Raw genomic sequence first — 112,679 nt, 5'->3', positions numbered from 1 at the left:
GTACCAACCCACCGAGACGTCCGCGGAAGAGGTCGGCACCGTCGTCGACGCCGGCGACGGTATCGCCCACGTCGAGGGCCTGCCCTCGGCGATGACCAACGAGCTGCTCGAGTTCGAGGACGGCACCCGGGGTATCGCGCTGAACCTGGACGTCCGCGACATCGGTGTCGTCGTTCTCGGTGAGTTCGACGGGATCGAGGAGGGCCAGCAGGTCCGGCGGACCGGTCAGGTGCTGTCGGTCCCGGTCGGCGAAGGCTACCTCGGCCGGGTCGTCGACCCGCTGGGCAAGCCGATCGACGGCCTGGGCGAGATCCAGGGCCTCGAGGGCGACCGCGCGCTGGAGCTGCAGGCGGCCGGCGTGATGGACCGCCAGGAGGTCCGCCAGCCGCTGCAGACCGGTATCAAGGCGATCGACGGGATGATCCCGATCGGACGCGGCCAGCGCGAGCTGATCATCGGCGACCGCAAGACCGGCAAGACCGCGATCGCGATCGACACGATCATCAACCAGAAGGCGAACTGGGAGTCCGGCGACCCGGACAAGCAGGTCCGCTGCATCTACGTCGCCATCGGCCAGAAGGGCTCGACGATCGCCGCTGTCCGCGGCGCGCTCGAAGAGGCCGGCGCGATGGAGTACACCACGATCGTCGCCTCCCCGGCGTCCGACCCGGCCGGCTTCAAGTACGTCGCGCCGTACACCGGCTCGGCCATCGGCCAGCACTGGATGTACCAGGGCAAGCACGTGCTGATCGTCTTCGACGACCTGACCAAGCAGGCCGAGGCGTACCGCGCGATGTCGCTGCTGCTGCGCCGCCCGCCGGGCCGCGAGGCGTACCCGGGTGACGTCTTCTACCTGCACAGCCGTCTGCTCGAGCGTTGCGCGAAGCTGTCCGACGAGCTCGGCGCGGGCTCGATGACCGGTCTGCCGATCATCGAGACCAAGGCCAACGACGTCTCGGCGTTCATCCCGACCAACGTCATCTCGATCACCGACGGCCAGATCTTCCTGCAGTCGGACCTGTTCAACGCCAACATCCGGCCGGCCATCGACGTCGGTATCTCGGTCTCCCGGGTCGGCGGCGCCGCGCAGGTCAAGGGCATGAAGAACGTGTCCGGCTCGCTGAAGATCGACCTGGCCCAGTTCCGGGCGATGGAGGCGTTCGCGATGTTCGCGTCCGACCTCGACGCCACCTCCCGCCGGCAGCTCGACCGCGGACAGCGGCTCGTGCAGCTGCTGCGTCAGCCGCAGTACTCGCCGTACCCGGTCGAGGACCAGATCGTCTCCATCTGGGCCGGTACCCGCGGCCACTTCGACGACGTGCCGGTCGACGACGTACTCCGCTTCGAGCGGGACTTCCTGGACTACCTGCGGCGCGACAGCAAGGTGCTCGACGCGATCCGTGAGTCCGGGCTGTTCGGCGACGACGAGGCGCAGGCCGTCACCGACGCCCTGAAGGCGTTCAAGCCGACGTTCCAGACCTCCGAGGGCACCCTGCTGGGTACCGAGGCCGAGGCCGAGGCGATGGACGAAGAGGACGTCGAGCAGGAGCAGATCGTCAAGCAGAAGCGGAGCTGACCGATGCCGGCCAACCTGCGGGAGCTTCGTGATCGGAAGGCCTCGGTCTCCACGATCAAGAAGCTCACCCGTGCGATGGAGCTCATCGCGGCGTCCCGGATCGTCAAGGCGCAGCAGCGCGCCCAGGCGGCCGGTCCGTACGCGCGTGAGCTCACCCGCGCCGTGTCGGCGGTGGCGACGTTCTCGAACGTCGACCACCCGCTGACCACCGAGAAGCCGAATCCCAAGCGGGCCGCCGTTCTGCTGATCACCTCCGACCGCGGTCAGGCCGGTGCGTACTCGGCGAACGTGATCCGTGAAGGCGAGCGGCTGCACCAGATGCTGCGGGAGGACGACAAGCAGATCGTCTCCTACCTCAGCGGCCGCAAGGGACTCGCGTACTACACGTTCCGGCAGCGCGAGATCGCGCAGTCGTGGACCGGCGACTCCGACGCGCCGTCGTTCGCCCGGGCACGGGAGATCGCGGACGCGCTGATCGAGGCGTTCCTGACCCCGACCGAGGAGGGCGGTGTGGACGAGATCCACATCGTCTTCACCCGGTTCGTGTCGATGCTGACCCAGCGCCCGGACGTGATCCGGCTGCTGCCGCTGGAGGTCATCGAGGGCGAGGAGGCGCCGGCCGCGGACGACGTTCTGCCGCTGTACGAGTTCGAGCCGTCCGCCGAAGAGGTGCTCGACGGGCTGCTGCCGAAGTACGTGGCCAGCCGGATCCACTACTGCATGCTGCAGGCGGCGGCGTCCGAGCTGGCCAACCGGCAGCGGGCGATGAAGTCTGCGACCGACAACGCGCAGGACCTGATCGAGAGCCTGACCCGGGACCTGAACCAGGCCCGGCAGGCACAAATTACCCAGGAAATCAGCGAGATCGTCGGTGGCGCCAGCGCGCTGGCCGACGCGAACGCCGGGAGCGAGTGAGAGAGATGACTGCCACGGTTACCGAGAAGAACAACGAGGCGGGTGCCACCGGCATCGGTCGCGTCGCCCGGGTGATCGGCCCGGTCGTCGACGTCGAGTTCCCAGTGGACGCGATGCCGGACATGTACAACGCGCTCGAGGTGGACATCACCCTGGGCGACCTGACCCAGACGATCACCCTCGAGGTTGCGCTGCACGTCGGCGACAACATCGTCCGCGCGATCTCGATGAAGCCGACCGACGGCCTGGTCCGCGGCGCCGAGGTGCGCGACACCGGCGCCGCGATCTCGGTGCCGGTCGGCGACGTCACCAAGGGCCGGGTCTGGTCGGTCACCGGCAAGTGCCTGAGCCAGGACGAGTCCGAGTTCGAGATCACCGAGCGCTGGCCGATCCACCGCAAGGCGCCGGCCTTCGATCAGCTCGAGTCCAAGACCGAGATGCTGGAGACCGGCATCAAGGTGCTCGACCTGCTCACGCCGTACGTGCAGGGTGGCAAGATCGGCCTGTTCGGCGGTGCGGGTGTCGGCAAGACCGTTCTGATCCAGGAGATGATCTACCGGATCGCCCACAACTTCGGTGGTACGTCGGTGTTCGCCGGCGTGGGCGAGCGGACCCGTGAGGGCAACGACCTCATCAACGAGATGGAAGAGGCCGGCGTCTTCAAGGACACCGCACTGGTGTTCGGCCAGATGGACGAGCCGCCGGGCACGCGCCTGCGGGTCGCGCTGTCGGCGCTGACGATGGCGGAGTACTTCCGCGACGTCGCGCAGCAGGACGTGCTGCTGTTCATCGACAACATCTTCCGGTTCACCCAGGCCGGTTCCGAGGTCTCCACGCTGCTCGGCCGGATGCCGAGCGCCGTCGGTTACCAGCCGAACCTGGCCGACGAGATGGGCGTGCTGCAGGAGCGGATCACGTCGACCCGCGGTCACTCGATCACCTCGATGCAGGCGATCTACGTGCCCGCCGACGACTACACCGACCCGGCGCCGGCCACCACGTTCGCGCACCTGGACGCGACCACCGAGCTCTCGCGTGACATCGCCGCCCGTGGTCTGTACCCGGCCGTCGACCCGCTGACCTCGACGTCGCGGATCCTCGACCCGCAGTACATCGGCCAGGAGCACTACGACGTGGCCGTCCGGGTCAAGCAGATCCTGCAGAAGAACAAGGAACTGCAGGACATCATCGCGATCCTCGGTGTCGACGAGCTCTCCGAAGAGGACAAGATCACCGTCGCCCGCGCGCGCCGGATCGAGCAGTTCCTCTCGCAGAACACCTACATGGCGGAGAAGTTCACCAACATCCCGGGTTCGACCGTGCCGCTGAAGGACACGATCGAGTCGTTCAAGAAGATCACCGAGGGCGAGTACGACCACGTCGCCGAGCAGGCCTTCTTCAACGTCGGTTCGCTCGAGGACGTCGACCGCAAGTGGGCCGAGCTGCAGAAGGAAAACTGAGATGGCTGACCACTTGGAGGTGGCGCTCGTCGCCGCCGAGCGGACGGTCTGGCAGGGCGAGGCGAAGATCGTGATCGCCCGCACCACGGACGGCGACGTCGGCATCCTGCCCGGCCACGCGCCGCTGCTGGGCCTGCTGCAGGGCGGCACCGTCCAGGTGCGGACCGTCGACGACGAGTACTTCGTCGCGGCCGCGCCGGACGGGTTCATCTCGGTGGCCAACGACCGGGTCTCGATCCTGGCCGAGAACGCCGAGATGGGTCACGACATCGATCTGGAGGAGGCTCGGCGCGAGCTCGAGCAGGCGCTGGCGGCCGGCCTGGCCGACGCCGACGCCGACGAGTTGCGTCTCGCCGAGGCCAGGGTCCGGGCCGCCGAACAGACGTCGTAACCCCACCTGCCATAATCAAATATCGTCACTGACAGTACGGTTCTCCTCCGGTGCCCGGGGTGTACCGGACAGTGGGCACCGGAAAGGGTCGGCAAGGTATGAGGACAGTCCTCGATGTCGTCGGGGTCTGTCTGCTTGCCGCCGTACTGTTCATCGTGCTTGTCGCGTTCCGCCGTCGCTGGTTGTCCAGGGACGGCGGAACTTTTGATTGCAGCCTGCAGCTCGCCGAGAAGGAGCACGGCCGCGGCTGGGCGCTCGGCCTGGCCCGCTACGTCGGCGACGAGCTGCAGTGGTTCCGCGTCTTCAGCCTGGCCTGGTGGCCGAAGCTCGTCGTCAACCGCCGCCAGCTCGACGGCATCAGCACCCGCCGCCCGATGGGCAACGAGCCCCTGGTGACGTACGCCGGCCATGTCATCGTCGACGCCGACCTCAAGGGACGCACCGTCCACTTCGCCATGACCGAAGAAGCCCTCACCGGCGTCCTCGCCTGGATGGAATCCGCACCTCCCAGCACCCAGACCTACCTGTAGTCCGCTCGTCGTAGGAGTGTCAGGGCCACGATAAGTACGTCGTGGACGAGCACACTGGACCGGTGGAAGCATGGGAGTTCGGCCGGGCGGTCCGTCGATGGCGCGATCGGGTGTCGCCCGGCGCGGTGGGTCTGCCACCGGGCAGCCGTCGCCGTGCGACCGGACTGCGGCGGGAGGAGCTCGCCGCCCTGGCGGGTATCTCGGCCGACTACCTGACCCGGCTGGAACAAGGCCGGGCGACATCGCCGTCGCCGCAGGTGGTCGAGGCGCTGGCTCGCGCGCTGCGAGTGTCCGATTCCGAGCGTGACCTGCTCTTCGAGCTGGCCGGGCTCTCGGCGCCGGGCCCGGACGTGGTGCCGTCGCGGATCAGTGCGAGCGTGCAACGGCTGCTTGATCGGGTGGCAGACACACCGGTGGCTGTGTACGACGCGACGTGGACGCTGCTCGACGCCAACACGCCGTACGACGCGCTGATGGGCGAGACGACCGCGTGGCAAGGGCTCGAGCGAAATGCGCTCTGGCGCAACTTCGTCGGGCCCGGTTCCCGCGTGATTCATTCGCCCGAGGAGAAAACGGAGCTGCTGGCCGGGCAGGTGGCCGACCTGCGCCGGACTGCGGCGCGCTATCCGGCGGACCGTCAGTTGCGCGCGCTGGTCCGCGAGCTCGCGGAGCACAGTCCGCACTTCGCTGACCTGTGGGCGCGGGACGACCCGAAGCTGTACTCCGAGCCGTCGAAGCGCAAGGTGGTCGATCATCCGACCGTCGGGCCGATCGCTCTCGACTGCGACGTTCTGTTCGTCGCCGCCGACGACGTACGGCTGATGATCTACACTGCCGAGCCGGGTACCGAGGACGCGGACCGGCTGGCCCTTGCGGTCGTCCTCGGGACGCAGCAGCTGGTGGAGTGAGCGCCGGTCCTGGCCCTCTCGGTCCTACGAAAACCAGACGGCTGTTCGGGCGCCGACGACCGACCGAGACTCGTCGTATGAACTCGCAGAATGCATGGATCATCACCGGGCCGACGTCCGGCATCGGCCGTCGTACCGCCCTCGAACTCGCCGCGTACGGCACGGTCGTACTGGTCGGGCGCGATCCGGCCAAGCTCGCCGTGGTCGAGCAGCAGATCGAGGCGCGAGGCGGACAGGCGGTTCCGGTCGTCGCCGACTTCTCCGATGTCGGGAGCGTACGGCGAGCCGCCGGCGAGATCGTCGCCCTCGGCCTGCAGATCGCCGGGGTGCTGAACAACGCCGGCATCTTCCCGCTGGAGAGCCGCACGACGCGGCAGGGTTGGGATCTCACGTACGCGACCAACCACCTCGGTCCGTTCGCCTTCACGGAGGCTCTTGTGCCGCACCTGCCGGACGGTGCCAATGTGGTGTTCGTCTGCTCCGCCGTCGAGGATCCCGAACGCAGGCCTGCCGTCATGGCCGGGTTTCGCGGCGCACGTTTCGTCTCGGTCGAGGCGAGTGTCCGTGGTGAGTGGAAGCCAGGCGGGTCCACGCGACCCGGCCTCGACGCCTACGCGACCTCGAAGCAGGGCAATCTCGCGACGGTACTGGCGTTCGCGCGCGAGACGCCCCGCCTGCGCTTCAACGCGGTCGAGCCGGGATTCAGCCCCGGTAGCGACCTCAGCCGTGACGCCGGACCGCTGCTGGTGTTCTTGTCGAAGTACGTCCTGTCGCCGTTGGCGCCGATGATCAAGTACTGGAGCACGCCGAAGCGTGCCGCTCGGGTGATCACCGAGGTCCTGACCGCCGACTCCGACGCGTCGGGCGTCTACTACGACGAGCGCGGCAAGCCGATGCTCGGCTCGGCGCAGGTGCGTGATCCCGGGTTCAGCGAGCGGGTTGTCGCGGAGACGCGGGCGTTCCTCGCGACCGTTCCGGCCGCGCCGTAATTCGATAGTTTGCGGCATGCGGTGCGTGCCATCATCTCCGGCATGGAGACTTACTTCTTCCGCGTGGGCTAGCTTCCGCTGGCCTGTTCGAGGTTTCCCGCGGTCAGCGATGCGGGAGTGACCGGTTGGTTGTTCCCGGGTGCTATCCGGGAGATTCTCCATGCACTGGGTGCTGGTGCGGACTGTTGCGGGGTTGGAAAAGCTGGCGGCTGAAGAAGTCGTCGCGGCGGGGCATCGGGTGGTTGAGATGTCCAAGCGGCAGGTGGTTGTCGAGTGGGCTCCTGGCGGGTCCGGTCCGCCGCGGCTCGCGGACGATGTCTTCGTCGTCCATCGCGCTGCAGTGGATCCCGGACGGACCAGGGATGCGCTGGCGGCGGCGGTTCGGTCGCTGGAGTTGCCGGCGGGGCAGGGCGCGTTCGCGGTCAGTGCGTCGTTCGTCGGAGTACGGAACTTCAACCGGTTCGACGTCGAGGACCTGGTGGGTGCGCGGGTCGGCGGGCGGTACTACTCCCGGCGCGATGGAGCGGTGCCGCCGGCCGAGCGGTCCGAGTGGCGCGTCGTGCTCGACGGGAAGACGTTGTGGGTCGGGCTGCGTCCATACGCCGTACCGCTGCATCGGCGGCCCTGGCGGACGCGAACCGTGCGGGGGAGTCTGCATCCGCCCGTTGCGGCTGCGATGGCGCGGCTCGCGGGGATCGCACGAGACCACCGGGTCGTCGACCCGTTCTGCGGCGCTGGAACACTGCTGCTCGAAGCGCACGCCGTCGAGCCGCGAGCAAGCTACACCGGCATCGACCGAGACCCGGCCGCGATCGCTGCAGCCCACGAAAATGCCGCGGGCGCGGGGATCAGGTGGCGGTGTGGTGATGCGGCCCGGCTGGAGGGGACCGTCGATCGGATCGTCACCAATCCGCCGTGGAACGTGCAGTTGAGCATCGGCGACCTCACGCCGTACCTCCGCCGATGGCACCGAGCGCTCGACGGTCGCCTGGTCGCGATCCTCAACCCGCAGCAGGCCGGCGGATTCGGCCGCGGTTGGCGCGTCGACGCCGTCTACGACCTGTCGGTCGCGGGGCAACATCCGCGGATTGTGGTTGCCGAGCCGTCTCGGTCTTGACATGCGCACCTACCGTTCATAGGTTCCTGCGCATACGTAAGAGCAATCCAAAAATCGCTCATACCAGAGTGCTCATACGTATGAACGTGCAGCCGCTCTAGTTGCAGGAGAAGGCATGAAAGCGCCGAGACAGTCCGACGTCGCCCGGCTCGCGGGCGTCTCGCAGTCCGCCGTGTCCCGGGTGGTCAGCGGGGACATCGACCGGATCCCGGCGGAGACCCAGGAGCGGATCCGGGCCGCGGTGAAGGAGCTCGGGTACGTTCCGAACGCGGCCGCCCGGAACCTCCGCAACAAGCGCAACCGGCTGCTCGGCGTACACACCTTCGAGGCCGTGTTCCCGCATGCACGCGACGACTTCTACTTCGAGTTCCTGCTCGGGATCGAGGAGCGCGCCGAGGAGATCGGGTACGACCTGGTCCTGTTCACCTCGACCGGAACCAGCGACGGCCGTCGCCGGATCTACCGCGACGGCACCAACAGGCTGAACCTCGCCGACGGCACCGTGCTGCTCGGTGCCGCGACCGACCGCGAGGAGCTGGCGCGACTGTGGCACGACGGCTACCTGTTCGTGCACATCGGTCGTCGCGAGGTCGCCGGCGCAGAGATCCCGTGCATCATCCCGGACTATGTCTCGGCGGCGGACCGGCTCGTCACCTCCCTGGCCGAGCGCGGTCACCGCCACTTCGCCTACCTGCACTCGGGGATCGAGCAGGAGGCGTACGCCGATCGCCGAGCCGGCTACCGCAACGCGATCGAGCGGCTCGGCCTGCACGACCGCTCGCCCGGATTCCGCGGCGAACCGGAGCTGACCGAGGAGTGGCTGGTCGGAATGGCGTCCGGGCCCGAGACCGCTGTGGTCGCCGAGACCATCGGCCTGGCCGAGCAACTGCGGATCGGACTGGCAGCGCGCGGATTGAGCATCCCGGCGGATCTGTCGGTCGCGGTACTGGAGGGGTCGGGCGACGAATCCGGTCAGCGCTGGGACTGCCTGGTCGTCCCGCGGAAGGAGATCGGCCGGCTCGCGATCGACGCCCTGGTGGCGCGGATGGAGAACCCGGACGAGGAACCGGTCAGCCGACTGGTGGCCTGTGAGCTGGTGGCCGGCGAAACCGTTGCCGTGCCGCCCCAATCGAAGGAGTGACGGGTGGAACTCGCGACGGATGTGCTGGTCGTCGGTGGCGGTCTCGGCGGGGTCGCCGCGGCGCTGACCGCAGTACGGCTCGGTCACCGGGTCGTACTGACCGAGCCGACCGACTGGCTGGGCGGGCAGCTGACCAGCCAGCTCGTGCCACCCGACGAACACCCGTGGATCGAGCAGTACGCCGCGAGCGGGTACGCCGAGCTGCGCCGCCGGATCCGCGACTACTACCGGCGCAATTACCCGCTGACGCCTGAGGCCGCTGCCGATCCACTGCTCGATCCGGGCCTGGGCGTCGTCAGCCGGTTCTGCCACGAGCCGCGCGTGGCCGCCGCCGTCCTGGATGAGATGCTCGCTCCTTGGCGAGCGTCCGGGCGGCTCCAGGTGTTCCTCGAGCATGAGTCGGTCGCGGCACATGCTGTCGGCGACGAGATCGAGGCGGTGACGCTGCGGGAGGTGCGCAGCGGCGATGAGCTGACCGTGTCCGCGACGTACGTCGTCGACGCGACCGAGCTCGGCGATCTGCTCGAGCTGGCGAGCGTCGAGCACGTGATCGGGGCGGAAGGTCGCGAGCAGACCGGCGAGCTGCATGCGCCGGAGGTTGCGAATCCCCTTGATCAGCAGGCGTTCTCGTGGTGCTTCGCGCTCGAGCACCGGGCGGGGGAGGACCACACCATCGACCGCCCGGCCACTTACGACCACTGGCGGGAGACGGTCGCGCCGTTCTGGCCGGGGCCGCAGTTGTCCTGGAAGGACGTCGTACCGGTCACGCTGGAGCAGCGCGAGTGGAAGTTGCTCGAGGCGAACCCGGATCACCGGGCGCCGTTCTCGCTCTGGCGGTATCGACAAATCCTTGCCGGAAGCAACTTTATCGACAAGGCGATCCCGGACGTCACGGTGGTGAACTGGCCGCAGCTCGACTACTGGGAACAGCCGCTGGTCGGTGGGCCTGACCCGGCGAAGGCACTTGCTGCGAGCCGCGATCTCTCGTTGTCCTTCCTCTACTGGATGCAGACCGAGGGCGGTTATCCCGGTCTGACGCTGCGTCCCGATGTCACCGGTACGGTGGACGGCCTGGCCAAGGCGCCGTACATCCGGGAGTCACGCCGTATCCAGGCCGAGTTCACAGTGCTCGAACAGCACGTCGGCGTCGAGGCGCGACCGGCCGGCGCGGGCAGTGAGGTGTTCGCGGACACCGTCGGCCTCGGTCGCTACCGGATCGATCTACACCCGAGCACAGCGGGGCGGACGTACGTCGACATCGAGGCGTATCCGTTCCAGATCCCGCTCGGCGCGCTGATCCCGGTCCGCGTCGACAACCTCCTGCCCGCGAACAAGAACATCGGCACGACGCACATCACCAACGGCTGCTACCGCCTGCACCCGGTCGAATGGAGCATCGGCGAGGCGGTCGGCGCACTGGTCGCCTTCTGCCTGACCGAAGGCCTGTCGCCACGCAAGGTCCGCAACGATCCGACCCACCTGGCCGACTATCAGCGCCTGCTCGCGGACACCCTGAAGATCCCGCTGGCCTGGCCGGACGAGATCCGCACCCATCGCGAGTGAAGGGACGGTAACCGTCCGTGCGGTTGATCACGTCCGGTGGTCAAGTCGTCACGAATCCTGGATGACGCTCCGAACGAAGCTGCGCGATTCCCCAAGGCACGACAGCATCGAACAAAGGGGAACGGAAAACGCTCTCCGTTGCGGGAGCGACGACAACCACCCAGGGAGTCTCGCGTGGCTCGAACAGACGCACTCAACAGCCTCCAGACGGACCGGACCAATCCGAGCGACAGGGCCGGAGCGACCGGTTCCGGACCACCGGGCACGGCTACCGACAGAAGATTCGGCAGAAGGTCCGGCAGAAGGTCGGGCAGTGGGTCCGGCAGTCGGTCGGGCGGCAAGCCGCTGTCCTGGTGGGCGCGGGCCCGCCGGGACAAGGTCCTGTTGCTGATGGCCCTTCCAGGGCTTGTCCTGCTGCTGGTGTTCCACTACCTGCCACTGCTCGGGAACCTGATCGCGTTCCAGGAGTACCTGCCGTTCGTCCCGTTCGGACGCAGCGCGTGGGTCGGACTGGACAACTTCGCCGTGATCTTCAACGGCGACCAGGAGTTCCTGAACGCCCTCAAGAACACGCTGCTGATCACCCTGGTGCAGGTCATCTTCGTGTTCCCGGCGCCGATCGCGCTGGCGCTGCTGCTGAACAGCCTGCTGTCCGAGCGGATCAAGCGCGTCGTGCAGTCGGTGCTGTACCTGCCGCACTTCCTGTCCTGGGTGATCGTGATCGCGATCTTCCAGCAGATCCTCGGCGGCAGCGGGCTGATCAACAACTTCCTGCGCTCGCACGGGATGGGCACGATCGACTTCCTCGGCAATCCGGACAGCTTCATCGCGCTGCTGACCAGCCAGGTGATCTGGAAGGACACCGGATGGGGAACGATCCTGTTCCTGGCCGCACTGACGCAGATCGATCCCGGGCTGTACGAGGCCGCCCGAGTCGACGGCGCCTCCAGATGGCGGCAACTGTGGCACGTGACCGTGCCCGGTATCCGCGGGCTGATCATCCTGCTGCTGATCCTGCGGCTCGGCGACTCGCTGACCGTGGGCTTCGAGCAGATCATCCTGCAGCAGAACCTGGTGGGCAGACCGGCCTCCGAAGTACTCGACACGTACGTCTACAACAACGGCGTACTCGCGGGCCAATGGGGTGTGTCCGCCGCGGTCGGCCTGGTGAAGGGTCTCGTTGCCGTCGTCCTGGTGCTCGGCGCCAACAAGATCGCGCACATCTTCGGCGAGGCGGGGGTGTATCAGAAATGAGCACGATGCAGAAGGGAATCGACGACGGACCCGCGATGTCATCGCGGGTGCTCAAGACCCTCGTCCTGGTGGTCTGTTGTGCGGTCGTCGTCATCCCGTTCCTCGGGGTCATCTCGACCAGCATCGCCAGCCAGCAACACGTCACGAACTCTGGTGGGTTCGTGCTGTGGCCGGACGCGTTGCACCTGGACGCGTACAAGGCGATCTTCAACGGCGGAGTGGTACAGCGGGCGCTGCTCGTCAGCGTCGTGATCGCGGTCGGCGGCACGCTGATCAGCCTCGCCGGGTCGACCATGCTGGCCTACTCGCTGAGCCGGCCGGGGTCGTTCGGGCAGCGCCCGATCCTGATGATCGTGCTGTTCAGCATCCTGTTCAGCCCGGGCCTGATCCCGAACTACCTGGTGGTGAAGCAGTTCGGCCTGCTCGACTCGCTGTTCGCGCTGATCCTGCCGACGGCGATCAGCGGCTTCAACGTGATCGTGCTCCGCTCGTTCTTCATGGGGATCCCGGACTCGGTGCTGGACTCGGCCCGGATCGACGGCGCCGGCGACTTCCGGATCTTCTGGTCGATCGTGCTGCCGCTGTCGCGGGCGGTGCTCGCGGTCGTCGGGCTGTTCTACGCGGTCGGGTACTGGAACGCGTTCTTCAACGCGATGCTCTACATCAGCGACACCGCGAAATGGCCGCTGCAGCTGGTACTGCGGACGTACGTCATCAACAACACCGAGCTCAGCAGCGGTGATCTCGGTGGCGCTGCGGCCGATCAGCTGCCGCCGCAGGAGTCGATCCAGATGGCGATCCTGGTGGTATCGCTCGTCCCGATCCTGATCGTGTACCCGTTCCTGCAGCGGCACTTCGCCAAGGGCATGCTGACCGGGGCGGTGAAGGGATGAACGTCAGCAGAAGAACCCTCCTCGGCGGGTCGCTGGCGGCGGCCGCCGTCAGCCTCACCGGGTGCTCCACGGTGACCCGCTCGGACGACATCGCGGCGCTGAACAAGCCGGTCGCGCTGCCGACGTACAAACGGTTCGACGGGCCGAAGCCGGACCTGCCGCGGAGTCATCCGTTGATGCCGGACTGCTTCTACCGGTTCCCGGCGAAACCGGCGAAGGTGACCGACGGCGCTCCCGGGGACGGAAGCAAGGTCACCGGTACGACGTTGACGTCGAACCCGATCCCGCCGACCGCGGACCGCAACCCGTACTGGCAGGAGCTGAACCGGCGGCTCGGCACGCCACTCGAGCTGAACATCACCGCGGCGACGGACTATCCGAACAAGTTCGCCACCTCGGTCGCCGGTGACACCTTGGGCGACCTGTTCAACATCGACGGCGGGTTCGCGTACCTGCCGCAGTTCCTGGAGGCACGGGCGCAGGACCTGACCGAGTATCTGTCCGGCGACGCGATCCTTGAGTATCCGTTCCTGGCGAACGCGCCGCAGGCGTCGTGGCGCGGGTGTGTGTTCTCCGGCGGCATCCGCGCCGTGCCGATCCAGCGCGGGGTGATGTCGACCAACACCTTGCTGGTCCGGCAGGACCTGCTGGACAAGCTCGGTGTCGAGCTCGGCTCACCGAACGTCGACGAGCTGCAGAAGGTCGCGAAGGCGGTCACCGACGGGAAGAAGAACCGGTGGGGCTTCGCGGTGCCGCCGACCGCGGCCGTGAGCGCGATGCTCGGCCTGCCCAACGGCTGGGAGGTGCGCGACGGCAAGCTGGTGCACAGCCGGGAACTGCCGGAACACAAGGAGATGCTGGCGATCACCCGGCAGATGGTGAAGGACGGCGTGATCCATCCGGACGGCGTCGCGAAGAACAACCAGAAGGTCTGGTTCACCCAGGGATCGGCGGTGATGACGCAGGACACGTACTCGTCGATCCAGAGCTTCTACCGCCGGGCCACGGACGACAGCTTCAGCATCTCGATCCCGGTTCCGCGGGCCGCGGACGGCAAGGTCGGACGGGTGCTGCTCGGCTCACCGAACAACTCGATCGCCGCGATCCGGCCGAGTTCGCCGGAGCGCACGAAGATGCTGCTGCGGGTGCTGAACTGGATGGCGGCGCCGTTCGGGACGGAGGAGTACCTGTTCCGCAAGTTCGGTCTGCCCGGGCGGCATTACACGCTGAACGGCACCGACCCGGTGCTGACCAAGGACGGCGGCAGCGAGGTCTGCCTCGGCGAGTTCCCGATCCAGTACCTCGCCGACGGGCCGTACCCGGCGTACTTCCCGGGCCATGCCGACGCGGTCGACAACCTGTACAACCATTTGAAGGCGGTGCTGCCGACGGCGATCCTGCCGCCGACGTACGGTCTGTACTCACCGACCCAGTCGACCAAGGGCAAGATCCTCGACACCCGGATGGACGCCATCACCAAGGACATCCAGCTCGGCCGCGCCGACGTCAACTCCTGGGACGAGGCCGTGGCCGACTACCGGAAGTCCGGTGCCGACGCCATCCGCAACGAGTACGAACAAGCCCTCGCCATCCAGGGCCGGAAGTAATCGCCGCTGCCGTCGCATCTCCCCGGAGGTGCGACGGCAGCTGTTTTCGGGCGTCGGGGACAATGGGTCGCGATGACGCTGACTGAGCAACTGCCGGGGACGACTGAGCCTGACGACCTGTACGACGTGTTCGCGCGTTGGGTGGGGGAGCAGGGGATCTCGTTGTACCCGGCTCAGGAAGAGGCGTTGATCGAGGTGATGACCGGGTCGAACGTGATCCTGTCGACCCCGACCGGCTCCGGGAAGAGCCTGGTGGCCACCGGCGCGCACTTCGCGGCGCTCGCGCACGGGCAGCGGACGTTCTACACGGCCCCGATCAAGGCGCTGGTGTCGGAGAAGTTCTTCGCGCTGTGTGACGTGTTCGGCGCGGACAAGGTCGGCATGCTGACCGGCGACGCGTCTGTCAACGCCGGCGCCCCAATCATCTGCTGTACGGCGGAAGTCCTGGCCAACATCGCCTTGCGCGAAGGCTCGGACGCGGACGTCGGCCAGGTGGTGATGGACGAGTTCCACTTCTACTCCGAGCCGGATCGCGGCTGGGCCTGGCAGGTCCCGCTGCTCGAGCTGCCGAAGGCGCAGTTCATCCTGATGTCCGCGACCCTCGGCGATGTCGAGCGGTTCAAGATCGACCTGTCGCGCCGTACCGGCCGCCCGACCGCGATCGTCGCGTCCGGCGAACGCCCGGTGCCGCTGATCTACAAGTACGTCACGACTGCGCTGCACGAGACGCTCGAAGAGCTGCTCACCACCCATCAGGCCCCGGTGTACGTCGTCCACTTCACCCAGGCCGCCGCGCTCGAACGCGCGCAGGCGCTGATGAGCATCAACGTCTCCTCGAAGGAGGAGAAGGACAAGATCAACGAGCTGATCGGCAACTTCCGGTTCAGCAAGGGGTTCGGCCGGACGCTGCAGCGGCTCGTGAAGCACGGCATCGGCGTCCACCACGCCGGCATGCTTCCGAAGTACCGCCGGCTGGTCGAGCAGTTGGCGCAGGCCGGGCTGCTCAAGGTCATCTGCGGTACGGACACCCTCGGCGTTGGTATCAACGTGCCGATCCGGACCGTCGTACTCACGGCTCTGAGCAAGTACGACGGGCGCCGGCAGCGGATCCTCAAGGCGCGCGAGTTCCACCAGATCGCGGGGCGGGCCGGCCGGGCCGGGTACGACACGTCCGGCACGGTCGTCGTCCAGGCGCCGGATCACGTCGTCGAGAACGTGAAGGCGCTGGCGAAGGCCGGCGACGACCCGAAGAAGCAGCGCAAGGTGCAGCGGAAGAAGCCGCCGGAGGGATTCGTCACCTGGGGCGAGGACACGTTCGACCGTCTCGTCGCCGCTGAGCCCGAGGCGCTGCAGTCGCGGATGCGGGTCAGTCACGCGATGCTGCTGAACGTCATCGCGCGCGACGGCAACGCGTTCGCGAGCATGCGGCACCTGCTCCGCGACAACCACGAGGACTCGCGCGCCCAGGTCCGGTTGATCCGGCGGGCGATCCAGATCTACCGCACGCTGCTCACCGCCGGCGTGGTCGAGCGGCTGGAAGAGCCGGACGAGAACGGACGGTCGTTGCGGCTGACCGTGGATCTGCAGAAGGACTTCAGCCTCAACCAGCCGCTGTCGACGTTCGCCCTGGCCGCGCTGGACCTGCTCGACCCGGAGGATCCGTCGTACGCGCTCGACGTGGTGTCGGTCGTCGAGGCGACGCTCGAGGATCCGCGCGCGGTGCTGTGGGCACAGGAGCACCACGCCCGCGGCGAGGCCGTGAACGCGATGAAGGCCGAGGGCATCGAGTACGACGAGCGGATGGAACTGCTCGAGGACGTGACCTGGCCGAAGCCGCTCAATGAGTTGCTTGAGGCAACGTTCGAGATGTACCGGCAGACGCACCCGTGGATCGCGGACACCGGGCTGTCGCCGAAGGCCGTCGTCCGCGACATGTTCGAGCGGGCGATGACGTTCGGGGAGTTCATCGGGTTCTACGGATTGGCACGGTCCGAGGGGGTCGTACTGCGGTATCTGAGCGACGCGTACAAGGCGCTCAAGCAGACCGTGCCGCCGGACAAGGTGAACGAGGATCTGACCGACCTGATCGAGTGGCTCGGCGAGGTCGTCCGGCAGACCGACTCCAGCCTGCTGGACGAGTGGGAGGAGCTGACCAACCCCGCCGACGAGCCGGAGGCGGAGGTCACGCCGACCGGCCCGCGCCGGATCACCTTGAATACCAGGGCTTTCCGCGTCCTCGTCCGCAACGCGATGTTCCGCCGCGTCGAGCTTCTGGCCCTGCACCGCTGGGCCGAGCTAGGCCAACTCGACGCCGACGCCGGCTGGGACGCCGCCCGCTGGGCCGAGGCCGGCACGGCGTACTACGCCGAACACGACGTGGTCAACACCGGCCCAGCCGCCCGCGGGCCGGCCCTGTTCCTGGTCGAGGAACACCCCGGCTACTGGGAGGTCCAGCAAATCATCGACGACCCCGAAGGCAACCACGACTGGCGCATCAGCGCGTCAGTAGACCTGACCGCCTCCGACGAAGCCGGAGACCTCGTGCTGGAACTCGCGTCGTTCAAGCCGTTGTAGGCCACTCCACGTCGACCTCGGTTTCGGCTTCGTAGTCGACGGCTGGTACGTCGAAGCCGTAGAGGCGGCGTACTTCGGAGAAGAACCAGGCGGTGTCGGCGACGTCGGCGATGGTGGTTGCGGTCGCGGACTCCCACTGCTTGCGTACCTCGGACTGGACCTCGTCGGTGAGTTCCCAGCGGTCGAGGCGGATGCGGCCTTCGTCGTCGAGGTCGAGCGGGGCCTCGCCGGTGAGCTGGTCCCAGAGGGCGATCGACTGCTGCACGGGAGTCTGCAGGCCGTGGACCTTGTGGAGGATGCTGACGTACAGGCCGATGCCGGGGATCGCGGACGAGGCCTGGGTGACGGCGGCGCCGTTGACCGAGGTCATCGCGCTCACACCGTCGGCGGCCAGCTTCAGCGCGGTCTGCTCGAGGTCGGCCTTCGCCGCGCCGATCGAGCCCTGGCGGTAGATCGGCCCGGTCAGCTCGGAGCCGATATAGGTGAGCGCGACGGTGTTGAAGCCGGGCTTGAGCAGCTCGCGCTCCTGGACGGCAGTGATCCAGCGGGACCAGTCCTCGCCGCCCATCACCTTCACGGTCTGGGCGATCTCGTCCTCGGTCGCGACGTCGATCCCGACCTCCTGCAGCACCGGCTCGCCGTCCTCGAACGCGAGGCTCTTGGTGGTGTACGGCTCGCCGATCGTCTTCAGCGCCGACTGGTACGTCTCACCGTTGCGCGGGTCCACCCGCCGCGGCGCGGCGACGCTGTAGATCAGGTGGTCGATCCCGCCGAGCTCCGCGACCTTGTCGAGTACGTCGTTCTTCGTGTCGTCCGCAAACGCGTCCGCGTTCACGAAGCTCCACGACCGCCCGAGCTCCTCGGCCAGCGCCGCGGTCTCCGCGGTGCGATACCAGCCCGCGGTCGCCGTACGTCGAGCGGTCGGCGCCTTCTCGAAGGACACGCCGATCCCGTCGACGCCGTACCGTGCCAGGCCGGCGATCGTCGTGGCCAGCCCGTACCCCGAGCTCGACCCGATGACGAGCGCCGTACGGCGACCCGGAGTCCGCGGCTCGACCTCCGCCGCCATCTCCCGGACCACCCGCGCGCATCCCGCGGGATGCGAATCGAGAAACAGAAAACCCCGTCCAACCGGCCGCACCACGCGCTCACTCATGCGTCAGACCCTAACCCGCCCGTCCGCCGCCGGGTTATGTGACGGCTGACGCGCTACAGGGCGCCAGCGGCAAACAACCCGCCGGCGGTCGGGTCAGTTCCAGTACATTTCCGCGTCGTCGGGCTCGACCACGACGTCGGCGCCGAGGCGGCGGAGGTTGCCCGCGAAGTCGGTGTAGCCGCGGTGCACGTGGTGTGCGGCGGACACCAAGGTCTCGCCCTCGGCCGCAAGGCCGGCGAGCACCAGCGCGGCGCCCGCTCGGATGTCAGAGGCGACCACAGGCGCACCGGACAGCCGCGGTACGCCGCGGACCACCGCGTGATGCCCGTCGGTCTGGATCTGAGCGCCCAGCCGCGTCAGCTCCTGCGCGAACGTGAACCGGCCCTCGAACAGGTTCTCGGTGACCATCGCCGCGCCGTCGCTCAACGCGTTCAGCGCGATCACGAACGCCTGCAGGTCTGTGGCAAACCCGGGGTACGGCAGCGTGACCACATCCACCGGCTTCGGCCGGTCGTGCATCCGGACCCGGAAGCCCGGGTTCAGCGCGGTGATCTCGGCGCCGGCCCGGTGCAGCTTGTCGAGCGGCAGCTCCAGGTGCTCCGCGTGGCCGTTCGCGATCGTGATGTCACCCTTGGTGATGGCGGCCGCGAACGCCCAGCTCCCGGACACGATCCGGTCCGGTACGACGGTGTGGTCGACCGGGTTCAGCAGCCCGTCGACGCCGGTGATCTCGATCCGCGGTGAGCCGGCGCCGTCGATCTGGGCGCCCATCTCGACGAGCATCTGGGCGATGTCCTGGATCTCCGGCTCGCGGGCGGCGTTCTCGATGATCGTCGTGCCCTTCGCGAGCACCGCCGCCATCATGATCGTCTCGGTCGCGCCGACGCTCGGGAAGTCCAGCCACACCTCGGCGCCGTGCAGCCCCTGCGGCGCCTCGGCGATGACGAAACCGTGCTCGATATGGACCTTCGCGCCCATCGACTCCAGGCCGGCGACGTGCATGTTCAGCCCGCGGGAGCCGATGTTGTCGCCGCCCGGCAGCGCGACCTCCGCCTGACCGCAGCGGCCCAGCAGCGGGCCGAGCACCGAGATCGACGCGCGCAGCTTGCGCACCAGGTCGTAGTCGCACTGGTGCTTGACCGTCGCCGGCACCGCGATCGTCGCGAGCCGGCCGTCCGGGTCGACCTTCACCGAGCACCCGAGGGTGTCCAGCAGTTGGGCCATGAATGTGACGTCCAGGATCCCCGGCACCTGCCGCAGCGTCGTCGTACCCTCCGCCAGCAGCGCAGCCGCCATCAGCTTGAGCACACTGTTCTTCGCCCCGGCCACCTCGACAGTGCCGTCGAGCCGTGCCTCACCTGCGATCCGAAACCGTTCCACCGGTCGACTGTAGCGTTTGACCGAGTCGGGCTTTGCGTAGAGTCCTGGCATGGCTGTGAACTTGACGCGGATCTACACGCGCACCGGTGACGCCGGCGAGACCCGCCTGGGCGACAATTCCACGACCTCGAAGACGGATCCGCGCCTGGCGGCGTACGGCGAGGTGGACGAGGCGAACTCCGCGATCGGTGTGGCCATCGCGGCCGGCCACCTGAACAGCGCGATCGTGGTGCTGCTCACCCGGATCCAGAACGACCTGTTCGACGTCGGGGCCGATCTGTGCAACCCGATCTCGCCCGACCCGGAGTACCCGCCGCTGCGGATCACCCAGGACTACATCGACCGGCTCGAAGGCTGGTGCGACGACTACAACGGTCGTTTGACCAAGCTCCGCTCGTTCATCCTGCCCGGCGGGACCGAGGGCGCCGCCTACCTGAACGTCGCCCGTGCGGTCGTACGCCGTGCCGAGCGGGCCGGCTGGGCCGCCGTCGAGGCGCACGGCCCATCCGTCAACCTGCTGGCGATCACGTACCTGAACCGCCTGTCCGACCTGCTCTTCATCCTCGGCCGCGTCGCCAACCTGTCCTCCGGCGGCGACGTCCTCTGGGTCCCGGGCGGCGAGCGCTAGCTGATCTCCCAGTTGAAGGGCATCCGCAGTACTCCGGCCGGCGGGAGCCCCAGTGCGCTGTAGAGACCGGTGGCCAGGCCGTCGAGGGTCAGCGGCGCCGCGCTGACGGCCAGATCATCGGTCGTGGTCGCCGCGCGCAGCTGGCTGAGCAGATTCCGATGCGGTACGGCGGTCACGCCGATCTCGTCGCGGTCCAGACCGGCGCGGTTGCAGGCGAGCATCAGCGCGTGCTGGAACCCGCCCAGCTCGTCCACGAGCTTGTGGCCGTGCGCGTCGGCGCCGGTCCAGACACGTCCGCGGGCAAGCGCCTCCAGCCGCTCTTCGGGCAGTCCGCGGTCCTGGGCGGCCTTGGCGACGAAGTCCTTGTAGATGCGGTCGAGTGTCTCCTCGAGCCGCGCCCACTGCTCGTCGGTGAACTCTTCCTGCGCGGAGTACATCTGCGCGTTCGCACCCTCGGACACAGCGTCCCGTGAGATCCCGATCCGGCCCAGTGCATCGCGTACGACGCCTTTGCCGGTCAGCACGCCGATCGACCCGGTGATCGTGCCGGGCTCCGCAACGATCACGTCGGCCGGCATCGCCACGAAGTACCCGCCTGACGCGGCCACGCTGCCCATGGACGCGATTACAGGTCGTCCGGTCGAGCGGAGCCGCAGTACCTCGTTGCGGATCGCGTCGGAGGCGACGTACGAGCCGCCGGGGCTGTCCACTCGCAGTACGACGGCCTTGACGTGCTCGTTCTCGGCCACGGCACGCAGTGCGGCGCCGACGGTGTCGGAGCCGGACCCTGGGCCGCCCATGGGGCTGTTGGAGTTGCGGCCGACCGAGATGCCGCCGGTCACGCGGACTACCGCTACCAGTGGCTTCTGCGGCCAGGGAAGTGTCTTGCGCAGGTCCTCGAGACTGCGCGGACCACGCCGGATGTACCGCTCGGCCAGCAGCCGGTCGTCGTACTGGAGCTGTTTCTCGAGCTCGTCGTACACATCGGACCGGTAGCCGAGTCGATCGACCAGTCCGGCGTCCAGACCGTCCTGTGCGGGCAGCGGTGCCGTGTCGACGAGCTCTCGCACCCGAGCGGTGTCCAGACGCCGCCGTACGGCGATGCCCTCGACGATCTGCTCGTACGCCGACTCCGCGAGCCGCGACGCCATCTCGCGACCTGGCTCGGTCATCTCCTTCTCGGTGAACGTGTCCGCCGCCGTCTTGTACTCACGCCGCTTGCCGAACTGCGGGATCACACCCGCCTTGTCCAGCGCATCGCGGATGAACACGGCCTGCACCGTCACACCGGTGATCGCCAGGTCACCGGACGGCTGCAGCCAGATCTCGTCGAACGCGGTCGCCAGGTAGTACGGCACCGTGCCCTGACCGGACTCCCCGAACGATTCGGTCCAGGCGACCGCGGGCTTCCCCGACGTACGGAAGTCGGCCACCGCCTCGCGCAGCTCCTGCACCTGCGCCAACGAGAGCCGATGGCCGCCCAGGTGGGCGACCACGCCGACGACCGAGTCGTCCCGCGCGCCCTTCCGCAAGGCAGACACCAGCTCGCGCAGCGTCGGCAGATGACGGGCCCGGAAGGCCGCCACCGGAGAGGCAGGCGGCGTCTCGAGAACACCACGGGTCAGATCCAGCTCAAGCAGAGTCCCCATACACCGACCCTAGACGCTGGACCCAACCGGTCAGCGGATGGCCGCGGACGGCGGAGTCGGCCTTTCGTCGGTCCAGCCGGACTCCAGGACGACGGTCGAGCCGGGCTTCGGCCCGCCGATCGTGGAGCTCAGGAGCCGACCGGTGGTCGGGTCGATGATGTACGTCGCCCCGCTCCAGGACAGGCTGGTCCGGTTGCTGCCCGGCTTGTTCACTGCGGCGGTGATGCTGACCTCGGTGCCGACGCGGCCGAGCGGGTCCTTCACCTTGGTGCGGACGTGCGTGCCCGGCAGTGCGGCGAGCACCCGGAGAGCGGCGCCGCGGAGCTTCGGGGGAGCGGGCATCTCGAACAGGAGCCGGCCGGCCGCCGCGAAGACGGCGTACTCGCGATCGGCTGCCGACCCGGTCGTGCCGGCGGAGTTGGCGAGGTACTGGTAGAGCTGGACCGGCTTGGTGGGGAGGGCCGCGATCTGTTCGGCGCTGAGCGGTTTGTCGCCGGTCAGGTAATACCCGAGCGGGACGTCGCTGAACGACATCTTGTTCACCACAGGTACTCCGTCGGACATGGTGATCGGAGTGCGCTCGTACGGCAGCTGCCAGGACGTCGGTGACCCCTGCGCGCGCCACTTCGCGACGTCGGCCGGGCTCGCGAGCTGATAGCCGAGGTTCACCCAGCCGAACCAGGACTCCACGCCCGGCTTCATCGGCATCCAGCTCTCGATGATCGACCGCCGCTCCAGCGTGTACTTCGGGTTGCCGACCCGCGTCGTCGGGTTCAGCTGCAGACTGCGCACCCGGTAGTACTTCCCGGACACCTTCTCGTCCTCCTCCTGGCGTACCGCTGCCGCGATCAGCACCTCTGCTGCCGCGGTCAGCCGAGGCGCAGTAGTAGTCGTCGCGCCACTCGGCATTGACGACCCACCGCCCGTGCCTCGCCCCACGACCAGCACGCCACCTAGCCCTACTACCGCCACCAGTGCAGTGGCTGCGGTAACAGCCGTCCCGAGCCACCCTGCGCGCACAAAGCTCGTGAAGGACCCGGCCGGCTTGGCCTGGTGGATCAGCTCGTCCACCTGGCGCCGGGCGGCGTCGGTCGCCTCCGGCGTCGGACCGTCCGCTTCCGGGAACGCCTTCCGCAGTACGTCGAACTCGTTCATGCCGGGTCCTCCGCGGGGTTCGTCACGGCCGCCCGTACTACCCGACGTGCACGGGACAACCGCGAGCACACCGTCCCGTACGCGATCCCCAGTGCCGCCGCCACCTCGTCGTACGTCAGCTGTCCGAGCGCCACAAGCAACAGGACCTCCCGGTCCTTGGCGTTCAGCTTTGCCAACGCGGCTGCCAGTTCAGGAGAGGCCCCCTGCGCGGTCACTTGTGCGGCGACCCGGTCCTCATGTGTCGCGGCCGGGACCGGCAGTGGCAGCTTCGCCGCTGCACGCCATGCCCGTACCTCGTCGCGGCGGTGCCGGCGGATCAGATTGGTCGCGATGCCGTACAGCCACGCCCGCACCACACCGTTGCGCCGGTCGAACCGCGCACGCTGCCGGAACGCGATCAGGAACGTCTCGGCGGCCAGATCGTCGGCGACGTCGCTCCCGAGCCGGCGGGCGACGTACGAGTGCACCTGGCTGAAGTACCGGTCGAAGATCGCCGCGAACCGCTCCGGCTCCTGCACCGACGCCTCGAGCTCCCACCCGTCGTCGTGCGCGGGTACGGCATCAGAGTCCACCTGCGCAGGAATTGTCAGAGCCACGGTGGAAGGACGCCCGAGAGCGCTCTCCGGATGACAGCCGGAGAGGATCAGGCGAGCTGGTTCAGGCGAGCTGGTTCAGGAGTGGTCGAGCAGCCCGCGGGCGGCGGCTTCGTCGCGCGGCCAGACGTAGATGGTCCAGCCGTCCTTGGTGTGGGCAGCGGTGGCCTTGATGCCGAAGTCCTTGAGCCGCGACACGAGCACGCGGGCCTCGTTGTAGTTCGCCACCGTCCGGATGTCGGTGAGCAGGCCGAACGCATCCCGCTCGGCCGGGCTGTGGTCGACGCGCCGGACCAGCGAGCCGCCCTTGGCCTTCGAGAAGGCCCAGCGGCACAGCAGCACCATCACGCCGGCCAGGGCGAGAGCCACCACCGGGAACAGGAAGTAATGCTCGGCGAACACGGACACCATTGTCTCGCGAAACAAAAGATCCTGAGGTCTTGGCAACCTTCCGTGTCTCCGGGGAGTCTGTACCATCAACACCCCAGCACGACCCAGTACTACTCAGCACCACTCAGCACCACCCAGCACAACTCAGTACGACTCAGTACGACGCTGCCACGCGGCCGATCACTCGGGGGCCGCCGGAAGAGCGGAGGGCACGGACATGCTCGCACCGACCCACAGAACATCAGCTGAGCCCGACAACGTCATACACCTGACCGGCATCCTCGACGTGCGGTCCGTCGGTGACGTCCGCCAAACTCTCAACCACCTGATCGACACCTCCGACGGCGACGTGATCGTCGACCTGGAGGAGGTCGACGCGGTCGATGCGACCGGCCTCGGCCTCCTGGTCGCCACCCACCGCCGTACCCAATCCCTAGGCCGCCAACTGGTCCTCTGGCACCCCCTGCCATCGGTCATCCGCATCCTCGCGGTAACCCGCCTCCACCGAGTCCTCAAGGTCGAGCGAACACCCTTACCACTCAGCGCCTGAGTGTGATCCACGCCCCTGGTGACGCCAGTCACGAGAGGCAGACTCACAAGGGCACACAGTCCTACTCTCGGGTACATGGCGACCTCGGATCGACCCTGGGTGATGCGCACGTACGCGGGCCACTCGTCGGCGGCGGAGTCCAACGCGTTGTTCCGCCGGAACCTGGCGAAGGGGCAGACCGGGCTGTCGGTCGCGTTCGATCTGCCGACGCAGACCGGGTACGACGCGGATCATCCGCTGGCGAAGGGTGAGGTCGGCAAGGTCGGCGTACCGGTTGCGCATCTCGGCGACGTACGGGCGTTGTTCGACCAGATCCCGCTCGCGCAGATGAACACGTCGATGACGATCAACGCGACCGCGATGTGGTTGCTCGCGCTGTACCAGGTCGCCGCCCAGGAGCAGGGCGCCATGCCGGAGGAGCTGACCGGTACGACGCAGAACGACATCGTGAAGGAGTACCTGTCGCGCGGGACGTACGCGTTCCCGCCGGACGCGTCGCTGCGGCTGACGACCGACCTGATCGCGTACACGGTCGCGCAGATGCCGAAGTGGAACCCGATCAACATCTGCAGCTACCACCTGCAGGAGGCGGGTGCCACGCCGGTGCAGGAGCTGGCGTTCGCGCTGTCGACGGCGATCGCCGTACTCGACCGGGTCCGCGACGGCGGACAGGTGCCGGCCGAGCGGTTCGGGGACGTCGTCCAGCGGATCTCGTTCTTCGTGAACGCCGGCGTGCGGTTCATCGAGGAGACGTGCAAGATGCGCGCGTTCGTGCAGCTGTGGGATCAGCTGACGCTTGAGCGGTACGGCGTGACGGATCCGAAGGCGCGGCGGCTGCGGTACGGCGTACAGGTGAACTCGCTCGGCCTGACCGAGGCGCAGCCGGAGAACAACGTGCAGCGGATCGTGCTCGAGATGCTCGGGGTCACGCTGTCGAAGAACGCGCGGGCGCGGGCGGTGCAGCTGCCGGCGTGGAACGAGGCGCTCGGCCTGCCGCGGCCGTGGGACCAGCAGTGGTCGCTGCGGATGCAGCAGGTGCTGGCGTATGAGAGCGACTTGCTCGAGTACGACGACATCTTCGACGGATCGCACGTGATCGAGGCGAAGGTCGACGAACTGGTCGCGGGCGCGCGCGAGGAGATCGACCGGGTGCAGGCGATGGGCGGCGCGGTCGCCGCCGTCGAGAGCGGGTACTTGAAGCAAGCGCTCGTCGCGTCGCATGCCGAACGCCGCCAGCGGATCGAGTCCGGCCAGCAGGTCGTGGTCGGCGTGAACAAGTTCGAGAACACCGAGCCGTCACCGCTGACCGCCGACCTCGACACCGCGATCCAGACCGTCGACCCTGCGGCCGAGTCCGCTGCGCTGTCGTCCTTGCAGAGCTGGCGTGCCTCGCGCGACGCCTCTGCTGTCGAGGTCGCGTTGGGCAAACTGCGTGCGGCCGCGAAGACCACCGACAACCTCATGCCCGTCACGCTCGAGTGCGCTCGCGCCGGTGTGACGACGGGGGAGTGGGCCGGGGTGCTCCGTGAGATGTACGGCGAGTATCGCGCGCCGACAGGCGTGTCCGGTTCGGTCGGCGTGTCAGGAGGCGGTGCCGAGATCGCCGCCGTCCGCGCGAAGGTCGCCGCCACCTCGGAGGAACTCGGCGGCCGTCTCCGCCTGCTCGTCGGCAAGCCGGGTCTGGACGGCCACTCGAACGGCGCCGAACAGGTCGCGGTCCGCGCGCGCGACGTCGGCTTCGAGGTCATCTACCAAGGCATCCGCCTCACCCCCGAACAGATCGTCGCCGCCGCCGTCGCCGAGGACGTCCATTGCGTGGGTCTGTCCATCCTGTCCGGCTCCCACATGGAGCTCGTCCCGCAGGTCGTCGCCGGCCTCCGCGAGGCAGGCCTGGAGGACGTCCCGGTAGTAGTCGGCGGCATCGTCCCGGACACCGACGCCAAGTCCCTTCGCGCCGCGGGCGTAGCCGCCATCTACACGCCGAAGGACTACGACCTCACCGGCATGATGGCCGACGTGGTCCAAGTAATCCGCCACGCCAACAAGCTGTAGGGCGGGCGTGGTAGAAGGAGTACATGACCGTGACGACTCGTAAGCTCTCGAATGGAACTGAGATCCCGGTGTTCGGACTGGGGGTCTGGCAGGTTGACGACGGCGCGCAGACTGAGCGCGCTGTCACCTGGGCGCTCGAGGCCGGTTACCGGCTGATCGACACGGCCCAGGCGTACGGGAACGAGGCCAGTGTCGGGAAGGCGATCCGCGAGAGCGGCGTCCCGCGGGAAGAGATCTTCCTGACGACCAAGTTCTACCCCGGCGGCAAGGACGCGCGGGTCGAGGCTGAGAAGAGCCTCGAGAGACTCGGCATGGAGTACGTCGACCTGTACCTGATCCACTGGCCGCAGGGCGGGCCGACCTGGGCGTGGCCCGGCATGGAGGCTGCGGTGGAGGCCGGGCTGACCAAGGGCATCGGCATCTCGAACTTCGGCGCCGACGAGATCCAGGAGCTCTCGAAGGTCGCGAACATCCAGCCCGCCGTGAACCAGATCCAGTTCAGCCCGTTCGAGTACCGCGCCGCGCTAGTCGCCGCCGGTGAGCAGGCCGGCATCGTCTCGCAGGCGTACAGCCCGCTCGGCACCGGCCGGCACCTCGACGACCCGGCCATCGCCCGGATCGCGGAGGCCACCGGTCACACTCCGGCGCAGGTCCTGATCCGTTGGGCGATCCAGAAGGGGCTCTCGGTCATCCCGAAGTCCGTCCACCAGGACCGGATCGTCGAGAACTTCAACGTCTTCGACTTCGAGCTCGACGACGCCGCGATGGCCGACCTCGACGCCCTCGACACCACGAACCGCACCGCGGACGCCCTGTCCAGCAGCGGGAAGTGGTGGTCCTGATCCAGGAGGTACTGCGTGAGCCCGCGAAGGCGGCGGTCTTCCTGGTGCTCGCGGTGCGTCCCGGATCCGAGGACACCGCGCGGGCCCTGCTGGAGGACGTCGCCGGGCTCACGCGTGCCGTCGGGTTCCGTGCGCCGAACGACCAGCTGAGCTGCGTCGTCGGCATCGGCGCGTCCGCGTGGAGCCGGCTGTACCGTGCGCCGGCTCCACGCGAGCTGCATCCCTTTCGTGCGTTGTCCGGCGCGAAGCACAGCGCGCCGGCGACGCACGGCGACCTGCTGTTCCACTTCCGCGCCCGCCGCCTCGACCTGTGTTTCGAGCTCGCCCGCCAGGTGATGGCGCGGCTGGCCGGCCACGTGAAGGTGCTCGACGAGGTACAGGGCTTCAAGTACTTCGACGAGCGCGACCTGCTCGGTTTCGTCGACGGCACTGAGAACCCGACCGGAGCCAAGGCGGTCGCGGCGATCACGGTTGGCGACGAGGACCCGGCGTACGCCGGCGGCAGCTATGTCGTCGTACAGAAGTATCTGCACGACCTCGACGCATGGCAGGCGCTGCCGATTGCCGAGCAGGAGCGCGTGATCGGCCGGGAGAAGATCAGCGACATCGAACTGTCCGACGCGGACCAGCCGGCCAACTCGCACGTCGCCGCCACCACGATCGTGGACCCGGACGGCACCGAGCGGCAGATCGTCCGAGAGAACATGGCCTTCGGCTCGCCCGGGGCGGCCGAGTTCGGCACGTATTTCATCGGGTACGCCGCCACGCCGGACGTGATCGAACGGATGCTGCACCGGATGTTCGTCGGTGAGCCACCCGGGAATCACGACCGGATCCTTGACTTCTCGACCGCGGTCACCGGCAGTCTGTTCTTCGTGCCGACCGCGGAGTTCCTCGAAGACCCGTCGCCGGCGCCCGCCGCGACCACGCCCGCCAGAACTGCTGGGAACCCTGCGGACGGATCGCTCGGAATCGGCAGCCTCAGAAGGAGTCGCACATGACGAACAACCTGCACCGCGAGCTGGCCCCGGTCTCGGACGCCGCCTGGGGCGAGATCGAGGAGGAGGCTCGCCGTACCTTCACCCGCGACATCGCCGGCCGCCGGGTGGTCGACCTGGTCGGTCCGTCCGGACCGGAGCTGTCCTCGGTCGGCACCGGCCACCTCGAATCGGTCGTGGCGCCGGGCGACGGCGTGATCGCGCACCGGCGGCTGTCCCAGCCGATCATCGAGCTGCGCGTACCGTTCACCGTCACCCGGCAGGCCGTCGACGACGTGGAGCGCGGCGCGAAGGACTCCGATTGGCAGCCGGTCAAGGACGCCGCGAAGCAGATCGCGTACGCCGAGGACCACCTGGTCTTCCACGGCTCCGGCGCCGCCGGGATCGAGGGTCTCGCGCCGAGCAGCTCGAACGACGTCCTCGCGTTGCCGTCCGAGACGAAGGATCTGCCCGACTCCGTCGCCCAGGCGCTGCGCGTCCTGCGACTCGCCGGGGTGGACGGGCCGTACAGCCTGTTGCTGTCCGCCGACCTGTACACCGCGGTCGCCGAGACGACCGACCACGGCTACCCGATCCGCGATCACCTGGCCCGGCTCGTCGGCGACGGCGAGATCATCTGGGCGCCGGCTCTCGAAGGCGCCCTGCTGGTGTCGACGCGCGGTGGTGACTACGAGCTGCACCTCGGCCAGGACCTGTCGATCGGCTACCTGTCCCACGACGCCGACACCGTCGAGCTGTACCTGCAGGAGTCGCTGACGTTCCTCGCGCTGACGTCGGAGTCCAGCGTCGTGTTGCGCGGCTGATTCCGTTCTCAGGAGTCGAGGAGCTCGGCGAGGACGGCTGCCTGGCTGATCGAGAAGTCCTTTGTCGCGGTCAGCAGCGTCAGCGTGCCGTTCCCGGCGAGCTCGCGCAGTTGGCCGAGGGCGGCAGCACGGACCGGATCGTCGAGCTCGGTGCGGTACCGGCGCGCGAACTCGTCGTACCGGCTCGGGTCGTGCCCGTACCACTCGCGCAGTTCGGTGGACGGGGCAACGTCCTTGCACCAGTCGTCGATCCGCGCCTTCGACCGGCTGAGCCCGCGCGGCCACAGCCGATCGACGAGCACCCGCTGCCCGCCGTCGTCCTCCACCGGGTCGTACACCCGCCGAACCCTTACCGCCATCAGCCCTCCTCCAGAGGAAACTTAGGAAGCCACGGTAGTTCGTTGGGGTGCTGTGGTCGCCGGTGTGGTCGCGGCCATCGCGGAGGAGTCGCGGCGTCCAGAGGCCGAGGACGGCGACCATCAGGACCAGCAGGACGGCGCTGACGAACGTGGTGATGTCACCACCACCCCAGCATGCCGTACCGTGCCGACAGAGCGCGGCTCAGGCCGTGATCAGCCGGCGGTCTTCTCCTTGATCAGGTCCTCGACGGCCTTCGGGATCGTGGTCTCGAAGTCGAGCAGCTTGGCCCAGGTCGGAGTGATCGTGATGACGGCCATCTCGTCGTACAGGCTCTGGACGCCGGCGGCCCAGTCCGGGTACTGCTCGTCGGTCATCACCTTGTGGCCGGCGGTCAGGTAGCCCTCCGGGACGCCCTGGACCAGTTCCACCGAGGCGGTGCCGCGGATCAGCAGGACCTTGGGCGGGAAGGCGCCGGTGTCGATGGTCAGCGCGACCTTCGGGTTCTTGCGGAGCGCCGCGACCTTGGCGGACTTGGGCACGGTGGCGACCAGGATCTGCTCGCCCTCGACCCAGAAGCCGATCGGGATGACGCGCGGGTCGCCGTCCAAGCCGTCGTAGGCGAAACGCGCCGGCTCGGAGCCGTTGAGGAGCTGCTGGGCGTACGGCTTGGCGAGGATCTCGGCGATCTGCTGCTGGTTCATCTCGGTCTCCGATCTGAGTGGGTTCTCATCAGGGGGACGGAGCCGTCCCGTGCTTCTCGACATCGATAGGTTGGCGAATCGTGGAAAGTTTTGACTTCGGTCCAGGACGTGTCCAGCTGTTCGACGACGGTGCAGTGGCGCAGATCGTGCACCCGGACGGCCGTGCGGTGCTGCTGGACGAGGGAGCGGTGCACGACAGCCTGCATGCCTGGGGCAAGGGATTCGTGATCACCGACCGGGCGGCATACCGTTTCGACAGCCCCGCGTTCACCCGGTGGCGGAGCAGCGGCATCGACCTGCTGTACCGGTTCGGTGAGCTGGAGCTCCGGGTCGGCCGCCGGTTCGGCGAGCACTGGACCGAGACGTACGAGCTCCGGAACACGAGCACCGAGCCCATCGAGATCGGCTCCCTCGCGATCAGCACGCCGTACCGCGACGTCTACACGTCCAGCCGCGAGAGCCTCACGGGTGCTGTGCACGCCCATGTCTGGACGGGTGGCGCGGACGCGTGGGTCTGGGCGGTGCCGATGGACGGCAGCGGACCCGGGCTCGGTCTGCAGTTGAAGGAAGGCGAGCTCTGGGCCTACTCCGTCGAGTCCCGCGAGCCTGGCACCAGCAGCAACATCCGCGGGCACATCTACCTCCACGTCACCGACCACGCCCGCGCACCCCATGCGATGGGAGGCCAGCAGACCATCACGTTCGAGCCTGGCGCCTCGTACCGGTGGACCTGGCAGATCGGTTGGTATACCGATCTGCCTGCCTTCCACGCGGACCGTCAACCACTCATCGGAGCCGACCGGCTGGCAGCTGAGGTCGCCGAGCCGATCCAGCTCCACGACGGCCGCGAGATCGCCGCTACCGAGCCCGGCCTGACGTACGTCGAGTCAGTCGACGGCAGATCCCGGATCGCCGTCCTCTTCCACGAACCGCTCCAGCAGATCGCTGAACGCCGCGTCCGCTTCATCCTCGACCACCAACGTCGCCCCGAGCTGGATGGCAATCGCAAGTACGCCTTCGTGCCGTACGACAACGACAGCGGGCTGACCGTCCTGTCCGGTGCGTGGCGAGACTGGTCGGATGCGCGTGAACGAGTCGGGATGGCCCTTCTCCTGCAGGAGGTCCGCGACCGCGATTGGGGCGATCGCGCCGAGTTGGACGAGGCGCTCAACGGCTACGAGCAGTTCGTCCGCGAGTACCTGCTCGATGACGCCGGCACGATCCAGGACGACAGCGTCCACCAGAGCGCCGTACGCCTGTACAACTTCCCGTGGTTCGCGCGTTTCCTGCTCGGCCAGGGCGACCGTGCCGGCGCGACCCGCATCCTCAACCGGTACTACGAACTCGGCGGCGACCACTTCCTCGCGTTCGACCTCGGCCCGTTGCTCAGCGAGCTCGGTCTCCGCGAGCACCTGATCCGGCATACCAAAACCTTCATCGGGTACGGCGACGAGCTGCCCCCGCACGAGGTCAACTACGAGCAGTCGATGGTTGCCCCGCTCCTCGAGCTGCTCGTTTCGGCATACCAAATCGCGCCGGACGAGATCGACGGCGCCGAGCTGACCCGCCGCCTGCCCTGGCTGACCGCGTTCGCCGCCGACCAGCCCGACGTGCGGCTGCGGCATGTTCCGATCCGGCACTGGGACGGCTACTGGTTCGGCCGGCTGCGGTTGTGGGGCGACGTCTTCCCGCACTACTGGTCGGCGCTCAGCGCGGTCGTGTACGCCGCCTGGCCGCGCGAGCTCGTGACGCCCGAGCAGGCCGCCTGGCTCGACGCCGCCGAAGACGCCATCCTCCGCGCGAACCTGGTCAGCTTCAGCGCGGACGGATCGGCGACCTGCGCGTTCGTCTACCCGAGCTGCGTCAACGGCCAGCCCGCGCACATCGCCGACCCCCTCGCCAACGACCAGGACTGGGCCCTGGTCTACGCCTTGCGCCTACTCAGCCGCTAAGCGCTTAGCCCAACGTCGGCAGGAGTTCCTGCAACTTGGTCATCAGGTAGGCGTGCAAGCTCGTGCCGTACGAGATCCGGGTCGCGCCGAGTGCCGCAAGCTCCGACGGCGTCGGTCCACCCGGCGAAGCGTGCGCGTTGATCGGTCCGCCAACGCCCTCGACGACCTCGGCGAGCTGGTCCACCGGCGCGAGGATCGGGTAGACGCAGTCGACTCCGGCACGGCGGTACTCGCGGCCCCGGCGTACTGCCTCGGCGACTGGATCGTCGACGCGTCGCACGAAGGTGTCCACCCGGGCGTTGATCACCAGCTCGGCTCCCGCGGCGGCGCGTACCTCGGCCAGGTAATCGGCCTGCTTCGCCACCTCGACAAGCTCGCCGTCGAGCGAGTCCTCCAGGTTGCAACCGACCGCTCCGGTCTCGAGCAGCCGCTCCGCGAACTCCTTCGCCGGCAGGCCGTACCCCGCCTCCATGTCAGCCGTGACGGGTACGTCGACCGCGCGGACGATCTTGGCGACCGCGTCGAACATGGTCGCCGGCGGGGTCAGCTGCCCGTCGTCGTACCCGAGGACGCGGGCGACCGCCCCGCTGCTGGTGGCAACAGCGGGGAAGCCGGCCTCGGCGATCAGCCGGGCGCTCACCGGATCCCACGCGTTCGGAAGGATGAGGGGAGTGCCGCCGTGGTGCAGTGCTCTGAACAACTCTGCTGTCTGCGTCATCAGGGGTGCGACCTCACGGCTTGTAGTGGCCGGGCTCCATCTTCCCGGTCACGCCGACCCGGGTCCACATGTTGATCGTGATGATCAGCGCGATCAGCCGGGCCAGGTCCTTCTCGTCGAAGGCCGCGGCCGCGATCTCGTACACGTCGTCCGGCACGTGGTCGACGCTGATCAGCGTGATCGCCTCGGTCAGCTGGAGCGCCGCCTTCTCCTGCTCGGTGTAGAACTTCTGCGCCTCGCGCCAGACCGGGAGCAGCGCGATCCGCTGCTGCTGGTCGGGGCCGAACTCCATCAGGTCCAGCGAGTGCATGTCGGTGCAGTACGCGCAGCCGTTGATCTGCGAGGCCCGGATCCGGACCAGGTGCGCCAGCTTCGGGTCCAGCCCGGTGTCGGACACCTTGTCGACCTCGATCAGGGCCTGGTAGAAGTCGGGTGCAAGGTTGGCGAGCTTCACTCGCCGCGTCGTTGAACTCATGCCTCCACGTTATGACCGGATCGGCCCAGGTACGTGGTCCACTTCCGCGGACGATCCCTGGGCCAATCCAGTCGACGGCGAGGACGGCGTGGTTCAGGCCCTGTCGCGCCGGACGAGATTGCGCAGCTGGGTCCAGGCGCTGCGGAACGGCGTACGCGGCGCCCGCTTCGTCAGCGGCTTCATCAACTCGTCGACAGGCGACGGCGGCGTGACGGGGGCAGGGTTCTCGGGCGTGCTGTGATGATCGGACATGACGTTCCCTCACGGGAGGGCCGGTTTGGCTGCACCACGAGGTGGGATGTCGTCGTTCCGGAGCTACCACCACAGTACGCCGCTTCACACCGGAAAGCGCTAGCTGTCGTTACCTGCGTGAAGCGAGTTGCTCAGGCCGTTGAGGATCAGGTTGAGGCCGAAGTCGAATTCGTCGGCGAAGTCGTAGCTGGTCTTGAAGTAGTAGCCGGTGGCCATCTCGACGAGATGCGGATAGTCGCCCGCGGCGAACCGCTCCATGATCGAGTCCGCGACCGGCGCCACGGTGTCGCGCCCTTCGAAGGGGAGCCCGGCTTCCTGGAGTGCGAATCCGTAGGTGTAGCTGTCGATCAGGGCATAGGCATGGGCCGTCATCTCCAGCGAGAAACCGGCCGCCCGGAGCGTCGCGATCACCGCGTCGTGATGGCGCAGCGTTGCCGGGCCCGGGGTGGTCCGGGATTCCATCAGGCCGATCGCCCAGCGATGCCGCCGCAGCACCTGCCGGGCCGACGCGGCGCGCCGGCGCAGCTCCGAGCGCCAGTCGCCGCCGGGCGACGGCAGTTCGATCTCGCTGAAGACCACATCGACGATGCCGTCGAGGATCGCGTCCTTGTTGGCGACGTGGTAGTAGACCGACATCGGTTTCGCCCCGAGCTCCTGGGCCAGCGAGCGGATCGTGAGAGCTCCGATCCCGCCGGCGTCGGCCACCCCGACGGCGGCCGCCAGCACCCGCTCCCGGGTCAACCGCCGGCGACCCTGCGAGGTATCACCAGCAGACTTCTCCACCCCCGGACCATAGCAGTTTCGTACAAAGTACGATACCGTCACCGTACTTAGTACGAAACGTCACCGGCGCTGGGGGCTCCGACATCCAGCACACCAGGGGGAACACCATGGCCCGTACGACCACGACCATCACCACGACCACCATGCGAGCGATCGTGCAGGACAGGTACGGCGATGCCGACGTCCTGCAGCTCAGGCAGATCGCCCGCCCCGAACCGGTAGCAACCGAGGTACTCGTCCGCGTGCACGCCGCCGGCCTCGACCGCGGGACCTGGCATCTGATGACGGGTACGCCGTACCTCCTCAGGCTCGCCTTCGGATTCCGCGGCCCACGCAACCCCGTACCCGGACGAGATGTCGCCGGCACGGTCGAGGCCGTCGGCTCCGGGGTCACCAGGTTCGCCGTCGGCGACGAGGTGTACGGCGAGGCGCCCGGTTCGTTCGCCGAATACGCGGTCGCCCGGGAGGACAAGCTCGCCCACAAGCCCGCCGACCTCGCCTTCGAGGAGGCCGCGGTGGTCCCGACCTCGGCGTCGACCGCCCTGAACGCGTTGACCGCCGGCCGGATCGAGGCCGGGCAGCACGTCCTCGTCATCGGCGCCTCGGGTGGCGTCGGCAGCTTCGCCGTACAACTGGCCAAGGCCTTCGGAGCGGAAGTCACCGGCGTGGCCGGCACCTCCAAGCTCGATCTGGTCCGTGCGCTGGGCGCCGATCATGTCCTCGACTACACCCGCGACGACTTCGCCGCGACCGGCGATCGCTACGACCTGATCATCGACATCGCCGGCAACCCCACGCTCTCGAGGCTGCGGCGCGCGCTGACGCCGACCGGTACGGTCGTCATCACCGGTGGCGAGGACGGCCGCGGTCCGAGCGGCGGGATGAACCGGCAGTTCCGCGCGCTGGCTCTGTCGCTGTTCGTACGGCAACGGCTGACCTTCGTCGTCGGCAAGGTGCGCGGCAGCGAACTCGGACGCCTCACCGCCCTCATCGAGGCCGGCGAGGTCACCCCGAACCTCGACCGCACCTATCGCCTCGACCAGGTCCCGGACGCCATGCACCACCTGACCACCGGCAAGGTCCGCGGCAAGCTCGCGATCACCGGCATGTCCGCATGATCACCGTCGACGGACTCTCGAAGCGGTACGGCGGCTCCTCGCCGGGCTCCGGATGGTGATGCGAGCCGAGGTCAAGTAACGCAGCCGGCGGGATAAGGTCCGGTTCCATGGAGGATTCCGAGGCGGGGGCCGACCTGCACCTGGACCTCGCCGCGGCGCGGGGGCGCAATGAGCTCGTGCAGGCCTTGCACGAGTCGATCCGGACCGGGCGGTTGCCGGCCGGGACGCGGTTGCCGTCGTCGCGGTCGCTGGCGAAGGATCTCGGGATCGCGCGGAACACGGTCGCGGACGCGTACGGGCAGCTGGTGGCCGAAGGCTGGCTGACTGCGCGGCAGGGATCCGGGACGGTCGTTGCCAACCGGGCCGCCGTACCGTCGATGCCGGCTGTCGCGCTGCCGGAGGAGCGGTCGTTTCGGTACGACCTGAGGCCCGGGGCGCCGGATCTTGCGACGTTCCCGCGGACGGAGTGGCTGGCGGCGGCCCGGAAGGCGTTGACCTTGGCGCCGAACGAGTCGTTCGGGCTGGGGGATCCGCGCGGCGGGCTCGAGCTGCGGCGGGTGCTCGCGGACTACCTCGCCCGTGCGCGCGGCGTACGGGCGGATCCCGAGCGGATGCTGATCTGCTCGGGGTACGTGCAGGCGGTGAGCCTGCTGGGCGAGGCGATCAAGAACCTCGGCGGTACGACGATCGCGGTCGAGGAGTTCGGGTACGGGCTGCATCGGGACGTCATCCGGGCACGCGGACTTTCCGCGGTGGCTGTGCCGGTGGACGAGCTCGGTGCGCAGACGTCACAGCTCGCCGGGCAGGGCGTGCTGCTCACCCCGGCGCACCAGATGCCGACGGGCGTGCCGCTCGCGCCGGAGCGTCGTACTGCTGCTGTCGAGTGGGCGCGGGAGACCGGGGCGGTGGTGATCGAGGACGACTACGACGGCGAGTTCCGGTACGACCGCCAGTCGGTGGGGGCGTTGCAGGCGCTCGATCCGGAACGGGTCGTCTACACCGGTACGGCGAGCAAGAGCCTCGCGCCGGGTCTGCGACTGGCGTGGATGGTGCTGCCGCAGCGCCTGATCGAGCCGGTCGTCGCCGCGAAGCGCACCGCCGACTACCAGACCGGGACGCTCGAGCAGTTGATCCTGGCCGAGTTCATTGCCTCCGGCCACTATGACCGCCACGTACGCCGCTCCCGCCTGCACTACCGCCGCCGCCGCGACCGCCTGGTAGAACTCCTGGCCGTCCGCGCCCCCGACGTCCAGGTAGCCGGCATCTCCGCCGGCCTGCACGTCCTCCTGGACGTCCCAGGCGACGCCGAAGACATCGTCGCCCGAGCCGCCCGCCAAGGCCTCGGCCTGGCCAGCCTCTCCACCTACCACTTCAACCCAACCCCCGCCACCCGCCAAGCAGTAATAGTCGGCTACGGCACCCCACCCGACCACGCCTACCCCGGCTCCCTAGACCTCCTCTGCCAGGTACTTGGTGTGTAGCTCGCGGATGTCGGTTGGGCCTACGCGGCAGCAGCCGCCGATGTAGGTTGCTCCGGCTGCTGCCCAGGTGCGGGCGAAGGTTGCTGGGGCTGTGCCGTCGCCGACCCAGGTTCGTGCGACCGGGTCCCACGACTCGCCGCGGTTGGGATAGGCGATGGCGGGTTTGCCGGTCGTGGTTACTGCAGTTCGGATGGCGGGCAGTACGTCGGTGGGGGTGCAGCAGTTGATGCCTATGGCAACCACCTGGTCAATGGCCGGGATGGTGAAAGCGTCGGCTAGTGGTTGGCCGGCTCGGGTGTGGGTGCCGGCGATCGAGTAGGAGAACCAGGCGGGGAAGTCGAGCTCGGACAGCAATCCGACGAGGACCTCGGCTTCCTGGGTGTCCGGGATTGTTTCGATGGCGAGCAGGTCGGGGCCTGCGTCCATCAGCAGCTCGAGGCGCGGTCCGTGGAAGTCCCGGAGGACAGCAACCGAAACGCCGTAGTTGCCTCGGTACTCCGAGCCGTCCGCGAGCATCGCGCCGTACGGACCGACGGACCCGGCGACCAGCCGGCCGGGGAACTCGTCGCGCACCTCCCGCGCGATCCGCACGCTGCTCGCGATGAGCCGCTCCGCCTCGGCGCACTCGACGCCGGCCCGTTCGAAGCCGATCACGCTCGCCTGGTAACTCGCCGTCGTCGCGACCATCGCTCCGGCCTCGTAGTACGCGCGATGGACCGCCGCGATCTCCGCCGGATCGTCCCTCAGCAGCCGCGCGGACCACAGAGCGTCGGACAGGTCGTGCCCGCGGTCCTCGAGAGCATTCGACAGGCCGCCGTCGAGGATGACCAACCGGTCAGAGGCCTTGGACAAGCTCGAAGACCTCGTCGGCGCAGCCCCACGACAGCGTCACGCCGGAGCCGCCGTGTCCGTAGCAGTGGATCACCGGCTCACCGGTCCGCGTACGCACGAGCTCGCACCGGATCGTCGGCCGAGCAGGACGCAGACCGACCCGCTGCCGGATGATCTTCGCCTTGCGGAGTTGAGGAACGAGCTCCGCGGCCCGCTCCAGAATCGCCGAGCTCGTCGCAGGATCCACGGCCATGGTCCAGTCGCCCGGCTGGCTGGTCCCACCGACAACCACGTCGTGCTCACGCGGTACCACGTACGTCAGCTCGGTCGGCGACCGATCCGCAAGCAGCCATTCGGTCAGCCCGCACGGCTCGACCGTCATCACCTGACCGCGGACCGGCGTCACCGTCGGATCGCCCGCCGTCAGTCGCGCCCCGAGCCCGGTGCAGTTCACGACCAGATCGGCCCCGGTCGGCAACGCGGACAGCGCCGCCCGCGTCAGCGTCCCGCCCGCCTGCTCGAGTCGCTTCACCAACGCCGGCAGGTACGCCGGCATGTCGATCACGGGCGCCGTGAACGACCACCCGTCCACGAATCCCGCCGGCGGCGACCCCAGCCGGGTCAGATCAGGCAGTACGTCGGCCCACCGCGGATCCGGCGTACGGTCGGTCAGGAACTCGCGCCCGTGCCGCAGCTGGACCGACGGCTCGATCTCCGCCAGCTTCGCGAACTCCTCGTACGACGTCCGCGACCAGCCGGCCACCCGGTCCTCCGGGGCCGACAGGTACGGATACCAGATCGCGGCCGCCACGGACGACGTCGTCTCCAACGGCAGGTCGCGGGCGAACACCGCCACGTCGTACCCGCCCTCGGCGAGCCGGATGGCACAGCTCAGCCCGATCACGCCCGCCCCGACCACGATCACGCGCATTCACACAGTGTTCCCCACACTCCGTGATCACGCCAGGGTGCGCCTGACGATCGTCATCGCGTCGACGCGGACCAAAGCCGGCTTGCTGCTGACCTCGAGGTCGAACACGGGCCGCCAGGCCCGGTTACTCGCTGACCCCGCGGCTCAGGAGCACGGTGGCGATGAAGGTCTTGTACAGCTGCAACGGGTCGTCGTTGCGCAGAGCAACAACCTTGTCCTCGCGGCGTTCGACGTTGCGTAGTGCGCAGGCCAGCTCGGCGAACGCCCGGCTGTGGAAACGAACGGTCAGCTCGGCCGGCAGTGCGATGCTCGGCGGTCGGATGTCGCTCAGCCGCGCCAGCGCGCGCCGGGCGCCGTCGTGGATCAGCTCGCGGGCAAGCTCCGGATGCACGGATCGGGCGGCGTTGTGCGAGATCGAGTCCTTGACGACGACCGACTCGATGTCCGGGCAGAACGGCTGCGCCTCGTCGATCGTCACCCGGTCACCCGAGATCAGTACGACGGGGACACCGTGCGCGAGGGCCACCAGCGCGTTGATGCCCGCCTCACCCGTGATCGAGCCGTTGAGGCGTACTTCGGCGATCGCGCGCGGGTTGTACGTGTGGTGCAGCACGGAACCCGTCGACCCGGCCGACCCGTGGTAGGAGACGAAGAACGCCGCGTCGTACGAATCGTCGAGGCCCTCCATCATGTAGAGCGGCTTGTGCTTCCCGGACAGGTAGCTCGCGCGGCCGTGCAGCTCGTCGGGACGCAGGTTCTGCATGGTCGAGTGCGAGTCGTTGACCAGGAACTCCGTGCCGCCCGCGGCCATCGCGCCGTCGATCGCCGCGTTGACCTCCGCCTGGAGTTGACCCCGGTAGTACTCGTACTCCTGGCCCGGCCCCCGACACTGACTCCAGTCGACGACGCCCGCCGTACCCTCCATGTCCGTTGACAAGAAGACCCTCATCTAGCGCACCATACAGGGCCGTTTCGGGTCGAAGGTCCAGTCCTCGATCAGGTACTGCATCGCGATCGCGTCGTTGCGTGCACCGAGTCCGTGCTGGAGGTACAGCTCGTGCGCGGCGTCCAATGCATCGCGGTCGAGCTCGACGCCGAGACCGGGGCGCGTTGGTACGGCGATCTCGCCGCGTGCGATCTGCAGCGGTTCCTTGGTGAGGGCCTGACCGTCCTGCCAGATCCAGTGCGTGTCGAGCGCCGTGATGTCGCCGGGAGCGGCCGCGGCGACCTGCGTGAACATCGCCAGCGAGATGTCGAAGTGGTTGTTCGAGTGCGAACCCCAGGTCAGCCCGAAGTCGTTGCAGAGCTGCGCGACCCGTACCGATCCGGCCATCGTCCAGAAGTGCGGGTCGGCCAGGGGGATGTCGACCGCGTCGATCCGGATCGCGTGTGCCAGTTCGCGCCAGTCGGTCGCGATCATGTTGGTCGCCGTACGCAGTCCGGTAGACCGCCTGAACTCGGCCATCGTCTCCCGCCCGGAGAACCCAGGCTCGGCCCCGCACGGGTCCTCGACATACGCGAGTACGTCGTCCAGCCCCGAGCAGACCGCGATAGCTTCGCGGAGCGACCAGGCGCCGTTGGGGTCCACCGTGATCCGCGCAGCGGGGAATCGTTCGTGCAGCGCGCGGGCCGCGTCGATCTCGACGTGCGCGTCGAAGACGCCGCCCTTCAACTTGAAGTCCGCGAACCCATACCGCTCCTGAGCTGCTTCAGCCAAGGCAACGACGTCGTCTTGGGTGAGTGCCGGGCGCCGCCTCAGTTGCGTCCACTTGTCGTCGTCGCCGTCGTCCGTCCGGTAGGGCAGGTCGGTCTGCGTTGTATCACCTACGTAGAACAGATAGCCCAGGACCGGAACCGCGGTGCGTTGCTGCCCGTCGCCGAGCAATTCGGCGACTGGTATACCAAGGTGCTGGCCGAGCAGATCCAGCAGCGCCGATTCGATCCCGGTGACCGCGTGAACCGTCGTCCGCAGGTCGAAGGTCTGCAACCCGCGGCCTCCGCTGTCCCGGCCCGCGAAGGTGGTGGAGATCGAGCGGAGCAAGCTTCGATGGTGGCTGAGCTGGTGACCGACCAGGAGGGGCGTCGCGTCGCGGATGGTGGATGCGATCTTCTCGCCGCCAGGCACTTCGCCGAGTCCCGTGTTGCCCGAGCTGTCGGTCACGATCACCACGTTGCGGGTGAAGAACGGCCCGTGTGCACCGCTCAGGTTGAGCAGCATGCTGTCGTGGCCGGCCACCGGCACGACCTCGACAGACGTGACAGTCGGAGTCATTTGACCTTCCCGATCAACTCGGTCAGCTGCGCGAACTCGTCGTCGGTCAGATCCTGCAACGGCGGTCGCACCGGCCCGGCGGACCGCCCGATCGCGTTCACGCCGGCCTTCACGATCGACACGGCATACCCCTTCGTCCGGTCGCGGAGGTCCAGGTACGGCAGCACGAACTCGTTGAGCTTTTGGTATACCGAAGTACGGTCCTGGGCGACCACGTCCGCATAGAACCCGAGCGCGAACTCGGGCACGAAGTTGAAGATGGCCGACGAGTATGTGCTGTACCCGAGCTGCAGCAGCGGCAGCGCGAACGTCTCGGCCGTCGGCAGTCCACCGATGTACGTGAGCCGCTCGCCCACTCGCGCGTACGTCCGCGTCATCATCTCGATGTTGCCGACGCCGTCCTTGAGGCAGACCAGATTCGGATTCCGCTCCGTGAGCGCGGCGACCGACGCGTCGTTCAGGATCGCGTTCGCTCGGCTGTACACGGTCACGCCGAGGCTCGTGCTTCGGCATACCGCCGACACGTGCTCGATCAGACCGGCCTGCCCCGCCTCCGTCAGGTACGGCGGAAGTAGCAGGATCCCGTCCGCCCCGGCAGCCTCGGCGGCCTGCGCTCCGGCGATCGCAGTCGCCGTACCGCCGGTAGCCGGCGCGATCACCGGCACCCGGCCGTTCACCTCGGACACAGCAGCTCGTACGACGGTGTCGATCTCGGCTGTGGTCAGCGAGAAGCCCTCGCCGGTACCGCCCGCGGCGAACAAACCCGCGACGTCGTACTGGCTCAGCCAGGACAGGTGCTGGCGGTACCCGGCCTCGTTGAAGGTCAGATCCGGATGGAAATGCGTCACGGGGAACGAGAGCAGCCCGGTCTTCAGTTGCGCGGCGAGTTCACCGGGGGAGTAGCGGGAGGAGTTATGGGGCACGCTCGTCAGCGTAAGAAGACGCGTGGATACCTGTCCAAGATCGATTTTGGATCTAGTGATGCTCTGGGAGCATCGTGAGCACCCGTCGCAGCACCGGACTGGTTGCGTCGCGCCGCCAGATCGCGTGCAGCTCGACCGGGCCGCCGGCACGCTCGAGATCGCAGTACGCAACGCCCTCCACACCAAGGCTGCGGGCCGATGCCGGGACGAGCGCGACGCCCCGGCCGGCGGCGACCAGCAGGATGACCGTCAGGATCTGCTGCACCCGCTGCTCGATCCGCGGATGCGTCTCGGCCAGGAACCGGACCGTCAGTTCGTGGAAGTAGCGCGCCTGCGTCGGCGAGTAGCTGATCACCCGCTCACCGGCGAAGTCGCCTGCGGACAGCGGTCGCCCAAGCGTCGCCAGTCGATGGTTGCCGGGGACAACAGCACACAGAGGCTCGCGGTATACCACCCGCGAGTCCAGTACGTCGCTGTCGAACGGCGGCCGCCCGAGACCGAGATCGAGCTCACCACGCAGCAGGCCGTCGAGCTGACCGGGCGTCACCCGCTCGTGCAGGATCACATCAACATCGGGCAGTTCCTCCGCCATCCGGCGTAGCAGCGGACCGAGCGTGCGAATAGCCGAAGTCGCAGTGAAGCCGAGTCGCAGCGTGCCCGCTGCGCCCTGGTCGACGCGTCGCGCCAGATCGCCCGCGGTCTCGACCAGCGCGAGTAGCCGGCGAGCCTCGACCAGGAACGCCTGCCCGGCCTCGGTGAGCTCGACCTTGCGGTTGTCGCGTTCCAGCAGTCGCGCCCCCACGGCGCGTTCGAGCTTCTGCACCTGCCGGCTCAGCGGCGGCTGCGTCATGTTCAGCCGTTCCGCGGCCCGGCCGAAGTGCAGTTCCTCGGCGACGGCGACGAAGGCGCTCAGTTGATCGAGCGAGAACATGATTCCCGAAAGGTATCACTCGCTGCCTGATCGGTCTCGGACAGACATGATCGGCGTTCCTGCCCGGCCCGCTGGTAGTCCCGGCCAACTATCCGGGCTGGTGGGTCAGCAGCCGATGGCGTGTGCTCGAGAGATGGACCCGCATCGCCGCACGCGCCGCCTCGGGGTCGGCGTGCTCGATCGCCGCGTGGATGTTCTCGTGCTCATGGATCACCCGGGTCAGGTGGTCCGGGTCGGACATCTCGTACGCCGGATCGAGTCGCGTCCGCGGCAGCATGATCATCATCGGCCCGAGTTCGCCGATCAGGTCGGAGTAGAAACGATTGCCTGAAGCAACCGCTACCTTCAGGTGGAACGCGAAGTCCGCCTCCACCGACCGCGCCGGATCGTCCCCGATCCTGCGGTACTCGTCCAGCGCCCGCTCGATCCCCTTCAGTTGGTATACCGAACGTCGGCCGGCCGCCAGCCCGGCTGCCTCGCTCTCCACACCGATCCGGAAGTCCATCAGCTCCATCACGTCCCGGTGCGATCGGACCTCGCGGAGTCCCGACGTACGTTCCGGAACCTCCAGCACGAACGAGCCACGGCCCTGGAATGTCTCCACGAGACCGGCCGCCTGCAGCCGGGAGACGGCTTCACGCACGACAGTCCGGCTGACCCCGAACTCCTCCACCAGACTGTTCTCGCCTGGCAGCTTCTCGCCGGGCGCGATCTCCCCGCTCAGAATTCGTTGCTTCAGCTCCTCGACGATTTGGTACGCCAAACCGCTCATCCGTGGAACTCGCAACTGTCGACCGTCCATCGCGCGCACTGCTCGCTCGTCGTGAAGCCGAGGCCAGGCCGATCCGGCACGAGCATGCGGCCGTCGACAGTCTCCAGACGCTCGTTGAACAAGGGATTCAGCCACTCGAAATGCTCGACCCACGGTTCGCGCGGATACGCCGCCGCGAGGTGCAGGTGGATCTCCATCGCGAAGTGCGGAGCCAGCTGAAGACCGTTGTGGTCGGCAAGCGTCGCCAGCTTGAGGAACGGCGTGATGCCGCCGATCCGTGGCGCGTCCGGCTGGATGATGTCGGCGGCCCGGGCCTCGATCAGCCGGACGTGTTCACCGACGCTCGACAACATCTCACCCGTCGCGATCGGAGTGTCCAACGCTGCGGCAAGCTCCGCATGGCCGACGGCGTCGTACGCGTCGAGCGGCTCCTCGATCCACACCAGGTTGAACTGCTCCAACACCCGGCCGAAACGCAGCGCGGTCGGGCGGTCCCATTGCTGGTTCGCGTCGACCATCAGCGGTACGTCGTCGCCGAGGTGCTCGCGGACGGCACGCACCCGGTCGAGGTCGATGCGGGTCTCGGGCTGACCGACCTTGATCTTGATCCCGCCGATGCCGTCGGCCAGCGATTTCGAGGCGCGTTCCTTGACCTCCTCGATCGGCGCGTGCAGGAAGCCGCCGGACGTGTTGTACGCGCGGACCGAGTCCCGGTGCGCGCCGAGCAGCTTGGCGAGAGGGAGATCGGCCCGCTTCGCCTTCAGGTCCCAGAGCGCGACGTCGATCGCAGCGATGGCCTGCGTCGCGACGCCGGATCGGCCGACCGACGCGCCGGCCCAGAGCAGCTTGTCGTACACCTTGCCGATGTCCGACGGGTCCTCGCCGATCAGCCCCGACGCGATCTCCTTCGCATGCGCGTACTGCGCCGGACCGCCGGCTCGCTTGGAGTAGCTGAACCCGATCCCGCGCTGCTCCTGCTCGGTCGCGATCTCCGCGAACAGGAAGACGATCTCGGTCATCGGCCGCTGCCGCCGGGTCAGCACCTTCGCGTCACTGATCGGCTGGTCGAGCGGAAGAACCACGGACGACAGCTTCACCTGGCGGATGCGATCCATGGCCTGTGATCGTACAAGTCATCAACTTGTCCAACAAGGGCCGCGATTGACACCCTCGTAACACCAGGTGACTCAGGTGGAAACACCAGTCGGCGACGCTGCTTTCTCGCCGACAACGTCGTCGCGTGACCACATCTGCCTGGGGAAGGAAGTCGCGATGGATGTGTCGGAGCCGGACCTGCTGCGGACGTTCACGGCGGTGGACAAGGACGACAACGGCCGGATCTGGGCCTGGGAACTGCTCGCGAAGCTGGGACAGGCGGGGATCCAGCCCGACGATCCGCGCGTCCGTGCGGCGCTGGCCGACGTCGGCCGTCCGGCGGGGATCGACATCCAGCCGGTGGAGATCGACTTCCGGCAGTACGCCGAGATCGCTCAGCACGGCGACGGCGTGGTGTACCGCGCGCTGGCGGGCGAGCTGGCCGTGCCTCCGGACGAGTTCCAGGAGTACGTGCGCAGCATCACGGCGATGCACGGCGACCTGCTGTCGAATCGGGACGGCAACGTCGCCGACTACATCCCGACGTTGCGGGACGCCGATCCGGAGCGGTTCGGGATCGCGATCTGTACGGCGGACGGGCAGGTGTTCTCGATCGGGGACACGGCGGACGAGTTCAGCGTCCAGTCGACGTCGAAGCCGTTCAACTATGCGATCGCGCTGGAACAGCTCGGGCCGGACGAAGTACATCGCTGGGTCGGCCAGGAGCAGAGCGGCGGCCCGTTCAACGATCCGCATCTGTCGCTGGGCACGGATGGCAGGCCCCGCAACCCGATGATCAACGCCGGAGCGATCGGTACCCTCGCGCTGGTCGATACCGGCAAGGACCAGTCGGACCGGTTCACCACCGTCCGGGACACGTGGGCGGCGATGACGGGTAAACGACCGCAGTTGCACGGTGCGACGTTCCTGGCCGAGCGCGACACCGGCTTCGGCAACGTCAGATTCGCGAACGGGCTCATGCAGGCCGGCAAGCTGAGAGGCGCTCGGTCGAACGATCGGCGTGCTCCGGAGGACGCTGTCGAGTTCTACACCATGGTCTGCTCGCTCACCATGGACGCCGAGCAGCTGGCCAGGGCTGGTGCGACGCTCGCGAACGGCGGAGTCGCCCCGAGCGGCCGGCGCGTGTTCTCCCCGGAGACCGCTGGACGTGTGCTGGCCGTGATGGGACACAGCGGCATGTACGACGGCTCCGGGCAGTTCTCCGACCAGGTCGGGTTGCCGGCCAAGAGCGGTGTCTCCGGCAACGTCATGATGGTGGTGCCGTCGAAAGGGCTGGCGGTGGTGACCTACTCGCCCCGTCTGGACGCGACTGGCAACTCGGTCCGCGGGGTCGAGGTCTGCAAACGCTTCGTCAACGAGTTCGGCCTACACCCATACCGCGGCGTTGGTGGCGCCGAGCGCGGACGGCAGTCGGCCGGCACGCTCAACGAGGCAGACAGAAGAGCCGAGGCAGCAAACGCAGCCGACCGCGCCCTAGCCGGCCTGGCCCGCCCGGGAACCGCCAGCCCGGTCGCGGCTCAGACCGTCGACGCGGAGCGCGCGGGCGCAGGCGCCTCCCGGCAATCTGCACAGCCGGGCCGTCAACTCTAGCCACCGTCCGGCCTGCAGGCGGCGGATCTGCACGCCATCAGAATGCAGCTGCCCCCGCCGCGTTGAGCGTGGCGGGGGCAGGGAGTTGCAGTTGTGATGAGCTGAGGATCCGCAGGTGCTACTCGACGGTGACTGACTTGGCCAGGTTGCGGGGCTTGTCGACGTCGTGGCCCAGGGCTACGGCTGCGTAGTACGCGATGATCTGGAGGGGGATCGTCAGCAGGATCGGGTCGAGTTCGGGCTCGTTCTTCGGTACGACGATCTTTGCCGCGACGCCGTCCGGTACGTCGACGCCGGGGTGCGTGACGACGTAGAGCGGGCCGGAGCGTGCGCCGATCTCGTGCAGCGCGCCGATGTTGCGGTCGAGCAGCTCGTCGTCGGGGACGATCGCGACGCTCGGCACATCCGGCGAGATCAGCGCGAGCGGACCGTGCTTCAGCTCGGAGGTCTGGTACGCCTCGGCGTGCCGGTACGAGATCTCCTTGAGCTTCTGCGCGCCCTCCCGCGCGACCGGGTAACCGCGGGTCCGGCCGACGAAGAACAGCGATTCGTGCTTCGCGAGCCGGCCGGCGATCTTGGCCAGCTCCTCCTCCTGCGCGACGATCGCGCCAATGTGCTCCGGCAGCTTCTTCAGGCCGTCGATCAGCCGGCGGCCGTCGGCGGGGGAGACGTCGCGGATCCGGCCGAGGTGGATGCCGAGCATCGCGAACCCGACCGCCATGTTCGTCAGCGCCTTCGTCGACGCGACCGAGACCTCCGGACCGGCGTGCAGGTACACACCGCCGTCGACCTCGCGGGCGATGCTCGAGCCGACTGCGTTCACCAGGCCGATCACGCGACCGCCCTTGCGCTTCAGCTCCTGCACCGCGACCAGCGTGTCCAGGGTTTCACCGGACTGCGACACGGCGACGTACAGCGTGTCCCGCTCGACCACCGGGTTGCGGTACCGGAACTCCGACGCGGGCTCGGCGTCGGCGGGGATCCGCGCGACCTCCTCGATGAACTGCGCGCCCATCTGACCCGCGTAGTACGCCGAACCGCAGCCGAGGATCTTGACCCGCTTGATCTCACGCGCCTCGCGGGCGTCCATGTTCAGGCCGCCGAGGTGCACGGTGTGGAAGCGCTCGTCGAGGCGGCCGCGGATGGCCCGGCCGACCGCGTCCGGCTGCTCGTGGATCTCCTTCATCATGAAGTGCTCGTGCAGACCGCGCTCGTACTCGTCGGCCTCCCACTCGACCGTCTTCGCGGTCTTGGTGGTCGGCGCGGCGTCCTGCGTGAACGTGCGGTACCCGTCGGCGCGGACGGTCGCCATCTCGCCGTCGTCCAGGTACACGACCTGGCGGGTGTAGCGGATCAGCGCGGCCGCGTCGGAGGCGACGTGCATCTCGCCGTCGCCGATACCGAGGATCAGCGGGCTGCCGTTGCGGGCCACCACGATCCGGTCCGGGAAGTCGAGGTCGATGACGGCGATGCCGTACGTGCCCTCGATCCGGCGCAGCGCGGCCATCACCTTGTCCTCGAGGGTGGCGCCCTCGGACTGCTCGATCAGGTGCGCCAGGACCTCGGTGTCGGTCTCGGACCGCAGCTTGACGCCCGCGTCCTCGAGTTGGGTGCGCAGCGCGCCGGCGTTGTCGAAGATGCCGTTGTGTACGACGGCGATCCGCTCGTTCCCGCTGGCGTGCGGGTGTGCGTTGTCCTTGCTCGGACCGCCGTGGGTCGCCCAGCGCGTGTGGCCGATGCCGAGCTTGCCGCCGAACCGCTTCGGCAGCGACGCCTCCAGCTCACGGACGCGACCGGCGTCCTTGTGCACCTTCAGCTCGCTGGACCCCAGTACGGCGACACCCGCCGAGTCGTAGCCCCGGTACTCGAGCCGGGCCAGTCCGTCCACCAGGATGGGCGCGGCCGGCTTGGTGCCGACGTACCCGACGATTCCGCACATGTAGTGGTGCCCCTTCGTAGGTTCGGTTGAGCGGCCCGGTCAGCCGTAGACGATCCGTCGTAGCTGCCGGGCGGAGAGTTCGGGTGAGCGGACCGGCCAGTGCCGGAGCTCGGTGCCGAGGCGGGCGAAGATCTCGTCGTTGCGGGCGCCGTAGGTCTGCAACTCACGGTGCCGGCGCCGGACGTACTCCTCGGTCGTCTCGGTGAAATAGGCCAGTACGTCGGCGACCACGCGCCGCGCGACATCCGCCGACAGTCCGGTCGTCCGGCTGACCTGATCGGCCAACTCGTCCACCGGCTCCACAGCCGCCGCCTCACTGATCACCCGACCACCATGCAGTGTTTTCGAGGTCACTGCAAACCTTCTGCCCGAAATCGGGCAAATTTCCTGTTTTGTCAGGAGTTAGAAGAGCCGGAGTACGTCGGACTCCATGCCGCGGAGGGCGTCGTAGTCGACGGTCACGCATTCGAGGCCCCGGTCGGTGGCCAGGAACTGGGCCTGAGGTTTGATCAGCTGGGCGGCGAAGATCCCGCGCACCGGGGCGAGCAGCGGGTCGCGGTTGAGGAGCTCGACGTACCTGGTGAGTTGCTCGACGCCGTCGATCTCGCCGCGGCGTTTGATCTCGACGGCGACGTGCTTGCCGTCGGCGTCGCGGCACAGCAGGTCGACCGGCCCGATCGCGGTCGGGTACTCGCGGCGTACCAGCGTCCAGCCCTCGCCGAAGGTCTGGACATGCTCGGCCAGCAGCTCCTGCAGGTGCGCCTCGACGCCGTCCTTGATCAGCCCGGGGTCGATCCCGAGCTCGTACGACGTGTCGCTGTGCACCTCCTCGAGCGTGATCCGGAGCTCCTCACCAGCCTTGTTGGTGACGCTCCAGACCCCCTCTTCCTCGGTCAGCTTGCACGGCGGCGACATCCAGTTCAGCGGTTTGTACGACCCGCCGTCGGCGTGGATCAGCACGGATCCGTCCGCCTTCACCATCAGCAGCCGCGGCGCCATCGGCAGATGAGCCGTCAGCCGCCCCGAGTAGTCGACAGAACAAGTAGCAATCACCAAGCGCACGAGAAAGCACCGTAGTGCACCGGCCGCCGGTAGTGGGAGGGTGGTGAGCATGATGCCGAAGGTCAGCGATCAGGCCGTCGCCGCGTACGACGTGGTGGCCGCCGAACTGGAGTCGGCCGGAGTGGTCCGGGGCAGCATGTTCGGTATGCCCTGTCTCAAGGTCGGCAAGAAGGTGCTCGCGGGGATGTTCGGCGACGCCATGACGTTCAAGCTGCCGCCGGAGCCGCGGGAGAAGGCACTCGCGCTGCCCGGCGCCGAGCCGTTCGACCCCGGGATGGGCCGGCCGATGAAGGAGTGGGTCGTGATCCCGCTGGCGCAGTCGCAGGCCTGGCCGGAGTACGCCGCCGAGGCGTTGGAGTACGTCGGCCGATGAATCTCATGTGTCCGGCGCGGATCCTGCTGCTGCCTGGTGACGTGCAGGAGGCGGCGGTCGGGGAGCGGGTTGCTCAGGTGTACGCCGGAACCTTCGAGGCGGCGGCCGGATCCCGCCTGGCGGAGCGCCTCGGCGTACGGCTGACCGTCGTACCGGAGCTGACCCAGCGCCCGGACGAGGAGCTGCAGTCGATCGCGGACCTGCATCGCGGCGAGACCGTCGTCGTACTGGGCGTGGACCTCGGCCTCAAGCTTCCGGCGACCGTCGAGCACACCGGCGACGGCTGGACGCGGGTGGCGACCGACAACGAGGTGACACTGTCGGCGTACGAGCTGGCGGCGGAGAAGTTCCGCGACTCGATCCCGCCCGGGGCCAACGACCAGCTGATCGATCTGCTCGCCGAGCGCGTCGGACCCGGCGGGCGGGTGCTCGAGATCGGCAGCGGAACCGGACGCGATGCGCTCGAGCTGGAACGCCGCGGCTTCGTCGTACGGCGGACCGACGCGACGCAGGCGTTCATCGACATGATGCGGGCCGACGGGTACGCCGTCGACCGGTTGAACGCGCTCACCGACGACTTCGGCGGACCGTACGACGCGATCTTCGCCAACGCGGTGTTCCTGCACTTCGACCGCCCCGGCCTGGCGCAGGTCCTGCGGAAGGCGGCGCGATCCGCCCCGGTGCTGGTGTTCGCCACGCGCGAAGGCAAGGGCGAGGAATGGTCCGATCGCAATCTGGATCTGCCTCGGCACTTCGTCCTCTGGCAGGAGGATGCGTTGCGGGAGGTGCTGACGGCCACCGGCTGGGAAGTGCAGCGGCTGGATCGCGGCCAGGGCAAGTTCGGGATGTGGTTCTACGTGCTGGCGACGCGCGCATGATCCGGGCGGGCGTCGTACTGCTCACCGACCAGGGGATCGCCGCGATCGAGCGGGTGCGGGACGGGATGACGTACTACGTTCTGCCCGGCGGGCAGGTGGAGGAAGGTGAGAGCCCGGCCGAGACCGCGCGACGCGAGATCTACGAGGAGCTCGGGCTGCTGGTGAAGATCCGCAGCGTCGTCGCGGTCGTGCACTTCGGCGACAGTACGCAGCACTACTTCTGCGCGGACGTCATCGGCGGCGAGTTCGGCACCGGTGACGGTCCCGAGATGGCGAGCCCGGCCGAGTCGGAACGGGGCAGCTATCGCGCGGTCTGGCTGCCGCTGCCCGAGCTCGCCGGGCTGGACCTCCGGCCGCGTCCGATCACGGCGGCGCTCCTGGCCGCCCCGGATCCGCTCAGGTTGCTGGACGGCTGGATGGAGACACCGGTCGTGTACGACGAGAACGTGTGAGGTTGGCCTCCCCGGTGATGCAACTCATGGGCGGACCACTATCCGGACTGGCATAGTGCAGAGCATGGCTCGGGAATTGACGACGGTGGGTGTGGTGGGTCTCGGCACGATGGGCGCCGGGATCGCCGAGGTGTTCGCGCGCAACGGGTTGACGGTGGTCGGCGTCGAGCGTGACGAGGAGGCTGCCGAGCGCGGCCGCGGCCACATCCAGCACTCGACCGACCGGGCCGTGAAGCGCGGCAAGCTGTCGGTCGAGGACCAGCAGGCGCTGTTCGACCGGGTCACGTTCGCCACCTCGATGGAGGCGCTGGCCGACTGCGACCTGGTGATCGAGGCCGTCGTCGAGCGGCTCGAGCTGAAGCGCGAGATCTTCGCCGCGCTGGACAAGATCGTCGGCGAGGACGCGATCCTCGCGACCAACACCTCGTCGTTGTCGGTCACCGAGATCTCCGTCGCCACCCAGCGCCCGCGCCGCGTCGTCGGCATGCACTTCTTCAACCCGGCGCCGGTGCAGGAGTTCGTCGAGGTGATCAAGACCGTCGTCACCGAGCCGGACGTGGTCGACGACGTACAAGCCCTGGCCCGCCGCCTCGACAAGGTCCCGGTGGTCGCGGCCGACCGGGCCGGCTTCATCGCCAACGCGCTGCTGTTCGGGTACCTGAACCACGCCGTCTCGATGGTCGAGTCCCGCTACGCCACGCGCGAGGACGTCGACGCGGCGATGCGGCTCGGCTGCGGGTACCCGATGGGTCCGCTCGCGCTGCTCGACCTGATCGGGCTCGACACGGCGTACGAGATCCTCGACACGATGTACAAGCAGGGCCGCAACCGGCTGCATGCCCCGGCGCCGATCCTCAAGCAGATGGTCACTGCCGGACTGCTCGGCCGGAAGACCGGGCGTGGTTTCTACACCTACGAAGGGCCGGACTCGCCGGTCGTCGTCGACGACGAGAGCACCCCGCAGCGCAACGGCGACGAGATCGCGGTCCGCCCGATCAAGCAGATCGGCGTGGTCGGCTCCGGCACGATGGCGGTCGGCATCGTCGAGGTCTGCGCCAAGGCCGGGTACGACGTCCTGTATGTTGCCCGCGGCACCGAAAAGGTCGACCGGGTCCGTGCGATGCTGGAACGCTCGCTGGAGAAGGGCGTCCAGCGCGGCAAGCTGTCCTCGGAGGAGCGCGACGCCGCGCTGCGCCGGGTGACCGGTACGGCGAAGCTCGACGATCTGGCCACGGTGGACCTTGTGATCGAGGCTGTGGTCGAGGAGCTCAGCGTCAAGCAGGCGCTGTTCGAGACGTTCGACGAGATCTGCAAGCCGGGCGCGATCCTGGCGACCACCACCTCGTCGCTGCCGGTGATCGACCTCGCGATGGCGACCAAGCGGCCGTCCGACGTGGTCGGTCTGCACTTCTTCAACCCGGCCCCGGTGATGCAGCTGGTCGAGGTCGTCAGCACGGTCAGCACCGCGCACGAGGTCGCCGACACGGTGGCCGCGGTAGCCGTTGCCGCTGGCAAGCACCCGGTGCGCTGCGGCGACCGGGCCGGCTTCATCGTCAACGCGCTGCTGTTCCCGTACCTGAACGACGCGGTCCGGATGCTCGAGGCCCACTACGCCGGTGTCGACGACATCGACGCCGCGATGAAGCTCGGCTGTCGGCTCCCGATGGGCCCGTTCGCCCTGCTCGACGTCGTCGGCCTCGACGTCGCGCTCGCGATCCAGCGCACCCTGTACCTGGAGTTCCGCGAGCCCGGTTTCGCGCCCGCCCCGCTGCTCGAGCACCTCGTCACCGCGGGGTACCTCGGCCGCAAGACCGGCCGAGGCTTCCGCGACTACGCGAGCTGAGTCCCGAGCCCGATGGGTTTACGGCTCGGCCTGCGCGTAGTCGCCGCAGGGGCCGCCGCCGATCGCCTCGGGGAGGACTGTTTCGCGGCGGTCGAGCTTGACGAGCGGGTTGTAGAAGGCGGCGATCTCGACGCTGTCCTCGGGGATGTAGTGGAAGATCAGCGAACGGCGGAAGCGGTCGTCGGTGTTGTTCGGGCGGGAGCCGTGCACGACGCTGCCGTGGAAGAACAGGACGTCGCCGGCCTTCATCTTCGTCTGCACCTTGCTGAGGCCGTCCGGGATCGGGACCTCGACACTGGTGAAGGACTCGGTCAGGTCGGCAGGCTCCGGGCAGACCAGCTCGGTCTTGTGTGAACCCGGTACGACGGCCAGCCCGCCGTTGTCCGCGTCCACGTCGTCGACCGCGATCCATGCCGCCAGACAGGTCTCCGGATCGGCGCGCAGGAACGTGTTGTCCTGGTGCAGCGCCTGACCGCGCGCGCCCGGAGGCTTGAAGTAGAACATCGACTGCGCGCCCAGCGCCGGACCGATGAGCGCCTGCACGACATCGAGGATCCGGCTGTCCAGCATCAGCTCGAGCGAGAGCCGTCCGGCCTCGATGTCGGTCCGCCGGTGCGGATGCACGAACCGCGGGTACTTCGCCAGCGGGTCGTCCTCGGGTACGCCGTCGTCGATCGCGAGCGAATGGTCGACGGCGACCTGCTCCATGAACACGGTCTTGATCCGCTCGACCTCAGCGGAATCGAACAACTGGGGGACCTGGACGATGCCGTCCCGCTGGTAGATGTCCACGACTGTCATATCTCAAGGATCTGTTGGAGCCGTTCGCCGGACGATAGCGTATCTAGCTGTGAACCTTCGAGATCCTGCTGACTCGCCGATCCCGGTCGTCCGCCGGGTGGCGACCGGTGAGTTCGACGAGGGGCCTGACTACGCGACGTACCGGCGCCGCGGTACGACGGATTGGCTGCTGGTGCAGACGCTCGACGGCCTGGGACGATTCGGTCAGGTTCGTGCCGAGCCGGGTAGCGTCACGCTCGTCCGCCCCGGCACGCTGCACGACTACGCCACGGTCGGCGATCGCTGGCACTTCCTCTACGCCCACGTCAACCCGAAACCCGACTGGCTCCCGCTGCTCGACTGGCCGGAGGTTGCTCCGGGCATCGTTCAGCTGCAGCCGGCCGGGCCCACCTTCGACCGGATCGCCGACCATCTGCGCGATGCCGTACGTCATCAACGCAGCGTGCTCCCGCAGGCCGAGCAGCTGAGCGCCAACTCGCTCGAGGCCGCGCTGTTGTGGTGCGACACCCAGAACCCGAAGGCCGTCCAGATCGACGACCGGCTGCTGCGCGCGATCGAGCTCGTCGACCAGGACCTGACCGCCAACCTGGACATCCCGCGGCTCGCGCGGGCGGTCAACCTCTCGGTCTCGCGGTTCGCGCACCTGTTCCGCGACCAGCTCGGCGTCAGCCCCCAACAGTTCGTCGAACGCCGCCGCCTCGACGCTGCAGCCCGCCTCCTGGAGCTGACCAGCCGCCCGGTCGCCTCCATCGCGGCCCAGGTCGGCTACGCGGACCCGCTCTACTTCTCAACACGCTTCCGTCTACACACCGGATCAAGCCCCACCACGTACCGCAAGAGGTCTTAGGCTTCTCCGCATGAGAACGCGTGCAGTGGTGGGGCTGGCGGTGCTTGCGGTGGTGGGGCTCGGGGCGTGTGCGCCGGAGGACAACAACTCGTCCGGCTCGTCGACACCGTCGGGGGCGGATGCTTGTGCGAAGGACAAGCTGGCGGTGAAGACTGGCGGCAAGCTGACGGTCGGCACCGACAAGCCGGCGTACGAGCCGTGGTTCAGCAACAACGACCCGAGCAACGGCAAGGGGTACGAATCGGCCGTCACCTATGCGGTGGCGAAGAAGCTGGGGTTCGAGCAGGCCGACGTCAAGTGGCTGACGGTCCAGTTCAACACCGCGTTCGCGCCCGGGACGAAGCCGTTCGACCTGGACGTGAACCAGGTGTCCATCTCGGAGGACCGGCGCAAGGCCGTCGACTTCTCGTCCGGGTACTACGACGTCCGGCAGACCGTGATCACGACCGCGGGCAGCAAGATCGCGAACGCCAAGTCGGTCGCTGAACTGGTCGATGCGAAGCTCGGTGCCCAGGTCGGTACGACGAGTTACACCGCCCTGCGCGACCAGGTGAAGCCGAAGCAGACCCCGGCCGTGTTCGACACCAACGACCTCGCCGTCCAGGCGCTGAAGAACAAGCAGATCGACGGCATCGTGGTGGACCTGCCGACCGCGTTCTACATGACCGGGGCGCAGCTCGACAACGGCAAGATCGTCGGGCAGCTGCCGTCGACCGGGACCACCGAGCAGTTCGGCTTCGTGCTCGAGAAAGGCTCGAAGCTGACCGGCTGCGTCACCCAGGCGGTCGACGCGCTCAAGACCGACGGCACCCTGGCGAACCTGCAGAAGCAGTACCTGACCGAGTCCGGCGCTCCCGAACTCTCGTGAGTGACTGGCAGCCCTCGGCGCTCCAGCTCGAGCGGATCGCGTACCGGCGCAGGCAGGCGCGGCGATCGACGCTGATCGCCGGCGTCAGCTCGGTGGTCCTGCTCGCGCTGGTTGCCTTCGGCATCGGCTCGACGCCGGGCTGGCCGCGGGTCCGGGCCACGTTCTTCGACTTCCACCGCGGCTGGGAGGCACTGCCGGTCGTTGCCCAGGGCCTCTGGCTGAACATCCGGGTGATGCTGACCTGTGCCGTACTCATCGTGATCTTCGGGATGACGCTGGCGATCATGCGCACGTTGCGCGGCCCGGTCTTCTTCCCGCTGCGCGTCTTCGCGGCCGCCTACACGGACGTGTTCCGCGGCCTCCCGTTGTTGCTGGTGATCTTCCTGCTGGGCTTCGGCGTACCGGCGCTGCAGTTGCGTGGGCTGCCGAACCAGGCGGTGATCTGGGGTGGGGCGGCGCTCGTGCTGACCTACTCGTCGTACGTCGCCGAGGTGTTCCGCGCCGGCATCGAATCGGTGCATCCGTCGCAGCGGGCGGCGGCGCGCTCGCTCGGGCTGACCTATCGCCAGACGCTGCGCTTCGTCGTACTCCCGCAGGCCGTACGCCGGGTGATGCCGCCGTTGCTGAACGACTTCGTCAGCCTGCAGAAGGACTCCGGCCTGATCGCCGTCCTCGGCGTCATCGACGCGATCCGCGCCGCCCAGCTCGAGACGGCCGAGGACTTCAACTTCACGCCGTACGTCGTGGCCGGCCTGCTGTTCGTCGCGCTGACGATCCCGCTGACCCGGCTGACCGATTACGTCGCCCGCCGCCAAGGCTGGTACGGCGGGGGAGGCGGTCCGGTATGAGCCTGCTCTCCTTGCGTGGAGTACGGAAGGTGTACGGCGACAACGTCGTACTGGACGGGTTCGATCTGGACGTCGACGCGGGGGAGTGCGTCGTACTGATCGGCGCCTCCGGGTCCGGGAAGTCGACGTTGTTGCGGTGCGTGAACCTGCTCGAGACGGTCGACGACGGCGTGGTCGAGCTCGCCGGCGTGGACATCACGGATCCGCGCGTCGACGCCGACAAGGTGCGCTCGGGGATCGGGATCGTTTTCCAGTCGTACAACCTGTTCCCTCATCTGAGCGTGCTCGACAACATCACGCTGGCGCCCATCCGCGTCCACGGCGTACGGCGTGAGGTCGCGCGGGCACGTGCGCTGGAGATGCTTGAGCGGGTCGGACTGGCCGACAAGGCCCTGACCAAACCCGACGAGCTGTCCGGCGGTCAGCAGCAGCGGGCGGCGATCGCCCGCGCGATGGTGAACTCGCCCCAGCTGATGCTGCTCGACGAGGTCACCTCGGCGCTCGACCCCGAGCTCGTCGGCGAGGTGCTGGACCTGCTCCGCGAGCTGAAGTCCGAGGGCATGACAATGCTGGTCTGCACGCACGAGATGGCCTTCGCCCGCGACGTCGCCGACCGCGTCTGCTTCCTCCACCACGGCCGCCCGCTCGAGATCGGACCGCCCGCCCAGGTCCTGGACGCGCCGCGTGAGCCGCGCACCCAGGAGTTCCTGCGCCGGATCCGGACCTAGCGCGACGACAGGTAGGTCAGCACGGCGATCACGCGCCGGTTGTCGTCCTCGGACGGCGGCAGATCGAGCTTCGCGAAGATGTTGTTGGTGTGCTTGCTGACCGCCTTCTCGGTGACGAAGAGCGCGCTCGCGATCGCGGCGTTCGAGCGTCCCTCGGCCATCAGACCGAGGACCTCGGACTCGCGCGGCGTGAGCCGGCCGATCGGTTCGTCGCGGGTGTTGCGGGCCAGCAGCTGACCGATCACGTCCGGGTCCATCGCGGTACCGCCGGCCGCGACCCGGCGTACCGCGTCCAGGAACTCGGCGACATTCGACACCCGGTCCTTCAGCAGATACCCGACGCCGCCGCCACCGCCGGTGAGGAGCTCGCGCGCGTACAGCTGCTCGACGTACTGCGAGAGCACGAGGATCGGCAGACCGGGGACCTGGCTGCGGGCCTCGATCGCCGCCTTCAGGCCCTCGTCGGTGAACGTCGGCGGCAGCCGGACGTCGACCACGGCCACGTCCGGCCGGTGCTCCACCAGGGCGGGCACCAGCCGGGGTCCGTTGTCGACCGCCTCCACGACCTCGAAGTCGTGCGCCTCCAGCAGGCGGATCAGGCCGTCCCGGAGGAGGGCGTGGTCTTCAGCGATGAGGACTCGCAAGGCAGCTCCATGATCACGGTGGTCGGCCCGGCGCTCGGGCTCACCACGGTCAACGTACCGTCGAAGGCGGCCAGCCGCCTTTCGATACCGTACAGACCGCCACCGGGCCTGATCACCGCACCGCCGACGCCGTCGTCGCCGACGATCATGTGCAGCTTCTCGTCCTCGTGGGTGATCTGGATCCACGCGGTCGTGGCGGCGGAGTACTTGACCGTGTTCGCGAGGCATTCGGCCACCGCGAAGTACGCCGCGGACTCGACCGGCGCGGGCGGCCGGCCCGGCACGTCGAAGGTGACGTCGACCTTGAACGGGCAGGACATCGCCAGCGCCCTGACCGCGCCGTCGAGACCGCGGTCGGCCAGCACCGGCGGGTGGATCCCGCGGACCAGGTCGCGCAGCTCGGACAGCGCCGTACTCGCCGACTCGCGGGCCTCGGTGAGGAGGGCGGCCGCCTGCGCCGGGTCGCGGGCGACCATCTCCTCGGCCATGCCGAGGTTCATGCTCAGCGCGGCCAGGCGAGCCTGGGCGCCGTCGTGCAGGTCGCGCTCGATCCGGCGCAGTTCGGCCGCCTGGGTGTCGACGGTCTCGGCGCGGGACTCGGCCAGCTCGCGGACGCGCATCGCCAGCTTCGCGCTCTCGGTCGGGCCGAGCAGCGAGCGGGCCAGGAACGCGTTCGCCTTCAGCAGCCGCTCGCCGGCGGCCTGCCAGATCAGGAACGCGATCAGCGCGACCGGCATCAGCAGAAAGCTGGTCCAGAAGTTCACCGTGAGCAATCCGCCGAACGGCTCGGTGAACACGCCCTCGGGCGTCACGCCGACGAGCAGCGGGTAGACGAGATAGAAGAGCATGGCCAGGAACAGCACAGCGCTCAGCAGACACAGCGTGAACCCGACGACGGCGTTCACGAGCAGCCAGATGATGTCCCGCCAGGTCTGCGGGTCGGTAAGGATCGTCCGCAGCCGCATCAGCATACCGGGCATCGGCGGCTTTTTGTACGGGCGCGGGATCCGCTCGCCGAGGAAGCCCGCGAGGATCGTCCGGTGGCAGTTGGCGAACCAGCGCGCGGCCGGCACCACCACGAGCAGCAGCGGGATGCCCACCCACACCGCGATCAGCGGCACGGAGACCACGCTGAGCACGAACAGGGCGATGCCCAGCTCGGCCAGGATCGCCAGGAACAGCGCGATCCAGGGCTGCGCAAGCTTGGGATACCGCATCGGCGGTGCTTCGGTGGTCACGACGGTGCTCATGCCCTCCATCATGACTCAGCGTGTGCTCAGGCGCGGTGGTGTTAAGTCCCCTCTGGCCGGAGGGCTGCCACCCCCCGGCATCTGGGTAGTAGCGCTCATGTTTTCAGCGGTGCCGAGGATGAGGCTGGATCCATGACAGCGACAGTGACCCCACCAGGGACCAAGGGCAGCGACTTCTCGCCACTGCTGAGGGAGATCAAGGCCGCGGGCCTGCTCGAACGCCGTACGGCGGCGTACGCGATGGCGATCGGGATCAACGTGGTCCTGATGGCCCTCATCTGGGCAGCGATCGCGGCGGTCGGCGCCTCGTGGTGGGTGGTGCTGCTTGCCCTGCCGCTGGGGATCCTGACCACCCGGGCTGCATTCTTCGGGCACGACGCGGGTCACCAGCAGATCGCCAGCTCGCGCAAGCTGCACGACTGGATCGGCATGCTGCATGGCAACGTCGTACTCGGAATGAGCTACGCGTGGTGGAGCGACAAGCACAACCGCCACCACGCCAACCCGAACCACACCGACAAGGACCCCGATGTCGGCGAGGGCGTGTTCGTCTGGACGCTCCAGCAGGCCGAGGGCCGCAAGGGTCTGGAGGGCTGGCTCACTCGCAACCAGGCGCGGGTGTTCTTCCCGCTGCTCACGCTGGAGGGCTTCAACCTCAAGGTGTCGAGCATCCGCTTCCTGCTGGCTCGTCGCCGTACGCATCAGCTCGAGCTCGGCCTGATGGCCGCGCACGTGGTGCTGTACCTGACCGCGCTGTTCCTGATCATGTCGCCGGCCCAGGCGCTGGTGTTCGCGCTGGTGCACCACATGGTGTTCGGGCTGCACCTGGGCAGCGTGTTCGCGCCGAACCACAAGGGCATGGAGATGCCCGACGACGACAGCAACTGGGGTCATCTCGAGAAGCAGGTCCTGACGTCCCGCAACGTCAACGGCGGGCTGGTCACCGACTGGATGATGGGCGGACTCAACTACCAGATCGAGCACCACCTCTTCCCGAGCATGCCGCGGGCCAATCTCAGGTTCGCCCAGCCGATCGTCCGCGCGTACTGCGAGCGCATCGGAATGCCCTATATCTCGACGGGTTTGATCGATTCGTACCGTATGGGGTTGCGCCATATGCACGAGGTCGGCGAGGAACTGCGCGCGGCCTGAGCTGCCTGCCGCCGGGGTGACCTGGCTCATACGGCTAGCCTTGAAGAGCTATGTCGCGCAGAAGGCCTTCCAAGTGGCAGCGGCCGGTCAGTGACCGGCCGCTGCTCGGTGGTACCCAGTCGCGTGAGGTGAAGGCCGACGGTGAGTGGAACGTCCGGCGGGTCTCCGGGTCCGCGTCCGCGAAGTCGTACCGTTGCCCCGGCTGCGACCAGCTGATCCCGCCCGTCACCCCGCACGTCGTGGTGTGGCCGGACAACCCGAGCCTGCTCGGCGCGATCGGTGGCGCCCAGTCGCTCGACGAGCGGCGTCACTGGCACACTGCGTGCTGGCAACGGAGCCGTTGAGCTCGGCGCGGGTTCGGTACGGAAAGGTATCTGCATGAAGCTTCCGGTCACGTCGTACGGCGACACCGGTACGCCGGTCGTGGTGATGCACGGGCTGTTCGGCTCCGGGCGGAACTGGATGACCGCCGCGCGCCGGCTGGCCGGCAAGCACCGGGTGTTCGCGTTCGACCTGCGCAACCACGGGTCCTCGCCGCACGTCGACACGATGAGCTACCCGGAGATGGCCGCCGATGTCCGCGAGACGATCGAGTCACTCGGGGTCGGGCCGGTCGCGCTGGTCGGGCACTCGATGGGTGGCAAGACCGCCATGCTGACCGCGCTGCAGTACCCGGACGTGGTCGAGCGCCTCGTCGTCGTCGACGCGGCTCCGGTCGAGTATCCGCCTGCCTTCGTCGAGTACGCGCAGGCGATGCGGAACGCCGACCTGTCCTCGGTTGCCCGTCGTGCCGAGGTGGACGCCCAGCTGGTCGACGCCGTACCCACGGCCGGGACCCGTGCGTTTCTGCTGCAGAACCTGATCCTCGACGCCGACGGTGCTCGCTGGCGGCCGAACCTTCCGGTGATCGAGGCCGCGCTGCCGGCCATCTCGGGCTGGCCCGCGGAGGCGGCCGGTCTGCGGTACGACGGGCCGACGCTGTTCATCTTCGGCGGGAAGTCCGACTACGTGCAGCAGGACCATCGCGCGACGATCGCCGCGTACTTCCCGCACGTCCAGTACGCCGAGGTGCCCGAGGCCGGGCACTGGGTCCACGCCGAGCGGCTCGACGACTTCCTGGCCGCGCTCACGCCGTTCCTCGGGTGACCCTGGTAAACGTTTGTCCGTAATCCATTGACCTTCACCCGAAATCGTCGGTAAGTTTTCAACCCAGTTCCTGCAGGATCCATGATCTGGGTTGGTGGTGGCGGCGATGGTGGTCCGGACCGGCGCACAGTGTCTGGCCGAGGACCGGGGGCTGGTGCCCGACGGGCGCCTGGGACTGATCACGAACTTCACCGGCGTCCTGCCGGACCTCACGCCGACCTCGGTCGCGTTGCGTGCGGCCGGGCTGCCGTTGGCGGCGTTGTTCGGTCCCGAGCACGGCCTCCGCGGTACGGCGCAAGCGGGTGCGAGTGAAGGTGAAGGCGTCGATCCCGACACCGGTCTCCCGGTCTTCGACACCTATCTGCGGCAGGGGCGGGAGCTCGACGACCTGTTCTCCGGTGTCGACGTGCTGCTGTTCGACATCCAGGACATCGGGACGCGGTTCTACACCTACATCTGGACGATGTACGACTGCCAGCAGGCGGCGGCGCGGCTTGGTATGCCATTTGTCGTCCTCGACCGGCCGAACCCGCTCGGCGGTGTCCGGGTCGAGGGTCCGCTGCTGCAGCCGGGGTTCGAGAGCTTCGTCGGGAGGGCGCCGATTCCCTTGCGGCACGGACTGACCGTCGGCGAGCTCGCCCGGCAGTTGGGTGAGGCAACGGTCATCCCGGTGGACGGCTGGACCCGCGAGTCGTCGGGGACCGGTATGCCATGGGTGCCGCCGTCGCCGAACATGCCGACGCCGGACACCGCTTTGGTATACCCCGGGACAGGCTTGTTCGAGGGGACGAACCTCAGCGAGGGCCGTGGTACGACGCGGCCCTTCGAGACGATCGGGGCGCCGTACGTCGACGATCGGCTCGTGCCGGCGTTGTCCGCGTGCGGGCTGCCCGGCGTGATCTTCCGGCGGACCTGGTTCGAGCCTGTGTTCAGCAAGTACGCCGGCCAGGCCGTATCCGGCGTACAGCTCCATGTTGTCGATCGCGAGGCGTTCGAGCCGGTGCGAACCGCGCTGGTGATGCTCCGGGTGCTGAACGAGCTGTATCCGGACGACTTCGGGATGCTGCCGTCGCTCGACCGGCTGTGGGGCTCGGACTCGCTGCGCAAGGCCCTCGAGGCCGGCGACGACCCGGTCGATCTCTTGCCCGCGGCAACCACGCCCGCGGGTTGGGTGCGACCTGACGTGCTGCTCTACGAAGGGACTGCTGGATGACGATCTCGGACGTGACGATCCGCTCGTTCCAGGTTGGCGACGGACCGGCGTTGGCTTCAGCGTGGACGACCGCGGCGCCGTCCGATCCGATCAGCTACCAGCGGTTCCGCGACCTGTTCCTGCTCGACCGCAACTTCGACGCGGCTGGTCTGCAGGTGGCCGTGATCGACGATCAGCTCGTCGGGGCGGCGTACGCGGTCCGGCGGTTGATCGCGGTCGACGCGGATGATCTCGAGCCGGCGGCTGGGTGGATCCCATTCTTCTTCGTGCATCCGGAGTACCGGCGGCGCGGTATCGGTCGCTCGTTGTTGTCGGCGGCAATGGATTGGCTGCGGTCGCACGGGCGGACCGAGGTCTTCTTCTCGTCGTACACACCGAACTACTTCCTCCCCGGCCTGGACGGCGCTCGCTATCCGGATGCCGCTCGCTTGCTGGCCAACCTGAGCTTCGAGCGGCAGTACGACGCCGTTGCGATGGACCGCGGACTGGTCGGGTATGCCATTCCGGGCGAGGTCCGGAAGCGGATCGATGCGCTGACGGGCGAGGGCTACAGCTTTGGTACACCAACCGACGACGAGCTGACCGCGCTGATCACGATCGCCGGCGCGGAGTTCAACCCGGACTGGGCGCGCGCGATCCGCGAGGGCGTCGTATCCGGTCTGCCGTTGGAGCGCATCGTGGTGGCGCGCCAACCCGGTCCGACACCGTCCGGCCGGGCGATCCTCGGCTGGGCGATGCACGGCACGTACGAAGGAGTGATCGACCGGTTCGGGCCGTTCGGCGTACTGCCGGCCTCGCGCGGCACCGGGCTCGGGAAGGTGCTGCTGCACCTGACGCTCGAGCGGATGGTTGCCACCGGCGCCCACTCGGCCTGGTTCCTGTGGACCGGCGAGAAGTCCGCGGCCGGACAGCTCTACCTGAAGACGGGGTTCGAGATCACCCGCACGTTCACCATCCTCCGGGCGCCCCTTGCCCGGTCCGACGCTTAAGGAACCCACATGCGTATCTCGAAGGGACTGCGACTCGCGGTCGTTGCCGGGCTGTTGGCCTCGGCCGCTGCCTGTGGCGGCAGCGGCGACTCGGGCGGTGGCTCCGGCAGTGATGGCAAGGTCGAGCTGACGCTGCTCAGCCACTACAGCGACGGCCCGTCGAAGGACGGGCTGGACAAGATGATCGCCGAGTGGAACAAGGACAACCCAAAGATCCAGGTGAAGGCGCAGGTGGTTCAGTTCGACGACCTGCTGACCACGATGACGGTCCGGCAGACCGGCGGTCGTGGCGCGGACATCGTCAGCGCGTACGGCCTGTGGGGCGGACAGCTGATGAAGGCGAACGTCGTGGCGAAGGTGCCGGACGACATCGCGACCAAGATCAAGGCGGAGTACAGCCCGGCCGCGCTGGGCGCCGTGACCACCGGCGACACGCTCCTCGGCTACCCGACCGAGCTGAACACCTACGTGCTCTTCTACAACAAGAAGATCCTCGCCGCGGCCGGCATCACCAAACCGCCGACCACCTGGGCCGAACTCGCCGACGATGCGAAGAAGACCGTGAAGCGGGATGCCAAGGGCAACATCCAGGTCGAGGGCCTGAGCCTGATCCAGGACGGCGACAACAAGTCCGTCCACCCGTTCCTGTCGCTGCTCGACTCGGCCGGCGGCAAGTTCCTCGGCACGGACGGCACACCGCAGTTCGACAACGACCAGGGCAAGGCGGCGCTGAAGTTCGAGGGCGATCTGGCGGCCGCGAAGGCGTCGAACACGTCGATCTCGCCGACCAAGCAGTTCCGCAGCGGCGGCGTCGCGATGGCGATCCAGGCCGGCTGGTGGATCGGCAGCCTCAAGACCCAGATGAAGGACAAGTACGCCTCGGACGTCGGCGTGACCGCGATCCCCGGACCGACGCCGGGCAGCAAGGGCTCGCTGGCGTACGGCTTCTTCATGGGCGTGAACCAGCGCAGTAAGCACGCGGACGAGGCGTGGAAGTTCCTGACGTGGATGAACGAGCACAAAGCTGAGAGCAGCAACGTCACCGAGACCGGGAAGTGGCTCGCGGACCAGGGCCTGATCCCGCCGCGGACGGCCGACCAGGCGGAGTACAAGAAGTCGTTGTCCGATCCGAACCTGGCGCCGATCTACGACGCGGCGACGTACGCGATGGCCGAACCGAACCAGCCGGGGGCCTACGAGGCGAAGACCGCGCTGCACAACGCGATCATGACGGTGCTTGCCGATGGCAAGAATCCGGACGATGCGCTGGCGCAGGCGGCGAAGGCCGTCAAACCGCAATGACGACCGCGGTCAGCAGGGTCGGCGACGATGGCATGGTGGTGTCGCCGGCCCGACGGGTCGGCAAGCTGCACCGCGAGGGGCTGGCGGCGTACCTGTTCCTGTCGCCGGCGCTGCTGTTCTTCTGCCTGTTCCTGATCCTGCCGTTCATCTTCGCGATCGTGCTGGCCTTCTCGGACTGGGGCGGGTTCGACCTCAGCACCCTGAAGTGGGCGGGGTTCTCGAACTTCGGCGACGTGCTGAGCTTCGACGGGACCTTCGTCAAGCCGATCCTCGTCAACACCTTGCTGTTCGCCTTCGGATCGGTGTTCCTGGCAACGTTCGGTTCGGTGCTGGTTGCCTATTGCATCGACCGGTTGTCGTTCCAGGGGTTCTGGCGGGTGTTGTACTTCCTGCCGGTGGTCGCCACGGTGGTTGCGATCGGCAACGTGTGGAAGATGATGTACCAGCCGGCCGGCCTGATCAACGCAGTACTGAACAAGCTCGGTGTGAACAGCGTCGGGTTCCTGTCCGATTCGTCGTACGCGCTGCCGTCGGTGACCGTCGTACACGCCTGGGCCTCGATCGGCGGCGCCGTACTGATCCTGACGGCCGGCCTGAAAGCGATCCCGGAGATGTACTACGAGGCCGCCGAGGTGGACGGGGCGAACTCGTGGCACATGTTCTGGTCGATCACGTTGCCGTTGCTGCGGCCGGCATTGCTGTTCGTGCTGGTCACGCAGTTCATCGGCGGGTTGCAGTCGTTCGCGCTGATCATCGTGATGACCGGTGACGGCGGGCCGGTGAACGCGACCAACGTGGCGGCGTTCGAGATGTACCAGCGGGCGTTCAAGTTCGGCGCGTGGGGGACGGCGAGCGCGATGGCGATGGTGCTGTTCGTGATCATCCTCGCGATCACGTTGCTGCAGCTGTGGATCGCCCGGCGGCGCGGGGAGGAGACCTCGTGAAGCGGCGCGGCAGGTTCCCGTGGTTCGCGTATCTGGTGGTGGTCCTCGGTGGAGTGGCGATGGTGATGCCGTTCCTCGACATGGTGATGAGCTCGTTCAAGGGTCCGGGGGAGTACGGCGTCATCCCGTACAAGCTGCTGCCTGAGTCCTTCAACTTCGACAACTACCGTGACGCCTTCGCGCAACTGGAACTCGGCCGGCTGTTCCGGAACAGCGTGATCGTCACAGTCTCGGTGACGATCTCGGTGCTCGTCACGTCTTCGATGGCCGGGTACGCGCTGGCGAAGCTGCGGTTCCGCGGGCGGGCGGTGATCTTCCGGTTCATCCTCGCGACGATGATGCTGCCGCCGTTCCTGCTGCTGATCCCGACGTTCCTGATCATGCTGAACTGGCCGCTTGCCGGTGGCAACGACATTCTCGGCCGCGGCGGCGACGGCGGACTGACGACGAGTCTGGTCGCGCTGATCCTGCCGTTCGCGGTCAGCGGGTTCGGCATCTTCCTGATGCGGCAGTTCATGGTGTCGCTGCCGGACGAGATGCTCGAGGCGGCCAAGATCGACGGCGCGAACCAGTGGCAGACCTGGCGGCTGATCGTGCTGCCACAGACCAAGCCGGTGGCGATCACGCTCGGGCTGATCACGTTCATCGGGACCTGGAACGAGTACATCTGGACGCTGCTGATCTCGTCCTCGGATCCCTCGTTGCAGACCCTGCCTGTCGGCATCCAGTTGCTGCAGAGCTTCCTCGACCCGGACCGCACGATGCCGATCGTGATGGCCGGCCTGGTGATCAGCACGCTGCCGGTGCTGGTCGTGTTCCTGCTGTTCCAGAAGTACTACGTGCGCGGTGTCGTACTCAGTGGCCTGAAATGAGGAGACCCTTGTGAACAGAAACGTGCTCGCTATCGGGGCGCATATCGGCGACATGGATCTGACCGCCGGGCCGACGCTGGCAAAGCTGATCCTGGAAGGCGCGTCGGCCACGATCGTCGCGCTGACCCCGGGCGAACGCGGTCACCCGCGGCTCACGCCGACGGAGTACAAGAAGCAGAAGATCGCCGAGGGTGCGGCGTTCGCGGAGGCGATCGGCGCGGGCTTCGTGGTGTTCGACCAGAGCGACGGGTTCCTCTCCGCCGGTGACGACGTGGCGCTGGAGCTGGCCCGGATCATCCGCGAGAAGCAACCCGACACGATCATCACCCACTGGAAACACTCCATCCACAGCGACCACGAGAACGCCGCCGTCCTCGCCGAGCGGGCCCGCTTCCTGGCCGGCCTGCCGATCGACCCGACGGACGATTTCGCCACGCCGTACCCGGACCTGGTCCGCAAGTTGGCCGAGCTCCGGCGGCACGGCGTGCGTAGCTTCCTCCACGCCGAGAACTGGGAGGACATGGAGGGCTTCACTCCGTCCCTCTACGTCCCCATCCCCGACGAGGCCTTCTACCGCTGGGTCTCCGCCATCCGCCACCAGGCCTTCGCCCGCGGCGAAACCTACGGCTTCCGCTACATCGACTACTACACCGCCCTCATGACCACCCGAGGCTGCCTGGCCTCCTACCCCCGAGCCTGCGCCTTCCACACCAACCACGCCCCGGAAGTCACCAAACTCGCCGGGCCGTAGGGGTTCCCACGCGGGGTGCGACGTGCCCTTCGGTGCGCGTGCGGGGGTGGAGGACGTACGGTCGTGGTCGGATCTGTTGGGCTATGAGTGGAGTGGGCGTGGCTGAGGTTCGGTTGGTTGTGCAGGGGGATGACTTCGGGATGTGTCATGCGGTCAACGTGGGGACGGTGGAAGGGTTCCGGGACGGGATTCTGACGCAGGTGTCGACGATGGCGGCATGTCCTTGGTTTACCGAGGCGGCGGCGTTGGCGCGGGAGTTCGGGATTCCGTTGGGGGTGCATCAGACGCTGACATGTGAGTGGGACTTCCTGCGGTGGCGGCCGTTGACGGATGGGGCGTCGTTGGTGGGGGAGGACGGGACGTTCCTGCGGTCGGTGGCTGAGGCGCAGGCGTCGGTGACTCATGAGGACGCGGTGCGTGAGCTGACGGCTCAGGTCGCGAAGTTCGCGGCGGAGGGGCTGGCGATCGAGTACCTCGACGTACACATGGGGCAGTCGGCGACGGCCGCGGCGTACGACGAGGTGTCGCGTGCTGCCGGGAAGCCGTTCATCTATGGGGAGGTGGAGTCGCAGCGGTTCGCGTCGATCGAGACGTTGAGCGATCGGGACGCGGACGTGAAGAGGGCGTGGCTGCTCGAGTACCTCGACAAGCTGACGCCGGGAGTGCATCTGCTGGTCACGCACTGCGCGGCCGCGGAGCCTGAGCTCGGAGCGCTGCACAAGCCTGGGTCGTACACGTATCGCTGGGCCGAGGAGTACCGGCTGTCCGACCAGGAGCTCGTCACAGATCCCGAGATCCGCAAGGCGATCGAGGAACGCGGCATCGAGCTCACAACGGTCAGCGCCGCCTTCTCGTGAGCAGCTTCTCGTGATCAGTGCAGGCCGGCTGCTGCTGCGGCCGTTCACGATGGCGGATGTCTCGTGGGTGTACGAGGTCTCGCAGGACCCCGTGCTGCAGCAGTACGTCGGCGTGCCCTCGCCGTACCTGATGGATCACGCGCAGTACTTCGTGCAGCATCTTGCCATCGGGAATGACCAGCGGGCCGAGTTCGTGGTCGAGGAGGCCGGCGAGCGGCTCGCGCGCGTCGGGCTCGGCCTGCGCGGGGACGGTACTGCGGAGGTCGGCTACTGGACCGCCCCGGCCGCGCGCGGTCGGGGCGTTGCGCCGGCGGCCGTGCGAGCGGTCTGCCGGTGGGCGTTCGCGACGAAGGGTCTGGAGCTCATCGAGTGGCGTGCGGAGATCGGCAACCACGCCTCCCGTCGCGTAGCGGAGAAGGTTGGCTTTGTGATGGAGGGGCAGTTGCGTAAGCGGCTGGTGCATCGCGGGCAGCGGGTTGATGCGTGGATTGGGTCACTGGTTGAGGGTGAACTCGGTGCTGCGTAGGGCGCCGGGTGGGGAGCCGGTGGCTGCCTTGATGTGGCGGGTCAGGTGGCTGACGGAGTGGTAGCCGGTGAGTTCGGCGATCGCTTGTAGTGGGAGCGTCGAGTTGCGGATGTGCGAGAGGGCGTGGCGGAGGCGTACCGCTTGGATTGCGGCTTGCGGGCTGGTACTGCGAAGTCGGGTGAACGCGGCGCGGAGGCCGGACGGGGAGATGCCCAGGTCGGCGGCGACGGTGGCGATCCGGAGACCACTGGCGAAGCGCTCCTCGAAGATGCGCTCAGCTTCGATGACGAGTTGCTCCGCTGGGGTTGTGGGTGGGGCCGCGGCTGAGCGGCGCAAGCGGAGGTCCAGCTCGGACAGGAGGAGTGCGCGGAGCTCTTCGTTGTTCTCGCGTACGAGAGCGTCGAAGACTCGGCCGAGGGTGTGATCGGCGTCGTCGTAGCAGAGTCGGGGCCACGGGTGGGCGGCCGCGGCGTCGACCTGGAGGAAGCGGTTGGCGTACCCGGTGCGGCTCTGTTCGGCATGCCAGGTGCTCGGTGGAGTCAGCAGTACGGTGCCGGGCGTCGCGGCGTACGTCTCCTCGCCGACAGGGCAGGTGATGCGGCCGCGAACGTAGTACACGAGCTCCCACGACGTATGCGCGTGCAGCGGGTAGTCCTTGCCGGGAGCCGCGGTGTGTACGCCGGCGCCGAGCAGCCGTAGCGATTTGTGCATAAGCCCTGTCGCCTTCTGCATTGTTTCCCGGGTACGTCGGATTGATGCTGGCATCGATTCGTGCATCTTGGGAAGGAGCCCGTGATGGATCTGGCGATGGATATGGCGACCGCGTTGACCGAGCTCGGCGTGACCGACGACGTACTCACCCAAGCCGAGAAGGACCAGCTCGACCGGGACGGATACCTCCCGCTCGAAGGGATCTTGACCCTGCAAGAGGTGTCGGCGCTCAACAAACGGCTGGCCGAGCTGACCGCGGCCGAGGGTGACCGGGCCGGCCTCGAAGTACATCAGGAGAAGGGCACGGACCGGCTTGCCGACCTCGTCAACAAGGACCCCAAGTTCGAGGTCTGCTTCAGCCATCCCCGCGTGCTGGCCGCGATGCAGCACGTCCTCGGCGAGTTCAAACTGTCGTCCCTCAACAGCCGCGCCGCTCTCCCCGGTGAAGGTCACCAGGGTCTCCACGCGGACTTCGGGCATCCCGTCCAGCCCGGTGAGTACGAGGTCTGCAACTCGATCTGGCTCCTCGACGACTTCACCCCCGAGAACGGCGCCACCCGCGTGGTCCCCGGCTCCCACCGCCGCGGCACCATGCCCGGCGACGAGATGCCCAACCCAGGCGACCCCCACCCCGACCAGATCCAACTCACCGGCAAAGCCGGCACCGTCGTCGTCTTCAACAGCCACCTCTGGCACGGCGGCACCCAGAACCGAACCCAATCCCCCCGCCGCGCTCTCCACGCGTACTTCGCCCTCCGCCACCTGCCGCAGCAACTGGACCAGCAGACCTACATCCGAGTCGAAACCTACAAACGCCTAACCCCAGCCCAACGCTTCATCCTCGACGTCACCAACTGAGCTCTGTCTATGTGATTTGCCTTGAAACTGTCTAGCTTCCTAGACTAAAATCCATGGTCAGTGAGCAGCCGACACGGAAGATCGTGAAGGCGTTCAAGGACGCTGGGTGGCGGCAGGTCAGGACGGAAGGGTCCCACAGCTTGTACGAGTGCTCATGTGGCCAGCACACGTTCGCGTTGCCGGACGGCCATCGGATGATCTCGCCTGGCGTTGTGAGGAAGGCCGGCAAGGCGCTCGCCGAATGTGAGGGGGCAGCCCAGTGAAGACCTATGACGTGACGGTGGAGCGGGACGGCCGGTGGTGGATGGTGGCGATTCCTGAGCTTGACGGACTGACGCAGGCCCGCCGGCTGGACGAGGTCGAGCAGATGGCTCGCGAGTACATCGCGGTAACAACCGATGTTCCGCTCTCGCGCGTCGCGGTCCGAGTCTCCGGGATCGCGGCCGACGGCCAGGATCTACTGGAAGCGAAGATCCTGGTCGACGGCCTCCGTCGTCGCGCGAAGGACCTCGAAGCGTTGGTCGGAGAGCTCACACGCGAGGTCGCGTCTGCGTTGACCGACGCGAGTGTCCCGGTGAGAGACGTCAGCAGCGTGCTCGGCGTCTCCCATCAACGCGTCTCCCAGTTGGTGCAGGCAGCCGAGGGTGACTCGGCAGGGGTGATCCGGAAGTCCCGACAGGAATTCGCGCACGACCTCGTCATCCAACTCACCGACGGCCGAGCAGTCAGGATCGTCGAGGTAACCGGGCCGAAGAAGAGGCGGCCTGAGGAGCCTCGCACCGAAGGCCCCGCGCGGCAGGCGAACCATCGTCCAGCCCGGAAGGGATCTAGCTCATCCAAGCGTCCCGCCGCCAGCCCCACAGCCTCGCAAAGACAGAAGGTCTAGAGAAGCCCCAGCACCCAGGCCTCAGTCAGGTATCCCTGGCTCGCTCGACCACGTGCGGACGCGAGCGCTTGCACGTCGACCTAAGAAGCGTCGGCCTTGCGGACCCAGACTTCTCGGATGATGAGGAGGATGGCGGCGGCGGAGGGGATGGCTAGGAGGGCGCCTACTACGCCGAGGAGGGCGCCGCCGAGGAGGGCGGCGATGACGGTGACGGCGCCGGGGATGTCCACGGCGCGGCGCATGATGCGGGGGGCGACGAAGTAGTTCTCGACCTGTTGGTAGCAGATGCCGTAGATCAAGCAGGCGAGGCCGGTCCACAGGCCGCCGGTGAAGCCGATCAGGGCGACCACGACGACGCCGATCAGGCCGCCGACCATCGGGATGAAGTCGCAGAACATCACCACGATCGCCAGCGCCACGGCGTAGTCACGCAGGCCGATGATCTCCAGGAAGATGAACATGCAGACGCCGGCGCACAGCGCGACCAGGAACTGGCCGCTGACGTAACCGCCGACGCGGCCGAGGACCTCGTCGCCGAGGATCGCGACGCGGGTCCGGCGGGTGCGCGGGACGAGGCTGTACGCCGCGCGCTTGACCGACGGCAGCGACGCGAGGAAGTAGAGCGTCAGGACCAGGATCGTAAACGTGTTGAACAGCGCGTTCGCGACCACCTTGCCGACGCCGAGGATGCCGCCGAACGCCCGTTGCGCCAGCGCCGGGTCCTGGATGTAGTCCTGGGCCTTCTGGATGAAGTGGTACTTGTCGTCCAGCTGGTTGAGCGTCTTCGACTTCTGCAGCAGGTCGAGATAGCCCGGCGCGTTCTTGATCAGGCTGTCGATCTGATCCGTGACGACCGGGACGATCGCGAATCCGACGCCGACGACCGCGAGGATCATCAGCAGGAACACCACGCCGACCGACCACCCGCGCTTCAGTCCGCGGCGCATGAACCACTCGACCAGCGGGTTCAGGCCGACGGCGATGAACATCGAGACCAGCAGCAGGATGAGCACCGATCGGGCCTGGCCGGCTGCGTTCCACAGACCCCAGGCGACGAGTACGCCGAGCGCGGCGAAGAATCCGAACGTGAACGGGTTGCCGCGCCGCAGCGGCGGACCGGGGACACCCATCCCGACGGACGGGTGCCGCTCCTCGATCAGTAGTTCGTCGGCGATGTTCTCGTCGGCGTCCTCCGCATCCTTGGCGGTCGCCGCTGCCGTGTCGGCGGCATCGTCAGCTTCCTCAGCCGACTCCTCCGCCTTGTCGGCGAACGAGTCAGCCTTGTCGGCAGAGGAGTCAGCTTTCTCGGCGAACGAGTCGGCTTTGTCGGCAGAGGAGTCAGCTTTGTCGGCAGATGCGTCGGCCTTGTCGGCGAACGAGTCAGCCTTGTCGGCGGATGCGTCGGCGGCGCGCGCCGAGCCGGCGGCTTGTCCAGCAGCAGCTTCCGCCTCGTCGGCCGAGTCCTCGGCCTTGTCGGCGGCGGCCTCGGCCTGGGCGGCGGCGGTCTTCGCTTCGCGGGTGGCTGCCGCGAGGTCCGGATCGGTCGCTGTGGAGGAGTCGTCGCCGGCTGGCGTCACATCTTGTCCTTCGGGGATCGCGCGCTCGAGGTGGCCGCATCGGTCTTCGCGTCGTCGACGGACGACTTGCTCCCGGAGGACTTCACCGAGGCGGTCGGACGCGTCTGGCCCCGAGTCTCCTCGTCGGCGAGGTCATCGAGCCGGAACTCGTCGATCTTGGTCGCATCCTTCGGCTCGTCCTCGTCATCCGAGCCCTCAGCACCCTTGGAGTCGGCAGCGTCGGCAGAGCCGTTCAGCGAACCAACAGGGGAATCGGCGTTGGCCGGACCGCCGGCGGACTTGCTGGTCTTGTCGGCCAGGTCGGGCGCGTCCTTCGGGTCGACGCGCAGCGCGGTGTCGATGCGGGTCTCGTCGACGCGCGCGTCGCCGGCGGCGATCCCCACGAACGGGCTCGCTCCGGTGAACGGTCCGTCCCCGTCGTCGTACGCCGAATCGCCCGTGATCGCGCCGGACGCAGCGGACGTGCTCGACGGCGCGTACTGGCTCGCCGCCGGCGTGGCACCCGGGAACGGGTTGTCGTCGGCACTGGATCCGGGCGCAGTCGAGCCGACGGTCCCAGGGCCGGACGCGGACTCCGGCTCACCGGCACCGACCGGCCCGTCGGCCGAGTCCGTGCCGCCGGAGCTGAACGGGCTGTCGGCCGAGTCCTTGGAGCTGGAGGCGAACGGGCTGTCGGCGGGGTCCTTCGAGCCCGAGGCGAACGGGCTGTCGGTCGAGTCCGTCGTGCCGGAGTTGAACGGGCTGTTTCCACGGTCCGCTGCACCAGGGGCGAACGGGGCCTCCGACTGGCCGGAGGCCGCGAAGGGGCTGCCGGTCGCCGAACCCGGAGCCGGGCTGAACGGGCTCGTGGTCAACGCGTCGTCCCCACCACTCGTCGAGCCGGCGCTAGCGCTGGTGCCGGCTCCACCAGTGGTGGGGCCGGTGTTCGGTCGGGCGAAAGGGTTGACGTACGCCGGTGCCGCGGTCTCGGAGTCGAGCTCGGCCGCCTGGCGTGCGATGTTGCTGGCGATCTCGTTGAGCCCGGCGATCTGGGTGAGGATGCCGTCGCGGCGCTTCGCCAGCCGCTCGGTCTCGCGGGCGACGACGGTCCGGGACCGCTCCGCCTCGTCGGCGGCGTTCGCCAGCTCGGCCTCGGCGCGGGTCCGCGCGGTGGTGAGCAGCTGCTCGGCCTCGCGGCGAGCGCGGGAGAGGGTCCGCTCGGCCGACTCCTCGGCCTCGGCACGGATCTTGCGGGCCTGCTCGGTCGCCTCGGCCACCCGGCGCTCGGACGCCTCGGCGGCCTCCTTCATCTGGGTGGTGAGGCTGTCGGTGTCGGCCGCGATCTGCTGGTGCTTGTCGGCGAGCTCCTTGGCCTGCTGCTCGCGCTCGTCCGCCAGCCGCGCCCGCAGCGCCGCCGACTCGCGTTGGATCGCGGTCCGGATCTTCTCCGCCTCGTGCAGCGCGCCGTTCTTCAGCGTGCTCGCCTGCGACTCGGCAGTGAGCTGCAGCTGCTCGGCCTTCCGCCGCGCGGCCGCGAGCACCTCGGCGGCCTCGGTCTCGGCCGTACGCCGGACCTCCGCCGCGTCGCCCTCCGCGGTACGCCGCACGCTGTCGGCCTCGTTGAGCGCGACGGTCCGGATGTCCTCGGCCTCACGCTCACCGGTCGCCCGCGCCGCGGCTGCCTCCTTGGCCGCGTTCGCCCGTAGCTCCTCGGCCTCGCGCTTGGCCTCCTCGAGCGCCTCCGACGCCTGGTCCTGCGCGAGCCGGAGGATCTGCGCGGCCCGGTCGCCGAGTCCGGCGTACGACGGGTTGGCGCTGGCCTCGAGCTGGCGTCGCGTCTCCTCGAGCTGGTGCTGCAGCGGCGCGACACTCTGCTGGAGCTCGTCGGCGCGGTTGCGCGCCTGGACGAGTTGCATCTCCAGCGCGCGAACATAGTCGTCCACCGCCTGTTTGTCGTACCCACGACGGCTGACCGGGAAGCCCCCGGCCGCGGTCGCCGTGCGGTCGAAGAACGGCAGGCTCGACTCGTCAGGCATCTCCCGAGATTCCCTTCTGGCGGCTCAGCGTGAATCCCCCACCATAAGCCTGTCAGAACCCACCCGAAACCAGCCAATCGAGGCTGTGGACAACTACCTGTTACGGAAGCGATTTATCGCGTCCTCGTGCTGTGCGCGCAAAGCAGGGTCGCGGACGCCCAGGCCTTCGGTGGGGGCGAGGGTGAGGACGCCGACCTTGCCCTGGTGCAGGTTGCGATGGACGTCGTACGCCGCCTGCGCGGTGTCCTCGAGCGAATAGACCTTGCTGACCGTCGGATGCACCATCCCGCGGGCGATCAGCCGGTTCGCCTCCCAGGCCTCGCGGTAATTGGCGAAATGCGAGCCGATGATTCGCTTCAAGTTCATCCACAGGTACCGGTTGTCGTACTCGTGCATGAATCCGGACGTCGACGCGCACGTCACGATCGTCCCGCCGCGTCGCGCGACGTACACCGAGGCTCCGAAGGTCTCCCGCCCCGGGTGCTCGAAGACGATGTCCGGGTCGTCCCCACCGGTCAGCTCGCGGATCCGCGCCCCGAACCGCTTCCATTCCTTCTGGTCCTGGGTGTGTTCGTCCTTCCAGAACTTGTACCCCTCGGCGGACCGGTCGATGATCAGCGACGCTCCCATCGCCCGGCAGATCTCCGCCTTCTCCGGCGACGACACCACGCAGACCGGGATCGCGCCGCCGTTCAGCGCGAACTGCGTCGCGTACGAGCCCAGCCCGCCGGACGCGCCCCAGATCAGTACGACGTCGCCCTGCTTCATGTTGGCGCCGTTCGCCGACACCAGTTGCCGGTACGCGGTGCTGTTCACCAACCCCGGCGACGCGGCCTCTTCCCACGTGAGGTGGGCGGGCTTCGGCATCAGCTGGTTCGACTTCACCAGGGCGAGCTCGGCGAGACCGCCGAAGTTCGTCTCGAATCCCCAGATCCGCTGCTCGGAGTCGAGCATCGTGTCGTTGTGCCCGTCCGGCGACTCCAGTTCGACCGACAGGCAATGCGCGACCACCTCGTCGCCCGGCTTCCACGCGTTCACGCCGGGCCCGGTCCGCAGTACGACGCCGGCCAGGTCGGAGCCGACCACGTGGTACGGCAGGTCGTGGCGGGCCGTGAGCGGCGACAGCTTCCCGTACCGCTTCAAGAAAGAGAACGTCGACACCGGCTCGAAGATCGACGTCCACACGGTGTTGTAGTTGATCGCACTCGCCATCACCGCGACCAGTGCCTCACCCGGGCCGAGCTCGGGCGTCGGCACGTCGTCCAGGTGCAGACTCTTCCGCGGATCCTTCTCCTTGGTCTCCAGCCCCTCGAACATGCCCGCCTCGTCGGCATGCACGGTGATCCCGCGGTAGTGCTCCGGTACGTCGAGCTCGCCGACGGCGGCGCTGTCGCCGGACAAGATCGCTTCGAGGATCTGCTTCACGGAAGTACCTCCTGCAACGGCGGCCAAGGTCACGCAGTGAGCGGAACTTACCGCTGAGTATGCACGCCTGGCTGTGCGCTGTAACACAGCGAGCGACGGTTGAGACGACCGTCACTTCATCAGTCCACCGTTGTCAGTGGTCTTACTCGCCGATTAGCGCAGCCGGGTGGACAGCCGGACCTGGGTGAAGTCGTCGCCGGAGCGCAGCTGGACCAGATCGCAGAGCTGGTTCGCCAGCCAGACGCCCCGCCCGCCGAGACCGTCGAGCGGCGGCAGCACGCGTCCGACCAGCAGGTCGTCGATCCGGCCGCGGTCGGTCACATCGCAGATCAAGGAACGGTCCGCGAACCACACCGCCAGGGCGCCGCGGCCGCCGCCGAACCGGATGCTGTTCGTGCAGATCTCATGCAACGCCAGCGCCAGGTCCTCGAGCCGGTCCCGCGAGACCCCGTGCGACGAGGCCTGGCCGCCGACCCACTGCCGCACCTGGCCGAGCTCGTCCGGCCCGAACTCCCACCTCTCGGCGCGATCCGGTACGTCGCCGAGCGCCGTCCGGAACGACTTGTCCGCAAGGGCTTCCATCCCGCTCTGGCCCGCATGAGTCGCGGTCGGGTCGATGCCGACCGACGCCTCGTACGCACAGCAGAGCCGGAACGAACGATCCGCGGCGAAAGCGATATCGCTCAACGCCTCGTGCAGCAGGACCTCGTCGTACTCCGCGGCGCTCCGGCCCGGGTAGGCGGCCTCGCTGAGCCCCCGCACCGGTCGGCCGGGCTCCTGCTCGAGGATGCCGCGCCAGAACGGGATCAGCCGCGCAGGGTTGCCCCCGGCAACGGTCGCGTCGACGACGGTCACCTCGGAGTACTGCGAGTCCAGGGCGTCACGCAGTACCGCAGTCCGCTCCGGAGGGAGCAGGGCCACGATTCTTTCCCCCGCCGCCAGCCCCTCGCGTACGAACGCAACCGCGCGCAGCACGAACTCCTCGTCCGTTCCGTGGACGAAGGCGTCATGCTTGAACCCGGCCGGCGCACCGTGCAAGGAGTCGGTGGCGCTGTCCTTCAGCACCTGAACAGAGTAGTCCGCCGACCGGACCGGCGAGGGTCTCAGCGCGCGCCGTCACCGACTGTTCTACGCCGGTGGCTCAACGAGTTCGACCAGCACGCCGCCGGCCGACTTCGGGTGAACAAAATTCACTCGCGATCCGGCCGTGCCGCGCCGGGGTTCGTCGTACAGCAGGCGGGCGCCGCGTTCGCGCAGTACTTCGGAGACCGCGTCGAGGTCGCTGACCCGGTAGGCGAGCTGCTGGATGCCGGGACCGCGCTGGTCGAGGAACTTCGCGATCGGGGACGCGTCCGACAGCGGGGCCAGCAACTGGATCGACGAACCCGAGTCGCCGACCGCGAGCATCGCCTCGCGGACGCCCTGCTCCTCGTTGATCTCCTCGTGGGCGACCGTCATGCCGAACATGTCCGCGTAGTACCGGACGGCCTCGTCGAAGTCGGCGACCGCGATGCCGACATGGTCGATCGCGTCGAACAGCTGATCCATCCCGCCAGCGTGGCGCAAATCCACGTGCGGAGGCCATCGAAAGTGGTCCAGTCGACACGATCCGTGTGACCCGTCTGACGCGTCCGACCAGCGGCGTACCAGTGCCGCCGCAGGTATCGTGACGATATGTCTGACACGCGGAACACCACCGTTATCGTCGCCGGCGCGCGGACCCCGATCGGGCGGCTGCTGGGCGGACTCAAAGGCTTCACCGGCGCCGAGCTCGGCGGCCTCGCGATCAAGGGCGCGCTGGACAAGGCCGGCGTCGCGCCGGACCAGGTCGAGTACGTGATCATGGGCCAGGTGCTGCAGGCCGGCGGCGGCCAGATCACCGCCCGCCAGGCCGCGGTCAAGGGCGGCATTCCGATGGACGTTCCGGCCATCACGATCAACAAGGTCTGCCTGTCCGGGCTGAACGCGATCGCGCTCGCCGACCAGCTGATCCGCGCCGGCGAGTACGAGATCGTCGTCGCCGGCGGCATGGAGTCGATGACGAACGCGCCGCACCTGCTGCCGAAGTCCCGCGAGGGTTTCAAGTACGGCGACGTCCCGCTGGTGGACTCGATGGCGTACGACGGACTGTGGGACGCCTTCACCGATCAGGCCATGGGCGCGCTGACCGACCAGAAGAACAACGCGGACGAGAAGCTGAGCCGCGAGGAGCAGGACGCGTTCAGCGCTCGCTCGCACCAGCGCGCCGCGGAGGCCTGGAAGAACGGCGTGTTCGCCGACGAGGTCGTGCCGGTCGAGGTGCCGCAGCGCAAGGGTGACCCGCTGGTGGTCGACGCCGACGAAGGCGTCCGTGGAGACACCTCCGTCGAGGTGCTGGCCAAGCTCCGGCCCGCGTTCGGCAAGGACGGCACGATCACGGCCGGCTCGGCGTCGCAGATCTCCGACGGCGGCTGCGCTGTCGTCGTGATGAGCAAGGCGAAGGCCGAGGAGCTCGGGCTCAGCTGGATCGCCGAGATCGGTGCGCACGGCTCGGTCGCCGGACCGGACTCGACGTTGCAGAGCCAGCCGGCCAACGCGATCGCCAAGGCCTGCAAGAAGGAGGGCATCGAGCCCGCGGATCTCGACCTGATCGAGATCAACGAGGCGTTCGCCGCGGTTGGCATCGCATCCGCGCGCGAGCTCAACGTCAGTGAGGACAAGGTCAACGTGAACGGCGGCGCGATCGCGCTCGGCCACCCGATCGGGATGTCCGGCGCCCGGCTCGTCCTGCACCTGGCGCTCGAGCTGATCCGCCGCGGCGGTGGCGTCGGCGCGGCCGCGCTGTGCGGTGGCGGCGGTCAGGGCGACGCGCTGATCGTCCGGGTCCCGCAGCGGCCGGCCCAGAGCTGACCCCAGAGCCAACACAGCCAACAGAGCCAACACAGAGCTGACACACACCTGATGCCACGACGTACGCCGCCGGTCGGTGAGCTGGTCGAGCGCGCCCGCGAGGAGGACTCGCGGGCGGTCGCCCGGCTGATCTCGCTGGTCGAGGACGAGTCCCCGCTGCTGCGCGAGGTGATGGCCGCGCTGGCGCCGCATGCCGGGCACGCGCACATCGTCGGCATCACCGGCTCGCCGGGCGTCGGCAAGTCCACGTCGACGTCGGCGCTGGTTTCGGCGTACCGCGAGACAGGCAAGCGCGTCGGCGTGCTCGCGGTGGACCCGTCGTCGCCGTTCTCCGGTGGTGCGCTGCTGGGGGACCGGGTGCGGATGCAGGATCACGCGACCGACCGTGGCGTGTTCATCCGGTCGATGGCTTCGCGCGGGCATCTCGGCGGGCTGTCGTGGTCGACGCCGCAGGCGCTGCGGGTGCTGGACGCGGCCGGGTTCGACGTGGTGCTGGTGGAGACGGTCGGGGTCGGGCAGTCCGAGGTCGAGATCGCCGGTATGGCGGACACGACGCTGGTCCTGCTGGCGCCCGGGATGGGCGACGGCATCCAGGCGGCCAAGGCCGGGATCCTCGAGGTCGGCGACATCTACGTGGTGAACAAGGCGGACCGCGACGGCGTCCAGTCGGTCACCCGCGACCTGCGCTCGATGCTGGCGCTGGCCGAGCGGGCCGAGGGCGCCTGGACGCCGCCGATCCTCAAGACGGTTGCCTCCCGCAATGAAGGCGTCGCCGAGGTGGTGCAGGCGATCGAGGACCGGCTGGTCTGGATGCGCGGGAACGGCGTCCTCACCGAGCGCCGGCGGTCCCGGGCCCGGGACGAGATCGAGGCGATCGCGACGACGGCGCTGCGGGCCCGGTTCGCGCACCTGCACGGCGACGCGCGGCTCGACGTCCTGGCGGCCAAGGTCGCGGACGGCGGCACCGACCCGTATTCTGCGGCGGACGAGTTGATCGCGGCATTGTGACGTCGGTCTCGCTGTGGAACAGTCGACCACACAGTGTCACAATGTGTCTTTGCTTTCCGTTCATCGGAGGTTGTGCCGAATTCGGGCAAATGCCGCAGGATTTCCGCTGCCGGGGCCGGTGGGCGTCTCAGGGCGGCGCGCCGGTAGCCACCTTGCCCCCGAATCCGTTACAGAATAGAACTTGTAGCTGGTGAGCATGTGCGGTGGGCTGTGTTCAGTCAGTGACAATTGGTGACGGTCCGTGATACAAATTCCAACACAGTCGACCGAGCGGTTAGGAACAAGGAGTGGCGACATGCCGAAGAAGCTGTTGATCTGGTCGCTCATCGCCTTTGCCGGCTTCTATCTCTTCACTCAGCCGGCGAACGCCGCCGACGCGGTGGGAGGCGCGTTCTCGGCCGTCGGTGACGCGTTCCAGAGCGTCATCACCTTCCTGACCGCGCTGTTCAGCTGATCTGCCGTCCTAGTGTCCCGTTGCGAGCGATCGTGCGGGACACTTGGCTGTACGGGGTCACACAACAGCGCGCCAGGGGAGTGAGTGGATGGCCGGAATAGGCGTGTTCCGGATCTTCGATCCGAAGGTCCGGCGCCATCTGATCTCGGACGAGGGCGAGGTCGTCATCGACGAGGTTCGGCAGCACTGGGTGGTGTATTCGGTGCCGATGCTCGAGGTCGCGCTGGCGGCCGCCCTGCTGCTGACGATGGCCACCACCGCGATCGGTGTGCAGCCGGTGCTGCTGGCGATCGTGCTGGTGTTGCTGGCTCATGCCTTCTGGCAGTTCCTCACCCACCACCGGGACCGTTTCGTGGTCACCAACATGCGGGTCATGCGGATCCGCGGCGTCTTCTCCCAGACCGTCGCGACCACCCCGATCGCCAGGGTCCTCGACATCACCCTGCAGAAGCCGATCATCGGCCGGATGCTCGGCTACGGCCACTTCGTCTTCGAGTCGGCCGCGCAGGACCAGGGCTTCCGTGAGATCAAATGGGTCAGCCGGCCCGATGACCGCGACCTGACCATCCAGCGCGTCATCCAGCGCACCGGACTGCGCGCGTCGGCAAGTGTCGACGTACTGCAGGGCGACGAGGACTCCGACGACGACGGCACCGGCCCGATCGGGATGGACTCCGCGCAAGAGGTCGGCGGCGCTTATGCCCCGGTCACGGCGACCACCAAGACCACTCCGGAGGCACGCCCCGCTCCGCCGTCCAGCGGCGCCAAGTCGATCTTCAACAGCGAACGCGGCAACTGGAGCGACGAGGATTAGTCGCCGGCAGCGTGCGGCTCCCTGGCGGACTGTGCGGGAGCGGGATGCTCGGCGGCGAGTTGCTGGAAGCGGTCCCTGCGGCGTGCCCGGTGGGCTCGCTCGGGGTGGGTGGCCGGGGCGGTGGCGAGTGCTTCGTCCAGCTCTTTGACGGCTTCGCCGTAGCGGCTTTGGCGTGCGAGTAGTTCGCCGCGGATCGCGTGCCAGCGTGAACCTTGCGAGATGCCGTCGAGAAGTTTGAGTGCGGCGTCGACCTCGCCGGTTTCGGCGATGGCGACGACGCGGGCCAGCTCGGCGGCCGGGCTGGGGGAGACCTCGAGGAGTAGGTCGTACAGGCGGACGATCTCGCGCCAGTCGGTGGCCGTGTAGCTCGGGACGCGGTCGTGCTCGGCCGCGATCGCGGCCTGGAGCTGGTACGCGTCCGCCTGCCGGTCCGAGCGCTCCAGCGACTCGTTGAGGAGCGCGACGCCGCGGGTGATCAGGCTCTGGTCCCAGCGCGAGCGATCCTGCAGGTCGAGGGTCACCACGTCGCCGGCGTCATCGACGCGGGCCGGTCGGCGGGCCTCAGTCAGGAGGAGCAGCGACAACACCGCAGTCGGCGTCGGCTGGTCGGGCAGCAGCGTGTGCAGCAGCTCGGCCAGGCGGATCGCCTCTGCGCAGACGTCGACGTCGTACGCCGCCTCGCCCTCAGAGGGAGCGTGGCCCGCGGTGTAGAGGCTGTGGATCACCGCACAGACCGCCGGCAGCCGCTCGGGCAGCTCGTGCTCGGGCGGCACGCGGTACGGGATGCGGGCGGCGGCGATCTTCTGGCGCGCGCGGACGAGACGCTTGGTCGTCGCGACCTCCGTGGTGAGCAGCACGTCGGCGATCTGCGCGGGAGACAGCCCGCAGAGCGTACGCAGGGCGAGCGCGACCCGGGTCGGCGGTGACAGCGACGGATGGCAGCAGGTGAAGATGAGCCGCAGGAGATCGTCCTGCACGACGTCGTCGGGGTCGAGCGCGCCGTCCGGAGCGAGGGCCTCGAGCGATCCGTCGAGGTCGCGGCGAGTGAGATCCTGCAGCTCGGCCCCGGCCCGTTCCTTGCCGGCGCGGGCGCGTTCGCGCCGGATGATGTCGATCGCCTTGCGTCGCGCGGTCACGGTCAGCCAGGCGCGCGGCTCAGGCGGTACGCCGGTCACCGGCCACGCGCCGAGAGCCGCCAGCGCGGCCTCCTGGACGGCGTCCTCGGCGAGCTGTACGTCGCCGACCGTCCGGATCAGGGTGGCGAGGATCCGCGTCCCCTCGATCCGGATCGTGTCGGCAACAGCGCCATACCGCTCGTTCAAGTTGGCCCGCTGACTCATCTGGCAACGATCACCGGGCGTACCTCGACCGCGCCGCCCCAGGCTGCCGGGATCTCGGCGGCGATCTTGACCGCCGCTTCGAGGTCGTCGGCCTCGATCAGGTAGTAACCGGTCAGCGCTTCCTTGGTCTCGGCGTACGGGCCGTCGGTGGTGATCACCGGGCCTCCGCGCGCGCCGTCGACCCGGACGACGGTCGCCGTCGCGGTCGGATGCAGCACGGCGCTTGCCTTGACCTGCTCGGCGTACTCGACGCCGAACTTCCGGTACTTGGCCAGCTCCTCCGCCTGCTCTGGCGCCCACCAGTCCACGTCGGCGGTGTAGGTCAGTGCAAGGTACTGCGCCATCGGAGTCCTCCTTCTCGCTGAGACCACTGTGGTCTCTCGGGAAAGGAACGAACAGCCGGACCCGCAGAGGACATCGCTACTGCGTTGCTCCCGCGTTGCTACTGCGTTGCTTCTGAGATCCTGCCGCGGAAGGCCCGGATGACGTTCGGGTCGCCGACGGTCTGGATGGCGTCCTCGCCGACCCGGCCCCATAGCCACAGATAGATCGGGGTCGGATCGCCGAAGATCTCCGCCGCGGGTTCGCCTTCGGCATCCTGCTGTATGTCGATGCTGGTCGCGTCGGCGGTGATCGTCCAGGACCGGCCGGCCGCGGTGATGCGGAGCGTCGCGTCGATGGGGTACTCCGTGTCGCCCTCCTCCCACCACGGTCCGCCGAGGTTCGGGTACAGCACTTCGTCGATGCCGTCGAGCGCCAGGTCGGGGTCGATCGGCGTGACGACGTCGTGGGCCTGCTCGACGTCGATCCGGTGCACGGCGCTCTCGTGGGCCATCCGCCGGTGCCAGAACGCGGAGGTCGTGTCGCGCGGGTTGAACGTCCACGTCTGCGTCTCGGTCCCGGCTGCCTCCAACGCACTGACGAGTGCCGCGCGCGCCTCGTCGTACCACTCGAGGGTCTCGCGGGCGGAGAAGTCCGGCGGCCACGGGTCGGGGCGGGCGCCGAGCTTCAGCACCTCGACCTTGTGCGCGTAGACCATCGCCACATGGCGGACCAGGTCGTCGACGGTCCATCCCGGACAGCTGGGCACCGGCGCCTGGAGCCCCATCCGCGCCACCTCACCCAGCCGCGCGCTCTCGGCCCGCACCTGCTCGAGAAATCTCATGCCCGCACCTTCCCAGATCCCGCGGACAGTTTCATACGCTCCGCGCCTTGAGCGCTTCCTCCCAGTCGGAAGTCTCCGAATGGCTGATCTCGACCACTCGCTGGGTCAGCAACTTGCCGGCGTCCTCGGCGGTCGCGTACTGCCCGGCGCGCTGGACGTACAGCCACGCCTCGTTCCGCAGGTCCTCGGCGGTACGGCGATAGGTCGGGTAGGAGTCCTTGAACCCGAACAGCGTCCGGATCCCTTCGGCCAGCGCGATCACGCCACCGAGCGCGGCCGCGAACCACTTCGGTACGTCGAACGCGACCGAGATCGCGATCAGCAGGGCGGCGACGAGCTGCACGGTCCCGAGGCCGCGGTAGGCCATCCGGGCCCAGTTGGCCTGCCGGTTGTACCACTGGAACCGCAGGCTGATCAGTTGTTCGGCGGGGGTCTCGGTCCCGAGAGCGGGGAAGTCCGAATCTCTGAGTTTCGACATGGTCTGCCTAGTGTCGGGCTAATCTTCGGCCCATGGCGAGGAAGAGGGCGTTGCCGTTCGACCCGATCGACGAGGCGTCGCGGCAGTGGGGACGGCGGTGGGGCGCGGTCGAGCAAATGCGTGCCGTCACGTCGCTGATGCGCGCGCAGCAGATCGTGATCAACGAACTCGACGACATCCTCCGCAAGCACGGCCTGACCTTCGCGCGGTTCGAGGCGCTGGTGCTGCTGACGTTCTCGCGGCGCGGTTCGCTGCCGCTCGGCAAGATGGGCGAGCGGCTGCAGGTGCATCCGACCTCGGTCACCTCGATCGTCCGCCGGCTCGAGGCGGCCGGGCTGGTGACGCGCACGCCGCATCCCGACGACGGCCGCGCGATCCTGTGCGAGATCACCCCGGAAGGCCGTGAGCTGGTCGAGCGCGCCACCGCCGACCTGGTGGCCGCCGACTTCGCCCTCTCCGGGCTCACCGACGAGCAGCTGAAGATGCTCTGGACCGTCCTCGAGCCCCTCCGCCACAACGCCGGCGATTTCTGACCCGCAGTTGCCTGACTCGCAGGGCTCGCCCGGTTGGAAATAGTTGGACGTCCTAGTATTTTGGGGACCAGTTCTCGAGGAGGTCTGACTGATGGATGCCGATTCGATTGCGGCCGGCCGGAGCCGGTGGCAACAGCGGTACGACGCGGCGCGGAAGCGGGAGGCGGATTTCACCACGCTCTCCGGCACCGAGGTCGAGCCTGTCTACGGGCCGCCCGAGGGGGTCGACGACCCGCGGATGGAGCGAATCGGCTGGCCGGGGGAGTTCCCGTTCACCCGCGGGCTGTACCCGACCGGGTACCGCGGCCGGACTTGGACGATCCGTCAGTTCGCCGGCTTCGGCAACGCCGAGCAGACCAACGAGCGGTACCGGATGATCCTCAACGGCGGTGGGGGCGGCCTGTCGGTCGCGTTCGACATGCCGACGCTGATGGGCCGCGACTCCGACGACCCGAAGGCGCTCGGCGAGGTCGGGCACTGCGGTGTCGCGATCGACTCGGCCGCCGACATGGACCGGCTGTTCAAGGACATCCCGCTGCAGGACGTCACGACGTCGATGACGATCTCCGGCCCGGCCGTGCCGGCGTTCTGCATGTACCTCGTCTCGGCCGAGCGGCAGGGCGCGGACATCACCAAGCTCAACGGCACCTTGCAGACCGACATCTTCAAGGAGTACATCGCGCAGAAGGAATGGCTGTTCCCGCCGGAGCCGCATCTGCGTCTGATCGGCGACCTGATGGAGTACTGCGCGACCACGATCCCGGCGTACAAGCCGCTCAGTGTCTCCGGGTACCACATCCGTGAGGCCGGCTCGACGGCCGCGCAGGAGCTCGCGTACACGCTCGCCGACGGCTTCGGGTACGTCGAGCTCGGGTTGTCCCGCGGACTCGACGTCGACGTGTTCGCGCCGGGCCTGTCGTTCTTCTTCGACAGCCACCTGGACTTCTTCGAGGAGATCGCGAAGTTCCGTGCGGCCCGCCGGATCTGGGCCCGCTGGCTGCGCGACGTGTACGGCGCGAAGACCGACAAGGCCCAGTCGCTGCGCTTCCACACCCAGACCGCGGGCGTGTCCCTGACCGCACAGCAGCCGGTCAACAACGTCGTGCGGACGGCCGTCGAGGCGCTGGCCGCGGTGCTCGGCGGGACGAACTCGCTGCACACGAACGCGCTCGACGAGACGCTCGCGCTGCCGACCGCGGAGTCCGCCGAGATCGCGCTGCGGACGCAGTCGGTGCTGATGGAAGAGGTCGGGGTCACGAACGTCGCCGACCCGCTCGGCGGTTCCTGGTACGTCGAGGCGCTCACCGACGCCATCGAGGCCGAGGCCGAGCAGATCTTCGCCCGGATCAAGGAGATGAGCCCGGACGAGACGATGACCGGTGGCATCCTGCGCGGGATCGAGGACGGCTGGTTCATGGCCGAGATCGCCGACGCCGCCTTCGAGTACCAGCAGAAGCTCGAGAAGGGCGAGAAGAAGATCGTCGGCGTCAACACGCTGACCGACACGGTATCCGGCGACCTGGAGATTCTCCGCGTCTCGCACGAGGTCGAGATCGAGCAGTGCCGGGTGCTCGCGGAACGCAAGGCGAACCGTGACGAGGACCTGGTACGGCGTACGCTATCGGCTCTGGTGGAGGCGGCCAGCGGCACTGGCAACCTGATCGAGCCCATGCTGGAGGCAGTGCGTGCGGAGGCCACGATGGGGGAAATCTGTCACGTTCTTCGGGAACAATGGGGCGAGTACCGAGAGCCCGCCCGCTTCTGAGGAGCAGCCGCAGCCCGATCTGACTGCCGCGGCGACCAGCGCGATCGGGCCGGCCGACGGGCGTCGCGTGGTGGTCTGCGGGTCGGACCGCACGATGTTGCGGGTGACAACGGAACTGGTGAGCTCGGGCGAGCGGGTCACCGCGATCGTGAACCCGGACTCGCGTCACTACGACCGGATCAAAGAGCTCGGCGCGAACGTGATGGGCGCCCGGGTGATCAGCGAGTCGCTGCTGCGGCGCGCCGGGGTCGACGCTGCCGACGACGGGGCGCCGTCCACGGCGCGCGCCCTGGTGCTGCTGGACAACGACGACGTCCACAACGTGCACACGGCTCTGACGGCGCGCGACATGGATCCGGAGCTGCGGATCGTCGTACAGATGGTGAATCCGCGGCTGGGCAAGCACATGAATCGGCTGCTCGGGGACTGCGTGGTGATCAACGGGCCGTCGCTTGCCGCGCCCGCGTTCGTGTCGGACGCGCTGGAGGACGACGAGCTGACCTGGCTCGACCTCGGCGGCCGACGGCTGGTGGCCGGGCAGGCCGACCTGATCCGGGAGCCGCACCTGACCGTGCTCGCGGACACGACCTCGTCCGCGACGCCGACTCTGCTGCCGTTGTCGAGTTCCGACCCTGACGGCGACATCGTGCTGGGCACCGGCGTGCGGACGCTCTGGCGGAGTCGCGACGTCCGCCCGGCCGGCTGGTTCATGGCGCTGCGCGACATCCTCGACAGCCGGGTGCGCAAGATCGCCGCGGTGATGGCGTTCCTGATCGTGGCCGGTACGGGCGTCATCCACTACTTCGGCGGGATCGAGTGGTGGCGTGCGCTGTACCTCGCGGCCGGTGTGGTGACGTCGGCGGGGATCGACGACGACAAGTTCAACGATGCGCAGCCGTGGGTGAAGGTCAGTGCGGTGCTGGTGCAGTTGACGGGGATCGTGCTGATGGCGCTGTTGACTGCGGTCGTGGTCGACTCGCTGATCGGGGCGCGGCTGTCGCGGCTCATCGGCGGCGTCCGCGGACGGCCGCGCAATCACGTGGTGGTGTGCGGCCTGGGGACGGTCGGGTCGCGAGTGCTCGAGATCCTCACCGAGCGGGGTGTTGCGGTGGTAGGGGTCGACCAGGACGATGATGCTCCCGGCATCCAGACTGCGCATCGCCTGAAGATCCCTGTGGTGGTCGGGGACAGCAGCAACGAGGAGACGCTGCGGTTGGCCGGCGTCCAGCGGTGCCAGTCGGTGCTGGCGATCACCGACGGGGACATCACCAACCTGGAGTGCGCGATCATGGCGCGGGATCTGAACCCGGAGGCCGGGATCACGATGCGGATGTTCGATCACGACCTCGCGCAGCGGGTCGAGCGCCGGCTAGGACTGGGCAACAGCCGATCGGTGTCGATGCTTGTCGCGCCCGCCGTGGCCGCTGCGGTGGCAAACCGGCGTAGTCAGGTGACGGTCCCGGCCGGTCGTCGCGTTCTGCTGCTCACCGAGGTCACTGTCGAGCCCGGGTCGGTCGCCGTCGGGAAGCGGATGGGGGAGCTGGACGAGGCCGGGGGACTGCGGGTGCTGGCGCGGCAGGACCTGGGCGGAGCCTGGGACTGGAGTCCCACGTCGGGCCCCGAGTCTCGGCCTGGTGGTCGTACGGCGGCGTCCGAGCGCGAGAGCCGGGCAGCAGGGCGGGTTCCGGCGGTCGAGCGGGAACTCCGGGCGGGGGACCGGATGGCGGTGGCAGGGACCCGGAGCGGGCTGGCACGGTTGTTGATGGCGACCCGGGCGCAGCGCACTCCGGCGTCGTCGTAGAGGATGGACCTGTGAACGTAGATCGGGTATGTGCGCACGGAATGCGAGGACAGTGGTGAGCCAGTCCAACTTCTCCCGTCCCGGGGCGATCGACCTGTCGGGCCTGCGTAAGCCGGCCGGTGCGGCCTCCGGTGCTGCCGGTGGTCCCGGCGCTCCGGCTGGTGCCGCCTCCGGCGCGTATGTGCTGAACGTTACCGAGGCGAACTTCCAGCCCGACGTGATCGAGCGCTCCCTGCAGGCGCCCGTGGTGGTCGAGCTGTGGTCGCCCCGCTCGCAGGGCTCGAACGCCCTCGGCGCGGTGCTGGCCCAACTGTCGACGGAGTACGCCGGGAAGTTCCTGCTGGCCCGGATCGACGTCGATGCCAACCCACAGGTGGCGCAGGCGTTCGGCGTCCAGTCGGTGCCCGTCGTGATCGCGATCCTGCGCGGTCAGCCGGTCCCGCTGTTCCAGGGCGTCCTGGGCGAGCCCGAGGTCCGGCAGTACCTCGACCAACTGCTGACCGTGGCGGTGGCGAACGGCATCACGGGTCGCGCCGAGCCGGTCGGACCGGCTGGTCCGGACGCTGACTCGGCCGAGGAGCCGCCGCCGAACCCGCGGTACGAGAAGGCGGAGAACGCTGTCGCCGCGGGCGACCTGGACGGCGCGATCGCGGCGTACGAGGAGCTGCTGAAGGAGACGCCGGCCGACGCCGAGGCGAAGTCCGGGCTGGCGCGGGTGCAACTCGTGAAGCGGACCCAGGACGTGCCCGCCGACGTACGGACGCGGGCGGCGGAGAACCCGACCGACATCGAAGCGCAGATGCTGGTCGCCGACGTCGATCTGATGGGCGGGCACGTCGACGACGCCTTCGCGCGCTTGATCAGCACGGTCCAGGCGACCTCGGGCGACGAGCGGAACACCGTCCGGCTGCACCTGCTGGAGCTGTTCGAGGTAGTCGGCGCCGACGACGACCGGGTAATGAAGGCCCGCCGTCGGCTGATGTCCGCCCTGTTCTAACCCTTCAGGATCGGATCTGTTGTCAGGGTCTCCGAGACCCGGGCGAGGAGGGAGCGGAGCGTCTCCGCTTCCTCCTCGCTGAAAGCCGCGGCCAGTCGGCGCTCGACGCCGGTGGCGCGCTTGTCCGCCTGATCGAGAGCCTTGCGCCCGGCGTGCGTCGGACGGGTCTCGATCACGTGCTTGTGCAGTGGGTGCGGCGTGCGCTCGATCAGCCCGCCGGCCTCCAGATTGCGCAGGATCGTCGTCATCGTCTGCGGGGTGACAGCGCAGCGGCGGGCCAGCTCGGCGGCTGAGATGCCCGGCTGCTCGTCCAGCACGAACAGAGCGGCGTACTGCGGAACCGTGAGCCCGGCCGGTTTCACTGCAGCTGACTTCGCCGCCTGCAGCTCCTGCTCGACCCGCTTGAAGTGACTGCCGAGCCGTTCGTCGAAGGACATCCGCATGCGGACCATCCTACGAACGGCGTCGGTGATATATGCATTGACGACCATCAGAACTCTGATTAGTGTCTGTGCTCGTATACATCCAGCGGAGGAGTTCTTGATGAAGTTTCGTGTGTTGACTGCTGCTGTGGTGACGTTGCTCGCCTTGACGGCGTCGCCGGCCGCGGTTCCCGTGACGGCTGCTGCTTCGCACGGGATTCCCGTGCAGATCGACGGCCGGACGGCTGATCGGTACCCGGAGGGCATCGCCTGGGATCCGACCCGGCAGGCGTTCCTGATCGGGTCGCTGGCGACCGGGCGGATCTCGGTCGTCGGCCGGGACGGCGTACCGCATCCGTTCGGTGTCGCGCCCGGGGTGTCGACGTTCGGGCTGCATGTCGATGCCGTGCGCAACCGTGTGCTCGTCACGTACGCCGATATCGGGAACGGCGAGCGGACGTCGGATGCGACGCTCTACAAGCAGTCCGGTGTCGCGATCTACAACCTGCGGACCGGGCGGCTCGAGCGGCGGGTTGATCTGAACACCCCGCGGCTCAATCCGGACGGCGGTCGTCATGGCGTGAACGACCTGGCGATCGATGCCATGGGCAACGCCTATGTCACCGACCCGGCGGGAGACGCGATCTACCGGATCACGCCTGGTGGTGCGGCGTCGGTTCTCGTCCGCGACGAGCGGTTGCGGAGCGACACGATCGGGGCCAACGGCATCGTCTGGCACCCGGGCGGCTATCTGCTGGTCGTCCGGTACGACGTGGGCACGCTGTTCCGGATCTCGCTGCGCGGTGAACTCAGTACGACTGGTCTGACCAGTGCACTGGTCGGGGGAGACGGCCTGGCGCTGACGCGTGATGGTCGGTTGATCGCGATCACCAACAAGCTCGGTGCGGCCGGCGTCGAGCGGGCGACCGTGCTGAGCAGTCGCGACAACTACCGCACCGCCCAGGTGCGGTCGGTCGAGCCGTGGCCGGTCCCAGGTCCGACGACGGCCGCGATCACGCCGTTCGGGACGTATGTGCTGAGCGGGCGGATCGATGTCCTGATCGCGGGCGGCTGGTCTGACCAGTTCACTATCCGACGGATGACGGCGCACTGACGGCCCTGACCGGAATCGGCCAGTGTGAATTCTTGTAATTGTCGTTGAGGTGCTCTGAGAATTCTTCACATGAGTGCTGTCGCATCGCCGCCGCCGAGTCTCGAGGCGCGGATCCACGGCCTGCTGCCGGCGTTGAGTCCGGCGCAGGCCCGGATCGCCGCCGAGGTACTGCGGGATCCGGCGGCGGTCGCGGGATCGACGATCGGCCAATTGGCGGCCCGCTGCGGTACGTCGCTGCCGAGCGTCACGCGCTTCTGCCTCGCGCTCGGTCTGTCCGGGTATGCCGAGCTCCGGCTCACACTCGCGGCCGAGAGTGGTCGGACCAGTCTCAGCTGGGAACGCGGTACCGGGTCGGAGGTCGGACCGGACGACTCGCTGGACGACGTACTCCGGACGCTGCTGCGCGCCGACACGCGGGCGCTCGAGGACACGGTCGCTTCGCTGGACATCGACGCGCTCGGACGTGCCGTGCGGGCGATCTCGGATGCGCGGCGGATCGACCTGTACGCCGTGGCGGGGTCGGCGGCTGTGGCCGAGGATCTGCGGTTGCGGCTGCACCGGATCGGGCGGGGCGCGAGTACGTGGAGCGACGTACACACTGCGCTGGCGAGCTCGGCACTGCTCGGGAACGGTGATGTCGCGATCGGGATCTCGCACAGTGGCGAGACGCTCGAGGTTCTCGAACCCGTGACCAGGGCCGGGCGGCAAGGCGCCACGACTGTTGCCATCACCAACTATCCGCGCTCGCCGCTGGCGCGGGCGGCCGAGATCGTGCTGGTCACCGCGGCTCGCGATGTCACGTTCCGGACCGGGGGACTGTCCGGCCGGCATGCCCAGATGATCGTGCTGGACGCGTTGTACCTGGGAGTCGCCCAGCGCGACTATCCGTCGGCCGAACAGGCCTTCGACGCCACCGCCGATGCCGTCGCCGATCATCGTCGACGGTCCTGAGAAGTCTTCTGCCGCAAGCTCCGTTCGACCGCCTTCCGAAGGAGAACCATGCAGAGTCCGCACCAGATCCTTGGCCCCAGCCAGCCCAGCCGACGCAGCCTGCTGCTCGGTGCCGGCGCCACCGCCCTCACCGCGGCAGCCGCAACAGCCGCCTCCACGACCACCGCCGCCGCGACGACCAGCGCGGGCGCGACCACCTCCGCGGGCGGCGCGACGAGCGCCACGGCGGCTGGTGCCGGAGCGGCCGGTATCGGGGCGGCTGGGGTCGGGGCGGCCACGGCGGCAGTGCCGTCGCCGGACACGTTGCCGTTGACCGGCGGGCCGGACTTCCCGATCGGGCTGTTCTGGCCGCCGCATCCGTACGCGAGCACCGCGCAACGGTTCGCGGAGATCAAGAACGCCGGCTTCGACTTCATCATCTCCGGCAACTACGCCGGCGACGGCAACATCTTCCAGTACCAGCTCGGTCTGGCCCGCGACGCCGGCCTGAAGATGCTGATCTCGGACGACATCCAGATCCGCAACATGTCCCGCTGGTTCTCGATCTCGGACACACCCACCGACTTCCTCAGCGTGACGCCGGCCGAGGCGAGTGCCCTCTACATCCGCGCTCGCGACGCGTACGGGCCGTACTCGTCGCTGGCCGGCTTCAACTTCTACGACGAACCGGGCGCGGGCTGGTTCGCGACGTTGGCGAAGGCGCTCTCGATCTCGCGTGAGCTGGCGCCGCAGTTGCTGCCGTACATCAACCTGCTGCCGTCGGACGACGCGACGTACTATCGCAACTTCGTCGACGTCGTGCAGCCGTCGCTGATCTCGTTCGACCGGTACCCGCTGCTCTCCGAGGGTCGCGAGGACGCCAACTACTTCCACAACTGGGCCATCGTCCGCGACGCCGCGCTGCACGGCGACATCCCGGCCTGGGTGTACATCCAGACGCTTGCCTACAACAACCATCGCGAACCGACCGCGGCGGAGTTGCTCTGGCAGGTCAACATCAGCCTCGCGTACGGCGCGAAGGGCATCCAGTACTTCACGTACTGGACGCCGGAAGCCGCTCGCGGTGAGGGTTTCGGGCCTGCGCTCATCACGGTCGACGGCAAGCGGACGTCGCGGTACGACGCCGCGAAGCGGATCAACACGGAGTGGTTGCATCAGGTCGGGCGCGAGCTCAAACCGCTGGTGTCGGAGTCCGCCGTCCATGCGAACGAGACTCCGTTGCCGAACGGTGCTGTCGGGTTCACGCCGACCAACCTGGTCTCGGCGATCTCCGGGGATTCGGTTGTCGTCGGCACCTTCCGGTCACGGGATGCCGCGTCAGGTGATCGCTGGGTGCTGGTCGCCAACCGTTCGCACAGTGCGCCAGCTCGGGCCGTTGTCGCGGTCAACGATCAGACGGTGGGGTCGGTCGGCGTCTTCCAGCCGGCGAGGCAGACGTACGTGTCGCAGCGGGTCGGGCCAGTGCAGGTCTCGCTGGATGCTGGTGCCGCGAAGTTGATCAAGCTCGCGGCGAAGTAGTCAGCTGGTCTGACCGGTGTAGATGCCCATCGCGCGGAAGCGGAGGGCCGGGGCCGCGTACTCCTCCAGGGCGTGCGCGGTCCAGCCGATCATCCGGGCGAGTGCGAACAGGGCGTCGCCGGCATCCGGACGGAAGTTGTAGGCGTGCATGATTGCGGCGATGGCCAGATCGCTGTTCGGGAACATCGGGGTGCGCTCGGCGATCGCGGCGATCGTGCCGACGATCGGGTGATCGCCGAGCAGTCCGAGGAGTACTTCGGCGCGTGGGTCGCGGTGTTGGTAGATCCGGTGCCCGAAGCCGGGGATCGGTTCGCCGGACCGCAACTGGTCTGACAGGGCCTTCAACGGATCCTGCTGGGCGCGTCGGAGGAACTCGTACGCGAGGGTCGGTGCGGCGCCGTGATACTGCCCGTCGAGCGCGCCGAGCCCCGCGGAGATCACGGCGTACAGGTTGGCACGTGCACTGGCGGCGACCCGCGCGGCGACCGTCGAGACCGCCAGCCCGTGGTCGGCCAGCAGGATCAGCGCGGCATCGAGCACCTCAGGTCGAGGTGCTTCGTCAGACAGCTTGGGCCAGAGGCGCGCGCCGAGGGTCGCGCCGGAGTCCACGTGCTTGCCAGGCAGCGCGGTCACCAGTGTGCCGATCAGTCGCCCAGCAGCAGTAGTCACCGATGGCGCAGACAGGTCGAACCGCAGGGGATCAGCAGCCCCCAGCACAGCCACTGCCACCCGCAACCGATCCGTCAACCGGGCGCCGTCCGGCACCACCCCCATCGCAGCCCGAGCAAGCAGCACCCCCTCCCGCTCTACCCCGAACACCGCCAAAGCGGTGTTCGGGGTAGAGCGGGAGGGGTTGGGCGTGGGCGCGGGAGCGGCTGCGGGCGGAGGCGTGCGCTCGGGAGCGGCTGCGGGCGGAGGCGTGGGCTCGGGAGTGGGTGCAGGCCTGGGCTCGGAGGATCGGCCGGAGGATTGGGTGGGGGATTGGGCGGTCCAGAGGAGGGTGGCGACTTGTTCGACTGTCCAGGTGGTGGCGAGGGTTCGGGCTGAGTGGCCTCGGTAGTAGAGGTCGTCGTTTTGGAGGAGGGTCAGTTCGGACTCGATGCGTTCTACTACGCCGGAGTGGTCGACCGATTTGCTGGCGAGGCGTTCTACCTCGGTGGCGGAGAAGAGGCTGCCGCGGCGGCCTCGGGCTCGGGTGCTGGTGAGGAGGCCTCGGCTGACGTAGGCGTAGATCGTCTCCGGCTTGACCTGCAGGCGGCGTGCGACCTCCGCGGTGGTCAGGTAATTCTCGTCACCTTCGGCCGTCATCCCCGCTCCTCAAGCGATCCACCCAGCTGAACATTGACTGGATCAATATTGACAATAGTTGATTGCGTGTCAACTCTGAAGCTATGTCAACAGTGATCAATGTTCCGCCCGGTCTGCGCAACGTCGTCGTCACCGAGACGACCCTCGGCGACGTCCGTGGTGACGAGGGGTTCTACCACTACCGCCAGTACTCGGCGATCGATCTCGCCAAGTCCAAGACGCTCGAAGACGTCTGGTACCTGATGTTCGAGGGCCGCCTCCCGACCGACGCCGAGCGCGACCGGTTCATCGCCGAACTGGCGCCGCTGCGGGTCCTGCCCAAGGAGGTCAGCGCGGTCCTCCCGGCGATCGCGGCCGCTGGCGCGAAGTTCAACCCGCTCGCCGGTCTCCGCACTGCCTTGTCACTACTGGCAGCAGTACGTGGCCTCCCGCCGCTCTGGGATGCCGACCCGACCCGCCGCAAGGCCGACGCGATGCTCGTCTGCGCTGTCACCCCGACCATCCTCGCGGCCCTCTACCGCCTGCGCGAAGGCCAGCAGCCGCTGGAGCCGCGCGCCGACCTCTCGGCCGCGGCCAACTGGCTCTACCTGGTCACCGGCGCCGAGCCGAACGCAGTACATGCGACCGCGGTCGAGCACTATCTCGTCTCGACGCTCGACCATGGCTTCAACGCGTCCACGTTCACCGCGCGGGTGATCGCCTCGACCGGTGCCGACGTCGTCTCGGCCGTTGCCGGAGCAATCGGCGCGTTCTCCGGCCCGTTGCATGGCGGCGCCCCGGACCGCGCTCTCGCCAGCCTCGACGAGATCGGTACGCCGGACCGCATCGACGCCTGGGTCCGTGCGAAGGTGACCGCGGGCGATCGGATCATGGGCTTCGGGCACGCGGTCTACCGCACCGAGGACCCGCGTTCGTTGATGCTCCGAGACATCGCCCGCGGCATCGGCGGTGACCTGGTCGACTTCGCCACCACCGTCGAGCAGCGCATCGTCGACGTCCTCGCCGAGCTGAAGCCCGGCCGCAACCTCTACGCGAACGTCGAGTTCTACGCCGGCGTCGTGATGGAGCTCTGCGGCATCCCGCGCGCGATGTTCACGCCGACCTTCGCGGTCAGCCGCATCATCGGCTGGTCTGCCAACATCCTCGAACAGTCGGAGGACCCGAAGATCATCCGCCCCATCGCCACGTACGTCGGCCCACAGCCGCCGGCGCCCATCGACTAGGCGACGGAGCGACTAGGCGACGAACTGCATGACGCCGTCCTCGACCGCGCCGAAGCGCAACGTCACGAGATCGCGCGGGTAGTTCTGCCGGAGGCGCCAGGGCCCTTGACTACCCTGCCGCGGGAGGATTGCGGCGGCACGGCGGATGTAGCCGGAGGACAGGTCGACGACCGGCCGGGGCGGAGCGTCGTACTCGGCCGGGTCGACCTCCGGGACGCAGATCCGGGTGCCGGTCGCGGTGAGGTGGTTGAGGAGCCGGCAGACGTACTGCGAGGTCAGGTCCGAGCGCAATGTCCAGGAGTTGTTGGTGTAGCCGATGCACCAGGCAAGGTTCGGTACGCCGCTCAGCATCATGCCCTTGTAGACAAAGGTGTCGTGCGGCGCAACGGACCGCCCGTCCACCGTCACCTGGATGTTGCCGAGCGCAACCATACGCAGACCGGTCGCGGTCACCACGAGATCCGCCTCCAGCTCCACACCGGACCGCAGCAGCAGGCCCCGAGGAGTGAAGCGCTCAATCTCATCGGTCACCACCGAAGCGGACCCGTTCCGCAAAGCCTTGAACAGATCGGCGTCCGGCACCAGACACAACCGCTGGTCCCACGGCTTGTACTGCGGGGTGAAGTGCGGGTCGACCGGGACCGACTCGGGCAACTCGCGAGCCACACCGGCGTTCAGCAACCAGGCCGCATGCGCCGGCCACTTCCGGAACGCGCTGTAGAGAGCGGTGCTCAGGGCAACGTTCTTCCCGCGGATCAGCCGGTGCGCGAGGTTCTCCGGCAGTACGGCGCGGAGGCGGTCCGAGAAGGCGTCGCGGGCGGGGCGCGAGGCGACGTAGCTCGGCGTACGCTGCAGCATCGTCACGTGTTCCGCCGTACCGGCCATGGCCGGCACCAGCGTCACGGCGGTCGCGCCGCTGCCGATGACGACCACTCGCTGGCCGGTGTAGTCCAGGTCCGTCGGCCAGTGCTGCGGGTGCACGATCCTGCCTGCGAACGAGCTCTGCCCGGGAAAGTCGACCACATACCCCGAGTCGTAGTCGTAGTACCCGCTGCACACATACAAGAACGAGCAGGTGTAAACCGAGTCGCCTGTCTCCACCGTCCACAGCGCGTCGACAGACGACCACGAGGCGCGTACGACGCGTTGGCCGAAGCGGATGTGCTTGTCGATCCCGTACGTCGACGCCGTCTCGTACAGGTAGTCGAGGATCGCCGGCCCGTCCGCGATCGCCTTGGCCGCTTTCCACGGGTGGAACGGGAATCCGAGCGTGAACATGTCGGAGTCGGACCGCACCCCCGGGTACCGGAACAGGTCCCAGGTGCCTCCGAGTGCGTCCCGGGCCTCGAGTACGGCGTACGTCCGGTCCGGGCAGCGCGTCTGCAGGCGGTACGCCGCGCCGATGCCGGACAGCCCCGCGCCGACGATGAGGACGTCCAGATGCTCCATCGAAGTCACAGGTACTCAACAGTAATGAAGATTCTTCCCGGGTGTTGTCGATTCCGTGTGGCGGCGATCGTCAGCAAGATGTTCAGTACAAGCCCTACATGAGGGAGAGCCTGAGATGGCGCAGTACATGTTCCTGCTGTACGACAGCGAAGAGTGGTACGACAACGTCACGCCGGATGACTGGCAGCAGGCGATGAAGCTGCACGGGGCGTTCGCCGAGGCGGTGGAGAAGGCCGGGGCGCGGATCCTCGGCGGGGAGGCGCTCGAGCGGTCGACGACGGCGAGCACCGTGAAGCAGCGCGAAGGCGCCGAGCCGCTGGTCACCGACGGTCCGTTCATCGAGACCAAGGAGGCGCTCGGCGGCTACTACGTCATCGAGGCCCGTGATCTCGACCAGGCGCTGGAGCTGGCCAAGATCTGCCCGTCCGGCAACGTCGAGGTCCGTCCGGTGATGAACACCTCGTCGGACAGTCAGCCGCCGGCCTGACATGCCTGAGCCGGGTACGCCGACGCTCCGTGCTGTCGGCGTACCCGCGGGGGACGAGCGGGGGGGACGAGCGGGGGGACGAGCGGGGGGACGAGCGGGGGACGAGCGATGACTGAGGCGGTAGAGGTCACCCGGGTGGTGGATCAGGCCCATCGGGAGAGCTGGTCGACCGTACTGGCGTCGGTCGTGCGACTGACCCGGGACCTCGACCTGGCCGAGGACTGCACGCAGGACGCGTTCGTGCAGGCGTTGCGGACCTGGCCGGACGGGATCCCGTCGAACCCGGGCGGCTGGCTGACCACGGTCGCGCGACGCCTCGCCCTGGACCGGCTCCGGCGCGAGACGAACCTGTGGCGGAAGCTCCCACTGCTGGTCGAGGAACCCGGCGAGATCGAGCAGCCGACGGATCCGCTGAGGCTGGTGTTCACCTGCTGCCACCCGGCGCTGGCGCGCGAATCGCAGGTCGCGCTGACGCTGAGGCTGATCTGCGGACTGACGACCCCCGAGGTGGCGGCCGTCCTGCTGATCAGCGAGTCGACGGCGGCGGCCCGGATCACGCGGGCCAAGAAGAAGATCGCGGCGGCCGGCATTCCCTACCGGATCCCGGCGGATCACGAGCTGCCCCAGCGGTTGGACGTCGTGCTGACCGTCGTACATCTGGTCTACACGGCCGGGCACGTTGCGGCGGGGTCGGCCTTGACGCGGACCGATCTGACCGGCCGCGCGGTCGAGCTGGCGCGGATGCTCGAGCGGCTGATGCCGGACGAGCCGGAACCGCAGGCATTGCTCGGGTTGCTGTTGATGACCGAGGCGCGCGGCGATGCACGGGTGAGCGCCGACGGCGAGCTGGTGTTGCTCGCGGATCAGGACCGGTCGCGGTGGGACGCGCAGCTGCTTGCCGAGGGTGTCTCGCGCGCGACGGCGGCGTTGGAGCGCGGCCACGGACGCTTCGCCTTGCAGGCAGCGGTTGCCGGGCTACACGTGACCGCGCCGTCGTGGTCGAGGACGAACTGGGGCCAGGTGGTCCGCATGTACGACGCGATGCTGGTGAGCTGGCCGACGCCGATCGTCGCTCTCAACCGGGCCGCGGCACACAGCCTCGTCCCCGGCGCGGACCTGAACACGGTCCTCGACGAACTGGATGCCTTGAGCAAGGAACCCGCGCTGGCGACGTACGCCTATCTGCCGGCGACTCGCGCCGACGTGCTCACTCGGCTCGGCCGCACGGAGGAAGCCGCTGAGGCTTATCGGGAGGCGATCCAGCTCACCGCCAACGAGACCGAACGCCGCTTCCTGACCGCGAGACTTCAGGCGCGTGGGGCCCAGAGCTGATCGGCGTCGCCGGCTTCCATCCGGCCGCGGTACACGTCGATCTTGTGGTCGATGAGCTCCAGACTCTCCTGCAGCTCGGCAAGCTGGGTGAGTACGTCGGAGCGGTGCGCCTCGAGTAGCTCGAGCCGATCCTTCTCGTTGCCACGCCCGGCGAGGACCAGTTCGGCGTACTGGCGGATGGTGCGGATCGGCATCCCGGTGGCGCGGAACTTGGTGCAGATCTTGATCCAGTCCAGGTCGATCTGGCGGTAGCGCCGGCGCCCGCCGGCGGTGCGGTCGACGGTGGTGACCACCAGGCCGGCGCGTTCGTAGTACCGCAGCGTGTGGACGCTGACGCCGGTGCGTTCGGCGGCCTCGGCAATGCTGATCCCGCGTTCATTGACTTCGAGCACGCTCTAAATCCTAGCGTGGTCGGTATGACCCTTCCAACGCTCGAGGACACTGGTCTGACCACCCCGTCCACCACTCTGACCACTGCCCGCAGGTACGCCGTCCTGGTGATCTGCTGCGCCAGCCTGCTGATCTCGGTGATGGACATCTCGATCGTCAACGTCGCCCTGCCCGCGATCCGCGACGGGCTCGGCGCCTCGACCGCCGGGTTGCAGTGGACCGTCGACGCCTACACGCTCGTCCTTGCGAGCTTCCTGCTGCTGGCCGGATCGACCGCCGACCGGTTCGGTCGCCGCCGGATGTTCCGGCTCGGGCTGATCGTGTTCGGGATCGGTTCGCTGCTGTGCAGTCTGGCGCCCGGTATCGGCTGGCTGATCGCCGCGCGGGCTGTGCAGGCGGTCGGCGGCACGATGCTCAACCCGGTCGCGATGGCGATCGTGGTGACCGTGTTCCCCGACCGCGCCGAGCGGGCCAGGGCGATCGGGATCTTCGGCGCGACCGCCGGGCTGTCGCTCGTCCTCGGCCCGATCCTCGGCGGCGCGCTCGTCGACGGCCTGGGCTGGCGGTCGATCTTCTGGGTGAACCTCCCGATCGTCGTCCTCGCGGTCGTCTTCACCAGCCTGTTCGTCCCGGAGTCGCGCGCCGCCCACGGCCGCCGGTTCGACCCGATCGGCCAGCTCCTCGTGATCTTCGTCCTCGGCGGCGTCGTGTCGGCGATCATCGAGTCCGAGAAGCACGGCTGGGGTACGCCGTTCATCGTCGGACTACTGGTGATCGCGGCCGTGTCGGCGGTCGCCCTGATCGCGTACGAACGTCGTCGCGAGGAGCCGCTGCTCGAGCTGCGCCTCTTCCGCAGCGTCCCGTTCAGCTCCGCCGTACTGATCGCGCTGTTCGCCTACAGCGGCTTCGGCGCGTTCCTCTTCGTCACGACGCTCTATCTGCAGAGCGTCCGCAACCTGTCCGCCCTCGACGCCGGCCTGTCGCTGCTGCCGGTCGGTCTTCTGATCTGCGTGCTCTCGCCGCTCACCGGCCGCGTGGTCGGTTCGCTAGGCCCGCGCCTGCCGCTGGTCGTCGCGGGTACGGCGCTCACCCTCGGAGCGGCGGCGTCGATGACGATCGGCATCGCCACCCCGCTGCCCGTGATCCTCGCGATCTTTCTGCTGTTCGGCGTCTTCCTGGGCACGATCAACCCGCCGATCGCGAACTCCGCGGTCTCCGGGATGCCCGCGTCGATGACCGGGCTCGCGGCGTCGCTCGCGTCGGTCGGCCGGCAGACCGGTACGTCGCTCGGTGTCGCGATCGCCGGATCGATCGTCGGTGCCAAGGCGACGACCGATCCGCAGGCGTTCGTCCACGCCGCCCATCTCGTCTGGTGGCCGATCGTCGCGATGGGACTCGTCGTACTGGCGCTGGCCCTGGTGAGCACGAGCCGCCGCGCACTCCTCACGGTGCAGGCGGTGTGAGCGGCAGACCGAAGTGCGTGACCAGGCTGGGTGTGCTGAACACGTGGATGTGAGTGAGCCCGGTGGCCGTCGGAGTGAGCACGGCGATGCCGTACGCCTCTCCCTTGAAGTAGGCGCCGACCGCGGGCTGACCGTTCGCGACGATCGGTAGCATCCGCCAGTCGCCCGGCGAGCCGACCGCGGAGGCCAGTAGCTGCAGGCACATCACCCGGCCGTTGAACCAGGCGGTCGTACCGACCATCTCGATCGCCGCGTCCGCGCGCAGCGCCCGCTCGAGCGCCGCCATGTCCGCATTCTCGAAGCCGCTGACGTAATCCGCGAGAAGAGCCTGCGCCCGGGGGTCGTCCGGCTCGACGATCGCCTCGGTCGGGTTCTCGTCGAGCCGGGCACGGGCTCGTTGCAGCGTGCTCTTCACCGCCGCGACGGAGGTGTCCAGCATCGTGGCGACCTCGGCGGCCGGGAACGCCAGGACCTCGCGCAGGATCAGTACGGCGCGCTGTTTGGCCGGCAGATACTGCAGCGCCGCGATGAGCGCCAGCCGCAGGCTCTCCCGCGTGGTGACGATCGTCGCCGGATCATCGAGCACCAACGACTCCGCGATCGGCTCCACGAAGAGCACGGACGGGTCGTCGGGAGGTGAGCCGGGGGAGAGGTCGGATGCCGGAGCGCCCAGCCCGGACGGCAGTGCTCGGCGGCCGCGCTGTTCGAGTGCGGTGAGGCAGACGTTGGTCGCGATCCGGTACAGCCAGACCCGCACCGACGAACGCTCCTCGAATCCCGACCAGGACCGCCACGCCCGCAGGTAGGTCTCCTGGACCGCGTCCTCCGCCTCGTGCACTGACGCGAGCATCCGGTAGCAGTGCGCGAGCAGCTCCTTGCGGAACGGTTCGGTCCGGCTGTCGAAGTCGCTCACCATTACCTCTTCTACCTCTTCCGTCGTCATAGTCCCAGCACCGGCCGTGCCCAGCCTGCCATCCGCTGGATGGGATCGTGTCCGCCTGTCCTCGGCATCGTGGATCCTTTCGTTGCTGGTCGTTATCGGTACTGACCAGCGCTGCCGCGAAAAGGAATCGGCGTGCTTCACTGGGAGCATGAGCACTCCGGGCTCAGGGCCGGCGTTGTCGGCCTCGGAAGAACGCACGTGGGCGATGCTCGCTCATGTGGGGGTGTTCATCGCGGCCTGGTTCGCGATGGGGTTCCTCTGTCCGCTGATCATCTGGCTGCTGTTCCGTGGCCGGTCCGAGTTCGTCCGCAAGAACGCGGTGGAGTCGCTGAACTTCCAGATCTCGCTGCTGATCTACACGGCGATCGCTGTCGTGCTGGTGCTGATCACGTTCGGTCTCGGGGTGCTGATCATCGTGCCGCTGATCGTGATCGGCGCGGTCGCGGCGGTCGTGGTGATCGTGCTGGCGACGATCGCGGCGTCGAGCGGGCAGGAATACCGGTATCCGTTGACGTTCCGGTTCGTCCGCTAGGGTCTGGCCGGTGGAGCTCATCGGCCAGGGGATGGAAGGCGCGGTCTACGACCTCGGGGACGGGACCGTGCGCAAGGTCTGGTTCGACCGGCGACCGGAGGATGTGTTGCCGCTGAAGGCGTTCCTGGACGAGCTGCCCGAGCTGTCGTTCCGGACACCGCGGATCCGCGAGGTCGGCGTGGGGGAGAACGGATTCGCGGTCAGCGTCGAGGACAAGCTGACCGGCGTGCCGTTGCATGAGGTTGGGCTGCCCGAGAAGCAGGCGTTGGATGCGTTCGTCCTGGTTGTCGAGGCGCTTCGCACAGCGCGGCCTGGTCCGGCGAGCCGAGCGCTACCGGTGATCGACGAGCCGTTCGGCGGACGGTCCTGGGGCGAGAGTCTGGCCGCTCTCGTACGTCGTCGTGCGGCAGCCTCGAAGGTTCACTTCGAGCGGGACGTACCCGGTTTCCCTGGACTGCTGGAGACAGTGGTCGAGGGGCTCAGCGGTCTGCCGGAGCTCGAGTTGAGCGTCGTGCACGGGGACGTTTGCCCGCCCAATGTGCTCATGCACGGCTCAGAGGTTGCCGCGGTGCTCGACTGGGGTTTTCTGTCGACGGCCGGGGACAACACGTTCGAGGCGTCGTTGGCGGCGGGGTTCTTCGACATGTACGGGCCGGAGGCGCGGCGGCTCGACAACCTGTTGCTGGATCGGTTTGCCGAGCTAGGGCACGATCGGGAGCGGATGCGGTTGTACCGGCAGGCGTACGCCGTCATCACCGCGACCATCTACGACGAGAACGCCGGTGACGGGCACTACGTCTGGTGTGTCAACCAGCTCACGAGGTGATCGGTACGCCGGCTCGTAGGTTGTAGAGCTGGTTCGGCGCGGCCAGGAGCATCGGGAGACGGCGGGCGTTCAGCGGTGAGACCAAGCCCTCCAGCTCCTCGGGCGCGTGCCACGACAGGGCGCGAATCTCGAAGCCGTCCGGTTGGAGTTCGTCGATCAGTGACGGGTCGTGGACGCCGCCGTCGTACAGGATCTCGACCGCGTCGCCCCAGCCCTCCCAGCGCGGTAGCCAGTCGATGGCCAGTACGCCGAGCAGCGGCAACGCCGTACCCATCTCCTCCTGCATCTCGCGAGACGCACCGGTCGCCGGGTCCTCGTCGGGCTCGACCACACCGCCGGGCAACTCCAGGTCCTTCTTGTAGCTGACCTGACACAGCAGGACGCGCCCAGCGGTGTCGCGTACGACGACGTGGGCGATCACCCGCTTCTTGGGCAGCGCCGAGTCCATCAACGCCGTCCAGCCCGTCACCGTGTTCGGCCGTGGGTCGTCGACGCGCATGCCGTAGATCGCGACGTCCCGGCGCTCACCGTCCACGAGCGCGGCTCCACGCAGTACCCCTTCGCGCCGGAAACCGGACCGGATGGCGACCCGCGCGGTCGAATGCAGCTCCGGGTCCACCTCCACCTGCAGCCGCTCGAACCCGAGCTGACCGAACGCGTACTCCGTCACGAGCCGCATAGCCTGCTCCGCCACCCCGGGGCCGCCGTCGAGCGACCAGACGACCAGAGCGACACCTGGCGAGGTCTGGCGCACCTCAACCGTGCCCATCGTGTCGCTTGTGATGCCCGGGACGCTGTGCTCGACGGTGAACGTCGTCACCTGCCCGTTCGGCTGCGAAGGGCGCAGCGTCAGCTCACCATCTGACAGGGGTTCCACGGCGGTCACCCCCTGAACGCTACCCGGTGAAGCGCAGGTACACCGTTGCCAGGGGTGGGACGGACAGCTCGGTGCTGGTGGTCATCCCATGCCAGCTCGGTCCGTCGGCCTCGACGGCGCCCAGGTTGCCGACACCGGAGCCGCCGTACGTGTTGGCGTCGGTGTTGACGACCTCTTCCCAGCGGCCGGCGTACGGGAGACCGAGGCGGTAGCCGTAGTGCGGGATCGCGGAGAAGTTCGCGACACACGCCACGGTCGGCTCACCCTCGTCGCCGTACCGGACGAACGAGAAGATGTTGTTGCTGGCATCGTTCGCGTCGATCCAGCTGAACTTCTCCGCGTCGTGGTCGGTCCGCCAGAACGCCGGATTGTCCTTGTAGACCCGGTTGAGATCGCGGACGAGGCGCTGCAGACCCTGATGGTCGCTGTGGTCCAGCAGCCACCAGTCCAGCTCGCCCTTCTCCGACCACTCCGACTCCTGGCCGAACTCGCAGCCCATGAACAGCAGCTGCTTGCCCGGATGCGCCCACATCATCGCCAGGTACGCACGCAGGTTCGCCAGCTGCTGCCAGCGGTCGCCGGGCATCTTGCGGAGCAGCGATCCCTTGCCGTGCACGACCTCGTCGTGGGAGAGCGGGAGGACGAAGTTCTCGGAGTACGCGTACATCATCGAGAACGTCAGCTCGGAGTGGTGGTACTGCCGGTGCACCGGCTCGTGCTCCAGGTAGCGGAGCGAGTCGTTCATCCAGCCCATGTTCCACTTGAAGCCGAACCCGAGCCCACCGAGGTGCGTCGCGCGGGTGACGCCCGGCCAGGACGTCGACTCCTCGGCGACGGTGATGACGCCGGGGACGCGCTTGTAGAGGGTCGCGTTCATCTCCTGCAGGAACGAGACGGCCTCCAGGTTCTCGCGGCCGCCGTACTGGTTCGGGACCCACTGGCCGTCCTGGCGCGAGTAGTCCAGGTACAGCATCGAAGCGACCGCGTCCACGCGCAGGCCGTCGATGTGGAACTCCTCGGCCCAGTAGATCGCGTTCGCCACCAGGAAGTTCCGCACCTGGGGGCGGCCGAAGTCGAAGACCAGCGTGCCCCAGTCCGGCTGCTCGCCGCGGCGCGGGTCCGGGTGCTCGTACAGCGGCGTACCGTCGAAGCGGGCCAGGGCCCAGGCGTCCTTCGGGAAATGCGCCGGCACCCAGTCGACGATGACGCCGATCCCGGCCTGGTGCAGCTTGTCGATGAGCAGCCGGAAGTCGTCCGGGTCGCCGAAGCGCGAGGTCGGGGCGAAGTACGACGTGACCTGGTAGCCCCACGATCCGCCGAACGGGTGCTCCATCACCGGCATCAGCTCGACATGGGTGAACCCCATGTCGTTGACGTAGGCAACGAGTTCGTCGGCCAGCTCACGGTACGAGCGGCCCTTCCGCCAGGATCCGAGGTGTACTTCGTAGACGCTCATCGGCTCGGCGTACGCCTCGGCTCGCGCGCGCCGCTCGAGCCACGCGGCGTCGCTCCACTCGTACGACGACTCGGTGACGACGGACGCGTTCGCCGGCGGCGTCTCGGCCAGGTTGGCCATCGGGTCCGCCTTCTGCCGCCAGACGCCGTCGCGGCCGCAGATGTCGAACTTGTACCGCGTGCCCGCGCCGACGCCGGGCACGAACAGCTCCCACACGCCGGACGAGCCGAGCGAACGCATGGGGTGCGCGCGGCCGTCCCAGAAGTTGAAGTCCGCGGTCAGCCGGATCCCCTGCGCGTTCGGGGCCCAGACGGCGAACGACGTGCCGGTGATGGTCCCGGTCGGGCCGTCGTACCGGCGGACGTGTGCACCGAGCACGGTCCACAGCTGCTCGTGCCGGCCTTCGCCGATCAGGTGCAGGTCGACCTCGCCGAGCGACGGGAGATAGCGGTACGGGTCGTCGACCACGACCGCGGGACCATCGGTGTAGGTCACCTCGAGGCGGTAGTCCGGGACCTTGTCGACGTCGAGTACGCCGACCCAGACGCCGTCGTGCTCATGCCGAAGGTCGAGGCGGTGTTGCTCGGTGTCATCGCCGTACAGCACCGTGACGCTCTTCGCGAACGGCCGCAGCGCGCGCACCGTCACACCGTGCTCGCCGAGGTGGGGGCCGAGCACCTGATGAGGATCGTGATACGTGCCGGCGACGAGTCTGTCCAGGTCGGTCCGATCGACCCGAACCGCTGTCACCACAGGCTCCTCAACCGCCACCACAGGCTCCTCAAAAGCTTCGCGCTCTCCCATGAATCCCATCCTGCCCGATCAGCACCGTCTTCACTGCACCCCGTACCCGCGGAGTCACGACGTACACAATCGTCATCCGGCCCTCAACGGCCGGAGATGCGGCGAACTACTGTTCGGCCAGGTGAGCCGCTGCGGACAGCGGGATCCGCAGCCAGGTCGGGCGGTTGCGGGCCTCGTACAGCACCTCGTAGATCACCTTGTCGGCGAGGAACGCGTTCAGCAGGACGGTCTGCTCGCGCGGATCGGTGCCCGCCACCTCGGCGTACCCGTCGCAGAAGGCCTCCTGGTTGCGCGTGGCCCACTCGGCCGCGCGGTACGCGATCTGCTGGTCGCCCTCGTGGTCCTGCAGCAGCGACCGCGCCGCGTAGTCGAACGAGCGCAGCATCCCGGCGATGTCCTTCACCGGGGTGTCCAGCGCCCGCCGCTCGATCAGCGACTTGGCCGGCTCGCCCTCGAAGTCGATCAGCTTCCAGCCGTCGATCGTCCGCAGGACCTGTCCGAGATGGAAGTCGCCGTGGATCCGCTGCACCGTGACCGGCTGGTCGTACGCCGCGAGCGCGTCGAAGGCGCGCGCCAGACCATCGGCGTACGGCGCGAGCTCCGGGATCGCGGCCGCGGCCTTCTCGAGCCGGCGACGCATCGCGTCCGCGTGCTCGACCAGCTTCGCCGGCTCCCAGATGTCCGTGCCGAGCGCCTTGGCCAGCTCGGAATGCACCTGCGCGGTGCTCGCGCCGAGCCGGTGCGACTCGCCCGCGAAGTCACCGCCGACCTCTTCGGCGTGCAGGTCGGCCTCGGCGTACAGGTCACGCACCGACGAGGTCGCGAACGACCAGCCGTCGGTCGCGCTCTTCTGGAACGCCGTCATCATCGCCAGCTCACCAGAGTCGTTGCCGCCGCCGGCACGCGGCCACCTGCCGCGGGCGGAGCCCAGCACCTCCGGGACCAGCTCGGACCCGTACTCGGTGAGCGCCGACTCGATCTCGACCCCCGGGTTGCTCCCGGGCTCGAGCCGGCGGAACACCTTCAGCAGCGCGACATCGCCGAACACCAGCGACGTGTTGCTCTGCTCCACGGTGAGGACCAGCGACTGCGCGTCCTCAGGTACTTCGATGGTCCGGTCCGGAGCCTGGACGGGGTGGAATTCCAGCCCGTCCAGCTGCCGTCCGTGCGTGAGCCCCTCCAGCCAGTACGGCGTTGCTTCCTTGTCGTGCAAGGCGTCGTACACCCAGACGTCGGCGTCGCCGAGGTCCGGCTCCGCCCACTCGCCGACCAGCGCGTGGCCGAGGTTGTCGACCGGTGCGCGGTGGTAGCTGAGCGGCAGCTGGTAGACCCGGATCGGGATCTCCACCCCGGGCGGACCCGCACAGTAGACGAACCCGATCCGGACCGCCGGCCAGGCGCCCTCGTCCGACAGCCACACCGAGGTGGCCATCGCTTCGACGTGGACGTCGTGTCCCTTCTCCCCGAACCACCTCTGGCCCGAGCAGAAGGACTGGACCTGGTCCAGATGCGAATTCACTACATGCTCTCCTCGTGGTCAGCCGGCTTCGCCAGCCGGAACCAGTAGAAACCGTGGGCGCCGAGGGTCAGAAGGTAGGGCAACTCCCCGATGGTCGGGAAGTGCACACCGCCGAGCAACTCGATCGGCTCCACTCCTTGCCACTGCCGCAGGTCCAGCTCGATCGGCTGCGGGAAGCGGGACAGGTTGTTCACGCACAGCACGACATCGTCGCCGAACTCGCGAACGTAGGACAGCACGCTCGGGTTGGAACCACCCAGATCCGTAAAAGTACCCATGCCGAAACACGGGTGCTGCTTGCGGGTCTGGATCATCCGGCGGGTCCAGTGCAGCAGCGACGAGGCGTTCTCCATCTCGGCCTCGACGTTCACGGCCTGGAAGCCGTAGACCGGGTCCATGATCACCGGCAGGCTGAGCTTGCCGGGCGTCGCGGTGGAGAACGAGGCGTTACGGTCCGGGGACCACTGCATCGGCGTACGGACACCGTCGCGGTCGCCCAGCCAGATGTTGTCGCCCATGCCGATCTCGTCGCCGTAGTACAGGATCGGGGAGCCGGGCAGGCTCAGCAGCAGCGCGGTGAACAACTCCATCTTGTTGGTGTCGTTGTCCAGCAGCGGTGCGAGCCGGCGGCGGATGCCGATGTTCGCCTTCATCCGCGGGTCCTGCGCGTACTCCGACCACATGTAGTCGCGGTCCTCGTCGGTGACCATCTCGAGCGTGAGCTCGTCGTGGTTGCGCAGGAAGATGCCCCACTGGCAGGTGTCCGGGATCTCCGGCGTCTGGGCCAGGATCTCCGAGATCGGGAAGCGTGACTCCCGGCGGACGCCCATGAAGATGCGCGGCATCACCGGGAAGTGGAACGCCATCTGGCACTCGTCGCCGCCGGAGTCGCGGTCGCCGAAGTACTCGACCACGTCGGCCGGCCACTGGTTCGCCTCGCAGAGCAGGACGCGGTCCTCGTAGTTCGCGTCCACCTCCTTGCGGACCCGCTTCAGGAACTCGTGGGTGCGGGGGAGGTTCTCGCAGTTCGTCCCGTCGGACTCGAACAGGTACGGGACCGCGTCCAGCCGGAACCCGTCGACGCCGAGGTCGAGCCAGAACTTCAGCGCCTCGATCATCGCGTCGCCGACGTCGGGGTTCTCGAAGTTCAGGTCGGGCTGGTTGGAGTAGAACCGGTGCCAGAAGTACTGGCCGCGGACCGGGTCCCAGGTCCAGTTCGACTGCTCGGTGTCGACGAAGATGATCCGCGCGTCGGCGTACTTGTCGTCGGTGTCGGACCAGACGTAGAAATCGCCGTACGGGCCGTCGGGATCCGACCGCGACGCCTGGAACCAGGGGTGCTGGTCGGAGGTGTGGTTCATCACGAAGTCGACGATCACCCGGATGCCGCGGGCGTGGGCCTGCTGCAGGAACGCGGCGAAGTCGGCGACCGTGCCGATCTCCGGCATCACCTCGGTGTAGTGCGAGATGTCGTAGCCGCCGTCGCGCAGCGGCGACGGATAGAACGGCGGCAACCAGAGGCAGTCGACCCCGAGCCACTCGAGATAGTCGAGTTTCTCGGTCAGACCCTGCAGGTCGCCGATGCCGTCGGCGTTCGAGTCCTTGAAGGACCGCACGAGGACCTCGTAGAAGACGGCCCGCTTGAACCACAGCGGGTCACTCTTCGTCAGTCCGTGGTGCTGCTCCGGCAGCATGTCGGTCACGCTCACCTCCATCGGGTGTCTTCAAACCTATTTCCCGTACCCCGTTCGGGCGCACCTAAAAGGGGAGGGCAGTGCATTGCTCCCGGAGGATCCCCGGGGGTACCGCGGTGAAGTGGTGACGCCGTCGGCCGGACGGTCCCGCAAGGCGTTCCGCCTAGTCTGACGGCCCTTTGCCAGTACAAGCAAATGGGCTCGCACACACGCGCTTCGCCGGCCCCCGCGGTCAGCGCCGGGGTCCGCGTTCCTGCTCCCGTTGCGTGTACTGCGCCGGCCCACGCCGACCTCCACCCCGCAGCCACCGCGGCCGCCTCTTCACCGCTCCGTTGGCATCCGCGACCCCGTCCCGCGGATCCCGCTGCTTGAGTAACTCCTCAGCCGTAAAGATCCGATCCGGCTCCAGCGGCTCGGTCGCCTCGGGCTCCATCGGCCGCTCTCCCTTGTTCGGAGGCACTGTTGTTCGGGGCGCTGCTGCTCGGCGTACTGCTGTCCGCGGTACCGCGGTCTACCGGCGGCTTCCGCGTTCGCCCTTCTCCCTCGGCGGCTGTCTCGACGCTCCGCGTCCGCCGGCCCGGCCCGATCTGCCGCCGGACGTCACGGCGCCCGCTGCGGGTGCGCTTCCCTCGGTGACTTCCTGCGGCGTCAGTTCCCGCGTCGCGCGCTTCGCCAGCTTCGGGTTGCGCAGCTGCTCGGCCGTGAGACCGGTGTCCTGCATGATGCTGCCCATCGTTCCCTTGGCCACGTCCCGGTTGTGCACGGGCACGGTCGTACCGCGGCCGTCGGGGTGTTTCATGATGTGGTGGCTGCCCTCGACCCGGTCGACGTCGAAGCCCCATTTCTCCAGCGAGGCGACGACGTCCGCGCCGCGCATCGCCGGGATCCTGCTGGCCATCAGGGACTTTCGACCGTGACGGTGATCTGGTTCGGGACCCCGAAGGCCTTGATCAGGCCGGTCAATGCCTCCCGGAGATCCTCGACGGCGGCCTCCGGTGTGTCGCCCTCGCCGTTCGCGCCGACGCCGTGACGCAGGAGCGCGTGGGCGCACCAGACGCCGTCTTCGTCCTGCTCGATCGTGTACGGGACGGTGACATCGTTCTTCACGGTCGGCTCCTCTTTCCTGCGGTGTCCTCGACGGTGACCGTCAGCTGCTCGGGTACGCCGACCTCGTCGGCCAGCAGCACGATCGCTGCCTTCAGGTCCTCGATCGCCTGTTCCCGCGTACCGCCCTGGCCGTTCGCGAACGCGTCGGGAGTCAACGCCGCCGCCGCGCACCAGTCACCGTTCTCGTCCTGCTCGACAGTGAAGGGGATCTGAAGTTCGCGCCGCAACTTCGCCTCCTGGCTACTGAGTGTTGTCGCGATCGTAGGGGCGGGGTGGGTCAGTCGGGGAGGTCGATGATCAGTTGGTCGGGGATGCCGGATTCGGTGGTGGCTTGGGTTATTGAGGTGCGGAGGTCTTCGAGGGCTGCTTCGCGGGTTTCGCCTTCGCCCTGGAGGAAGATGTCGGGGGTGAGGGCTGCTTCGGCCAGCCAGGTGCCGTCTTCGTCCTGTTCGACGACGTACGGGACGTGGAGTCGGGGCACGGGGATCCTCAGTCGCGGGGGTCGGCGGACTTGCGGGGGCGGCGGGTGTACTTGGTGAAGCCGGCTCGCTCGGCGTCGGCCTCGGTGCGGAACCAGACCTCGGGTTTCGTCCGGCCGTAGTACGGCGAATCCGGCGTGTGGAACAGCATCGACTGCGCGTTGCCCTTGATCGTGAAGCCGTCCGGCGGACCTTGGTGCGGGACGGCGTCTGCCGAGCCCTCGCCGTACCGTCCGGGCTTTACGTCGGCAGCCTGCGGCTCGGGCGTTGCCATGTCGACCTCGAACAGCGTCGGCTCGGACTCCATCACCCGGGAGAAGACAGGCTGCGGCGCCTCCTGAGCAGGAGCCTCCGGAGGTGCAGCCGCTGGTGGCGCGGCGGGCGCCGGCGGTGTCGCTGGCGTTTGCGGCGCGGCGGGAGTCTGCGGGGCAACTGGCGCCTGCCGTGCGATAGACGTCTGCGGGGCGGCGGGAGTCTGCCGGGCCGCGGGGGCCTGCGGCCCGGCGGACGTCTGCGGTGCGGCGGAGGTCTGCGGTGCGGCGGTCGGGGCCTGCGACGTGGCTGCCGTGGCTCCTACGAGGACGGGTTCCTTTTCGGGCGGCTCGTCGGCGAGGGCGGGAGCGGGGCGGCGGCGGTCGAGCAGGACCCAGGTGATCGCCGCGCCGAGGAAGAACGCGAGCAGTGACCACAGCCAGTTGTGGCGTAACAGCCAGCTCATCCGCGCGCCTCCCTCACCAGGCGGTGTACGAGCCACGCGGCCGCGCTGCCCAGGACGAAGGCGACCAGTAGCAGGATCCAGGTCTCGGCGATCAGCCAACTCATTCAGTTCCCCTGCACTACTCGGAGCTCGGCCCGACGGTTCGCGATCCGCCCGGCGCCGGTGGCGTTGGAAGCGATCGGGAAGGCCTGCCCGTACCCGTGCGCGAGGATGCGGTTCGCAGTGACCCCGAGCCGCACCAGCTCCGCCTTCACCGCGGCGGCGCGACGCTCGGACAACGGCAGGCTGGTCGCCGGCGAACCCAGGTTGTCGGTATGACCGGCCACCTCGACCCGCACCGTCGTACACGTCTTCAGCAAGGCGGCAGCGCGCACGACCGACGGCTTCGACGCGTCGTTCACGATCGACGTGCCGGACAGGAAGTTGATCTTGTACTGCCGGCTGAACTCGGCCAGCCGGGTCTGGAACGTCCGGCACGGCTCGCTCAGCGCGGTCTTCGGCGGCTTCGGCAGCTGCAACTGGTCGGCAAGGACCGCACCGGGCACCGCCTTCGCGGCGGCCCGTCCGACGGTCGCCTTGGTCGCCTGGTCCGGCACCTCGCCCGAGAGCGTGACGGTGTCCCCGTCGTACCGCACCGAGGCGTCGCCCGTCCCGATCGCGAGCGCCCGCAGCAGTGCGGAGAGCGTCGCGGCATCGGCGATCCCGTTGGCCGGATCGATCGTCGTGCGGTCGTCGTACTGGCGATC

Annotated in this window: 114 protein-coding genes (2 of these 114 cut by a window edge); 63 read left to right on the top strand and 51 right to left on the bottom strand. The window is 68.3% G+C overall.

The window, feature by feature from the left end; translation table 11 throughout:
- The 14 genes from atpA to AB0J62_RS30220 all read left to right on the top strand — a co-directional run.
- A protein-coding gene (gene atpA, locus AB0J62_RS30285; protein WP_363878152.1) for a F0F1 ATP synthase subunit alpha crosses the window boundary here: on the top strand, positions 1-1,576 show its 3' portion. The gene continues 62 nt to the left of window position 1, outside the view; only the last 1,576 of its 1,638 coding nucleotides appear in the window; its start codon lies beyond the left edge, outside the window; its stop codon occupies positions 1,574-1,576.
- A gap of 3 nt (positions 1,577-1,579) precedes the next feature.
- A complete protein-coding gene (locus tag AB0J62_RS30280; protein ID WP_134111305.1) occupies positions 1,580-2,491 on the top strand; it encodes a F0F1 ATP synthase subunit gamma in 912 nt (303 codons plus the stop codon).
- Positions 2,492-2,496: 5 nt separating this feature from the next.
- Entirely contained in the window at positions 2,497-3,951 is a 1,455-nt protein-coding gene (gene atpD / locus AB0J62_RS30275; protein WP_134111307.1) for a F0F1 ATP synthase subunit beta, read from the top strand.
- 1 nt (position 3,952) lies between these two features.
- A complete protein-coding gene (locus tag AB0J62_RS30270; protein WP_134111309.1) occupies positions 3,953-4,342 on the top strand; it encodes a F0F1 ATP synthase subunit epsilon in 390 nt (129 codons plus the stop codon).
- A 98-nt stretch (positions 4,343-4,440) separates the two neighbouring features.
- On the top strand, positions 4,441-4,872 hold the full coding sequence (locus tag AB0J62_RS30265; protein ID WP_363878148.1) for a DUF2550 domain-containing protein: 432 nt from the start codon (positions 4,441-4,443) through the stop codon (positions 4,870-4,872).
- A gap of 62 nt (positions 4,873-4,934) precedes the next feature.
- Positions 4,935-5,780, top strand: a complete 846-nt coding sequence (locus AB0J62_RS30260) for a helix-turn-helix transcriptional regulator (RefSeq protein ID WP_363878146.1) — start codon at positions 4,935-4,937, stop codon at positions 5,778-5,780.
- Positions 5,781-5,857: 77 nt separating this feature from the next.
- On the top strand, positions 5,858-6,769 hold the full coding sequence (locus AB0J62_RS30255; protein ID WP_363878144.1) for an SDR family NAD(P)-dependent oxidoreductase: 912 nt from the start codon (positions 5,858-5,860) through the stop codon (positions 6,767-6,769).
- A gap of 160 nt (positions 6,770-6,929) precedes the next feature.
- Complete coding sequence (locus AB0J62_RS30250; protein WP_363878142.1) at positions 6,930-7,886, top strand: methyltransferase domain-containing protein; 957 nt, start codon at positions 6,930-6,932, stop codon at positions 7,884-7,886.
- 115 nt (positions 7,887-8,001) lie between these two features.
- Positions 8,002-9,027, top strand: coding sequence for a LacI family DNA-binding transcriptional regulator (locus AB0J62_RS30245; protein WP_363878139.1), 1,026 nt, complete (start codon positions 8,002-8,004; stop codon positions 9,025-9,027).
- Between the two features lie 3 nt (positions 9,028-9,030).
- Positions 9,031-10,590 carry an FAD-dependent oxidoreductase gene (locus AB0J62_RS30240; RefSeq protein WP_363878137.1) on the top strand — a complete coding sequence of 520 codons (1,560 nt, stop codon included), beginning with the start codon at positions 9,031-9,033 and terminating at the stop codon, positions 10,588-10,590.
- 390 nt (positions 10,591-10,980) lie between these two features.
- A complete protein-coding gene (locus AB0J62_RS30235) occupies positions 10,981-11,844 on the top strand; it encodes an ABC transporter permease subunit (protein WP_134111698.1) in 864 nt (287 codons plus the stop codon).
- Entirely contained in the window at positions 11,841-12,737 is an 897-nt protein-coding gene (locus tag AB0J62_RS30230) for a carbohydrate ABC transporter permease (RefSeq protein ID WP_363878134.1), read from the top strand. The genes AB0J62_RS30235 and AB0J62_RS30230 overlap by 4 nt, the downstream gene beginning before the upstream one ends.
- Positions 12,734-14,344: a hypothetical protein gene (locus AB0J62_RS30225; RefSeq protein ID WP_363878132.1), complete on the top strand. Its 1,611-nt coding sequence runs from the start codon at positions 12,734-12,736 to the stop codon at positions 14,342-14,344. Before AB0J62_RS30230 ends, AB0J62_RS30225 begins: the two co-directional genes overlap by 4 nt.
- A gap of 72 nt (positions 14,345-14,416) precedes the next feature.
- On the top strand, positions 14,417-16,918 hold the full coding sequence (locus tag AB0J62_RS30220; protein WP_363878130.1) for a DUF3516 domain-containing protein: 2,502 nt from the start codon (positions 14,417-14,419) through the stop codon (positions 16,916-16,918).
- Here the strand turns inward: AB0J62_RS30220 and fabV are convergent.
- Entirely contained in the window at positions 16,905-18,074 is a 1,170-nt protein-coding gene (fabV, locus tag AB0J62_RS30215; protein ID WP_363878128.1) for an enoyl-[acyl-carrier-protein] reductase FabV, read from the bottom strand. The genes AB0J62_RS30220 and fabV overlap by 14 nt on opposite strands.
- A gap of 93 nt (positions 18,075-18,167) precedes the next feature.
- Positions 18,168-19,454 carry a UDP-N-acetylglucosamine 1-carboxyvinyltransferase gene (gene murA, locus AB0J62_RS30210; protein ID WP_363878125.1) on the bottom strand — a complete coding sequence of 429 codons (1,287 nt, stop codon included), beginning with the start codon at positions 19,452-19,454 and terminating at the stop codon, positions 18,168-18,170.
- Positions 19,455-19,503: 49 nt separating this feature from the next.
- On the opposite strand from murA, the gene AB0J62_RS30205 reads away from it, so the two are divergent.
- Entirely contained in the window at positions 19,504-20,082 is a 579-nt protein-coding gene (locus AB0J62_RS30205; protein WP_363878123.1) for a cob(I)yrinic acid a,c-diamide adenosyltransferase, read from the top strand.
- On the opposite strand, the gene sppA is transcribed toward AB0J62_RS30205, so the two are convergent.
- The 4 genes from sppA to AB0J62_RS30185 form a co-directional block, all read right to left on the bottom strand.
- Complete coding sequence (sppA, locus tag AB0J62_RS30200; protein ID WP_363878121.1) at positions 20,079-21,731, bottom strand: signal peptide peptidase SppA; 1,653 nt, start codon at positions 21,729-21,731, stop codon at positions 20,079-20,081. The two genes, AB0J62_RS30205 and sppA, sit on opposite strands and share 4 nt — an antisense overlap.
- Positions 21,732-21,761: 30 nt before the next feature.
- Positions 21,762-22,886, bottom strand: a complete 1,125-nt coding sequence (locus AB0J62_RS30195) for a CU044_5270 family protein (protein ID WP_363878119.1) — start codon at positions 22,884-22,886, stop codon at positions 21,762-21,764.
- Entirely contained in the window at positions 22,883-23,482 is a 600-nt protein-coding gene (locus AB0J62_RS30190; RefSeq protein WP_363878117.1) for an RNA polymerase sigma factor, read from the bottom strand. The genes AB0J62_RS30195 and AB0J62_RS30190 overlap by 4 nt, the downstream gene beginning before the upstream one ends.
- 75 nt (positions 23,483-23,557) lie before the next feature.
- Positions 23,558-23,890 carry a hypothetical protein gene (locus tag AB0J62_RS30185; RefSeq protein ID WP_363878115.1) on the bottom strand — a complete coding sequence of 111 codons (333 nt, stop codon included), beginning with the start codon at positions 23,888-23,890 and terminating at the stop codon, positions 23,558-23,560.
- Positions 23,891-24,086: 196 nt separating this feature from the next.
- Here AB0J62_RS30185 and AB0J62_RS30180 point away from each other — a divergent pair, with 196 nt between their 5' ends.
- The 5 genes from AB0J62_RS30180 (at position 24,087) to AB0J62_RS30160 (ending at position 29,114) form a co-directional block, all read left to right on the top strand.
- Entirely contained in the window at positions 24,087-24,419 is a 333-nt protein-coding gene (locus tag AB0J62_RS30180; protein WP_134111336.1) for an STAS domain-containing protein, read from the top strand.
- Positions 24,420-24,494: 75 nt separating this feature from the next.
- Entirely contained in the window at positions 24,495-26,471 is a 1,977-nt protein-coding gene (locus tag AB0J62_RS30175) for a protein meaA (protein WP_363878112.1), read from the top strand.
- Positions 26,472-26,500: 29 nt separating this feature from the next.
- Entirely contained in the window at positions 26,501-27,313 is an 813-nt protein-coding gene (locus AB0J62_RS30170) for an aldo/keto reductase (RefSeq protein ID WP_363878110.1), read from the top strand.
- Positions 27,301-28,314 (top strand): Dyp-type peroxidase, encoded by a 1,014-nt coding sequence (locus AB0J62_RS30165; protein WP_363878108.1) that lies wholly within the window; start codon positions 27,301-27,303, stop codon positions 28,312-28,314. The genes AB0J62_RS30170 and AB0J62_RS30165 overlap by 13 nt, the downstream gene beginning before the upstream one ends.
- Complete coding sequence (locus AB0J62_RS30160; RefSeq protein WP_363878105.1) at positions 28,311-29,114, top strand: family 1 encapsulin nanocompartment shell protein; 804 nt, start codon at positions 28,311-28,313, stop codon at positions 29,112-29,114. The genes AB0J62_RS30165 and AB0J62_RS30160 overlap by 4 nt, the downstream gene beginning before the upstream one ends.
- A gap of 8 nt (positions 29,115-29,122) precedes the next feature.
- On the opposite strand, the gene AB0J62_RS30155 is transcribed toward AB0J62_RS30160, so the two are convergent.
- Both AB0J62_RS30155 and AB0J62_RS30150 read right to left on the bottom strand, forming a co-directional pair.
- The gene (locus tag AB0J62_RS30155; RefSeq protein ID WP_363878103.1) at positions 29,123-29,473 is read right to left on the bottom strand and encodes a DUF488 family protein; all 351 of its coding nucleotides are present in this window, start codon (positions 29,471-29,473) and stop codon (positions 29,123-29,125) included.
- 213 nt (positions 29,474-29,686) lie between these two features.
- Positions 29,687-30,175: a pyridoxamine 5'-phosphate oxidase family protein gene (locus AB0J62_RS30150; RefSeq protein ID WP_363878101.1), complete on the bottom strand. Its 489-nt coding sequence runs from the start codon at positions 30,173-30,175 to the stop codon at positions 29,687-29,689.
- 80 nt (positions 30,176-30,255) lie between these two features.
- On the opposite strand from AB0J62_RS30150, the gene AB0J62_RS30145 reads away from it, so the two are divergent.
- A complete protein-coding gene (locus tag AB0J62_RS30145) occupies positions 30,256-32,127 on the top strand; it encodes a hypothetical protein (RefSeq protein WP_363878099.1) in 1,872 nt (623 codons plus the stop codon).
- Between the two features lie 4 nt (positions 32,128-32,131).
- Here AB0J62_RS30145 and AB0J62_RS30140 read toward each other — a convergent pair whose 3' ends face one another.
- Positions 32,132-32,845, bottom strand: coding sequence for an isocitrate lyase/phosphoenolpyruvate mutase family protein (locus tag AB0J62_RS30140; RefSeq protein WP_363878096.1), 714 nt, complete (start codon positions 32,843-32,845; stop codon positions 32,132-32,134).
- A 13-nt stretch (positions 32,846-32,858) separates the two neighbouring features.
- Positions 32,859-33,320 (bottom strand): carboxymuconolactone decarboxylase family protein, encoded by a 462-nt coding sequence (locus tag AB0J62_RS30135; RefSeq protein WP_363878094.1) that lies wholly within the window; start codon positions 33,318-33,320, stop codon positions 32,859-32,861.
- Here AB0J62_RS30135 and AB0J62_RS30130 point away from each other — a divergent pair.
- Positions 33,319-33,561: a hypothetical protein gene (locus tag AB0J62_RS30130; RefSeq protein ID WP_363878092.1), complete on the top strand. Its 243-nt coding sequence runs from the start codon at positions 33,319-33,321 to the stop codon at positions 33,559-33,561. The two genes, AB0J62_RS30135 and AB0J62_RS30130, sit on opposite strands and share 2 nt — an antisense overlap.
- A gap of 110 nt (positions 33,562-33,671) precedes the next feature.
- On the opposite strand, the gene AB0J62_RS30125 is transcribed toward AB0J62_RS30130, so the two are convergent.
- Entirely contained in the window at positions 33,672-34,355 is a 684-nt protein-coding gene (locus tag AB0J62_RS30125; protein WP_363878089.1) for a TetR/AcrR family transcriptional regulator, read from the bottom strand.
- A gap of 107 nt (positions 34,356-34,462) precedes the next feature.
- On the opposite strand from AB0J62_RS30125, the gene AB0J62_RS30120 reads away from it, so the two are divergent.
- Together AB0J62_RS30120 and AB0J62_RS30115 are read left to right on the top strand one after the other, a co-directional pair.
- Entirely contained in the window at positions 34,463-35,473 is a 1,011-nt protein-coding gene (locus tag AB0J62_RS30120; protein WP_363878087.1) for an NAD(P)-dependent alcohol dehydrogenase, read from the top strand.
- A gap of 107 nt (positions 35,474-35,580) precedes the next feature.
- Positions 35,581-36,954 carry a PLP-dependent aminotransferase family protein gene (locus AB0J62_RS30115; RefSeq protein WP_363878085.1) on the top strand — a complete coding sequence of 458 codons (1,374 nt, stop codon included), beginning with the start codon at positions 35,581-35,583 and terminating at the stop codon, positions 36,952-36,954.
- On the opposite strand, the gene mmuM is transcribed toward AB0J62_RS30115, so the two are convergent.
- From mmuM to AB0J62_RS30075, 8 genes are all read right to left on the bottom strand, one after another.
- Positions 36,922-37,806, bottom strand: a complete 885-nt coding sequence (gene mmuM, locus AB0J62_RS30110; protein WP_363878082.1) for a homocysteine S-methyltransferase — start codon at positions 37,804-37,806, stop codon at positions 36,922-36,924. The two genes, AB0J62_RS30115 and mmuM, sit on opposite strands and share 33 nt — an antisense overlap.
- The gene (locus AB0J62_RS30105) at positions 37,790-38,716 is read right to left on the bottom strand and encodes an FAD-dependent oxidoreductase (RefSeq protein ID WP_363878080.1); all 927 of its coding nucleotides are present in this window, start codon (positions 38,714-38,716) and stop codon (positions 37,790-37,792) included. The genes mmuM and AB0J62_RS30105 overlap by 17 nt, the downstream gene beginning before the upstream one ends.
- Positions 38,717-38,840: 124 nt before the next feature.
- Positions 38,841-39,665 carry a M55 family metallopeptidase gene (locus AB0J62_RS30100; protein WP_363878078.1) on the bottom strand — a complete coding sequence of 275 codons (825 nt, stop codon included), beginning with the start codon at positions 39,663-39,665 and terminating at the stop codon, positions 38,841-38,843.
- Positions 39,666-40,988 (bottom strand): enolase C-terminal domain-like protein, encoded by a 1,323-nt coding sequence (locus AB0J62_RS30095; protein WP_363878076.1) that lies wholly within the window; start codon positions 40,986-40,988, stop codon positions 39,666-39,668.
- Positions 40,985-41,911 carry a 5-dehydro-4-deoxyglucarate dehydratase gene (gene kdgD, locus AB0J62_RS30090; protein ID WP_363878074.1) on the bottom strand — a complete coding sequence of 309 codons (927 nt, stop codon included), beginning with the start codon at positions 41,909-41,911 and terminating at the stop codon, positions 40,985-40,987. The genes AB0J62_RS30095 and kdgD overlap by 4 nt, the downstream gene beginning before the upstream one ends.
- Positions 41,912-41,963: 52 nt before the next feature.
- Positions 41,964-42,842 (bottom strand): LysR family transcriptional regulator, encoded by an 879-nt coding sequence (locus tag AB0J62_RS30085; protein ID WP_363878072.1) that lies wholly within the window; start codon positions 42,840-42,842, stop codon positions 41,964-41,966.
- 88 nt (positions 42,843-42,930) lie between these two features.
- On the bottom strand, positions 42,931-43,614 hold the full coding sequence (locus AB0J62_RS30080; protein ID WP_363878070.1) for a FadR/GntR family transcriptional regulator: 684 nt from the start codon (positions 43,612-43,614) through the stop codon (positions 42,931-42,933).
- Positions 43,611-44,729 carry a mandelate racemase/muconate lactonizing enzyme family protein gene (locus tag AB0J62_RS30075; RefSeq protein ID WP_363878068.1) on the bottom strand — a complete coding sequence of 373 codons (1,119 nt, stop codon included), beginning with the start codon at positions 44,727-44,729 and terminating at the stop codon, positions 43,611-43,613. The genes AB0J62_RS30080 and AB0J62_RS30075 overlap by 4 nt, the downstream gene beginning before the upstream one ends.
- A 76-nt stretch (positions 44,730-44,805) precedes the next feature.
- On the opposite strand from AB0J62_RS30075, the gene glsA reads away from it, so the two are divergent.
- Positions 44,806-46,320, top strand: coding sequence for a glutaminase A (gene glsA, locus AB0J62_RS30070; protein ID WP_363878066.1), 1,515 nt, complete (start codon positions 44,806-44,808; stop codon positions 46,318-46,320).
- A gap of 118 nt (positions 46,321-46,438) precedes the next feature.
- Here the strand turns inward: glsA and glmS are convergent, their stop codons facing one another.
- From glmS to nucS, 3 genes are all read right to left on the bottom strand, one after another.
- Positions 46,439-48,259, bottom strand: coding sequence for a glutamine--fructose-6-phosphate transaminase (isomerizing) (glmS, locus tag AB0J62_RS30065; protein WP_363878064.1), 1,821 nt, complete (start codon positions 48,257-48,259; stop codon positions 46,439-46,441).
- Positions 48,260-48,298: 39 nt separating this feature from the next.
- The gene (locus AB0J62_RS30060; protein ID WP_131292007.1) at positions 48,299-48,580 is read right to left on the bottom strand and encodes a hypothetical protein; all 282 of its coding nucleotides are present in this window, start codon (positions 48,578-48,580) and stop codon (positions 48,299-48,301) included.
- A gap of 81 nt (positions 48,581-48,661) precedes the next feature.
- Complete coding sequence (gene nucS, locus AB0J62_RS30055; protein WP_363878062.1) at positions 48,662-49,321, bottom strand: endonuclease NucS; 660 nt, start codon at positions 49,319-49,321, stop codon at positions 48,662-48,664.
- Positions 49,322-49,370: 49 nt separating this feature from the next.
- On the opposite strand from nucS, the gene AB0J62_RS30050 reads away from it, so the two are divergent.
- The 4 genes from AB0J62_RS30050 to AB0J62_RS30035 all read left to right on the top strand — a co-directional run bounded on the left by AB0J62_RS30050 (position 49,371) and on the right by AB0J62_RS30035 (position 52,867).
- Positions 49,371-49,694, top strand: coding sequence for a hypothetical protein (locus AB0J62_RS30050; RefSeq protein WP_363878059.1), 324 nt, complete (start codon positions 49,371-49,373; stop codon positions 49,692-49,694).
- A complete protein-coding gene (locus AB0J62_RS30045; protein WP_363878057.1) occupies positions 49,691-50,572 on the top strand; it encodes a methyltransferase domain-containing protein in 882 nt (293 codons plus the stop codon). The genes AB0J62_RS30050 and AB0J62_RS30045 overlap by 4 nt, the downstream gene beginning before the upstream one ends.
- Positions 50,542-51,024: an NUDIX domain-containing protein gene (locus AB0J62_RS30040; RefSeq protein ID WP_363878055.1), complete on the top strand. Its 483-nt coding sequence runs from the start codon at positions 50,542-50,544 to the stop codon at positions 51,022-51,024. The genes AB0J62_RS30045 and AB0J62_RS30040 overlap by 31 nt, the downstream gene beginning before the upstream one ends.
- Positions 51,025-51,088: 64 nt before the next feature.
- Positions 51,089-52,867 (top strand): 3-hydroxybutyryl-CoA dehydrogenase, encoded by a 1,779-nt coding sequence (locus AB0J62_RS30035; RefSeq protein WP_363878053.1) that lies wholly within the window; start codon positions 51,089-51,091, stop codon positions 52,865-52,867.
- A gap of 18 nt (positions 52,868-52,885) precedes the next feature.
- Here the strand turns inward: AB0J62_RS30035 and AB0J62_RS30030 are convergent, their stop codons facing one another.
- Entirely contained in the window at positions 52,886-53,668 is a 783-nt protein-coding gene (locus AB0J62_RS30030) for a phytanoyl-CoA dioxygenase family protein (protein WP_363878051.1), read from the bottom strand.
- 49 nt (positions 53,669-53,717) lie between these two features.
- On the opposite strand from AB0J62_RS30030, the gene AB0J62_RS30025 reads away from it, so the two are divergent.
- Genes AB0J62_RS30025 through AB0J62_RS30010 form a run of 4 tightly spaced genes read left to right on the top strand, consistent with a single transcriptional unit; the run spans position 53,718 to position 56,959 of the window.
- The gene (locus tag AB0J62_RS30025; protein WP_363878049.1) at positions 53,718-54,515 is read left to right on the top strand and encodes a helix-turn-helix domain-containing protein; all 798 of its coding nucleotides are present in this window, start codon (positions 53,718-53,720) and stop codon (positions 54,513-54,515) included.
- Between the two features lie 10 nt (positions 54,516-54,525).
- Positions 54,526-55,383: an ABC transporter substrate-binding protein gene (locus tag AB0J62_RS30020; RefSeq protein ID WP_363878046.1), complete on the top strand. Its 858-nt coding sequence runs from the start codon at positions 54,526-54,528 to the stop codon at positions 55,381-55,383.
- Entirely contained in the window at positions 55,380-56,231 is an 852-nt protein-coding gene (locus AB0J62_RS30015) for an amino acid ABC transporter permease (RefSeq protein WP_363878044.1), read from the top strand. The genes AB0J62_RS30020 and AB0J62_RS30015 overlap by 4 nt, the downstream gene beginning before the upstream one ends.
- Complete coding sequence (locus AB0J62_RS30010) at positions 56,228-56,959, top strand: amino acid ABC transporter ATP-binding protein (RefSeq protein WP_363878042.1); 732 nt, start codon at positions 56,228-56,230, stop codon at positions 56,957-56,959. Before AB0J62_RS30015 ends, AB0J62_RS30010 begins: the two co-directional genes overlap by 4 nt.
- Here AB0J62_RS30010 and AB0J62_RS30005 read toward each other — a convergent pair.
- Entirely contained in the window at positions 56,956-57,603 is a 648-nt protein-coding gene (locus AB0J62_RS30005) for a response regulator transcription factor (protein ID WP_137259446.1), read from the bottom strand. The genes AB0J62_RS30010 and AB0J62_RS30005 overlap by 4 nt on opposite strands.
- Positions 57,555-58,853 (bottom strand): sensor histidine kinase, encoded by a 1,299-nt coding sequence (locus tag AB0J62_RS30000; protein ID WP_363878041.1) that lies wholly within the window; start codon positions 58,851-58,853, stop codon positions 57,555-57,557. Before AB0J62_RS30000 ends, AB0J62_RS30005 begins: the two co-directional genes overlap by 49 nt.
- 132 nt (positions 58,854-58,985) lie before the next feature.
- On the opposite strand from AB0J62_RS30000, the gene AB0J62_RS29995 reads away from it, so the two are divergent.
- The 11 genes from AB0J62_RS29995 to AB0J62_RS29945 all read left to right on the top strand — a co-directional run bounded on the left by AB0J62_RS29995 (position 58,986) and on the right by AB0J62_RS29945 (position 68,605).
- Positions 58,986-60,005, top strand: coding sequence for an acyl-CoA desaturase (locus tag AB0J62_RS29995; RefSeq protein WP_363878039.1), 1,020 nt, complete (start codon positions 58,986-58,988; stop codon positions 60,003-60,005).
- A gap of 50 nt (positions 60,006-60,055) precedes the next feature.
- Positions 60,056-60,349: a hypothetical protein gene (locus tag AB0J62_RS29990; RefSeq protein ID WP_134111371.1), complete on the top strand. Its 294-nt coding sequence runs from the start codon at positions 60,056-60,058 to the stop codon at positions 60,347-60,349.
- 34 nt (positions 60,350-60,383) lie between these two features.
- Positions 60,384-61,151 carry an alpha/beta fold hydrolase gene (locus AB0J62_RS29985; protein WP_363878036.1) on the top strand — a complete coding sequence of 256 codons (768 nt, stop codon included), beginning with the start codon at positions 60,384-60,386 and terminating at the stop codon, positions 61,149-61,151.
- Positions 61,152-61,257: 106 nt separating this feature from the next.
- On the top strand, positions 61,258-62,364 hold the full coding sequence (locus tag AB0J62_RS29980) for a DUF1343 domain-containing protein (protein WP_363878034.1): 1,107 nt from the start codon (positions 61,258-61,260) through the stop codon (positions 62,362-62,364).
- A complete protein-coding gene (locus AB0J62_RS29975) occupies positions 62,361-63,353 on the top strand; it encodes a GNAT family N-acetyltransferase (RefSeq protein WP_363878032.1) in 993 nt (330 codons plus the stop codon). The genes AB0J62_RS29980 and AB0J62_RS29975 overlap by 4 nt, the downstream gene beginning before the upstream one ends.
- Positions 63,354-63,362: 9 nt before the next feature.
- Positions 63,363-64,655: an extracellular solute-binding protein gene (locus AB0J62_RS29970; protein ID WP_363878029.1), complete on the top strand. Its 1,293-nt coding sequence runs from the start codon at positions 63,363-63,365 to the stop codon at positions 64,653-64,655.
- The gene (locus AB0J62_RS29965) at positions 64,652-65,599 is read left to right on the top strand and encodes a sugar ABC transporter permease (RefSeq protein ID WP_363878027.1); all 948 of its coding nucleotides are present in this window, start codon (positions 64,652-64,654) and stop codon (positions 65,597-65,599) included. Before AB0J62_RS29970 ends, AB0J62_RS29965 begins: the two co-directional genes overlap by 4 nt.
- Positions 65,596-66,471 (top strand): carbohydrate ABC transporter permease, encoded by an 876-nt coding sequence (locus AB0J62_RS29960; protein WP_363878025.1) that lies wholly within the window; start codon positions 65,596-65,598, stop codon positions 66,469-66,471. The genes AB0J62_RS29965 and AB0J62_RS29960 overlap by 4 nt, the downstream gene beginning before the upstream one ends.
- A 10-nt stretch (positions 66,472-66,481) precedes the next feature.
- A complete protein-coding gene (locus AB0J62_RS29955) occupies positions 66,482-67,222 on the top strand; it encodes a PIG-L family deacetylase (RefSeq protein WP_363878023.1) in 741 nt (246 codons plus the stop codon).
- Between the two features lie 98 nt (positions 67,223-67,320).
- Positions 67,321-68,079: a ChbG/HpnK family deacetylase gene (locus AB0J62_RS29950; protein WP_363878021.1), complete on the top strand. Its 759-nt coding sequence runs from the start codon at positions 67,321-67,323 to the stop codon at positions 68,077-68,079.
- Positions 68,080-68,089: 10 nt separating this feature from the next.
- On the top strand, positions 68,090-68,605 hold the full coding sequence (locus AB0J62_RS29945; protein WP_363878019.1) for a GNAT family N-acetyltransferase: 516 nt from the start codon (positions 68,090-68,092) through the stop codon (positions 68,603-68,605).
- On the opposite strand, the gene AB0J62_RS29940 is transcribed toward AB0J62_RS29945, so the two are convergent.
- Entirely contained in the window at positions 68,573-69,316 is a 744-nt protein-coding gene (locus AB0J62_RS29940; protein ID WP_363878017.1) for an AraC family transcriptional regulator, read from the bottom strand. The two genes, AB0J62_RS29945 and AB0J62_RS29940, sit on opposite strands and share 33 nt — an antisense overlap.
- Before the next feature lie 84 nt (positions 69,317-69,400).
- Here AB0J62_RS29940 and AB0J62_RS29935 point away from each other — a divergent pair, with 84 nt between their 5' ends.
- Positions 69,401-70,174, top strand: coding sequence for a phytanoyl-CoA dioxygenase family protein (locus tag AB0J62_RS29935; RefSeq protein ID WP_363878015.1), 774 nt, complete (start codon positions 69,401-69,403; stop codon positions 70,172-70,174).
- 259 nt (positions 70,175-70,433) lie between these two features.
- The gene (locus AB0J62_RS29930; RefSeq protein ID WP_363878013.1) at positions 70,434-71,060 is read left to right on the top strand and encodes a hypothetical protein; all 627 of its coding nucleotides are present in this window, start codon (positions 70,434-70,436) and stop codon (positions 71,058-71,060) included.
- A gap of 80 nt (positions 71,061-71,140) precedes the next feature.
- Here AB0J62_RS29930 and AB0J62_RS29925 read toward each other — a convergent pair whose 3' ends face one another.
- The 5 genes from AB0J62_RS29925 to mce all read right to left on the bottom strand — a co-directional run bounded on the left by AB0J62_RS29925 (position 71,141) and on the right by mce (position 77,625).
- Positions 71,141-72,637 (bottom strand): AI-2E family transporter, encoded by a 1,497-nt coding sequence (locus AB0J62_RS29925; RefSeq protein ID WP_363878011.1) that lies wholly within the window; start codon positions 72,635-72,637, stop codon positions 71,141-71,143.
- Complete coding sequence (locus AB0J62_RS29920; protein ID WP_363878009.1) at positions 72,634-74,652, bottom strand: transposase; 2,019 nt, start codon at positions 74,650-74,652, stop codon at positions 72,634-72,636. Before AB0J62_RS29920 ends, AB0J62_RS29925 begins: the two co-directional genes overlap by 4 nt.
- 93 nt (positions 74,653-74,745) lie before the next feature.
- Entirely contained in the window at positions 74,746-76,077 is a 1,332-nt protein-coding gene (ccrA, locus tag AB0J62_RS29915) for a crotonyl-CoA carboxylase/reductase (protein ID WP_363878007.1), read from the bottom strand.
- Between the two features lie 153 nt (positions 76,078-76,230).
- Positions 76,231-77,142, bottom strand: coding sequence for a sensor histidine kinase (locus AB0J62_RS29910; RefSeq protein ID WP_363878005.1), 912 nt, complete (start codon positions 77,140-77,142; stop codon positions 76,231-76,233).
- A gap of 63 nt (positions 77,143-77,205) precedes the next feature.
- Positions 77,206-77,625: a methylmalonyl-CoA epimerase gene (mce, locus tag AB0J62_RS29905; RefSeq protein WP_363878003.1), complete on the bottom strand. Its 420-nt coding sequence runs from the start codon at positions 77,623-77,625 to the stop codon at positions 77,206-77,208.
- A gap of 126 nt (positions 77,626-77,751) precedes the next feature.
- Between mce and AB0J62_RS29900 the strand changes: the two genes are divergently transcribed.
- The 4 genes from AB0J62_RS29900 to AB0J62_RS29885 all read left to right on the top strand — a co-directional run bounded on the left by AB0J62_RS29900 (position 77,752) and on the right by AB0J62_RS29885 (position 81,242).
- Entirely contained in the window at positions 77,752-78,966 is a 1,215-nt protein-coding gene (locus AB0J62_RS29900) for an acetyl-CoA C-acetyltransferase (protein ID WP_363878001.1), read from the top strand.
- A 51-nt stretch (positions 78,967-79,017) separates the two neighbouring features.
- Positions 79,018-79,974 (top strand): methylmalonyl Co-A mutase-associated GTPase MeaB, encoded by a 957-nt coding sequence (gene meaB, locus AB0J62_RS29895; RefSeq protein WP_363877999.1) that lies wholly within the window; start codon positions 79,018-79,020, stop codon positions 79,972-79,974.
- Between the two features lie 295 nt (positions 79,975-80,269).
- A complete protein-coding gene (locus AB0J62_RS29890) occupies positions 80,270-80,428 on the top strand; it encodes a hypothetical protein (protein WP_166679703.1) in 159 nt (52 codons plus the stop codon).
- An 88-nt stretch (positions 80,429-80,516) separates the two neighbouring features.
- Positions 80,517-81,242, top strand: coding sequence for a PH domain-containing protein (locus AB0J62_RS29885; RefSeq protein ID WP_363877996.1), 726 nt, complete (start codon positions 80,517-80,519; stop codon positions 81,240-81,242).
- On the opposite strand, the gene AB0J62_RS29880 is transcribed toward AB0J62_RS29885, so the two are convergent.
- From AB0J62_RS29880 to AB0J62_RS29865, 4 genes are all read right to left on the bottom strand, one after another.
- Positions 81,239-82,582 carry a sigma-70 family RNA polymerase sigma factor gene (locus AB0J62_RS29880; RefSeq protein ID WP_363877994.1) on the bottom strand — a complete coding sequence of 448 codons (1,344 nt, stop codon included), beginning with the start codon at positions 82,580-82,582 and terminating at the stop codon, positions 81,239-81,241. The two genes, AB0J62_RS29885 and AB0J62_RS29880, sit on opposite strands and share 4 nt — an antisense overlap.
- On the bottom strand, positions 82,579-82,926 hold the full coding sequence (locus AB0J62_RS29875) for a YciI family protein (RefSeq protein WP_363877992.1): 348 nt from the start codon (positions 82,924-82,926) through the stop codon (positions 82,579-82,581). The genes AB0J62_RS29880 and AB0J62_RS29875 overlap by 4 nt, the downstream gene beginning before the upstream one ends.
- A gap of 98 nt (positions 82,927-83,024) precedes the next feature.
- The gene (locus AB0J62_RS29870; RefSeq protein WP_363877990.1) at positions 83,025-83,747 is read right to left on the bottom strand and encodes a maleylpyruvate isomerase family mycothiol-dependent enzyme; all 723 of its coding nucleotides are present in this window, start codon (positions 83,745-83,747) and stop codon (positions 83,025-83,027) included.
- A 31-nt stretch (positions 83,748-83,778) separates the two neighbouring features.
- The gene (locus AB0J62_RS29865) at positions 83,779-84,225 is read right to left on the bottom strand and encodes a DUF4231 domain-containing protein (protein ID WP_134111392.1); all 447 of its coding nucleotides are present in this window, start codon (positions 84,223-84,225) and stop codon (positions 83,779-83,781) included.
- A gap of 32 nt (positions 84,226-84,257) precedes the next feature.
- On the opposite strand from AB0J62_RS29865, the gene AB0J62_RS29860 reads away from it, so the two are divergent.
- The 4 genes from AB0J62_RS29860 (at position 84,258) to AB0J62_RS29845 (ending at position 89,321) form a co-directional block, all read left to right on the top strand.
- Complete coding sequence (locus tag AB0J62_RS29860; protein ID WP_134111393.1) at positions 84,258-84,758, top strand: MarR family transcriptional regulator; 501 nt, start codon at positions 84,258-84,260, stop codon at positions 84,756-84,758.
- 91 nt (positions 84,759-84,849) lie between these two features.
- Positions 84,850-86,523, top strand: a complete 1,674-nt coding sequence (locus AB0J62_RS29855) for a methylmalonyl-CoA mutase family protein (RefSeq protein ID WP_363877987.1) — start codon at positions 84,850-84,852, stop codon at positions 86,521-86,523.
- On the top strand, positions 86,444-88,324 hold the full coding sequence (locus AB0J62_RS29850; RefSeq protein WP_363877984.1) for an NAD-binding protein: 1,881 nt from the start codon (positions 86,444-86,446) through the stop codon (positions 88,322-88,324). The genes AB0J62_RS29855 and AB0J62_RS29850 overlap by 80 nt, the downstream gene beginning before the upstream one ends.
- 55 nt (positions 88,325-88,379) lie before the next feature.
- Positions 88,380-89,321 carry a tetratricopeptide repeat protein gene (locus AB0J62_RS29845; RefSeq protein ID WP_363877982.1) on the top strand — a complete coding sequence of 314 codons (942 nt, stop codon included), beginning with the start codon at positions 88,380-88,382 and terminating at the stop codon, positions 89,319-89,321.
- Here AB0J62_RS29845 and AB0J62_RS29840 read toward each other — a convergent pair.
- Positions 89,318-89,764 carry a MarR family transcriptional regulator gene (locus AB0J62_RS29840; protein WP_202872039.1) on the bottom strand — a complete coding sequence of 149 codons (447 nt, stop codon included), beginning with the start codon at positions 89,762-89,764 and terminating at the stop codon, positions 89,318-89,320. The two genes, AB0J62_RS29845 and AB0J62_RS29840, sit on opposite strands and share 4 nt — an antisense overlap.
- 100 nt (positions 89,765-89,864) lie before the next feature.
- Between AB0J62_RS29840 and AB0J62_RS29835 the strand changes: the two genes are divergently transcribed.
- The 3 genes from AB0J62_RS29835 (at position 89,865) to AB0J62_RS29825 (ending at position 93,326) form a co-directional block, all read left to right on the top strand.
- A complete protein-coding gene (locus AB0J62_RS29835; protein ID WP_363877979.1) occupies positions 89,865-90,857 on the top strand; it encodes a hypothetical protein in 993 nt (330 codons plus the stop codon).
- A gap of 69 nt (positions 90,858-90,926) precedes the next feature.
- Positions 90,927-91,808, top strand: a complete 882-nt coding sequence (locus tag AB0J62_RS29830; RefSeq protein ID WP_363877977.1) for a MurR/RpiR family transcriptional regulator — start codon at positions 90,927-90,929, stop codon at positions 91,806-91,808.
- Between the two features lie 48 nt (positions 91,809-91,856).
- Positions 91,857-93,326, top strand: coding sequence for a hypothetical protein (locus AB0J62_RS29825; protein WP_363877975.1), 1,470 nt, complete (start codon positions 91,857-91,859; stop codon positions 93,324-93,326).
- On the opposite strand, the gene AB0J62_RS29820 is transcribed toward AB0J62_RS29825, so the two are convergent.
- Positions 93,327-94,634, bottom strand: coding sequence for a citrate/2-methylcitrate synthase (locus tag AB0J62_RS29820; protein ID WP_363877973.1), 1,308 nt, complete (start codon positions 94,632-94,634; stop codon positions 93,327-93,329).
- A gap of 83 nt (positions 94,635-94,717) precedes the next feature.
- Here AB0J62_RS29820 and AB0J62_RS29815 point away from each other — a divergent pair, with 83 nt between their 5' ends.
- On the top strand, positions 94,718-95,857 hold the full coding sequence (locus tag AB0J62_RS29815; RefSeq protein ID WP_363877971.1) for a citrate/2-methylcitrate synthase: 1,140 nt from the start codon (positions 94,718-94,720) through the stop codon (positions 95,855-95,857).
- 12 nt (positions 95,858-95,869) lie between these two features.
- Here AB0J62_RS29815 and AB0J62_RS29810 read toward each other — a convergent pair whose 3' ends face one another.
- A complete protein-coding gene (locus tag AB0J62_RS29810; protein WP_363878397.1) occupies positions 95,870-97,306 on the bottom strand; it encodes an NAD(P)/FAD-dependent oxidoreductase in 1,437 nt (478 codons plus the stop codon).
- Positions 97,307-97,421: 115 nt separating this feature from the next.
- Between AB0J62_RS29810 and AB0J62_RS29805 the strand changes: the two genes are divergently transcribed.
- Positions 97,422-97,793, top strand: a complete 372-nt coding sequence (locus AB0J62_RS29805; protein ID WP_134111401.1) for a YciI family protein — start codon at positions 97,422-97,424, stop codon at positions 97,791-97,793.
- A 108-nt stretch (positions 97,794-97,901) separates the two neighbouring features.
- On the top strand, positions 97,902-99,125 hold the full coding sequence (locus tag AB0J62_RS29800; RefSeq protein ID WP_363877968.1) for a sigma-70 family RNA polymerase sigma factor: 1,224 nt from the start codon (positions 97,902-97,904) through the stop codon (positions 99,123-99,125).
- On the opposite strand, the gene AB0J62_RS29795 is transcribed toward AB0J62_RS29800, so the two are convergent.
- A complete protein-coding gene (locus tag AB0J62_RS29795; protein WP_134111403.1) occupies positions 99,101-99,517 on the bottom strand; it encodes a MerR family transcriptional regulator in 417 nt (138 codons plus the stop codon). The genes AB0J62_RS29800 and AB0J62_RS29795 overlap by 25 nt on opposite strands.
- Positions 99,518-99,541: 24 nt before the next feature.
- Here AB0J62_RS29795 and AB0J62_RS29790 point away from each other — a divergent pair, with 24 nt between their 5' ends.
- Complete coding sequence (locus AB0J62_RS29790) at positions 99,542-100,978, top strand: DHA2 family efflux MFS transporter permease subunit (RefSeq protein WP_363877965.1); 1,437 nt, start codon at positions 99,542-99,544, stop codon at positions 100,976-100,978.
- Here AB0J62_RS29790 and AB0J62_RS29785 read toward each other — a convergent pair.
- The gene (locus tag AB0J62_RS29785) at positions 100,959-101,921 is read right to left on the bottom strand and encodes an RNA polymerase subunit sigma-70 (protein WP_363877963.1); all 963 of its coding nucleotides are present in this window, start codon (positions 101,919-101,921) and stop codon (positions 100,959-100,961) included. The genes AB0J62_RS29790 and AB0J62_RS29785 overlap by 20 nt on opposite strands.
- 148 nt (positions 101,922-102,069) lie before the next feature.
- On the opposite strand from AB0J62_RS29785, the gene AB0J62_RS29780 reads away from it, so the two are divergent.
- Positions 102,070-102,453, top strand: coding sequence for a DUF4870 domain-containing protein (locus AB0J62_RS29780; RefSeq protein WP_363877961.1), 384 nt, complete (start codon positions 102,070-102,072; stop codon positions 102,451-102,453).
- Between the two features lie 10 nt (positions 102,454-102,463).
- Positions 102,464-103,279 (top strand): phosphotransferase, encoded by an 816-nt coding sequence (locus tag AB0J62_RS29775; protein ID WP_363877959.1) that lies wholly within the window; start codon positions 102,464-102,466, stop codon positions 103,277-103,279.
- Here the strand turns inward: AB0J62_RS29775 and AB0J62_RS29770 are convergent.
- From AB0J62_RS29770 to AB0J62_RS29720, 11 genes are all read right to left on the bottom strand, one after another.
- Positions 103,269-104,156, bottom strand: coding sequence for a GNAT family N-acetyltransferase (locus tag AB0J62_RS29770; protein ID WP_363877957.1), 888 nt, complete (start codon positions 104,154-104,156; stop codon positions 103,269-103,271). The genes AB0J62_RS29775 and AB0J62_RS29770 overlap by 11 nt on opposite strands.
- 19 nt (positions 104,157-104,175) lie before the next feature.
- Positions 104,176-106,362 (bottom strand): 1,4-alpha-glucan branching protein GlgB, encoded by a 2,187-nt coding sequence (gene glgB / locus AB0J62_RS29765; RefSeq protein WP_363877955.1) that lies wholly within the window; start codon positions 106,360-106,362, stop codon positions 104,176-104,178.
- A 160-nt stretch (positions 106,363-106,522) separates the two neighbouring features.
- A complete protein-coding gene (locus AB0J62_RS29760) occupies positions 106,523-107,935 on the bottom strand; it encodes an aminoglycoside phosphotransferase (protein ID WP_363877953.1) in 1,413 nt (470 codons plus the stop codon).
- Positions 107,935-109,629 (bottom strand): maltose alpha-D-glucosyltransferase, encoded by a 1,695-nt coding sequence (treS, locus tag AB0J62_RS29755; RefSeq protein ID WP_363878395.1) that lies wholly within the window; start codon positions 109,627-109,629, stop codon positions 107,935-107,937. Before treS ends, AB0J62_RS29760 begins: the two co-directional genes overlap by 1 nt.
- Before the next feature lie 232 nt (positions 109,630-109,861).
- On the bottom strand, positions 109,862-110,062 hold the full coding sequence (locus AB0J62_RS29750; RefSeq protein ID WP_363877951.1) for a hypothetical protein: 201 nt from the start codon (positions 110,060-110,062) through the stop codon (positions 109,862-109,864).
- A 78-nt stretch (positions 110,063-110,140) separates the two neighbouring features.
- Positions 110,141-110,527 (bottom strand): type II toxin-antitoxin system HicA family toxin, encoded by a 387-nt coding sequence (locus AB0J62_RS29745; RefSeq protein WP_363877949.1) that lies wholly within the window; start codon positions 110,525-110,527, stop codon positions 110,141-110,143.
- Positions 110,527-110,736, bottom strand: coding sequence for a hypothetical protein (locus tag AB0J62_RS29740; protein ID WP_363877947.1), 210 nt, complete (start codon positions 110,734-110,736; stop codon positions 110,527-110,529). The genes AB0J62_RS29745 and AB0J62_RS29740 overlap by 1 nt, the downstream gene beginning before the upstream one ends.
- On the bottom strand, positions 110,733-110,963 hold the full coding sequence (locus AB0J62_RS29735) for a hypothetical protein (protein WP_363877945.1): 231 nt from the start codon (positions 110,961-110,963) through the stop codon (positions 110,733-110,735). The genes AB0J62_RS29740 and AB0J62_RS29735 overlap by 4 nt, the downstream gene beginning before the upstream one ends.
- Before the next feature lie 50 nt (positions 110,964-111,013).
- Entirely contained in the window at positions 111,014-111,217 is a 204-nt protein-coding gene (locus tag AB0J62_RS29730) for a hypothetical protein (RefSeq protein ID WP_363877943.1), read from the bottom strand.
- Between the two features lie 8 nt (positions 111,218-111,225).
- Entirely contained in the window at positions 111,226-111,933 is a 708-nt protein-coding gene (locus AB0J62_RS29725) for a hypothetical protein (protein WP_363877940.1), read from the bottom strand.
- A 104-nt stretch (positions 111,934-112,037) separates the two neighbouring features.
- Positions 112,038-112,679, bottom strand: partial view of an OmpA family protein gene (locus AB0J62_RS29720; RefSeq protein WP_363877938.1) — the 3' portion only. Its footprint extends 453 nt past the window's final position; only the last 642 of its 1,095 coding nucleotides appear in the window; the start codon falls outside the window, past its right edge — the gene reads right to left on this strand; it ends in the stop codon at positions 112,038-112,040.

It is taken from the genome of Kribbella sp. NPDC049584 (assembly GCF_040675555.1).
Lineage (GTDB): Bacteria > Actinomycetota > Actinomycetes > Propionibacteriales > Kribbellaceae > Kribbella.
This window is presented reverse-complemented; position numbering and strand designations above follow the sequence as displayed.

Coding starts and splice junctions, on each gene's coding strand:
- AB0J62_RS30280 (WP_134111305.1), top strand. CDS start 1,580: ATGCCGGCCAACCTGCGGGAGCTTCGTGATCGGAAGGCCTCGGTCTCC.
- atpD (WP_134111307.1), top strand. CDS start 2,497: ATGACTGCCACGGTTACCGAGAAGAACAACGAGGCGGGTGCCACCGGC.
- AB0J62_RS30270 (WP_134111309.1), top strand. CDS start 3,953: ATGGCTGACCACTTGGAGGTGGCGCTCGTCGCCGCCGAGCGGACGGTC.
- AB0J62_RS30265 (WP_363878148.1), top strand. CDS start 4,441: ATGAGGACAGTCCTCGATGTCGTCGGGGTCTGTCTGCTTGCCGCCGTA.
- AB0J62_RS30255 (WP_363878144.1), top strand. CDS start 5,858: ATGAACTCGCAGAATGCATGGATCATCACCGGGCCGACGTCCGGCATC.
- AB0J62_RS30250 (WP_363878142.1), top strand. CDS start 6,930: ATGCACTGGGTGCTGGTGCGGACTGTTGCGGGGTTGGAAAAGCTGGCG.
- AB0J62_RS30245 (WP_363878139.1), top strand. CDS start 8,002: ATGAAAGCGCCGAGACAGTCCGACGTCGCCCGGCTCGCGGGCGTCTCG.
- AB0J62_RS30235 (WP_134111698.1), top strand. CDS start 10,981: ATGGCCCTTCCAGGGCTTGTCCTGCTGCTGGTGTTCCACTACCTGCCA.
- AB0J62_RS30230 (WP_363878134.1), top strand. CDS start 11,841: ATGAGCACGATGCAGAAGGGAATCGACGACGGACCCGCGATGTCATCG.
- AB0J62_RS30225 (WP_363878132.1), top strand. CDS start 12,734: ATGAACGTCAGCAGAAGAACCCTCCTCGGCGGGTCGCTGGCGGCGGCC.
- AB0J62_RS30220 (WP_363878130.1), top strand. CDS start 14,417: ATGACGCTGACTGAGCAACTGCCGGGGACGACTGAGCCTGACGACCTG.
- fabV (WP_363878128.1), bottom strand. CDS start 18,074: ATGAGTGAGCGCGTGGTGCGGCCGGTTGGACGGGGTTTTCTGTTTCTC.
- AB0J62_RS30205 (WP_363878123.1), top strand. CDS start 19,504: ATGGCTGTGAACTTGACGCGGATCTACACGCGCACCGGTGACGCCGGC.
- sppA (WP_363878121.1), bottom strand. CDS start 21,731: ATGGGGACTCTGCTTGAGCTGGATCTGACCCGTGGTGTTCTCGAGACG.
- AB0J62_RS30195 (WP_363878119.1), bottom strand. CDS start 22,886: ATGAACGAGTTCGACGTACTGCGGAAGGCGTTCCCGGAAGCGGACGGT.
- AB0J62_RS30185 (WP_363878115.1), bottom strand. CDS start 23,890: ATGGTGTCCGTGTTCGCCGAGCATTACTTCCTGTTCCCGGTGGTGGCT.
- AB0J62_RS30180 (WP_134111336.1), top strand. CDS start 24,087: ATGCTCGCACCGACCCACAGAACATCAGCTGAGCCCGACAACGTCATA.
- AB0J62_RS30175 (WP_363878112.1), top strand. CDS start 24,495: ATGGCGACCTCGGATCGACCCTGGGTGATGCGCACGTACGCGGGCCAC.
- AB0J62_RS30160 (WP_363878105.1), top strand. CDS start 28,311: ATGACGAACAACCTGCACCGCGAGCTGGCCCCGGTCTCGGACGCCGCC.
- AB0J62_RS30155 (WP_363878103.1), bottom strand. CDS start 29,473: ATGGCGGTAAGGGTTCGGCGGGTGTACGACCCGGTGGAGGACGACGGC.
- AB0J62_RS30150 (WP_363878101.1), bottom strand. CDS start 30,175: ATGAACCAGCAGCAGATCGCCGAGATCCTCGCCAAGCCGTACGCCCAG.
- AB0J62_RS30140 (WP_363878096.1), bottom strand. CDS start 32,845: ATGACGCAGACAGCAGAGTTGTTCAGAGCACTGCACCACGGCGGCACT.
- AB0J62_RS30130 (WP_363878092.1), top strand. CDS start 33,319: ATGCCTCCACGTTATGACCGGATCGGCCCAGGTACGTGGTCCACTTCC.
- AB0J62_RS30135 (WP_363878094.1), bottom strand. CDS start 33,320: ATGAGTTCAACGACGCGGCGAGTGAAGCTCGCCAACCTTGCACCCGAC.
- AB0J62_RS30120 (WP_363878087.1), top strand. CDS start 34,463: ATGGCCCGTACGACCACGACCATCACCACGACCACCATGCGAGCGATC.
- AB0J62_RS30115 (WP_363878085.1), top strand. CDS start 35,581: ATGGAGGATTCCGAGGCGGGGGCCGACCTGCACCTGGACCTCGCCGCG.
- AB0J62_RS30105 (WP_363878080.1), bottom strand. CDS start 38,716: ATGCGCGTGATCGTGGTCGGGGCGGGCGTGATCGGGCTGAGCTGTGCC.
- AB0J62_RS30100 (WP_363878078.1), bottom strand. CDS start 39,665: ATGAGGGTCTTCTTGTCAACGGACATGGAGGGTACGGCGGGCGTCGTC.
- AB0J62_RS30095 (WP_363878076.1), bottom strand. CDS start 40,988: ATGACTCCGACTGTCACGTCTGTCGAGGTCGTGCCGGTGGCCGGCCAC.
- AB0J62_RS30085 (WP_363878072.1), bottom strand. CDS start 42,842: ATGTTCTCGCTCGATCAACTGAGCGCCTTCGTCGCCGTCGCCGAGGAA.
- AB0J62_RS30080 (WP_363878070.1), bottom strand. CDS start 43,614: ATGAGCGGTTTGGCGTACCAAATCGTCGAGGAGCTGAAGCAACGAATT.
- AB0J62_RS30075 (WP_363878068.1), bottom strand. CDS start 44,729: ATGGATCGCATCCGCCAGGTGAAGCTGTCGTCCGTGGTTCTTCCGCTC.
- glmS (WP_363878064.1), bottom strand. CDS start 48,259: ATGTGCGGAATCGTCGGGTACGTCGGCACCAAGCCGGCCGCGCCCATC.
- AB0J62_RS30050 (WP_363878059.1), top strand. CDS start 49,371: ATGATGCCGAAGGTCAGCGATCAGGCCGTCGCCGCGTACGACGTGGTG.
- AB0J62_RS30045 (WP_363878057.1), top strand. CDS start 49,691: ATGAATCTCATGTGTCCGGCGCGGATCCTGCTGCTGCCTGGTGACGTG.
- AB0J62_RS30035 (WP_363878053.1), top strand. CDS start 51,089: ATGGCTCGGGAATTGACGACGGTGGGTGTGGTGGGTCTCGGCACGATG.
- AB0J62_RS30030 (WP_363878051.1), bottom strand. CDS start 53,668: ATGACAGTCGTGGACATCTACCAGCGGGACGGCATCGTCCAGGTCCCC.
- AB0J62_RS30020 (WP_363878046.1), top strand. CDS start 54,526: ATGAGAACGCGTGCAGTGGTGGGGCTGGCGGTGCTTGCGGTGGTGGGG.
- AB0J62_RS30010 (WP_363878042.1), top strand. CDS start 56,228: ATGAGCCTGCTCTCCTTGCGTGGAGTACGGAAGGTGTACGGCGACAAC.
- AB0J62_RS30000 (WP_363878041.1), bottom strand. CDS start 58,853: ATGAGCACCGTCGTGACCACCGAAGCACCGCCGATGCGGTATCCCAAG.
- AB0J62_RS29995 (WP_363878039.1), top strand. CDS start 58,986: ATGACAGCGACAGTGACCCCACCAGGGACCAAGGGCAGCGACTTCTCG.
- AB0J62_RS29990 (WP_134111371.1), top strand. CDS start 60,056: ATGTCGCGCAGAAGGCCTTCCAAGTGGCAGCGGCCGGTCAGTGACCGG.
- AB0J62_RS29985 (WP_363878036.1), top strand. CDS start 60,384: ATGAAGCTTCCGGTCACGTCGTACGGCGACACCGGTACGCCGGTCGTG.
- AB0J62_RS29980 (WP_363878034.1), top strand. CDS start 61,258: ATGGTGGTCCGGACCGGCGCACAGTGTCTGGCCGAGGACCGGGGGCTG.
- AB0J62_RS29975 (WP_363878032.1), top strand. CDS start 62,361: ATGACGATCTCGGACGTGACGATCCGCTCGTTCCAGGTTGGCGACGGA.
- AB0J62_RS29970 (WP_363878029.1), top strand. CDS start 63,363: ATGCGTATCTCGAAGGGACTGCGACTCGCGGTCGTTGCCGGGCTGTTG.
- AB0J62_RS29965 (WP_363878027.1), top strand. CDS start 64,652: ATGACGACCGCGGTCAGCAGGGTCGGCGACGATGGCATGGTGGTGTCG.
- AB0J62_RS29940 (WP_363878017.1), bottom strand. CDS start 69,316: ATGCACAAATCGCTACGGCTGCTCGGCGCCGGCGTACACACCGCGGCT.
- AB0J62_RS29935 (WP_363878015.1), top strand. CDS start 69,401: ATGGATCTGGCGATGGATATGGCGACCGCGTTGACCGAGCTCGGCGTG.
- AB0J62_RS29920 (WP_363878009.1), bottom strand. CDS start 74,652: ATGCCTGACGAGTCGAGCCTGCCGTTCTTCGACCGCACGGCGACCGCG.
- mce (WP_363878003.1), bottom strand. CDS start 77,625: ATGGATCAGCTGTTCGACGCGATCGACCATGTCGGCATCGCGGTCGCC.
- AB0J62_RS29900 (WP_363878001.1), top strand. CDS start 77,752: ATGTCTGACACGCGGAACACCACCGTTATCGTCGCCGGCGCGCGGACC.
- meaB (WP_363877999.1), top strand. CDS start 79,018: ATGCCACGACGTACGCCGCCGGTCGGTGAGCTGGTCGAGCGCGCCCGC.
- AB0J62_RS29890 (WP_166679703.1), top strand. CDS start 80,270: ATGCCGAAGAAGCTGTTGATCTGGTCGCTCATCGCCTTTGCCGGCTTC.
- AB0J62_RS29885 (WP_363877996.1), top strand. CDS start 80,517: ATGGCCGGAATAGGCGTGTTCCGGATCTTCGATCCGAAGGTCCGGCGC.
- AB0J62_RS29880 (WP_363877994.1), bottom strand. CDS start 82,582: ATGAGTCAGCGGGCCAACTTGAACGAGCGGTATGGCGCTGTTGCCGAC.
- AB0J62_RS29875 (WP_363877992.1), bottom strand. CDS start 82,926: ATGGCGCAGTACCTTGCACTGACCTACACCGCCGACGTGGACTGGTGG.
- AB0J62_RS29870 (WP_363877990.1), bottom strand. CDS start 83,747: ATGAGATTTCTCGAGCAGGTGCGGGCCGAGAGCGCGCGGCTGGGTGAG.
- AB0J62_RS29865 (WP_134111392.1), bottom strand. CDS start 84,225: ATGTCGAAACTCAGAGATTCGGACTTCCCCGCTCTCGGGACCGAGACC.
- AB0J62_RS29860 (WP_134111393.1), top strand. CDS start 84,258: ATGGCGAGGAAGAGGGCGTTGCCGTTCGACCCGATCGACGAGGCGTCG.
- AB0J62_RS29855 (WP_363877987.1), top strand. CDS start 84,850: ATGGATGCCGATTCGATTGCGGCCGGCCGGAGCCGGTGGCAACAGCGG.
- AB0J62_RS29840 (WP_202872039.1), bottom strand. CDS start 89,764: ATGCGGATGTCCTTCGACGAACGGCTCGGCAGTCACTTCAAGCGGGTC.
- AB0J62_RS29835 (WP_363877979.1), top strand. CDS start 89,865: ATGAAGTTTCGTGTGTTGACTGCTGCTGTGGTGACGTTGCTCGCCTTG.
- AB0J62_RS29830 (WP_363877977.1), top strand. CDS start 90,927: ATGAGTGCTGTCGCATCGCCGCCGCCGAGTCTCGAGGCGCGGATCCAC.
- AB0J62_RS29825 (WP_363877975.1), top strand. CDS start 91,857: ATGCAGAGTCCGCACCAGATCCTTGGCCCCAGCCAGCCCAGCCGACGC.
- AB0J62_RS29820 (WP_363877973.1), bottom strand. CDS start 94,634: ATGACGGCCGAAGGTGACGAGAATTACCTGACCACCGCGGAGGTCGCA.
- AB0J62_RS29815 (WP_363877971.1), top strand. CDS start 94,718: ATGTCAACAGTGATCAATGTTCCGCCCGGTCTGCGCAACGTCGTCGTC.
- AB0J62_RS29810 (WP_363878397.1), bottom strand. CDS start 97,306: ATGGAGCATCTGGACGTCCTCATCGTCGGCGCGGGGCTGTCCGGCATC.
- AB0J62_RS29805 (WP_134111401.1), top strand. CDS start 97,422: ATGGCGCAGTACATGTTCCTGCTGTACGACAGCGAAGAGTGGTACGAC.
- AB0J62_RS29800 (WP_363877968.1), top strand. CDS start 97,902: ATGACTGAGGCGGTAGAGGTCACCCGGGTGGTGGATCAGGCCCATCGG.
- AB0J62_RS29790 (WP_363877965.1), top strand. CDS start 99,542: ATGACCCTTCCAACGCTCGAGGACACTGGTCTGACCACCCCGTCCACC.
- AB0J62_RS29785 (WP_363877963.1), bottom strand. CDS start 101,921: ATGACGACGGAAGAGGTAGAAGAGGTAATGGTGAGCGACTTCGACAGC.
- AB0J62_RS29780 (WP_363877961.1), top strand. CDS start 102,070: ATGAGCACTCCGGGCTCAGGGCCGGCGTTGTCGGCCTCGGAAGAACGC.
- treS (WP_363878395.1), bottom strand. CDS start 109,629: ATGCTGCCGGAGCAGCACCACGGACTGACGAAGAGTGACCCGCTGTGG.
- AB0J62_RS29750 (WP_363877951.1), bottom strand. CDS start 110,062: ATGGAGCCCGAGGCGACCGAGCCGCTGGAGCCGGATCGGATCTTTACG.
- AB0J62_RS29745 (WP_363877949.1), bottom strand. CDS start 110,527: ATGGCCAGCAGGATCCCGGCGATGCGCGGCGCGGACGTCGTCGCCTCG.
- AB0J62_RS29725 (WP_363877940.1), bottom strand. CDS start 111,933: ATGAGCTGGCTGTTACGCCACAACTGGCTGTGGTCACTGCTCGCGTTC.